The organism is Caballeronia grimmiae, from assembly GCF_000698555.1.
Lineage (GTDB): Bacteria > Pseudomonadota > Gammaproteobacteria > Burkholderiales > Burkholderiaceae > Caballeronia > Caballeronia grimmiae.
Window position 1 is genome coordinate 172,748 of sequence record NZ_JFHE01000001.1, and the last position, 112,856, is coordinate 285,603.

Consider the following 112,856-nt stretch of genomic DNA (forward strand, 5'->3'; position numbering starts at 1 on the left):
GCGTGACAATCCCGAGCACGCGGCAAGGCTGGAAACGAGTGCAGCGGCAGCCGCGAGCTTCATGGTCGTGATGGCGATCTTCTTCATGGTCGAAATCCTTGTGTTGTCGTTGTGATGTCTTGTCCGTCCTGCGTCCGGAATCACGGCGCTTTCGAAAGCCGCCGGAATCGAACTTGGCGACGCGATCTTAAAATTCTCGGAACGCCGCCCACAAGCCGATTTACGTCCCGTTACCGTCGTTACGATCGGCGCGCTCCCCATCCCGCCGCCTGACGCCGCAACCACGCCCGTCGCGGTTGCGTAAGGTAGAATCGTCCCGATATTCAATGCATTCGAACGCGTTCTAGCCGCGACGAACGTTTCCCGAACCGATTCCCCACGCAGCAGCACGTTGGCACTCTTCTCCGCATGAACACCGATCGCAACGACGCCCCGGCGCCATCCAATTTCATCCGCAACATCATCGAAGACGACAACCGCTCGGGCAAATGGGCGCAGCGCGTCGAGACGCGCTTTCCGCCCGAGCCGAACGGCTACCTGCACATCGGCCATGCGAAGAGCATTTGCGTGAACTTCGGGCTGGCCGCGGACTATGGCGGCGTCTGCCACCTGCGTTTCGACGATACGAATCCCGAGAAGGAAAGCGTCGAATACGTCGATTCCATCATAGACGCCGTGAAGTGGCTCGGCTTCGACTGGAACAAGGACGGCCGCGAGCACAAGTACTTCGCGAGCGACTACTACGACAAGCTGTATGAGTTCGCCGAGAAGCTCATCGAAAAAGGCCAGGCGTATGTCGACAGCCAGAGCGCCGAAGAGATGCGCGCGACGCGCGGCTCGGCCACCGAAGCCGGCATCAACTCGCCGTATCGCAGCCGCACGCCCGAGGAAAACCTCGACCTCTTCCGCCGCATGAAGGCGGGCGAGTTCAAGGAAGGCGAGCACGTGCTGCGCGCGAAGATCGACATGGCGTCGCCGAACTTCAACATGCGCGATCCGGTGATCTACCGCATCCGCTTCGCGCATCATTACCGCACGGGCGACAAGTGGTGCATCTACCCGATGTACGACTACGCGCACTGCGTATCGGATGCGCTCGAGAACATCACGCACTCGCTGTGCACGCTGGAATTCGAGGATCATCGGCCGCTTTACGACTGGTTCCTCGCACAACTCGCCGACGACGGCGTGTTCGCGCGTCCGCTGCCGCAGCAAATCGAGTTTTCGCGGTTGAACCTCACGTATGCGATCACCAGCAAGCGCAAGCTGCTGCAGCTCGTGCAGGACAATCACGTCGAAGGCTGGGACGATCCGCGCATGCCGACCATCGTCGGCGTGCGGCGGCGCGGCTTCACGCCGGAAAGCATCCGGCTGATGGTGGAGCGCGTCGGCGTGACGAAGGTCGATTCGTGGATCGACATGAGCATCCTCGAAGGCGCGCTGCGCGACGATCTCGACGAAAAAGCGCCCCGCGCGATCGCCGTGCTCGATCCGCTGAAGCTCATCATCGACAACTATCCGGAAGGACAGACCGACGAGTGCAGCGCACCGGTGCATCCCCATCATGCGGATCGCGGCACGCGCACCTTCCCGTTCTCGCGCGAGCTGTGGATCGAGCGCGAAGACTTCCAGGAAACGCCGCCTAAGGGCTACTTCCGCCTGTTCCCCGGCAACAAGGTGCGCCTCAAATACGGCTTCGTCGTGGAATGCACCGGCGCGGACAAGGACGAAAACGGCAACGTGATCGCCGTCCACTGCAACTACTTCCCCGACAGCAAGTCCGGCACGGATGGCGCGAACGCGTACAAGGTCAAGGGCACGATTCACTGGGTCAGCGCGGCCACGGCCTATGCCGCCGAAGTCCGCATCTACGACCGGCTGTTCAAGGAACCGCAACCCGGCGCGGGCGGCGCGGAGTTCCTGGATGCGCTCAACCCGGCATCGAAGCGCGTCGTGAACGCGTATCTCGAACCGAGCGCCCGCGAAGCGTTGCCCGAAGACCGCTTCCAGTTCGAGCGGCACGGCTACTTCGTCGCGGATCGCGTCGATTCGCAGCCGGGCAAGCCGGTGTTCAACCGCATCGTCAGCCTGCGCGACAGCTGGGGCAAGCCGGCCTGAGGCCGGCCGCATCGCCTGAAGGACGCCGCACGGCCATGCGGCGTCCGCCTGCCGCAACGAAGTCGAGCAAGACCCCGCCGCTTCAAGCGAGGACATCATGAAGCTGCCGCATTGCCCCTTGCCCCGCCGCCTGCGCGCGCAGCGCGTTTCATGCGCGATTGCCGCCGCGCTCTCGTTCGCGGCCCTGCCCGTTCATGCCGCCACCGCTACCGAGATCAGCTCGGCGCAGACGCTCGTCGATCACATGCCGCCATCGGCGACGCTGCGCAAGATCGCGGAGAACGGCGCGATCGTGCTCGGCGCGCGGGAATCGTCGATTCCGTTTTCGTACATGGTCAAGCAGCAGCCGACGGGCTACTCGTATGCGATCGCGCTCAAGGTCGTCGACGAGGTCAAGCGCCGGCTCATGATGCCGAATCTCACGGTGAAGCACGTGGTCGTGACGTCCGCGAACCGCATCTCGTACGTGGTCAACAATCAGGTCGATCTCGAATGCGGCTCGACTGCGCATCTCGCGGAACGCGATCCGCTCGTCGCGTTCTCGAACAGCTTCTTTCGATACGGCATCCGCATGGCGGTGAAGCGCAAATCGGGCATTCGCGATTACGCCGATCTCGCGGGCAAGACCGTCGCGACGACGGCGGGCACATCCGACGAGCGCATCCTTCGGCAAATGACGATGGAGCGCAAGCTCAACATGCGCATCATCAGCGCGCGCGATCACGCCGAAGGCTTCGCCGCGCTGAAGAACGATCGCGCCGTCGCGTTCGTGATGGACGATCCGCTGCTGTACGGGCAAATCGCCGAGCAAGGCGCGGCGCGCCATGAATACATGGTGACGGGCGAATCGCTTGCGAACGAGACGTACGGCTGCATGATGCGCAAGGGCGATCCCGTGTTCAAGCGCATCGTCGACGACGTGATCGCGAACATGCAGCGCTCCGGCGAAGCCACGAAGCTCTACGATGCCTGGTTCATGCAGCCGATCCCGCCGGCCGGCATCAACCTGCAATTCCCGATGTCGGCGGAGATGAAGGCGCTTTTCGCGAATCCCAACGACCGCACGATCGACTGATCCCCTTCCCCGCCTCGTTCAGTCGAGCGATTCGTTCAGCTCGGCAAGCGACAGCGTGCTTTGAAAGAGGCGCGCGAGGCTGCGGCTTGCAAAGCGGTCGACGTCGTCCGGGCTGACCCAGCGGTAAGCATCCATTTCGGGGATCATCGTGCCGTCGCCGTAGCGCGGGAAATAGGACTCGCACACGCACTTCGCGAGGTCCACCTCGCCGTCCGCCACGCGCACGGCGAACAGATGCAGATCCTTGTCCCGCCGATAGACGAAGCGCCCCAGATCCTTCAGATGCGCGAGCCGTTCCGGCGACAGCACGATGCCCGTCTCCTCGACGAGTTCGCGCAACGCGGCATCGCGCGGACTTTCGCCGGGATCGGCCTGGCCCTTGGGCACGTCCCAATGCGTGGTCTCGGTCGCGTGGCAGAGCAGCACATCGCCGTGCGGGTTCAGGATGACCACGCCGCACGATACGGTGCGGCCGGTCATCGCGCGTCAACTCCGGCCGCGATCATTGCTTCCTGAGCTTCCACTTGCCGTCGGCCTGCTTGCAGGCCGTGGGCGTCCAGGTCTGCGTCTGCCCTTTCGCGTTCGCGACGAGCGTGACCTTCCGGCATTGCATGCCGTCCGCTTCGAAGGTTTCGTGTGGCGTCACCGTGCCATTGACCGGCACCGGGTTGCCCGCGCCCTCGTTGTTCCAGTCGAGCGATTCGCCGGGCTTCTTTGAGTCGAGCGCGACTTGAGCGGCCTTGTTGAGGGCCTGCAGGTCGCGCTGCTTCATATAGGTGATCGGCGTATTGTTCAGAAAGCCGAGATTGGCGGCGAATGCGCCTGCGCTCGACGCAGCGAGCGCGGCGGCCGCGATCGTCCGGATGCAGGCTCGAGCAAGCGCTCGTTGATGAATCGACATGGAAAATCTCCTCGTTGCAAGGTGATCCGGCGGCGGCCCGCCGGAACGCAACGAGGATAGCATGAGGCGTTGACGCGCTCTGCCTCGCGTCAGTTCGCGGACGCCTTCATGTCCTGCACCGCCGTGCCCTTTTGCGCTTCCTTGGCCGTGGCGGGATCGTAGCCGTCGGTGAGCGTGCCGAGAAACGCGACGACATCCTTGATTTCGGCCTCGTCGAGTGCGGGCTTGTCGCCGCGCTTGCGATCGAAGGGCGGCTCGGTGTTGATGTTGTCCCAATAGCGGCGCGGCAGGTCATCGAACTTCTGCACGACGCCCTTCTTCGATACCGGATAGAACTTCTCCGGGTTCGTATCGCGCTGCACGTAAAAGCGCACGACATCGTCCAGCGAATGGTAGATGCCGTTATGAAAGAACGTCTTGCGAGTCGCGACGTTGCGCAGCGACGGCGTGCGGAACAGGCCGCAGAATTCATCGCGGCCCTTGAGATCCGTGCGCTCGGGACCGCATGCGCCGAGATCGTGGAAATTCGCGTCCTTGTTGACCGGCAACGCGCGGTTGCGCGGCACGCCGATCGCGATCAGCCCGAAGTCGCTGAACTGCGGCGGCGAGCCGTCTTTCGCGCGCTGGCTGATATGGCAGGCCGCACAGTTGCCCTTCTTCTCGTCGTTGAAAAGCTGCAGGCCGTGCAGTTCGGCATCGTTGAGCTTCGCGCGGCCGGCGAGGAACGCATCGAATTTGCTCGTGTACGGGAAGAACTTCTGCGGCGTCTGCTCGAACGCTTCGAGCGAGGCGAGCACCGCCTTGAACGTGTTGTCGTCGCTATCGAAGACATTCGCGCCGAATGCGCGACGGAAATCGTCCGCATACGGCGAGGCCTTCGCCGATTGCGCGACCTTCGCCGGCGTGCTGCCCATTTCGAACGACGACAGCAACGGAATGCGCGCCTGATCCGCGCCATGATCGACGCGGCCATCCCAGGTGAGTCCGCCAGTCGGGCCGGCATCGACGCTTTCGTCGCCTTCGTCGTCGGAATCGTGGAAATGCTCGGTGAACTGCGGCACCGATTGCAGATACTTCAGCGAAGGCACCGCCCGAAAGCCCGAGCGATGCATGTCGCTGCCGCCGAGCTGCACTGACAGCGCGTTAGGCGGACCGAACGCATGCCCCGGACTATGGCACGACGCGCACGCGAGCTTGCCCGAGCCGGACAGCGCGGGATCGAAGAAGAGCTTCTCGCCGATGGACGACATCATCTTCACATGCGCGAAGACTTCGGCGCGCGATTGCCCTTGCGTCGGCGGGTTCGTTGCTGCATTGGCCTCCCGCGAATCGCATCCGCTCAATGCCGCCGACAACGCAGCGAGCGCGATTGCACACAGAACGAACGGAAGACGCATCGAAGGCATGAACGAGAAGAAGAGAAACCGAGAGACGCGAAGGGTATGCGGCCTTTGTTGCTCCGATATGACAAGCCTTGATTCCGTCATATCCGGCGCGTGAGCGGGGGAAATGTTAAGCGAACATTACATCGCCGAAAGCGCCATTACATACCGGCGTAAAAGAGCGGCCGCACACTGCGCACGCCGGCGGGCAAAAAGCCTCGTCGATGCGACGGACTCACGTCATGCGCCGGCTCCCCAACACAAGAGAGAGCCTAATGAACAAGCAACTCGTTTGCGCGGTGCCGATCGCTGCGGCGCTCGCATTCGGACTGAACGCATGCGGCGGCGACGATCATCGCAGCGACGATATTGCCTCCGTGAAGAACGTCGTCGTGATCTATGCGGAGAACCGCAGCTTCGACAACCTCTATGGCAGCTTTCCCGGCGCGAATGGCCTGCAGAGCGTGACGGCCGCGAGCGCGCAGCAGCTCGATCGCGACGGCACCGTTCTCGCGACCTTGCCGAAGATCTGGTCGGGCCTGACCGCGACGGGCGTGACGCCCGCGATCGGCGAAGCAATGACGGCGAACCTGCCGAACGCGCCCTTCGCGATCGACGATCCGAACGGCTTCAACACGCCGCTTTCCGTCACGACGCGCGACTTGTATCACCGCTTCTACGAGAACCAGATGCAGATCGACGGCGGCAAGAACGACAAGTTCGCCGCATGGGCCGACTCGGGCGGTCTCGTGATGGGCCACTACAGCACGCCGCCCACGAAACTGCCGCTCTGGAAGGTGGCGCAGCAATACACGCTCGCCGACAACTTCTTCATGGGCGCATTCGGCGGCTCGTTCCTGAATCACCAGTGGCTCGTGTGCGCGTGCACGCCGACGTACCCGAACGCCGACAAGAGCGTCGCCAAGGGCTCGATTTCAGTCGTCAATGCGGATGGCGTATCGCTGACGCTCGCATCGAATAGTCCGGCGTCCGCGCTCAGCGGTGCGCCGAAGTACGTGAATTCGGGCAACCTCACGCCCGACTTCTACGCGGTCAACACGATGCAGCCGCCGTATCAGCCGAGCGGCAATGCACCGGCTTCCGGCGGCGATGCGACGCTCGCCGATCCGTCCGTCGCGACGACGCTGCCGCCGCAAACGTCGACGCACATCGGCGATCTGCTGAACAAGGCGGGCGTGAGCTGGGCGTGGTACGGCGGCTCGTGGGGCGCGGCGCTGGCGAATCGTTCGGTCATCGGCGGGTCGCCGAATGCGGTGCCGAACTTCCAGACGCATCATCAGCCGTTCAACTACTTCGCGGACCTTGCACCGGGCACGGCCAATCGCGCGCAGCATTTGCTCGATGGCGGCACGAACGGCTCGGAGTTCATCAAGGCGATCGACGCGGGCACGCTGCCGCAAGTGTCGTTCTACAAGCCGCAGGGCAACCTTAACGAGCACGCGGGTTACACGGATGTCGCGTCGGGCGATCAGCACATTGCCGATCTCATCGCGCATCTGCAGAAGAGTCCGCAGTGGAAGAACATGGTCGTCATCGTGACGTACGATGAAAACGGCGGCTTCTGGGATCACGTGTCCCCGCCGAAGGGCGATCGCTGGGGTCCGGGCACGCGCATTCCGGCGCTGATCGTGTCGCCGTACGCGAAGAAGGGATTCGTCGATCATACGCAGTACGATACGACGTCGATCCTGCGCTTCATCACGAAACGCTATTCGCTGCCGACGCTGCCGGGTATCGCTGCCCGCGACGCCGCGCTGACCGCGAACGGCGCCAAGCCGATGGGCGATCTGACGAGCGCGCTGGATTTCTCGCAGTAAGAGGGTCGTTGGATGGGGCGGGCCGCTATCGTTGAGATGCGGCCCGTTTTGCTTTGGCGTGGGGTCAGCGTGGCGGATGGGTGGTGAAGAAGGCGTCGAGGATATCGGTCATCTGCCATACCGGACAAGGCCGGCGGCAGTGTCCGTCGTAGCCTGCTTCCTTGAGATGCGCGAGCGGTTCTTCGGGCAGAAAGGCGCTCATCGCGATGACGAGGCGGTTCGCGTCGTCATCGTGGCGGCTGCGCAGCTCGCGCACGAGCGCATAGTTGCCGCAACCGCCGATGCGCGTATCGACGAACACCGCATGCGGACGCCATTCGCCGATGCTGCGTTTCAGCGATGACACGTCGGGCGCGTATCGCGAAGGGAAGCCCTTCAGATCGAAGAGCGAGACAAGCGATTCGCCGAGCGCGCGCTCGGTGAGCGCGACGACCACGCGACGCGAATCGGGTTCGACGCGCAGCCGCTTGCGGTTCCATAGCGAGCATTGCGCCGGACTGGTTTCGTATGCCCGGTTGTTCAAGATCGCCCTCCTTCGACGGTGCGTCCGGTGCATGGCGCTTTATCGCGATGCATGAGTGCACCGGGTTGGGTCGGGATGTGCGTGAATCGCGCCCTGCAGGGCCGATGGGGAAAGTGGTGGCAGGAAATGGGCCAGTGGCGGACGGGTACCGCGGGTTCGCGCGGCAGGCGCCATTGTCGGGAGCAGAACGAAACGCTTGCTGCAAGCGTCATCGGTTGCTCTCGAGATGAGCAACATGGGCACATGAATGGCAGCGCGTCACCGGTAGGTAGTCCGGAAATCGAGTGCAGACAAAGCCGAGTATCAGCGGCGTGCGTGCTTCCGGTCCGGCGATCCACGCGCTAGTTAGGAAGGCGATCGGCGGCAACTATGGCGTGTCGGGATAACGAATGCACCGCGATCTGACTGCCGTGCGTGGCACTGGCAGGACGCCGAGAAGTGAGTCTCCTCCTCGAAGATCATCCTCTGTTGCAGCAACGCGGCCAGCTTTTTCAAGTCGCCGTGCGCATTTGAATATGAAGCGCCCACGCGCCGACATACTTCACGGCCCCTCGAAAATTAGTCACGGTCGTAGCGCACCGAATCCCAGGGTGAGCATATCGGCAGCATGATTTACGCTGCTCAACTCTAATCCTTGGAGTACCGAGAGTCGCCGCTCGATTTCTTTTCCAGAATCAATCATCAAATTATCCCGTAAGCGCCTTACCAAAGATTAAACATGTCCTTCGCGCGCTCCATGATTTCGTGATTGCCAAGACCCTCGCCCGAAATTATCGTGAAGCTGCCGAGATTGACTGGGAGTCAGGCGCAAAATCCTAGCAATGTAATTAGTTTGTTTGTTCTGCGCCTGATTGTTACCGGGCGTACCTTGACTACCTGCAAGCTCTATAACTTCATCACTGACTGTGTCCGGCTGATACTCGAACGGCTGCGCGTCCCCGCGCAACGAACCGCCTTCGCCACCGTCAGTATCTCCGAAGTTCTTGAGCATCGAATCGCCGCCAACATCGTCGCTTGAACCCGCGCCGCCGAGCACGGCCCCGGCTACTGCTTCCGCAGTGCCGAGCCAGTCGAAACCGCCGTCGCTACCGCAGGCCCCGCCGCTGCTGACCGCGTTAGCAGCAGCTTTGGCCGCAAGCCGACTGGACACGTATGGCGTGTCATCGGCGAAGGCACCGTTCGCATCGAGCGGTGAATGCTTGCCTTTACGGACCCCGTAGACGGTAGGCTTCGGATCGGGTGCCCGCTTCGGCCAAAAGGCGCGCAGTTGTCGGAATGCACGATTCGTCATCGCTGCGCCCTGGCGACGTAGCCGCAACGAATCGCTTTGCCTCGTCTCTGAGAAAAGGATACGAGATATCCAGCGTGCATCACTACCGCGACGCCGGCGGCGCGACACACCACGCAAGAGTGAGCGTGCACAAGTTACTTGTGACCGGAGTAACTGGTTGGCGGACCGGGGCTTACACGATAACCGGCAACCCTTGCGCGTTCCCTCCACGTCACGCCCATAGGCGAGCATAAGCACCGTGCGCCCGTGGTCGAAGGGCGTGCGGGGTCTAGCGCTTCGCTCGCATTGCGCGAGCGTCGCGGGTGAATAAGTCCTGCTTTACGAAGTCGTAAAAATTCGTGGATTTTGACGTGTCTCCGTCCGTGCTCGGTTGCGCAAAGTCGCGCCGATCGTATGCTGACGATTCCACCCAAAACAGGTAAGCATCGAAGACAGGAGATCGAAATACATGCCAAAACTCAAGCATAACGAAACATATTGCGGGGACAGATCATGATGCGTCGCATAGCGGTTGTCGGAGACAAACTCGACAACGATGGCGAAATTTGCTCCTACGAAGGACCGCAATTTCTCGTTCACGGACATCAAGCCGCACTCATCGGCGGCGAGGCTTACTGCCCGGTCTGCGAAACGATCGGATACATCGCCAAGGACGGCGGGCCGCGTCGTATGAACCTCTTCATCAGCGAGATTGCAGCGCACGACGACGTGGTTGTGTGCGGATGCTCCGAGCATCCGCGCATCTTCGCCGTGCTTGCAGGTGAGGCTTGGTATGACGACATGGCCGAGACGCTCGGAAGCATCGGCACGCGTGGAACGAAGAACGGCAGCGCACCGATATCAAGTTTGGCCGAGTCAACAAGAGGTAACGCGCGGTTTGATGAACAAATACGTGCCAGTGCGTCCAGCGTAAGTCTGGAAGGCTATCCGTACCTAATCGAAATGGCAGACGGTCGCATGTTCTCTGGCTGCGTCGAGTCGGGCGGCGCGCTGCCCCGCATGATGACCGGCGACAACGCCAGCGAATACACCGTGTACTGGGGCGATGATGCCCTTGAAAAATCGAACGAGAATTAACCGATGCCAAACAAACCAACCAAAGTGCGGACCAATCTAACGCCGAACTCCGTCAAGACGGTGCAGTTGAAAGCAGTGACCTTTCAAGAACTGTGGGACAACTATCCAAGCGGCAACCCATACGACAATCCCGCTTACGACAACCAATGCGCAATTCGCATGAGCGTGGCGTTCCATCGGGTTGGAGTAGAGATGAAATCGTTCTCGGAGAAGGTGCTCAAGCCCCTGCTGGGGAAAAAAGGTATCGGTCGCATTATATTGAGCGGGAAAGCAACCGCCACCCGCGCGAATGAGCTTGGTGAATGGCTCAAGCTCCAACCAGTTGCGGGAATTGGGAAACCTGAGAACATCACCGGTACAGATTGGCTATCCCGCGTGAAAGGCCGAACAGGCATCATTATGTTCGATGGCTATTGGACGCGCGGCAGCGAGTCAGACGCGAACGCAAGCGGTGGTCACATCGACCTGTGGAACGGCGCAAAGATGACGGGATTTGGAACCGGTATCCGAGTTGACTGGAACATTGTCATTCCGGGAGTATGTTCCGACTTCCGAAATTCCAAGACCATTCTATTTTTTCCAGTGAAATGAAGCTCTTCCGAATTGTTTGCGGCGTAGTTGTCGGCGCAGTTGCAGCGACGATCCTTTCGTGGGGCGGACTTTATTTGTTGGGCATGGCGAGAGGCCCGGGAAGTTTGTTTGATACAAACCCTGACGCGGCGAATCGTTTCTTTGCAATATGGTTTGTGCTGGCTGCCCTTGCTTCCGTCGTCGGCGGGTTCAGGGCGTCGCGTTGCTAACGCTGGTACGGTCCGCTTGTCAGCGGGCTATTGCTCCCGCTCTCTGCCTGCGGCATTGGCCTGCAGATCTCTACTTTGAGCTGCCGCAGGCAAACGCGATTTTCTGCGCAATAAGATGAAGAGCGCGCTTATGTACACCGGATTATTCGTCGTTGGCGCACTCATCGCGGGATTAACGAGTTTGTACATCGCATTGCCGAATTTGACCACACCGTGCGGTGATGAGTGCGGCGCTCGCGCCCTGATGACAGCACTTCAATGCGCGCTGGGCGGCGCGTTGATTTTCGTGTTGGGCGGTGTTCTCCTGATCCGGAATCGACGTCGAGACCAAAGTTAAGGAATCCGTTCGCAGAGGCATCACCCAAGCGATGGTTCTGCCTACCTTCGATCAATTGCAGCCGGCGCGACGCGTCGCCGGTCATCATTCGAATGACCGGTTCGTGTTGTCTCAGCCGAAAGCAACAAATTGTTCACGTCTTCGAATCAATTGCAATTGGTGGCGCTCTGCTTCAAAAGGACCGGGCGAACATCGATTCGATTTGCCTACACAGCGCCTACACGAAGCCCCGAAAACAAAAAGCCCAGTCACACGGACTGGGCTAACTGATTGATTCCCTTGGCCCGCCCTACACGATTCGAACGTGTGACCTACGGCTTAGAAGGCCGTTGCTCTATCCAACTGAGCTAAGGGCGGGTATGGCGCAGCAGAGAACCCGGGATTTTACCTCATCCTCCCTGCCGCGCGTCTAGCCGTCGTCACGCCGGCTGGGCGTGCGTCATGAACCAGCCAAGAAAGAACACACCCGCGATCACGCAATACACGCCGAACGACGCCAGCTTGCCGTGGCCTTCGAAGTAGCGCATCAGGAACCGCACGCTCAGATAAGCCGCAATGCCCGTCAGCACGCCGCCCAGCAACGCATCGGACAGTTGCCCCGGCGCGTGAAAGAGCTTCGGCAGTTCCAGCACGCCCGCCGCGAAAATGATCGGCGTGCCGAGCAAAAACGAAAACTCCGCCGCCGCTTCCGCCGTCAGGCCCGCGCCGACGCCCGCGATCATCGTCAGGCCGCTGCGCGAGAAGCCCGGAATCAGTGCGCCAATCTGCGCCAGCCCGACGAGAAACGCCTGCTTGAACGTGAGCTTCTCCGGCGCACGCGATGCACGATTGCGTTGCAAACGATCGCCCACCCACAACAGCACGCCATTGACGATCAACGCCGCCGAAACGATCCGCAAGTCGTGAAAGATCGTCTCGAGCCGCTTTTCGAGCACGAGGCCCACGATGCCGGTCGGGATCGTGCCGATGATGAGCGCCCACATCATGTGGCCATCGTCGTTGCGGCGACCGCCGAGCGATGCGAACCAGCCGCCGATCAGCGCAATCCAGCGCTTGCGAAAATACCAGAGCAGCGCGACCGCCGTGCCGAGATGCAGCGCAACCAGAAACGGCAGCAGCTGCGGCGCATGCTTGTCGATATGCATCCCGATCACGCCGGGCACGAGCAACGTATGGCCCAGACTGCTGACCGGAAATAGTTCGGTCACGCCCTGAAGCACACTGAGAAAAACGAGAAACCAGAGAGTCACGCGACGGTCCTTGTCGTGAAGAGGAGAGAGGACGCGCCGCAGCCGCTTCCCGATTCAAAAGCGTCGAGGAAGGGCTAAAGAAATGGTGCAGCGCGCAAGCCGGACCCGATTATGCCTAGGGGCAAATGGACCGCCAAGCGCTATGCGCACACAAGAAGACGCCGACAGCAAACCGTCGGCGAAAGAGAAAATACCTGCAAGCAAATACAAAGGAAAACGAAAGAATCGCAATGACTCGCGATCTGAATCAGCCCTTGAGCTTATAGAGGAAGACTGCCGTGCTCGCGCCGAAGAGGCCGAACATCGCAACGCCCATCGCCATCGCCAGATCCATACCGACTCCTGTCCGTCTGATTCCCAACATTCGGAGGATATAACAACACATTGCATTTCCCTTCGAAAGTCGCAATTTCCCGCAGAGGGTTTCTCCGCATGAAAAAGCGAGGCAGAATCGGCGGATCCCGTAACCAGTCGCCGGCTCAATCCTCAAGCCGCGCGCCGCCCTTCGACGGAGTGCGTTGCCACCATGTCATCCGAGAAAGACATCATCGAAATCGAGCGCGACGGCGCCGTCATCCAGCTCGCGCCCCACGCGGGCGGCCGGCTCATGACCTGGCGCGTCGGCGGCGAACCGGTCATCCACTGGCCCGATCCGCTCGATGACGCCGCCTGGTCGAACGCAGCCAAAATCCGCGGCGGCAATCCGTTGCTGTTCCCCTTCCTCGGGCGGCATTTCGTCGATGGCGAAATCGGCAAATGGCGCGATGCGGACGGCGTCGTCCATTCGCTGCCGACACATGGCTTCGCGCGCAACCTGCCCTTCTCCGCCACGCGCGATGCCGACGGACACGGCTTGCGCATGACGCTCGTCGACAGCGACGCGACCCGCGAAGGCTATCCGTTTGCGTTTCGCTTCGAAGCGGCATACCGCCTCGTCGATGCGACCACGCTCGAAGTCGAGCTCACCACGTCGAATCCCGGCGAAGTCGCGTTGCCGTACTACACGGGACATCACTTCTACTTTCATCTGCCGCACGCCCAGCGCGGCGAGAGCAGCGTGGAGCTGCCGCGCACCGAACGGCGGCGGCAACGTGCGGACGGCTCGATCACCGAAGCCGAACCGGGCGCGCCGCGATACGCGCTGAGCGACGACAGCATCATCGATTGTTTTCATTGCCTCACAGGACCCTCCGATGAACCGGTGCGGCTCGTGACGCCCGGCCTCAAACGCGTCGTCAGCTTCGAACTGCATCAGCCGGATTCGGTGCCGTGGCATGCCGTCACCACGTGGACCGAGTCCGACACGGCGGACTTCTATTGCGTCGAACCGTGGACCGGCCTCCCCGACGCCATCCATAACGGGCGCGGGCTGCGCTGGCTTGCGCCCGGCAAGACGGAGACCGCGTTGCTGAGGCTCGTCGTCACCCCGACGGCGTAACGCGCACGCGAAGCCATGCCGGCGTTCTGTCGGACGAAACCCGAAACGGTAGAATCCTGCGTTTCGATCCGCCGGGCCAACGGTTGTCCGGCGGCGCTTTGCGAGGTCAGGTTTTGCGTAAAAGAAGTCGACTGTTCGTCTGCGCGTTGCTCACCGCCGCGCTCACCGCCTGCGGCTCCGGACCGGTCGCGCCGGGGTTCTACCGCGTGCAGCGGGGCGATACGCTGCTCAAGATCGCGCGTGACAATCGCACGTCGGTCAAGAACATCACGCGCTGGAACGGGCTCGCGAATCCGGATGCAATCGAAGTCGGGCAAGTGCTGCGCATCGAACCGCCCGCCGGCAGCGCCGCAGCGGCGGGCCGTTCCAGCGGTTCGATCGGTGCCGGCGGTTCCAGCGGTTCCAGCGGTGCGGGCGGTGCCGGCGGTTCCAGCGCGGCCAGGAGCGACGCCGCAGCCGACGCGCGCGCATCCAGCACACCCGCTCCCGCCATGGCGATGTCCTGGCCCGCGCAAGGCACGGTGATTCGCGGCTTCGACGGCAAGAACTCGAAGGGGATCGACATCGCGAATGCGGCGGGCACGCCGGTCGTCGCGGCGGCGGCGGGCAACGTTGTCTACGCGGGCAACGGCTTGCGCGGCTATGGGAACATGTTGATCGTGAAGCACAACGACGACTATCTGACCGCCTACGCCCACAACAAGACGCTGCTGGTCAAGGAAGGTCAGACCGTGCAGAAGGGACAGCAGATCGCCGAAATGGGCGACACGGACAGCGATCGCACGATGCTGCATTTCGAAGTGCGCTACATGGGCCGTTCAACGGACCCGTCGCGTTATCTGCCGCCGCGCTGAACGCGTGACGGCGTTCTAAGGAAGAGGAATGAGATTGGCGAAGAAGATGAACACAGCCGCGATGTTCGCGGTGTTGGCCGCTGCCGCCTCGATCGCGACGCTGGGCGGCTGCGCCCACAACGCGACGATGACTTACCTGCCCTCGGGCGATACCGGTTTCGCCATCAACTGCAGCGGAGGTGACGCCAGCACGAGCTGGGCGGCCTGCTACAAGCAGGCGGGCGAAGTATGCGGCGCGTACGGCTACGACGTGATCTCGAAGGACGCCGACAGCGGCGCGACTGCGGGCGGATCGGTGGCGGGCATCTTCGGTGCGAACATCAAGAATCGTTCGATGGTGATTCGCTGCAAGCAGTGACGCCTGAAGGCTCATGCCTCCGACGGCTCGCCGTCGCGGCGCTTGCTCGCCCGCGTCCGCCAGCGCCCCGACAACGGATCGATATGCGCGGCGAACGCAACGAGCGAAGCGAGCGCGACAGGGGCCACGGCAGCAAAAACCCACAGCAAATTCATGACGGCACCGATTTGCAACAAGGTGTCCGATATTAGCCGCGTGGCAAATATTTCGCTTGTGCGACAGCTAGAGGCTTTCGTCAAGTAGTGATGACCGATTCGGTCATCGCGGGGCAACGTTTTCGTTACTTCGGCTGCGGTGGCGCGGTCTGCATCGACGGCGGACGCGTGTCGGTCGGCACGCCGTGATAATCGGGCGGATCCTGCGGCGGATGCTTGCGGTGATCGGAAGAATCGGCGCACGCGGAGAGCGTGAGCGCGGCGAGAGCGGTGACGGCGAGGGACGGGACGTAACGCGGCATGAGGCCTCTTGGCGAGTGTCGAAAAGACGAAGGGGTTACAAGCCGTGACTTGTAACCCCTTCGTTTGTTTCGTGGTCGGAGCGAAAGGATTCGAACCTTCGACCCTCTGATCCCAAATCAGATGCGCTACCAGGCTGCGCTACGCTCCGACAAGCCGCGTATTGTAGCGTCGATGATTGATAACCGCAATGCGGCCCTGGCGCGTATCGTTCTATGCAAGGTCGAAGGCACAAGACCCCTCTCATGGAGACGATCGATGAACCTCATTCTGTGGCGTCACGCCGAAGCCGAAGATCAGGCATCGAGCGACCTCGCGCGCCAACTGACGCCGCGCGGGCGCAAGCAGGCGCAAGGCATCGCGAAGTGGCTGAAGGCGCGTATCGACGATGACGCCCTCTTCCTCGCGAGTCCCGCGACGCGCACCATCCAGACCGTCGAGGCGTTTGGTGACCGCTATCGCGTCGTCGATGACCTCGCGCCAGGCAAGTCCGCCCAGCACGCGCTCGATGCCGCAGGCTGGCCGGAGGGCGCCGCCGGGACGGTCGTGATCGTCGGCCATCAGCCCACGCTCGGGCGCGTCGCCGCGCTGCTCCTGACCGGGCACGAAGCGGAATGGCCGATCAAGAAGACGGGCATCTGGTGGTTCCAGGGGCGCACGCGCGGCGGCGACGGCCAGATCGTGCTGCGCGCGGTGATGAATCCGGACATGCTGTAGCGGGACCACGCGGCGCGTGTGTCGTTTCATCGAAACGTCATTGCAAAGCCATGCGAGCGTCACCCGGCGTTACTACATTGGCGGGGACTTCAAGCCACGTCCTGCCGAGGAACGCCCATGCAAGATCTGCCGACGCCCGTCCATTCGCGCCGTCACCTTCCGCGCACCGCGGAAACCGTCACCAGCCAGCACCGTCTGCAAGTCGCGTGGGCGCGGTCCGACGAAGCGCTGCGCGAAGCGCAGCGCCTGCGCTATCGCGTGTTCTCGGATGAAATGGGCGCCCGTCTGTCCGGCCGCGCCGGTCTCGATGTCGATGAATTCGACGCCTACTGCGATCACCTGCTTGTGCGCGATCTCGACACGCTGAAAGTGGTCGGCACTTATCGCGTGCTGCCGCCGCATCAGGCCGCGCGCATCGGACGGCTGTACGCGGAAAGCGAATTCGATGTCTCGCGCCTTACGCATCTTCGTCCGAAACTCGTCGAAGTGGGACGCTCGTGCGTGCACGCCGACTATCGCAGCGGCGCGGTCATCATGTCGCTATGGGGCGGGCTCGCCGCCTACATGATGCAAAACGGCTACGAGACGATGCTCGGATGCGCGAGCGTCGGCATGAACGACGGCGGTCATTACGCGGCGAATCTGTATCACTCGTTATCCGCCGATGCGCTCGCCGCGCCGGAATACCGCGCGTTCCCGCACACGCCGCTGCCGGTCGACGACTTGCAAACGGGCGTGGCCGTCAACGCGCCGCCGCTCGTCAAAGGCTATCTGCGCCTCGGCGCGAAGATTTGCGGCGCGCCCGCGTGGGACCCCGATTTCAACACGGCGGACTTTCTGACGCTGTTCCGCCTGTCCGAGATCAACGCGCGTTACGCGCGGCATTTCATCGGCGATACCGCGCGCTGAAAGCCGCAACCGCTCAACCGCTCATTCGCCCGTATAGACCACGCGATACGGGCGTCCGATCTTCTCCCATTCCATCGCTTCCTGGACGAGGCTGTAATCGGTGAGCGGGTTGTTGGTCACCCACTGGCTCGGCAGACGCACTTCGAAGCCGCCCGCCGCCGCCCTCACCTCGATGCCGGGCAGCCCCACGTCCGTGCGGCGCCGCGACAGCAATGCCGCAAGGCGCAGGCAAAAGAGCAGCGTCCAGTCGACGTCTCTCGCCTGCGCGAGCTTGCCGAGCTTGCCCGCGTGGCCGAGCACGAGCGCCGCGAGCCGCGCCTGATCCGTGCGCGAGAAGCCGGGCATGTCCGCGTTGCTCGCGATGTAGGCCGAATGCTTGTGATACGCGCTATGCGCAATCGACAAGCCGATCTCGTGCAGCGACGCCGCCCACGCGAGAAACATGCGATTTTCCTGGCGGCGCTCGGCATCCGGTTCGCCGAGCTGATCGTAGAAGCTGATCGCGAGATCGCCGATGCGATCGGCCTGCGCGGCATCGACGCCATACCGGCGCTTGAACCCTTCCACCGTCACCGTGCGCATGTCCTGATGTTGCGAACGGCCGAGCAGATCGTAGAGCACGCCGAGACGCAAGGCGCCGTCGGTGGTATCGACGTAATCGATGCCCAGTTCCTCGAACACGCCCAGCATGATCGACAAGCCGCCCGCCAGCACCGGAATACGGTCGGGCTTCAGCGCGACGAGCTTCAGGCGGTTGACGTTCTCCGCCTTGATCAGCGCGCGTTTCAACCGTTCGAGGCCGCCGCGTGAAATGCCGTGCGTGTATTGCGCATCGTTGAAGCCATTTGCTTCGACCAGTTCGGCGAGCGCGCGCGCCGTGCCGGACGAACCGATCGCCTGATCCCAGCCGGTCTGCTTGTATTCGCGCGAGATGATCTGGATCTCGCGCTTGGCGGCGAGTTCGGCCTGACGCATCGTGAATTCGTCGACGTTGCCGGCCGGGAAAAACTGGCGGCTGTGGCTCACGCAGCCGATATACAGGCTTTCCATGTGGATCGGCGTGTAATGCGAACCGATGATGAATTCCGTCGATCCCCCGCCGATATCCACGACGAGCCGCTTGCCCGCGCTCGCCGGCACCGAATGCGCCGCGCCCGCATAGATGAGGCGCGCCTCCTCGCGGCCCGCGATCACTTCGATCGGAAACCCGAGCGCGTTCTCGGCTTCGAGGAGAAAGTCGTGCGCGTTCTTCGCGACCCGCAGCGTGTTCGTGGCGACCGCGCGCACCTGATCCGGATGGAAGTCGCGCAGACGCTCGCCGAAGCGCTTGAGCGCCTCCCAGCCGCGCAATTGCGACGCACGGTCGAGCATCTTGTCGCGCGACAGTCCCGCCGCGAGCCGCACGGGTTCGCGCAATGCGTCGACCTGATAGATCTGGCTGCCCGCGGGCGTTTCCTCGACGCGTCCGACGATCAGCCGGAAGCTGTTCGATCCGAGGTCGACGGCGGCGAGGAGATGAGGATGAGTGACCATCGGAGATCCGGGAATCGTGAATTAAGGAACGCAGCGGCACGGCCGCGGCGCACGAATTCTATTCCATGCCGCGCGAGGAACGGATCGGGGACGCGCGCCTCGCGCTAGCGACGCTATCCGCAATGTGAGTAGAATTTGTGACAATCGTTCTGTCACAAAAAAGCCATCTTACTGTGAGATTATCTGAGCGTTCTTGTGCCCATCCAATCGAGACTTCTTCCTCACAGCCGATGTCCATACGCTATCCGCTGTTTAACCGTGAACTCGGCATTCTAGGTTTCAACGAGCGGGTACTCGCGCAAGCGGCCGATACTTCGGTGCCCTTGCTGGAACGCCTGCGCTTTCTTTGCATCACCAGCAGCAATCTCGACGAATTTTTCGAAGTCCGCATGGCCGGGCTTCAGGAACAGATGCGCGACAACCCCGGCTCGCTTTCGCCGGACGGCATGTCGCTGCAGCATGTCTACGACCTCGTGTCCGAACGCGCGCAACGCCTCGTGCATCAACAATACGCGATGCTGCACGACATCGTGCTGCCCGCGCTCGAAATGGAAGGCATCTATTTTCATGGCGTCGAAAGCTGGAGCGAGCAGCAGACCGAGTGGGCGCGCGAGTATTTTCTGAACGAAGTACTGCCGGTGCTGACGCCGATCGGCCTCGATCCCGCGCACCCGTTCCCGCGCGTGCTGAACAAGAGCCTGAACTTCGTCGTCGAACTGGAAGGCACGGACGCCTTCGGCCGCCAGGCGATGATGGGCATCGTGCAGGCGCCGCGCGCACTGCCGCGCCTCGTCCGCATGCCGGAGGCGCTGTCGGGTTATCCGCATGGCTTCGTGCTGCTCAGTTCGTTCATGCAGCGCTTCGTCAGCGAACTGTTCCCGCATCTCGTCGTGCGCAGCTGCAATCAGTTTCGCATCACGCGCAACAGCGAGCTTTTCGTCGATGAGGACGAAATCACGAATCTTCGGGTCGCGCTGCAGGGTGAATTGCCGGCGCGGCATCTCGGCAATGCGGTGCGTCTCGAAGTATCGGCCGAGACGCCGCCGCATCTGATTCGCCGCCTGCTCGATGAAAGCCAGTTGAACGCGCGTGATTGTTATCGCGTGAGCGGTCCGGTCAATCTCGTGCGGCTCATGCAGTTGCCCGAAATGGTGGACCGTCCGGACCTCAAGTTCGTGCCGCACATCCCATCGGTGCCGAAGACGATCGCCAATGCAACGCATCTCTTCGATGTCATAGATCAGGGCGATATCCTGCTGCATCATCCGTACGAGAGCTTTCAGCCGGTGCTCGAACTGCTGCTGCAGGCGGCCAAAGATCCGCAAGTCGTCGCGATCAAGCAGACCATCTATCGCACGGGCACCGATTCGCCGCTGATGGACGCGCTCATGCAGGCCGCGCGCAACGGCAAGGAAGTGACAGTGGTCGTCGAACTGCTCGCGCGCTTCGACGAAGAGACGAACATCAACTGGGCGTCGCAACTCGAAGCGGTGGGCGCACATGTCGTGTATGGCGTCGTGGGCCACAAGTGCCACGCCAAGATGATGCTGATCGTGCGGCGCGTCTCGCAGAACGGCAAGACCGTGCTCAAGCGTTACGCGCATCTCGGCACAGGCAATTATCATCCGCGCACGGCGCGTCTTTATACCGACTTCGGCCTGATGACCGCCGATCAGCAATTGTGCGAGGACGTGCATCACGTCTTTCAACAGCTCACCGGCATCGGCGGCGAACTGACGCTGAATCAGTTGTGGCAGTCGCCGTTCACGCTGCACGCAAAGCTCATCGACGCGATCCGCGCCGAAGCCGAGCACGCGCGTGCGGGCCGCCGCGCGCGCATCGTCGCGAAGATGAACGCGCTGCTGGAGCCGACCGTCATCGCCGCGCTTTACGAGGCGTCGCACGCGGGCGTGAAGATCGACCTGATCGTGCGCGGCGTGTGTTCGCTGAAGCCGGGCGTCGAGGATCTGTCGGAGAACATCACGGTCAGGTCGATCGTCGGGCGCTTTCTCGAGCACCATCGCATCTTCTATTTCTATGCGAACGGCAAGGAAGACGTGTATCTGTCGAGCGCCGACTGGATGGACCGCAACTTCTTCCGTCGCGTGGAAGTGGCATTCCCGATTCACGACCGGCGCCTCAAGCGCCGCGTGATCGCCGAAGGATTGTCCGTGTGTCTCGGCGACAATCAGTCGGCCTGGGTCATGCAAAGCGATGGACACTATCGCAAGCGCCGTTCGGGCAAGGCCATTCGCAATGCGCAGTTGGGCCTGCTCGCGAAGTTCTGCTCGTAACGCTCTATCGAAGCGATAAAGCGGCTCACGCCGCCAGCGATTTCCTCAACGCCGTGCGCGACGCGGGAAAGCGCACGATGAACGTGCTGCCCCGCCCCACTTCGCTCTTCACATCCAGCTCGGCATGATGCCGTTGCAGCACGTGCTTGACGATGGCGAGACCCAGTCCCGTGCCGCCGGTGTCGCGCGAACGGCTGCGGTCGATGCGATAGAAACGCTCCGTCAGCCGCGGAATATGTTCGGCCGCGATCCCCGGCCCGCTGTCGCGCACGATGAACATCGCGCGATCGTTCTCGCGCTGCCAGGTCACATCGATTGCGCCGCCCTCGGGCGTATAACGCACGGCGTTCGTCACGAGGTTGCCGAGCGCGCTCACCACTTCCGTTTCCGCACCCGCGACCGTCACGGCGTCGTCCACATGAAAGGCGATGCGATGCCGCCCACCTGACAGGTTGTTCGCATCGTTCTCCAGATGACGGAGCACGGCGCGCATGTCGAGCAGATCATCGCTCGGGGGACGGATATCGCCTTCTAGATTCGCCAGCACGAGCAGGTCACGCACGATGTTCTGCATGCGCGTCGCCTGTTGATCCATCATGTCGAGATAGCGCCGGCGGTCGGCTTCGTCGAGCGGCAGGTCGCGCAGGGTTTCCAGAAAGCCCGATAACACCGTCAGCGGCGTCTTCAGTTCGTGCGATACGTTCGCGACGAAATCGCGGCGCATGGAGTCGGTGCGTTCGAGCTCGGTGATGTCCTGCGTGAGGATCAGCTTGCGATGTTCGCCATAAGGAAACACCTGCACCGAGATGGTCCGCTGCCGGTTCTCGCCCATCCCGCGCATGATCAGCATCTGCTCGTAATGATGCGAATTCAGGTAGCGGATGAAGTCCGGCTGACGCACGAGATGCGTGATGTGCTGCCGCAGGTCGCGCTTCGCATCCAGCCCGAAGTGCGTCTCGGCGATGGCGTTGCACCACTCGATCTGATCGTGATCGTCGAGCATCGCGACGCCGTTGGGCGATGCCTGTATTGCCTGGATAAAGCGTGAATGCTGCTGTTCGACCTGACGCACTTGCGCGTGCCAGCGCTTCGCGAGCTTGTGCAGGCGGTAGTAGATTTCGCCCCAGATGCCGAGCGCGCTGGGCACTTCGCCATAGACCGGCGCTTCCAGCAGACGCCACAAGCGCTGTGTGTGAAACGTGCTGAAGAAGGTCTGCACGACGAGCATGAGCACCGCGAAACCGAGCGCGACGGGCACGCCGGCGAACGCGCCGATCGCCGCGCTGAGCGCGGCGAGCAGGACGAGGGACACGATGGAACGCGTCCAGATGATGTTCATGTTGTCGATCGATCAGATGAGCGCGATTGCACGCCACGCATGCGCGGGCGTCACGCGCCCTTTGCCAGCCGATAACCGCTGCCGCGCACCGTTTCGATCATAGCATCGCAACCGGCGGGCTTGAGCGCGGCGCGCAGGCGCTTGATGTGGACATCGACCGTTCGTTCTTCGACGAACACGTGATCGCCCCAGACCTGATCGAGCAGTTGCGTGCGGCTGTGCACGCGCTCCGGATGCGTCATGAAGAAATGCAGCAGGCGGAACTCGGTCGGGCCGAGATCGAGCTTGATGTCGTTGCCCGAATGACTCGCAGCCACGCGATGCGTCGCCGGATCGAGGCGCAGGCCGTTGATCGCGACGACGTCCTCGGTCAACTGCGGCGCGCGCCGGCGCAACACCGCCTTGATGCGCGCCATCAGTTCCTTCGGCGAGAAGGGCTTGGTGACGTAATCGTCCGCGCCGATTTCGAGGCCGAGCACCTTGTCCTGCTCGTCGCCGCGCGCGGTCAGCATGATGATCGGAATATGCTTCGTGCGCTCGTGATGGCGCAGCTCGCGCGCGAACGTGACGCCCGACTTGCCCGGCAGCATCCAGTCGAGCAGCACGAGATCGGGCAGCACGTCGCTAATGAGGTTCTGCGCCTGCTCCGCGTTGTACGCGCGAATCGGGCAATGACCCGCATGTTGCAGGTTCACCGCAATGAGTTCGGAGATCGCGGGTTCGTCTTCGACGACGAGGATACTGCTGGGCATCGGCACCTCTTTGACCTTTTGCTTGAAGTGAAAGGAGGATTAGCTGAGCGCTTCGCGTTCGAGCTGGTCGCGCGAGATATGGCGCACGTCGGTCCCCTTCACGATGTAGATGATGAACTCCGCGATGTTCTTCGCGTGATCGCCGATGCGCTCCACCGCCTTCGCGATGAACAGGTAATCGAGGCCCGCCGAAATCGTGCGCGGGTCTTCCATCATGTACGTGACGAGCTTGCGCACGAAGGCGCGGAATTCTTCGTCGATGGCTTTGTCGTCGCGCACGATCTGAGCGGCGGCAACGGTATCCAGACGCGCGAAGGCATCGAGCGCGCGGCGCAGAATCGACACCGCCATTTCGCCCGACAGCTTGATTTCCGCGATATTCACGGTGCGTCCCGCGCCGTCTTCGTTGATGCGCTTTACGCGCTTCGCGATCTTCTCGGCTTCGTCGCCGGCGCGTTCGAGATTCGTGATGGTCTTCGAGATCGCCATCAGAAGACGCAGGTCGCGTGCGGCCGGCTGGCGGCGCGCGATGATGTTGCTGCACTCCTCGTCGATCTCGACTTCCATCATGTTCAGACGCGCTTCCGCGCCGATCACCTGGTCGGCGACCTCGATATCGAACTCGTTGAGCGCGTGCATGGCGGAGACGATTTGCGACTCCACGAGACCGCCCATTGCCAGCACTTTCGACGACACCGCGTTGAGATCGGCGTCGAACTGACTCGACAGATGTTTATCGGACATATTCTGCTCCTGTTCCTTTCGTGCGATTGGCTGCGCGCGCTTCAGCCGAACCGGCCCGTGATGTAGTCTTCCGTCTCCTTGCGGGCGGGCTTGATGAAGATCTTCTCCGTATCGCCGAATTCGATCAATTCACCAAGGTACATATAAGCAGTGTAGTCCGAGCAGCGCGCCGCCTGCTGCATGTTGTGAGTGACGATCACCACGGTGTAGTCGTTCTTCAGCTCCGCGATCAGTTCTTCGATGCGGCCCGTCGAGATCGGGTCGAGCGCGGAGCAAGGTTCATCGAGCAACAGCACTTCCGGGCGGATCGCGATGCCGCGCGCAATGCACAGGCGCTGCTGCTGGCCGCCCGACAGGCCGTAGCCGCTTTGCTGCAGCTTGTCCTTTACTTCGGTCCAGAGCGCCGCCTTCGTCAGCGCCCATTCGACGCGGTCGTCCATCTCCGAGCGCGACAGCTGCTCGAACATCTTCACGCCGAACGCGATGTTGTCGTAGATGGACATCGGAAACGGCGTCGGCTTCTGAAACACCATGCCGATGCGCGCGCGCAGCAACGAGATGTCGCGCGTCGTCTCGAGCAGGTTCGCGCCGTCCATCAGAATTTCGCCTTCCGCGCGCTGCTCGGGATAGAGCGCGTACATCTTGTTGAACGTGCGCAAAAGCGTGGACTTGCCGCATCCCGACGGACCGATGAACGCCGTCACCTTCTTCTCGGGAATGCGCAGGTTGATGTTCTTCAGCGCGTGATACTTGTTGTAGAAGAAGTTGAGGTTGTTGACCTCGATCTTCGGCTTGATGGAATCGGCCGGCTGCGAGGCGTGCGTCGGGCGCACGCTGCCGGGCACCGGACCGCGTTCGATGCTCGCGTTGCCGGCCTTCGATTCGAGGTGGTTGACACCACTTTCGACCAGATTCATGGAATCACTCCGCCCTTATTTCTTCGTGAAGATCGCACGCGCCAGGATATTCAGACCCAGCACGCCGAGCGTAATCAGGAACACACCGGCCCACGCGAGCACTTGCCATTGCGGGAACGGGCTCATCGCGAACTTGTATATCGTCACCGGCAGATTGGCCACCGGCTGATTCATGTCCAGCGAGAAAAACTGGTTCGACAGCGCCGTGAAGAGGAGCGGCGCGGTTTCCCCGGCGATGCGCGCGACCGCGAGCAGCACACCGGTGACGATGCCGCCTACCGACGCTTTCAGCGTGATCGACATCACCATCTTCCACTTCGGCGTGCCGAGCGCGAACGCCGCTTCGCGCAGCGCGTTCGGCACGAGCTTCAGCATGTTCTCCGTGGTGCGGATGACGATCGGAATCTGCAGCAGCGCGAGCGCGATGACGCCCGCCCAGCCGGAGAAACGCCCCATCTTCGCGACGACGAGCGCATACACGAACAAGCCGACGACGATCGACGGTGCGGACAGCAGGATGTCGTTGATAAAGCGCGTGATGTTCGCGAGCCAGCGCTTTTGCCCGTATTCCGCGAGATAGACGCCCGCGAGAATGCCGAGCGGCGTGCCGACGCATGTGGCGAGCACGACCAGCATCAGGCTGCCGACGATCGCGTTCGCGAGACCGCCGCCATCGGTGTTGGGCGGGGGCGTCGATTGCGTGAACAGTTCCATCGACAGGCCGGAAACGCCGAGCTTCAGCGTCGTGAAGAGAATCCACACGAGCCAGAGCAGGCCGAAGGCCATCGCCGCTAGCGACAGCGTCAGCGCGATTGCATTGGTGCCGCGGCGGCGGCGCTGCAGCTTCATGCGCGTCGCTTGCACGCGGTCGTGGTCCTGATCGAACGTGGCGGGACGGTTCACTTGACACCCTCCCCGCGTTCCATGCGCAAGAGCATCAGTTTGGAGAGCGCGAGCACGAAGAACGTGATGACGAAGAGAATCAGGCCAAGCTCCATCAACGCCGATGTATGCAGGCCAGGACTTGCTTCCGCGAACTCGTTGGCGAGCGCGGACGTGATGCTGTTGCCCGGCGAAAACAGCGACACGTTATCGAGCAGATTCGTGTTGCCGATCACGAAGGTCACGGCCATCGTCTCGCCGAGCGCGCGGCCGAGGCCGAGCATGACGCCGCCGATCACCCCGGCGCGCGTGTACGGCAACACGATCTTCCACATCACTTCCCAGGTCGTGCAGCCGATGCCGTATGCCGATTCCTTCAGCAGCACGGGCGTGACTTCGAACACGTCGCGCATCACCGATGCGATGTAGGGGATGATCATGATCGCGAGAATGACGCCCGCGCACAGAATGCCGATACCGATGGGCGGCCCCTGAAACAGCGCGCCGATCACGGGCACGCCGCCGAGCACGGCGCCGAGCGGCTTCTCGAAGTACTTCGCGAAGATCGGCGCGAACACGAGCAGGCCCCACATGCCGTAGACGATCGACGGAATCGCCGCGAGCAGTTCGATCGCGACGCCGAGCGGACGGCGCAGCCAAGCCGGCGACAGTTCGGTCAGAAAGAGCGCGATGCCGAAGCTCACCGGCACCGCGATGATGAGCGCGATGATCGACGTCGCGAGCGTGCCGTAGATCGGCACGAGCGCGCCGAAGCTGTCGCTGGGTGGATCCCAGTCCGCGCGCCACAGAAAGCTGAGCCCGAATTTTTCGATGGTCGGCATCGACGCGACGAGCAGCGAAACGATGATGCCGCCGAGCAGAAGCAGCGTCACCACCGCCGCGAGCCGCGTGATGCCGCCGAAGATGATGTCGCCGATACGGCCGGGGGCGCGCTGCGCGTGCGCCGCCGGAGGTGCCGACGCGAGGTTGGTGTCCGACATGGGAGCCTTGGTTACGCTGCGTGTCAGACCGCGCGGCGGCTTCTGGCGCGCCGCGCGGCTTGTTGTTGCTGCTGTCCCGCCAGTGCAGCTTAGGACAGTTTCAAACTGCGCGTACTGCTTACTCCGCGACCGGCTTGCCCGACGCGTCCTTCACCTTCGCCTTCCATTGCGAGCGGATTTCCGCCACGACCGATTCCGGCAGCGAGATGTAGTCCAGATCGTTCGCCGCCTGACCGCCGTTCTTGAACGCCCAGTCGAAGAACTTCAGCGTCTCCGCGCCCTGCGCCGCCTTGTCCTGCGTCGAATGCAGCAGTACGAAGGTCGCGCCGACGATAGGCCATGCGTCCTTGCCCTGTTCGTTCGTCAGGATCTGGTAGAACGACTTCGACCAGTCCGCGCCCGCAGCCGCTGCCTTGAACGTCTTCGTTTCCGGCTCGACGACCGTGCCCGCCGAGTTCTTCATCCCGACGTAGGTCATCTTGTTCTGCTTCGCGTACGCCCATTCGACGTAGCCGATCGCGCCCGGCAGACGCTGCACGAAAGCCGCGACGCCGTCGTTGCCCTTGCCGCCCGTGCCGGTCGGCCAGTTGACCGTCGAACCTTCGCCAACCTTCGACTTCCACTCGGTGTTGACCTTCGACAGGTAGTTCGTCCAGATGAAGCTCGTGCCCGAGCCGTCCGCGCGGCGCACGACAGCGATGTCCGTATCCGGCAACTTGACCTTCGGGTTAAGCGCGGCGATCGCCGGGTCGTTCCACTTCTTGATCTTGCCGAGATAGATGTCGCCGAGCACTTCACCCGACAGAATCACTTCGCCCGCCTTCACGCCGGGGACGTTGATCACCGGCACGACGCCGCCGACCACCGTCGGAAACTGGAAGAGGCCGTCCTTTGCAAGCTGGTCGTCCTTCAGCGGCGCGTCCGAGCCCGCGAAATCGACGGTCTTTGCGACGATCTGCTTGATGCCGCCCGAAGAACCGATGCCCTGGTAGTTGACCTTGCCGCCGCCGCTTTTCTGATACGCGTCTGCCCACTTGGTGTAGATCGGAGCTGCGAAGGTACTGCCCGCGCCGGTGATATCGGCCGCTTGCGCAGAGATGGCGAACATTGCGCCAATCACGGCAGCCAGCGCGGTGTGCATCAATTTCATGAGACCTCCAGAGTTGTGAGCGTGTGTACGTCACGGCGAAATATAGGCGGAGTCTGTGACAGTAATATGACGTTTGGTGATGCTTCCGTGACAGCGGTCTTACGAATCGAAAGCCGGTCGGGCGATCACCCGTCAGCCGGCTGCGGACATAAAAAAAAGCGGGCCGAAGCCCGCTTTCTTGCGAAGTACGCGCGTTTCTGCGAACGTCTACGAAGTCACCTCTTTCACGACCTGCGCAATCGTTTCCGCGTGCCGAACGGCGTCTTGCTGCGCGGCGGCTTCCACCATCACGCGCAACACCGGCTCGGTCCCCGACGCTCGGATCAGCACACGACCATGCGAGTCGAGCGCGCGCTCGGCCTGCTCGACCGCGCGTCGAATTTCGTCGCTCTTTTTCCAGTCCGCGCCGGGACTCATGCGCACGTTGATGAGCTTTTGCGGGAAGAGGCTCACGCCGTCGAGCAGTTCGGCGATCGACTTGCCGCTGCGCTTGATCGCCGCCAGCACGAGCAGCGCGGAGACGATGCCGTCGCCGGTCGAATGCCTGTCGAGCGACAGAATGTGACCCGAGCCTTCCGCGCCGAGTTGCCAGCCGTGCTCGCGCAGTTTCTCGAGCACGTAGCGGTCGCCGACCGCGGCGCGCACGAACTGCACACCCGCCTCTTTCAGCGCCACCTCGACCGCCATGTTGGTCATCAGCGTGCCGACCGCGCCTTCCACCTGGCCGTGCGTCGCGATGCGGTCCTTCACCAGCACGTAGAGCAACTCGTCGCCGTTATAGAGACGGCCGGTCGAATCGACGATCTGCACGCGATCCGCGTCGCCATCCAGCGCGATGCCGATGTCCGCGTGGTGCTCCTTGACCGCGCGAACGAGCGCATCGGGCGCGGTTGCGCCGACTCCGTCGTTGATATTGAAGCCATTCGGCGACACGCCGATCGGCACGACTTCCGCGCCCAGTTCGTGGAAAACGTGCGGCGCGACGTCATAAGCGGCGCCGTGTGCGCAGTCCAGCACGATCTTCATGCCGCGAAGATCGAAACTCGCGGGGAACGTGCTCTTGCAGAACTCGATATAGCGCCCGCCCGCGTCGTCGAGACGGCGCGCTTTGCCGAGACGCTCGGACGGCGCGCACTCCATCGGCTGCTCGAGCTGCGCTTCGATTTCCAATTCGACTTCGTCGGGCAGCTTGTTGCCGTCGGCCGAGAAGAACTTGATGCCGTTGTCGTCGTACGGATTATGCGATGCGCTGATCACCACGCCCGCCGAGAGCCGCAGCGCCCGCGTCAGATACGCGATGCCGGGCGTCGGCATCGGGCCGGCCAGCATCACGTCGACGCCTGCCGCCGAGAAGCCGGATTCGAGCGCGGCTTCGAGCATGTAGCCCGAAACGCGCGTGTCCTTGCCGATCAGCACAGTTGGCCGGTTGCCCTTCTGCGGCGACCGGTCCGCGCCGGCGAGCACCTTGCCGGCTGCATAGCCGAGCTTGAGGACGAAGTCCGGCGTGATCGGGGCCGCGCCCACGCGCCCACGGATGCCGTCTGTTCCAAAGTATCGTCGTGCCATCGTTGTTTGACCCTCCTCGCGGACTTTTGGCGCCTGTTGTGGTCCGCGGTGTTTGTTGACTACGCTGCCAGCGAGCGCCTGCGCGGCAGTCCTGCCCGATTCAAAGCCGGTTTCAATGATGCCCGCGACGGGCTGCGTCCTTGGTGGCCTGCCAGACTTTCAATGCGTCGACCGTTTCGGCGACATCGTGAACGCGGATGATCGCCGCGCCGCGCTCCGCCGCGCACACCGCCGCCGCCAGACTCGCGGGCAAGCGCTCGCCCGCGCCGCGCCCGGTCACGCCGCCGAGCATCGACTTGCGCGACATGCCCGCCAATAACGGGAAATGCGTGCCGTGAGGCAACGTCGCCGGAAGTTCGGCAAGTAGCGTGTAATTATGCCCGATCGCCTTGCCGAAACCGTAGCCGGGATCAAGACTGATACGGTCCGCCACCACTCCGGCCGCGTCCAGCGCCGAGACGCGTTCGACGAAGAAATCGCGCACCGAAGCGACCACGTCCTCGTAGACCGGCTCGTGGAGTTGCATCGTGCGTGGCTCGCCAAGCATGTGCATCACGCACAGGCCGCATTGGCTGGCTGCGACGGCGTCGATCGCACCTTCCTGACGGAAGCCCCAGATGTCATTGATCATGTCCGCGCCCGCATCGAGGACGGCTCGCATGACGGCGGGCTTGTAGGTGTCGACGGAAATCGGCACACGCACCGCATGCAGCGCCTCGACGATCGGCACCACGCGCGCCAGTTCCTCGTCGAGGGGCACTGGCGGCGCACCCGGACGCGTAGACTCGCCGCCTATGTCGATCATGTCCGCGCCATCGGCGATCATCTGCTCGGCGCGAGCGAGCGCGGCGTCGCGCGAGAGGAAGCGGCCGCCATCGGAGAACGAATCCGGCGTGACGTTGAGAATGCCCATTACCAGCGGACGGTCGAAGCGGAGCGTGAAACGGCCGCATTGCAGCGGCTGCGCGGAAACGAGAGGTTCGGAGGAGGTAGTCAAGCGATGCCTGCAAAGCAAGTGATGAAACGCGAGCCTTAAAGCAAAAATGGGCCGGCGTGCAGTGCACACCGGCCCATTGTCAGACTCGGAGAAGTTATGCCGGCGCTGTCGCGTTGCCCGGCTTGACTTCGTTGCCGCTATTGCCGCCCGACGGCGTGTCGCCGGACGGAGGCGGCAGGTTCTTCGGCGGACGCGGCGGACGATTTGCCATGATGTCGCTAATCTGGTCTGCGTCGATGGTTTCCCATTCGAGCAGCGCCTTGGTCATGGCTTCGACCTTGTCGCGGTTGTCTTCCAGCAGCTTGCGGGCGAGCGCGTATTGCTCGTCGAGGATACGGCGGATTTCCGCGTCGACCTTCTGCTGCGTGGCTTCCGATACCGACTTCGCACCCATCTTGCCGAACATGCCGTTTTCTTCGGTATCGACGTACACCATCGTGCCGAGGACGTCCGACATGCCGTAACGCGTCACCATGTCGCGCGCCATCTTCGTCGCGCGCTCGAAGTCGTTGGAAGCACCGGTCGACATCGAGTTCATGAACACTTCTTCCGCTGCCCGGCCGCCGAACAGGATCGCGATTTCTTCTAGCATCTTGTCGCGATACAGATTGACGCGGTCATGCTCCGGCAACTGCCACGTCACGCCCAAAGCCCAGCCGCGCGGCATGATCGTGACCTTGTGCACCGGATCGGCGTGGGGCAGCAGCTTCGCCACCACCGCGTGACCCGACTCGTGATACGCCGTGTTGCGACGCTCTTCCTCACGCATGACAGCCGACTTGCGCTCCGGACCCATGAAGATCTTGTCCTTCGCGTCTTCGAAATCCTGCATCTCGACGATGCGCTTGCCCCGACGCGCCGCAAACAGCGCCGCTTCGTTGACGAGGTTCGCGAGGTCCGCGCCCGAGAAGCCCGGCGTGCCGCGTGCGATCACCGATGCATCGACGTCGTTTGCAATCGGCACCTTGCGCAGGTGCACCTTCATGATGTGCTCGCGGCCGCGGATGTCCGGCAGACCGACGTACACCTGGCGGTCGAAACGGCCCGGACGCAGCAGCGCCTTGTCCAGCACGTCGGAACGGTTCGTCGCAGCGATCACGATGACGCCCGAATTCGCCTCGAAGCCGTCCATTTCGACGAGCATCTGGTTCAGCGTCTGCTCGCGCTCGTCGTTACCGCCGCCCATGCCAGCGCCGCGATGACGGCCGACAGCGTCGATTTCGTCGATGAACACGATGCACGGCGCATGCTTCTTCGCCTGCTCAAACATGTCGCGTACGCGGGCCGCGCCCACGCCGACGAACATTTCCACGAAGTCCGAACCCGAGATGCTGAAGAACGGCACCTTCGCCTCGCCGGCGATGGCGCGAGCCAGCAGCGTCTTACCCGTGCCCGGAGGCCCGACCAGCAGCACGCCGCGTGGAATGCGTCCGCCCAGCTTCTGGAATTTCTGCGGATCACGCAGGAAGTCCACCAGTTCCGAAACTTCTTCCTTCGCTTCGTCGCAGCCAGCTACGTCGGTGAAATTGATTGCGTTGTTGTTTTCGTCGATCAGCCGCGCTCGCGACTTGCCGAACGAGAACGCCCCGCCTTTGCCGCCGCCCTGCATCTGCCTCATCATGTAGAACCAGAAGCCGATGATCAGAATGGTCGGCCCGAGGTAGTACAGCGCGGAGACGAGCGCGTTCGGTTCATCGTCAGCCTTGCCGCTGACCTGAACGCCGTATTTCATCAGGTCGCCGACCATCCAGATGTCGCCGGGAGAGACGATCTGATATTTCTGGCCGTCGTTCGGAGTGACCGTGAGATTGCGGCCCTGAACGGTAACGTTCTTGACCTTGCCGTTCTTCGCGTCGTCCATGAACTGCGAATACGACACGCCTTCCTGGACGCGGGGCTTATCGAACTGCTTGAACACCGTAAACAGCACCAGTGCGATCACGAGCCACACTGCCGCTTTAGAGAACATATTGTTGTTCAAAGCACCACTCCTCACTCATAGACGGGCGCCTACATAAACCTTGCAGCGCCACCAAAGCATTCTAATCCAGACCGCTAACCCCTGCCATAAGGTTTATCTACCGTCTAAATAGCGGCAGATGGTCTTTTTTCGGCATATTCGGCGAAAATATCGCTGATTTTCGCCGAGGCAGTCTAAACGGGTCCCGCAGCCGGATGTTTGAGCCGCCGGCCGAGAATAAAAGTCTCGGACGACTTGTCCCGAGAGGCCTTGGGCTTGCGCGGCGCCACCACTTTGAACTGGTGCTTGAATTTCTCGACGATCTGGCTATAACCGCTGCCATGAAAACATTTGACTAGCAGCGCACCTTCCGGTTTCAGGTGGTTTTGCGCGAATTCGAGCGCCAGGTCGCAAAGATGCTCGATCCGCGCCGCATCCGCACTTGCCACGCCTGAGAGGTTTGGGGCCATGTCCGAAATAACAAGGTCCACCTGACGCTCGCCGACGAATTCATTTAGCTGGGCGAGCACCGCATCATCGCGAAAGTCGCCCTGAATAAACGTGACGTCCGCGATCGGCTCCATAGGCAGAATATCGAGCGCGATGATCGTGCCGTCGATGCCGCCTTCGCGCTGCGCATCACGCTTCGAGCCCTGAGCGAGCTTGTTGCGAGCGTACTGGCTCCAGCTTCCGGGCGTCGAGCCGAGATCGACGATCACCTGACCGGGCTTGATGAGCTTGTCCTGCTCGTCGATCTCTTTCAGCTTGTACGCGGCGCGTGCGCGATAGCCCTCGCGCTGCGCCATCTTCACGTAGGGATCGTTGATGTGGTCATGCAACCACGAATGATTGAAGCGATTTTTTGCCATTCAAACTGAACTCATGCTGCGCGCATGCGCGCTCGCGGGTGTGTTGCTGTTGCGCGCCGGACGTGGCGCGGATGCGTGTACTGTGACGGTTGCGCGGTAATCTTGCTGCAACGCGCGATGCTTTTAGCGGATAATACGCGTCTTGTCGGCCGGAACGTTTCCGCGGGCGCTCCATGCGCCCGGCAATCGCGTATCCGGCCTATTTCGTTTGTGCGGCGATAAAACACGCTGTGCCAGATCGTTCCGGTACGGGCTTTTCGCCCCTCGCGTTTCAGCATGCCGCCTGGCGCCAAGCGCCGCCCATTTTAGTCGAGTCCCAAATTTCTCATGCCAGCTCTTGAACTCTCCCCTGCCCAACGCTCCGACCTGCGCTCCCAGGCCCACGCGCTCAAGCCCGTCGTGCTCGTCGGCGCGGAGGGTCTGACGGACGCCGTGCTGAAGGAAATCGGCGTGCACCTCGATGCGCATCAGCTCATCAAGATTCGCGTGTTCGGCGACGAGCGCGAAGCCCGCGTCGCAATTTACGACGAAATCTGCGATCGCCTGAACGCCGCGCCGATCCAGCATATCGGCAAATTGCTCGTGATCTGGAGGCCGGAAGGCGCCGCGCCCGCGAAGACCCGCGGCGAACGCACGCGCAGCACGATGCCGCCGAGCGCCGCTGAAGCGGCCGAGCGTCCTGCCAAGGGCCGCGCACCGCGCATTGTCAAGGCCGTGAAGATCACGCGTGACGCGCCTGCAGTCAAAAAACCGCGCAAGCAGACGTTGAAGGTGCTTGGTAACGAGCGCGTCACGGCGGGCGGCAACGTCAAGCGGGCGAAGAAGCGTCAGGCCGGTTCGAAGCGTCAGCACCAGGCAGTGAAGTAATCGTACGGCGCGGCGTCAAACGCGACGCGCACGCCGCATCGGCCAACAGCGCTCAGCTTCTTGCGCGTTTGGCCGCCATTTTCGCCGATTTGTTCTTCGGCACGATGGCGGTCGGCGCGTTGCCCGGCAAGCGCCACACCAGCGCGATGCCGAACAGGCACTGAACCAAATAGATGGCGCTCGAGATGCCGTGCAGGATGCCGAACTGCTTCGCGTACGGAGAATCGGCCAGTGCGACGCCCGACTCCTGCGCGGCCACGCGCAGCGACTCCATGAACGGCTGCAACGCGAAGTAGCCGGCGAGCACGCACCCGAGCATCACCGCGACAATCCACCGCACACGCTTGTAGTCGGCGATGCCGCTTTTCACGAAGCGATTGCCGATCAGAATCAGAATCAGCGCGCTCGCCACGCCGACGAACGCTTCGATGCGGAAGTATTGCGCGGCGACCGATCCGGCGGCCGCGCGATCGAGCATCGAAAAGAGAACGGGGGCGGCGACGAGGCCGAGGGTCAGCAAGCTGCCGACCCAGATCATCGTCACGAAGCGAAAGAGCCGGTGCGCCATCAGACGTAACGAACCGCGATGATTTCATACTCGCGCGCGCCGCTTGGCGCTTGCACCGACGCCACGTCGCCTTGCGACTTCGAAATCAGCGCCCGCGCGATCGGCGAACTGACCGAAATAAGGCCGTGATCGATATCGGCTTCATCGTCGCCGACGATCTGATACGTGACCGTATCGCCGGATTCGAGGTCTTCCAGTTCCACCGTCGCGCCGAACACGACGCGGCCATCGGCGTCGACCGTCGTCGGGTCGATCACCTGCGCGGCGGCCAGCTTGGATTCGATCTCCGCGATGCGGCCCTCGATGAAGCCCTGCTTTTCCTTCGCGGCGTCGTATTCCGCATTTTCGGACAGATCGCCCTGCGCGCGCGCTTCCGCGATCGCATTGATGACCGCCGGACGCTCGACAGCCTTAAGGCGTTGCAATTCGTCGCGCAGCAACTCCGCGCCGCGCTTCGTCAAGGGAATCGTGCTCATAGACAACCCAGAAACAAAAACGTCAAAAAAATTACCGCGGTTAAGCGCATCTCCCCGAGACGAGGAGACGCCGCTTAACCGCGGCTCGTGATGCTTGGACCAGTAATCGAAGCCTTAGTTTAGGCGAGCATGCAAGCCTTGTAAATCATAGACTTCCAAATCGCGCATGTAACGCAAGCCTTCCACCGCCGCGCGCGCGCCCGACATGGTCGTGTAGTACGTGACCTTGTTGGCCTGGGCGCTCATGCGGATGGAACGCGAATCGGCGATGGCGGCGCGGGTTTCGTCGACGGTCGTGAAGACGAGCGCGATCTCGCCGTTCTTGATCATGTCGACGATATGCGGCCGGCCGTCTTTCACCTTGTTGACGACCTTCACCGGCACGCCCGCCGCTGCGATAGCCGCCGCCGTGCCCTTGGTCGCGACAATCGGATAGCCGAGCTCGTGCAGCATGCTCGCCACTTCGACGGCCTTCGGCTTGTCGGCGTCCATCACGGTGATCAGCACCGTGCCCGACTCCGGCAGGCGCGAGCCCGCCGCCAGTTGCGACTTGAAGAGCGCTTCGCCGAACGTGCGGCCCACGCCCATCACTTCGCCGGTCGAGCGCATCTCGGGCCCGAGCACCGGATCGACCGCCGGGAACTTGATGAACGGGAACACGGCTTCCTTCACGCTGAAGTACGGCGGCACGACTTCCTTCGTCACGCCCTGCTGCGCCAGCGTCTGGCCGACCATCGCGCGTGCGGCGATTTTCGCGAGCGGCAGGCTCGTCGCCTTCGACACGTAAGGCACCGTGCGCGACGCGCGCGGGTTCACTTCGAGCACGTAGATGATGTCCTTCTTCGAGCCGTCGTCCTGCGGAACCTGCTGGATCGCGAACTGCACGTTCATCAGGCCGATCACGTTCAGCGCCTTCGCCATCGCGGCGGTCTGGCGCTTCAGCTCGTCGACGGTTTCCTTCGACAGCGAATACGGCGGCAACGAGCAGGCCGAATCGCCCGAATGCACGCCCGCCTGTTCGATGTGCTCCATCACGCCGCCGATGAACACGGCCTCGCCGTCCGAGATGCAGTCGACATCGCATTCGATCGCATCGTTCAGGAAGCGGTCGAGCAGCACCGGCGAATCGTTCGATACCTTCACGGCCTCGCGCATGTAGCGCTCGAGATCGCGCGGCTCGTGGACGATTTCCATCGCGCGGCCGCCCAGCACATACGACGGACGCACGACCAGCGGATAACCGATTTCCTCGGCCAGCGCGAGCGCTTCTTCTTCGGCGCGCGCCGTGCGGTTCGGCGGCTGGCGCAAATCGAGATCCTTCAGCAGTTGCTGGAAGCGCTCGCGGTCTTCGGCTGCGTCGATCATGTCCGGCGACGTGCCGATGATCGGCACGCCGTTCGCTTCGAGATCGAGCGCGAGCTTGAGCGGCGTCTGGCCGCCGTACTGCACGATTACGCCGACCGGCTTTTCCAGATCGACGATTTCGAGCACGTCTTCGAGCGTCAGCGACTCGAAGTACAGGCGATCCGACGTGTCGTAGTCGGTCGAGACCGTTTCGGGATTGCAGTTGACCATGATGGTTTCATAGCCGTCTTCGCGCATCGCGAGCGCGGCGTGCACGCAGCAGTAGTCGAACTCGATGCCCTGCCCGATCCGGTTCGGCCCGCCGCCGAGCACCATGATCTTCTTCTTGTCCGTCGGATTCGCTTCGCACTCTTCTTCGTACGTCGAGTACATGTACGCGGTCTTCGTCGCGAACTCGGCCGCGCAGGTGTCGACGCGCTTGTACACCGGGCGCACCTTCAGTTCGTGACGCTTCTTGCGCACGTCGGCCTGATTCGAACCAGTCAGCTTCGCCAGACGCCGGTCGGAGAAGCCGCTGCGCTTCAGATACAGCAGTTCGTCGCGGCTCAGGCTTTCGAGGGTGCGGCCTTCGAGCGCCTTTTCCTTGAGGATGATCTGCTCGATCTGCGCGAGGAACCACGGGTCGATCGACGTTTCCTCGAAGATTTCCTCTTGCGAAAGACCGAGGCGGAATGCGTCGCCGAGATACCAGATGCGGTCCGGACCCGGCTCGCCGATTTCGCGAATCACTTCGTCGCGGCTCGTGGTCTTTTCATCGAGCCCGTCGACGCCGACTTCCAGACCGCGCAGCGCCTTCTGGAACGACTCCTGGAACGTGCGGCCCATGGCCATCACTTCGCCGACCGACTTCATCTGCGTGGTCAGGCGCGAATCGGCCTCGCGGAACTTTTCGAACGCGAAACGCGGCACCTTCGTCACGACATAGTCGATCGTCGGCTCGAACGATGCCGGCGTCTGGCCGCCAGTGATCTCGTTCTTCAGTTCGTCGAGCGTATAGCCGCAGGCGAGCTTCGCCGCGACCTTCGCGATCGGGAAGCCCGTCGCCTTCGACGCCAATGCGGACGAACGCGACACGCGCGGATTCATTTCGATGACGACCATCCGGCCGTCCTTCGGATTGATCGCGAACTGCACGTTGGAGCCGCCCGTGTCCACGCCGATTTCGCGCAACACCGCGAGCGACGCGTTACGCAGGACCTGATATTCCTTGTCGGTCAGCGTCTGCGCGGGCGCGACGGTGATGGAATCGCCGGTATGGACGCCCATCGGGTCGAGGTTCTCGATCGAACACACGATGATGCAGTTGTCCTTCTTGTCGCGGACGACTTCCATCTCGTACTCTTTCCAACCGAGCAGCGATTCTTCGATCAGCAGTTCGCGCGTCGGCGAAAGATCGAGACCGCGGCGGCAGATTTCCTCGAACTCTTCCTTGTTGTACGCGATGCCGCCGCCCGAGCCGCCCAGTGTGAACGACGGGCGGATGACGGTCGGATAACCGCCGCTGCCGGTGACTTCGGCGATCTGCGCCTGCATGGCGAGCGCTTCTTCCATCGAATGCGCGATACCTGACTTGGCCGAACCGAGGCCGATCTTCGTCATCGCGTCCTTGAACTTCTGGCGGTCTTCCGCCTTGTCGATAGCTTCGGGCGACGCGCCGATCAGCTCGACGTTGTACTTCTCCAGTACGCCGTGATGGAACAGGTCGAGCGCGCAATTGAGCGCGGTCTGGCCGCCCATCGTCGGCAGGATCGCATCGGGGCGCTCTTTCGCGATGATGCGCTCGACCACTTCCCACGAGATCGGCTCGATATACGTGACGTCCGCCGTGTTCGGGTCGGTCATGATCGTCGCCGGATTGCTGTTGACGAGGATGACCTTGTAGCCTTCCTCACGCAGCGCCTTGCACGCCTGCGCGCCCGAATAGTCGAATTCGCACGCCTGGCCGATGATGATCGGGCCCGCGCCGATGATGAGGATGCTCTTGATGTCTGTGCGCTTCGGCATAACTGCTCTCGATGTCTATGTACGGTTTCTGTTCGTGATCAGGCGGCGACCTTCGCCGACTCCATCAATTTGATGAAGCGGTCGAACAGATAAGCGATGTCGTGCGGCCCCGGCGACGCTTCCGGGTGTCCCTGGAAGCAGAACGCCGGCTTGTCGGTGAGCGCGAAGCCTTGCAGCGTGCCGTCGAAGAGCGAGACATGCGTGACCTTCGCGTTCGCGGGCAGCGTGGCGGCATCGACCGCAAAGCCGTGATTCTGCGACGTGATGACCACGCGGCCGTCTTCCATGTCCTTCACCGGATGATTCGCGCCGTGGTGGCCGGTCTTCATCTTGGTCGTCGTCGCGCCGACGGCGAGACCCATGATCTGATGCCCGAGGCAGATGCCGAACGTCGGAATGCCGCGCTCGATGAATTCGCGCGTCGCGCGGATCGCGTAGTCGCACGGTTCCGGATCGCCGGGACCGTTCGACAGGAAGATGCCGTCCGGATTGAGCGCGAGTGCGTCGGCGGCGCTTGCCTGCGCCGGCAGCACGGTGACGTGGCAGCCGCGCTCGGCCAGCATGCGCAGGATGTTGTACTTGACGCCGTAATCGAACGCGACGACGCGGAATTTCGGCGACTTCTGCTCGCCGTAGCCACTGCCGAGGCGCCATTCGGTTTGCGTCCACTCGTAGCGATCCTGCGTGGACACGACTTTCGCGAGGTCCATGCCGGCGAGTCCGGGAAACGAGCGCGCGAGACGCAGCGCTTCGGCTTCGTCGTCGCTGCCAGCGAGAATGCAGCCGTTTTGCGCGCCCTTGTCGCGCAGCACGCGCGTCAGCTTGCGCGTGTCGATGCCCGCAATGCCGACGACGCCTTGCGCCTTCAGATAATCGGAAAGGGTTTGCTCCGAACGGAAGTTCGAGGCCAGCACCGGCAGATCACGAATGATGAGACCGGCGGCATGGACTTTGGTGGCTTCGACGTCTTCGGCATTCACGCCGACATTGCCGATATGCGGATACGTCAGCGTGACGATCTGGCGGGCATAGCTCGGGTCGGTCAGGATTTCCTGATAGCCGGTGATGGCGGTGTTGAACACCACTTCGCCGATCGTCGAACCGGCGGCGCCGATGGATTGACCACGAAAGACCGTGCCGTCGGCAAGTGCGAGTAATGCGGGGGAGAATGACGGCAACACGGGAAGCTCCTTGGGGAACACCCTGTTACCGACCTGTCTGTCCGAAATTCAGGCTTGGGGCCGCGCTCCGGGAGCACGGGTTTCCTTAGCACGATGGCGGCGGCTCACAGGCGGGCATCGTGGCTCGAAGCGGCCCGCTTGCGCGCGGCGAGCGGAGTATCGAAGCGGACGATCGGCGGCGTGCGGCGCGCGCTGCCAGGCGCAGCGAACGACGGGGAATGGGAGGTAGGCGCTAGGGTGCGGGTTGATATGCTCAAACCTTCGAATTATAGCGCGAAGTCGGCCACTTGGCCATATTTGGGGAATTTCCGCTTGCGGCCGATGCGCAAAGCCGATCGCTCATGACGCAGTGCGCTCCGTCTTTTGAAGCGCCCGGCTCGGCAGCACGTACCAGACGGCGCTGGCCACCTGCAACGCGATCAACGTCACCCACACGGTCTGATGCGCCGTCGCGGGAAAATGGCCGCCCTCAGCCGGCCAGAACGACAGCATCGCGCCGATGCCGACCTGAAAGCCGAAAATCAGCAGGAAGAGCACGAGCGTGAGCGTCGTGTTCGCGCGGCCGATCATATGGGCAGGAAAGTGTTCGGCCATCACCGCATAGCTGAGAATGCCGGCGCCACCGAAGATGCCGTATGCCGCAAGCAGTGCGGCGGGCGGCAACGGCACGCGCACCACCATCAGCAATTGCACGGCGACATAGAGCGCCATTCCGGCGCCGCAGAACGCGTACACCGAGACGCCCCGCCGCTCCATACCGCGCGCCGCCGCACCGAAACCGACGCAGCCGAACATCATCGCGAAACCGAGCACGGAGACGAGCGCCGCGGCATGCGCGGGCGTGAGGCCCATTACATCGAGCAGATAGGGGCGTATCCAGAGCGATTGCATCGCGTAGAAAACGCCTTGTGACACGACCGAAAACGACGCGATCTTCCAAAACGCACCGCTCATCAGAATGTGCCATGTGCCCTGGAACTGGGTGATGACATCCGCCTGATGACGCGTGTCCCGAGTGCGCGGCGCGAACAGCGCGATCGCGGCCGCAACGAGCAGCGTGAAGACACCCAGCCCGACACACACTTGCCGCCAGCTCGCGACATGCAGCAGCGACGCAAGCGGCGATCCGACCACGACGCCGCCCAGCCCGCCTACCGCCATCGTGAGGCCGTTGATGAGCGGCAGCCGCGCGACCGGGAAATGCTGCGCCGACGCCTTAAACGCCGCGCTCAGACAGACGGATACGCCGACGCCAATCAACAAACGCCCCGCCATGAGGCCGGCCAGCCCGTGCGACGCCCCGAACACCCAGATGCCCGCCGCCGCGAACAAGAGCATTCCGGCGGTGACCGGGCGCGGCCCGAAATGGTCGAGCATCACGCCGACAGGAATCTGCGCGACGGCAAAGCCGATGAAGTACAGCGACGTAAGCAGACCGAGATCGGCGGCGGACAGGCCGAGATCGTGCGTGATGAGCGGAGCAAAGCCGAGGTTGACGCCCCGGAATACGTACGACACGAAGTATCCGGCAGCGAACAGCAGAAAGACGCGGAGACGAACGGAGGACGGCATGCGATTCATTGCCTGCTTAATTCTTCTGGAACGCCAGTTTAACCGTGCGGCCAAATGAAAACGCCGTCACCTTGGTGACGGCGTGGATAACGCGATAAGGCGAAGCGCTCGCGCTTACTTTTTCTTGCTCTTGGCGCTGCTGCCATGCGTGGCGGCAGCCTTCGTCGTTTTCGGCGCGGCGGGATGACTGCTGCCCGCCTTGGATGCGCTGGCCGACGACGACACGCGCGTCACCGTATGGCCCGGCGCCTTGCCCTGAGGCGTTTTCGCCGTCACGCGCGTGCCGATCTTCCGCACGCCTCCCGACGAACGGCTCGACGCCGCCACCGTTTCAACGCGCACCGGACCCGGCTCGGCCGGCACTGGACGCCCATACGGCACGTGCAGGACGACGACCTGACCCGGCATGAACATATCGCGGCTCGTGCGGTTCCAGGCCTTCACTTGCGCCACCGATACGTTGTACCGGTCGGCCAGCGTGGCAACGCTTTGCTTGCGGCGCACGCGAATAGCCATCTTGCGCGTGTCCGGCACGTCGCGTTCGACGGCGAGAATCGCGTTGGCGGCGACGTCGGCGCTGATGTCTTCGTCGTCGTCATCCGTGCGCGGCACGACGATGGTCGAGCCCGGCTTCAGGCGCATGCCTGCCGGAATGCGGTTGACCGACATGAGGGTGTCCGCATCGACACCGATTTTCTCGGCGATGGCCGCAGGACGCGCCCGCTCCGTCACCGTGTACGTGGTCCACGACGACAGCGCGCCCGTGTACGAACCGAGGTTGCGCTGGAAGGTGGCGGCGTTGTCGAACGGCAGCAGGATCTGCGGATTCGTCGCACCGAGAATGACCGGCTTGGCGAACGACGGATTCAGCGAGCGGAATTCCTCGACGCTCATGCCGGCGAGCTTCGCGGCCATGGTCACGTCGATGTCGCGCGCAGTGGTGACGGTCACGAAGTACGGGTGATTCGGGATATCCGGCAGCGCGAGGCCATATTGCTGCGGATTCGCCACGATGTTCTTGACTGCCTGCAACTTCGGCACGTAGTTGCGCGTTTCGTTGGGCATGCGCAGGCTTTCGTAGTCAGTCGGCAAGCCGGCCGCTTCGTTGCGCGCAATCGCGCGCTGCACGTTGCCCTCGCCCCAGTTGTATGCGGCGAGCGCGAGATGCCAGTCGCCGAACATGTCGTGCAGGCGCGAAAGGTAGTCCAGCGCGGCGCTCGTCGACGCCAGCACGTCGCGCCGCTCGTCCTGCCACATGTTCTGCTTGAGGTTGTAGTCGCGGCCGGTGCCCGGCACGAACTGCCACATGCCGGCCGCCTTCGCCACCGACAAAGCCTGCGGATTGAACGCCGATTCGATGAACGGCAGCAGGGCCAGTTCAGTCGGCATGTGGCGCTGCTCGAGTTCTTCGACGATGTGATACAGGTATTTCTGCGAACGCGTCGTCATGCGCTCGACGTAGTCGGGGCGCTGCGCATACCAGTTCGCCTGCATGTCGACGAGGTCGCTTTGCAGATCGGGAATCTGAAAGCCGCCACGAATGCGGCTCCACAAGTCGGCCGACCCTGCGAGCGAGGTGACAGGCGTCTTGTCGACGTTAATGGTTTCCTTGGCGGCTGCGGTGCGGCGAATCGTGTCAGCGACTTCTTGCTGCGAGGCGGCGGTAGGAGTGGCGGAGGTTGTACTCGTGGCGGGCGCTGTCGGTCCTTGGCTGGCGCAGGCGGCCAGCATCAGGACGGATAGCGCACTCAGTGTTAGTCGCATGAACGTCTCTGCTTCCAAAGAGTGAGGCTTGGAAATTTGGAGCCGATAGTACGGAACCGCACCTAGGACGTCAATAAGAATGCGCGCAAAACCCCTGCAAAATCTTGTATCTAACGCCGTTTCCGAGGTATCGGATGAACTTCTTGCGAAGTTTCGGGATTATCGGAACGTGTCTTTCCAGCCGCGAAGCACGCGGAATGCGTCCAGCCGGTCCGCGATCGGCGTGCCGAAGTGCGCGGCAAGCCTGGCCTGAATCGCAGGATCGTCGACGCGCAGGAACGGATTGACCGCCTTCTCGTGCGCGATCGTCGTCGGCAACGTGGGCTTGCCGGCGGCGCGCAAGGTCTGCGCTTCGTCGTCCCAGCGGACGAGCGCGGCGCTCTCCGGCTCGCATGCGCGCGCAAAGCGGATGTTCGACAGCGTGTACTCGTGCGCGCAATGCACCTGCGTGTCGTCGGGAAGCGCGGCGAGCGAATCGAGCGAGGCGAGCATCTGTTGCGGCGTGCCTTCGAACAGACGCCCGCAGCCGCTTGCAAACAGCGTATCGCCGCAAAAGAGATGCGGCGTGCCGCGCGCATCGCCCGCCTGGAAGTACGCGATGTGGCCAGCCGTGTGACCGGGAACGTCGATGACCGTGAACTCGAGCGCGGGCTGCGCGATGCTTACCGCATCGCCACCGGAGAGCCGCGTCGTCACATGCTCGATGCGCTCGCCAGCCGGGCCGTACACGGGCACGCCGCCCTCTGCCGTTCGGCTATCGAGCAGCGCTTTCACGCCGCCGACGTGGTCGTGATGATGGTGCGTGAGTAAAATAGCGGTCAGCCGCCAGCCGCGTTTCGCGAGATACGCTTCGACCGGCGCGGCGTCGCCCGGATCGATGACGACGGCATCGCGCGAATCCGACACGATCCAGATGTAGTTGTCCTCGAACGCCGGGACCGGCACGTATTCCAGCGCCGGCTTGGGCGTGCGTTTGGACGAATCTTCAGCAAGTGAATCCATGGCGATCATCTACGCGGCATCCGAACATGTCTGACCGAGCGATTATAGACTGGCCCGCCTGGACGAACTCCGCGCCCGGACGCTACGTGCTCGAATGGGAGCAGGCGCAACTCGATCGCGTGGTGTCGGATATCTTCGGCTACCACGCGCTCCAGCTCGGCATGCCCCAGCTCGATGCGCTGCGCGAAAATCGCATGACCGGCCGCGCCCTCGTGCTCGATTCGGAAAGCGGCGCAAGCGCCCCGTACACGCTGCCGCACGCGGCCGGCAACGGCGTGAGCGCGCTGCCCGCCGCGAGCGCGCCGGACGGTCGCAGTACCGTCTGGTGCGATTTGCTGGATCTGCCGTTCGAGGCGCAGAGCGTCGATCTGCTCGTGCTGCCGCATACGCTCGAGTTTTCGCGCGATCCGCACCGGCTTTTGCGTGAAGCCGAGCGCGTTCTCGTGCCCGAAGGTCAGCTGATCATCCTCGGCTTCAATTCGTTGAGTCTGTGGGGTGCGCGGCAATCCCTCGGCAAGGTCGCCGGACGCCCGTTCGTGCCGGCCGCGCACGAGATGATCGCGTTCACGCGTATCAAGGACTGGATCAAGCTGCTTGGATTCGATCTTGAACGCGGGCGTTTTGGCTGCTATCGTCCGCCGCTACTCACCGACAAATGGCTGCAGCGCTATGAGTTCATGGAGCCGGCCGGCGACCGCTGGTGGCCCATCTTCGGCGCGGCCTACATGATCACCGCCGTGAAACGCGTACGCGGCATGCGGCTCATCGGTCCGCGCAAGCTCAAGAAACCCGCGCTCGCGCCCGGCCTCGCGCCCGTCGCCGCCCCGCACACCCGCAACGAGCATTGATGACTGAAGAATCCGCATCGACGAAAGTAATCGACATCTACACGGACGGCGCCTGCAAGGGCAATCCCGGCCCCGGCGGATGGGGCGCCCTGCTCCGCTTCGGCTCGCTGGAAAAAGAGCTGTTCGGCGGGGAAGCCGCCACGACCAACAACCGCATGGAACTGATGGCCGTGATCGCCGCGCTCGAAGCGCTCAAGCGGCCGTGCCACGCCGTGATCCACACCGACTCTCAATATGTGCAAAAAGGCATCAGCGAGTGGATCCACGGCTGGAAGAAAAAGAACTGGATGACCGCCGCGAAAACGCCTGTCAAGAACGCCGACCTGTGGAAGCGGCTCGATGGGCTCGTCGGCCAACACCAGATCGAATGGCGCTGGGTGAAGGGTCACGCGGGCCATCCGGAGAACGAACGCGCCGATGCGCTCGCCAATCGCGGCGTGACATCGCTTGCCGATAGCTGAACGTACGCACCGACAAAGACATCTCATGCGCCAACTGATACTGGACACGGAAACCACCGGCCTGAACGCTCGCACGGGCGACAGGATCATCGAAATCGGCTGTGTCGAACTCGTGAATCGCCGGCTGACCGGCAACAACCTGCACTTCTACGTGAACCCGGAGCGCGATAGCGACCCCGGCGCACTCGCGGTGCACGGTCTCACGACCGAGTTTCTCAGTAACAAGCCGAAGTTCGCGGAGATTGCCGCCGAGTTGCGCGATTTCATCTCCGGCGCGGAGCTGATCATCCATAACGCGCCGTTCGATATCGGCTTCCTGGACATGGAATTCGCGCTGCTCGGGTTGCCGAAGACCACCGAGATGTGCGCGGGCGTCATCGATACGCTCGTCAACGCCAAGCAGATGTTCCCCGGCAAGCGCAATTCGCTGGATGCGCTGTGCGACCGCTTCGGCATCAGCAACGCGCATCGCACGCTGCATGGCGCGCTGCTGGACTCGGAGCTGCTCGCCGAAGTCTATCTGGCGATGACGCGCGGTCAGGAAAGCCTCGTCATCGACATGCTCGGCGAGACGCAGTCCGAAGGCTTGGGCGACGCACCGCGCATCTCGCTCGACGATCTCGATCTGCCGGTGCTCGTCGCCACCGCCGACGAACTCGCTGCCCACGAAGCCGTGCTCAACGATCTCGACAAGGCGGTCAAAGGCACGAGCGTATGGCGCATCGAAGCGGCCGAAGCCGAGCCTGACGCGGTTGCCGCATAATTTCTCGAAGTTTCTTAAAGAATGACTTTACGAAGAGCGATAGTCCTGACATAATCTCAATCTCTTCGGGTGGTTAGCTCAGCGGTAGAGCACTGCCTTCACACGGCAGGGGTCACTGGTTCGATCCCAGTACTACCCACCAGAATTCTGGTGCTGGTAAAGCCAAGACACCGAAGATCAAAAGGCCCAAGTCTCACGACTTGGGCCTTTTCCATTTGTCCGGCGCTTTCGCTTCAATGCGCCCACACGCCGCGCGCCATTCCGCTCGCGGCAATCACCATCACGATGACGAGCGCCGCTTGTACATCGCTCATCCACGCGAAGCGCCGGGCGCGCGTGAGGTCGATCGCCCCGCCCTGCGCCAGCGCAATCCGCCAGCGGATCAGCGCGAGCATCGGCGACACTTCGATCAAGAGAATTGCCACGAGCGCGGTCATCTTCAAGTGAAAAAGCGGCTCATGCAGATAGTACGCGCCGCCCTTCTCGAAGCCGCCGAACGCGCGCATCACGCCCGTCACGATCAGCACGATGGCCGTCACGCCCCACACGGAGTCGGAGCGGAACACGTCGCGCAGACGCGTGTCATTCGCTTGCACCGACTGCACCGCGTCGAGCCTTCGCAGCGCACGCGCACGCGCGAGCACCGAACCGAGCGCGAAGCCGAAAGCAAGCAGATGAAGTGCGGCAAGCAACCAGCGTATCAGCATCGTTTCCCCCACCATCGACAAGGAAGACCTGCTCGCTACAACGGCTCAAACCTGATGCAGAGTGGCGTCCAGCGCACGGGCTGCGCTGCGATCGCCTTCCGTGGCGAGCGGCGCACGGAACACCGTGGTGCGGTTGTGCCCGGCGGCGGCCGGCGAATCCCACATGAGTTCGACCTTGGGCCGGCGCGCGAACCAGCTTCGCCGGGTGGCGCCGTTCGATTGCAGTGTCGATGCGGCCGGCTGCGTCACGGGCGTGAGCATCGTCGCGGACGATGCGCCCGCGCCCGGCGGCGTCGGCCATTTCACTGAAAGCTCGCGCGCATCGTACTGGCCGAGCTTGCGGCTTTCGGCCCAGACCATCGCGGTGCGGGTGACGGGATCGAGGGAGATGGCGTATCGGCCAATCGCGAAGCGCCTTGCCGCGATGTTTGTGCGCCATAGCGCGCGCGGCCGGCAGATCCACATCACGACCGCATAGAGCGCCGGACCGACGACGAGCCAGCCGTTAGTCGCCGCGAGCGCATCCACGAAGCCCCGCCAGCCCGCCGTCCAGACGAACGGGACAAGCGAAAACACCGCGAATCCGAAAGTGAGCAGCGCGAGGAAGCGCAACGCTTGCCTGAGCCACTGCGGCAACGGATGCAGCGGCCGGTCCATGCGCGCCTTGGCGCCCGGCAGGACGATCAGCAGAAAAAACAGCACGAGGTTCAGGCACGCCCACGGCGACAACGTCATCGCGCGCAGCGAGGACAGATATCCCGTGTGCGACATGGCGAACACCCATCGCGCCGCGAGCACCACTCCGATCGCTCGCAGCGCGAAAACGGTGCCCGCGCCCGGTGCCGGCGCCGCGCTGGTTTGCCTGGTTCTCGCCAAAACGTGCGCTCCTCTCGACCGGAGCGGGCGCTCTTTTTACGCCGCACTCGGTCCCATGCGATTGATTGCTATCGATACAGTTGCACGCCGTCGCGCGGCCGTGCGCTTCGCATCGCGAAGCCCGAACATTATAGGGAGATTACGGATGTCGTCAGAGGTTTCGCAACGCGAACGCGGCCCGGCACTCGAAATCGTCGTTTTACTGTGCCGATAGCACAACGCCCCGCGCACCTTGGGGGCACGCGGGGCGTTTTCATGCCGCATCGCTGCAGCACGAACGATGCAACGAGGCTCAGGCGCTGGCTTCGCGCAGAACGGTGCGGCGCTTCTGACGCAGCAGTTCCTCGTAGTTCTGGACGTAGCGCGCAGCCATCACCTTCGACGAGAAGCGTGTTTCGAACGTTTCGCGCACCTTCGCGCGCGACAGCGTGTCGAGACGCTTCACCGCGGCAATCGCCGACAACTCGTCTTCCACGACGAAGCCCGATACGCCGTTCTCGATCACTTCCGGCACCGAGCCGCGATTGAATGCGATCACCGGCGTGCCGCAGGCCATCGCTTCGATCATCACGAGGCCGAAGGGCTCCGGCCAGTCGATCGGGAACAGCAGTGCATGCGCATTGCCGAGGAACTCGGTCTTTTCCGATTCGCTGATTTCGCCGATGTACTCGACGTGCGGCAGCGCGAAGAGCGGCTTGATCTCGTCTTCGTAATAAGCACGGTCGGCCTTGTCCAGCTTGGCCGCGATCTTGATCTTCATGCCCGCGGCCTGCGCGATGCGAATTGCCCGGTCGACGCGCTTTTCCGGCGAGATGCGGCCGAGGAACGCCAGGTAGCCCGGCTTCACATTCGGGATCGGCGTCAGCAGGTTTTCCGGCAGGCCGTGATACACCGTCGACAGCCAGTTCGCCTGCGGCAGCGGCTGGCGCTGGTTGTCGGAGATCGACACGACCGGCACGTCATTGAACGTGTTGAAGATCGGTTGCAGTTCCGGCAGGTCGAGGCGGCCGTGCATCGTCGTCAGGAACGGCACCGGCTGGCGCGCGAACAGCGAGAACGGGTAATAGTCGATGTGGAAATGCAGCACGTCGAATTCGTCGGCGCGGCGGCGGACTTCTTCGAGCAGCAGCATGTGCGGAGCCATCGTGTCGCGGATCGTCGGATCGAGACGCAGTGCTTGCGGCCAGAAAGCTTCCAGCTTCGCGGACGTTTGCGAATCACCGCTCGCGAAGAGCGTGACGTCGTGTCCGGCCTCGACGAGTGCCTCGGTCAGATATGACACCACGCGTTCCGTGCCGCCATACAGCTTCGGCGGAACAGCCTCGTGGAGGGGCGCGATTTGAGCGATTCGCATTGTCGTGAAACTCCTAATGAAAGGTCAGGCAAAGTACTGCTGTCATGTTTACGTCGGGAGCAATTCGCTCGCCTCGGGCGAAAGCGGCCGCCGCGCATTCGCCGCGGCGTGAAAGCTGGTGCTCGAGTGAAAAAGCGGGGTCGCCGATCACTGTTGGGCGCGACCTAAAACGAGCAAGTCAGAGACCACATCTCAAAAAGCGCCGCGCATGGAAATAACGCGCTTCTGCTCCGCAGGTTGACGGCTTCCTACAGAAAGCTGTCAAAAAAGGCAGAGGTCGAGCCGGGGCGGATTATGAAGCCTGGGCTGGCGGCGGGAAGCGGGGCATTTCAACTTATTTACCTTGTTACACGGGGGATACACTTTGGAAACCCCTGTTTATTAAGGTTGTTCTACATTGGAGCACGTGCCCTCGACGGCGCACGGGAGCCGCTTCGCGCTTTCGGCACCGTTGCGGCGCGCCTGGCGATGCTGGCGCGGCGCGTGCTTTCGTCGTCGCTGTCGTGCAGGCGCTTCGGATTGTGAGCGCGGCCCCCTGTGGACTATTTCCACGCGTGGCTGCGCTCCATCGCAAAAAAGCGCGCATTGTGCTTACAATGCGCGCCCAAGCCCGAAGCTGTGTGCGTCGGTTTTATGCGGGCAGCAACGAAGCCTCGCTCGCTGAAACAACGACGGTTCGATGCCGGACGGAAGGAAAGTCCGCGCATCATTTGCCTGAACGACGTTCGCCTCTCCGGTTACTGGCTACAATTCAGCCAGTGAAGACGGCGCGTCGTCGCCGGGTTCGATGCGATCGCGCCGCGACGGCGGACGCATCGGACAGGACGTGCAATGTGAATGGCATCGCCCCAGGACGCAGCACACGCTCAACCGCTTTACGACCAAAAAAGACCATTGGACCAACTCACCGTCTCCCAGCGTAACGCGCACAACGCGAAGCTCGCGAGCTACGCGAATCGCCCGCTTGCGTTCCTGATGCGCTATATCCGCCGGCATCCGGTCGCGCATGCCATCGTGCTCGCCAGCGTCTTCGCCGCAGTCGGTTGCGCGCTCGCATCGCAATATGCGATCAAGCATCTGATCGACGTGCTCAGCCAGGGGCGCGGCCATCCCGGTCCGCTCTGGGGCGCGTTCATGATCCTGGTCGGCCTGATCGCCGCCGACAACCTGCTCTGGCGGGTCGGCGGCTGGGTCGGCGCTCATGTGTTCGTGATCGTCACCGGCGATCTGCGCAAGGATCTCTTTTCCTATCTCTCCGGTCACTCGCCGACGTACTTCTCCGAGAAGCAGCCGGGGATGCTCGCGAGCCGCATCACGGCAACCTCGAACGCCATTTACACGTCCGAAAACGTGATGGCGTGGAACGTCCTGCCTCCCTGCATCGCGGTGCTGGGGGCGATCGTGATGATCGTCGCGGTGAATCCGCTGATGGCCGCCGGGCTCATGTGCTGTTCGCTGGTGCTCGCGTTCATCCTGTACCGGCTCGCGAAACGCGGCTCCGCGCGGCATCACAGTTTTGCGTCGAAGGCGGCGTCGGTCGATGGCGAACTCGTCGACGTGATCGGCAACATGTCGCTCGTGCGCGCGTTCGGCATGACCTTCAACGAGCAGAAGCGCTTCGGCTCGACCGTGAAGGCCGAAATGGTCGCGCGCCAGCAGAGCCTGCTGTATCTGGAAAAGCTGCGCCTGTTCCACGCGGTCGTCACGGCGATCCTCTCCGCCGGGCTGCTCGGCTGGGCGCTGTGGCTGTGGTCGGAAGGCCGCGCCACTTCCGGCGATATCGTGCTCGTCAGTTCGCTCGGCTTCACGATTCTGCACGGCACGCGCGATCTCGCCGTCGCGCTCGTCGATGTGACCCAGCACGTCGCGCGTCTCGCCGAAGCCGTGCAGACGCTGCTCGAACCGCACGGCATGCCCGATCGCTCGGACGCGACGGAACTCGTGCCGCAAGGCGGGCGCGTCGATTTCGAAGGCGTCACGTTCGCGTATCCGCGCCGCCGTCCGATTCTCGACAACTTCCATCTGCATATCGAGCCGGGCCAGCGCGTGGGTCTGATCGGCAAGTCGGGCGCGGGCAAGTCCACCGTGCTCGCGCTGCTGCAACGCTTCTACGAGCCGCAGAAAGGCAGCATCAAGATCGACGGCCAGGATATCGCCACGATCACGCAGGACAGCCTGCGCCACGCGATCGCGCTGGTGCCGCAGGACATTTCGCTGTTCCATCGCACGGTGTTCGAGAATATCGCGTACGGGCGTCCGGAAGCGAGCCGCGAGGAAGTGCTCGCCGCCGCGCGCGAGGCGCGCTGCACGGATTTCATCGAAGCGATGCCGGAAGGTTTCGATACGATCGTCGGCGATCGCGGCGTGAAGCTGTCGGGCGGCCAGCGGCAGCGCATCGCAATTGCGCGCGCCATTCTGAAAAACGCGCCGATCCTGCTGCTCGACGAAGCGACTTCCGCGCTCGACAGCGCATCGGAAGAAGCGATCCAGCAGGCGCTCGACCGGCTGATGGTCGGCCGCACGGTGATCGCGATTGCGCACCGTCTGTCGACGCTGCAGAACTTCGATCGCATCATCGTGATGAGCGCGGGCAAGGTCATCGACGACGGCTCGCCGCAAGAACTGCGCGAGCGGCCGGGGCTGTATCGCGAGTTGCTGGCGAAACAGCACGGCAAGCTGCCGTCGATCGTCGCGACGCCGCACAAGCAGCCGGCGTAAAAAACAAGCCGCGTTCTCGAAAGAAACGCGGCTTTTTTATCGCTCAGCGCGCCTTCAGATCGCGCAGGAAGTTGTCCCGCCACACCGACACGTTGTTATCCCGCAGCAGCGCATACATCTCGCGATGCCTTGCGCGGCGCTCGTCCAGCGGCATTGCGAGCGCAGTGGCGAGCGCTTCCGCCATGCCGTCGATGTCGAGCGGATTCACGATCAACGCCGCTTTCAGCTCACGCGCCGCGCCCGCGAATTGCGACAACACGAGCACGCCCGGATCGTCCGGGTCCTGCGCCGACACGTATTCCTTGGCGACGAGGTTCATGCCATCGCGCAGCGGCGTGACGAAGCCGACGTGCGCCTCGCGAAACAGCGCGGCAAGCACCGGCCGCTCGTACTGGCGATGGATATAGCGGATCGGCGTCCAGTCGAGCTCGGCGTATCGCCCGTTGATGCGGCCCGATTCCGCTTCCAGTTGCAAGCGGATATCGCGATAGGCGTCGACATCCGAGCGCGTCGGCGGTGCAATCTGCAGAAACGACACGTTGTTGCGCTGCTGCGGATCGTGCTCCATCAGGCGCTCGAACGCGCGGAAACGCTCGACGAGTCCCTTCGAATAATCCAGGCGATCGACGCTCATCACGAGCTTGCGCTGATGCAGCGTCGCCTTGACGGTCTGCACGTCGCGGCCGCTTTCGCCGTCTTTCGCGAGCGCGCGGACTTCATCGGGATACACGCCGATCGGATACGCCGCCGCCTTCAGCGTCTTGCCGAACGCGCGCACCTCCACGGGCTTCGCCGCGTGCCGGGTGAGCGTGCCGCCCGCTTCGGTTTCGACGTAATCGCAAAACGCATGCAGATCAGGCTCCGTCTGGAAGCCGAGCAGATCGAACGCACACAGCGCCTCGACGAGTTCGCGATGACGCGGCACGCTCAGCAGAATCTGCGACGCCGGAAACGGGATATGCAGGAAGAACCCGATGCGGTTCTTCACGCCCAGCTCGCGCAGCGCCTGCGCGAACGGAATCAGATGATAGTCGTGGACCCAGATGACGTCATCGGGCCTGAGCAGCGGCGCAAGTTGCGCGGCGAGCCAGCGATTCACGCGGCAATAGCCGTCGTACTCGTCGCGATCGAATTCGATGAGATCCGGGCGATAGTGAAACGCGGGCCACAGCGTCGCGTTCGAAAAGCCGCGGTAGTACTGGTCGTAATCGCGGCGCACGAGACCGATGGTCGCAAACGTCACCGGCCCCTGCTCTTCCAGCTTTATCGCTTCGGGCGGCACGGTGAGCACGTCGCCGCTCCAGCCGAACCACACGCCGCCGGTCTCCTTGAGCGCGTCGTAGACGCCGACCGCGAGCCCGCCCGCCGCCGGGCCGCCTTCCGAAATCGGCGCAACCCGGTTCGACACGATGATCAGACGGCCCATCAGGCGTGCTTCCCGGCGGTGCCCGCGATCACTTGCAGCCAGTCGAGCAGCAATTCGACCGATTCGATGCGCGCCCGCGCGACGGTATCGCCCGCGCCGATCTTGATCGACAGGCCATCGAATTCGTTGACGACCGCGAAGCCCTTCTCGTCGGTGAGATCGTCGCCGATGAAGACAGGCTTGCGGCCCGTGAACGGCGGCTCGGCCATGAAGGCGCGCAACGCACGGCCTTTATCGACGCCCCTCGGCTTGATCTCGTACACCATCTTGCCCGGCTGAAGCACGTAGGCGTCGGCGTATTCCGCGACGAGACGCTCCGTGGCCGCGCGCGCGGCCGGCTCGCGCTCGGGCGCATTCCGGTAATGCAGCGCGAGCGCCGCGCCCTTGATTTCGAGCAGCATGCCGGGATTCGCGCTGACGACGCCTTCGAGCACGTGTTCCATGCGCAAGAGCCGCTCGTCGTGGAAGCCGATGCGCTGCACGTCGCCATTGGCGTCGCGCCGCTCCGCGCCGTGCATCCCGGCGACGGGCAGATCGGGCATCTGCAGGAACGAATCGATATTGTCGATGCCGCGTCCCGACACGACCGCGACCGCATTATTGGTCGCGCGCCGCAGCGACGCGAGGATGTCGGGCACCGAACGCGGCACGAAAATGCCGTCGGGCGTGGAAGCGAGTTCGACGAGTGTGCCGTCGAAATCGAAGAAGAACGCGGTCTCGGCAAGAGACAGGGAATCGGGAAGAATTTGCATCGATCTTTAGCCTGTGGTTTGCCTCGTGTGGCGCGAGCCGAAGCCGGAGGCGCGCATGTTACGTGCGCCAGCTTTCGATTTCCAACGCGCGCAACTTACGGATTCGCTCGCCGGGCTTTCGGCGAGCCTGAAGTATGCGGCAAATCGTCTCAAAAATAAGCCGCAGGATAGATGATGCGCCACCTCCGGCCTCGAAGACGTGTATTTTGCGATAGATGTTCATGCCATCAAACCCCCGCCGCGCGCCGCTTTCACCCTTTTCGATGCACGCTTCGTTCCCTGTTTGGCCAGTTTCGCGCGTTCTGCGCTGGCGCCGGTTCATCGCTCTCGTTTTCTTTTGGGCGCTGGCCGCGTGCTCGCGGCCGACCGAGCCGTGGCATCTGACCGACGTCTCCGGGCATCTGCCCGACCTCGACTTCTCTCTCACCGATGACACCGGCGCGCACGTCACCGGCCGGTCTTTCGCGGGCCGCGCGACGCTCGTCTACTTCGGCTATACGCACTGCCCCGATGTCTGCCCGGAAACGATGGCGCGTCTCATGCAGGTGCTCCAGCAGCTCGGGCCGGATGCCGACGCGGCGCGCATCGTGTTCGTTTCCGTCGATCCCGCCCGCGATACGCCCACACTTCTGCACGCGTATGTCCGCGCCTTCGACGACCGGCACGCCGTCGGCCTGACAGGCGCGGATCGCGCGATCGAAGCCGTCGCGCAGCGGTATCGCGTGGCGTATCAGATGGAAAAGCGCGATCCGGACGGCGCATACGAAGTGACGCACAGTTCGGCGGTGTATATCTTCGATCGCGACGGCCACGCGCGCCTGCTCGCCACGGACCGGGATTCGATCGACGCCATCGCCGCCGATCTGCGCCGCGTCATTCACGCGAAGGACGCCTGACGATGACGACGCTGCTCTACTGGCTCGATCCATGGGAGCCGTCGCCGACGGTCGTGATCGCGATACTCGTCGCCGCCGTGCTGTTTGCGCGCGGCGCACGGCATGCGCGCGTATCGATATCGCGGCGTATCGCGTTCTGGGCCGGATTGAGCGCGCTCTACGTGGCGCTGCACACGCGGCTCGATTACTTTTTCGAGCACGAGTTTTTCATGCATCGGCTGCAGCATCTGGTGCTGCATCATCTCGGGCCCTTCCTGATTGCGCTGTCGTATCCGGGGGCGGCGCTGCGCGCAGGCGTGCCGTTCGAATGGCGGCGACGCTGGCTGCGTCCGGCATCGCAGACTCGCGTCGCACGCATGATGTTCGATATCGTGTTCAACCCGGTTATCGCGCTGACGCTGTTCGTCGGCCTGATCTACTTGTGGCTGCTATCGCCGATTCACTTCAAGGCGATGCTCGATTACCGGCTCTATCGCGTAATGAACTGGAGCATGGTGATCGACGGCCTGCTTTTCTGGTGGCTCGTGCTCGACCCGCGTCCCGCGCCGCCCGCGCGGCTCGCGCCCGGCCGGCGCATTCTGGTGGTGATCGCCGCCATTCCGCCGCAGATCGTGCTCGGCGCGTTCATCTTCTTCACGCCGCGCGAGCTGTATCCGATCTATTCGATTTGCGGCCGCGCGTTCACCTGGATCACGCCGATGCGCGACCAGCAGATCGGCGGACTCTTGCTCTGGATTCCCGGCTCGATGATGAGCGTGATCGGCGCGCTGATCGCGCTGCGCCACTGGCTGCGGCTGTCGGCGCGCGCGCGGTTGCGTCAGGAGTCGAAGCCGGGACGGCGCATCCAGACATGCGGGATGCCATCTTCGTCATGCACCCCCGACGAAGCGACGAATCCGAACGCGCCGTAAAAGCGCTGCAAGTGCGCCTGCGCATGCAGGCTGATCGGCTGGTCGGGCCACTGCTTGAGAATTTCTTCGAGCGCGCGCTGAAGCATCGCGTTGCCGAGCTTCATGCCGCGAAAGCCGGCGGTCGTCAGCACGCGGCCGATACGGACGTCCTTTTCGTTTTCGTCCGGATGACCCGGCAACAGCACGCGCAGATATCCGGCGAGTTTCGGGCGCGTCTCGCCTCTGCCGTACGCCAGCAGATGCCATGCGTCGGTATCGAGCCCGTCGATATCGCCGTACACGCAGTTCTGCTCGACGACGAACACCGCGCTGCGTGCGGCGAGCATGTCGTAGACTTCGGCGGTGGTCAGGTCATCGAAGCGCTTCCAGCGCCACTCGAGGTGGGAGAGTTGGGTGGTCATCGTTGTAGGTATCGGAGGCCTTGCGGCGTGCCGCAATTATGCCGCGAGGCAGCCGGAGCAAAGCGCCGCGGAAAAAGAAAAAGCCCTGACGAGTCAGGGCTTTTAAAGTGGAGGCGCGAACCGGAGTCGAACCGGTCTAAACGGCTTTGCAGGCCGCTGCATAACCGCTTTGCTATCGCGCCATAAGCGGTGTGGCTTGCCAGCCAATCTGAGTCGGCCAGTCTACCAAACAAAAAGGGAAGCTTTGCTTCCCCTTTGACTGGAGCGGGAGACGAGGCTCGAACTCGCGACCTCAACCTTGGCAAGGTTGCGCTCTACCAACTGAGCTACTCCCGCATATCCTGCGCTGCTACTGCCTTTCCGATGCCGCTTCGCCGACCGAACCGATGAGCGCTGCTCACACCGAAACTTTCAAACTGGAGCGGGAGACGAGGCTCGAACTCGCGACCTCAACCTTGGCAAGGTTGCGCTCTACCAACTGAGCTACTCCCGCATTTGCTGCTTATTTACTGCTTAACTGACTGCTTCGCTTCGTTTCTGCTTCGCGTCGCGCATCAGAGAAACGAGATTATGTAGAAGCCAAAGAGACCTGTCAACTGTTTTGTCTGCGGTTTTTTCAGCTTCGACGCAATTTTTTGCGCTTAGCCTGCCGACTGTTTCAAAGCATGCCGCCGCGCTCGCGAATCTGCGGCCAGGCCAGCTTCATGTAGTAAAACATCGACCAGACGGTGAGAAACGCCGCGACATTGATAAGCCACAAACCCCACACGCGCGAGTCGAGCACCCACTGCGTGCCCGGGATGTTCAGGCGGCCGTAGAACAGCAGCATCGGAATGGCGACCATCTGGCAGACCGTCTTGAACTTGCCGAGCGAATTCACCGCCACGCTCTTCGATGCGCCGATCTGCGCCATCCATTCACGCAGCGCCGAAATGGTGATCTCGCGTCCGACGATCACGAGCGCGATCACCGCGTTGAGCCGCGCGCTCTGCACGAGCACGAGCAGCGCGGCGGTGACCATCAGCTTGTCGGCGACCGGATCGAGAAATGCGCCGAACGCCGACGTCTGATTGAGCTTGCGCGCGAGGAAGCCGTCGAACCAATCGGTGAGCGCGGCGAGCACGAAGATGACCATCGCGAGCAGGTTGCGATGCTCGAGGCTCAACATCATGTCCGGCAGATAGAACACGCCCACGACGAGCGGAATCAGCACGATTCGCAGCCACGTCAGGAAGATCGGTAGGTTGAACGGCATGGGCGAAAGTGGGATCGAGTGCGTGAGGGGTTGGAGGCGCCATTGTGCCGCGTCGCTCCGACGCTCACAAGGCGCGGCTGAAGGCCCCGAAGCGGCGCGCAGCGGGGCCGCTCATCAATGCAACTGCCGGTAAATCTGCTGTGCAAGCGCAAGCGATATGCCCTCGACGCTCGCCAGGTCCTCGACGCTCGCCGCCTGCACGCCGCGCAAGCCGCCAAACCGCGACAACAGGCGCTGACGCCGCTTCGCGCCGACGCCTTCGAGTTCTTCCAGCCGCGATGTCTGGCGCGTCTTCGCCCGCTTCGCCCGCATGCCGGTAATCGCGAAGCGGTGCGCTTCATCGCGGATTTGAGCGACGAGCATCAGCGCCGCGCTTTCCTTGCCGAGTTCGAGCGCGGGACGACCATCCGCGAAGATCAGCGTTTCGAGGCCGACCTTGCGCCCCTCGCCCTTCGCGACGCCCACCAGCATGCCGTGATCGAGCCCAAGCTCCGAAAACACTTGCCGCGCGATTTCGACCTGCCCCTTGCCGCCGTCGATCAGCACGATATTCGGCAGCGTGCCGCCCGCGGCCACGGCCGGCGCGGCGTCGGGCGTGACGTTGGGGTCGGCGGCGTCATCCGGCTGCATCGTCGTGGCTTCCTCGTTCGCGTTCGCCGCCGCCTGCGCGACCATCTTCTCGTAGCGGCGCGTGAGCACCTGGCGCATCGCGGCGTAATCGTCGCCGGGCGTGATGCCCGTGATGTTGTAGCGCCGATATTCGCCCGACTGCATCTTGTGATGGTGATACACCACGCACGACGCCTGCGTCGCCTCGCCCATCGTATGGCTGATGTCGAAGCACTCGATGCGCATCAGCGCGAGGTCGTCCATCTCGAGCCCGAGCGTTTCCGCGAGCGAGCGCGTGCGCGCCTGCTGCGAGCCCTGCTCCGACAAAAGACGCGCGAGCGCGAGCTTCGCGTTCTGTTCGGCCATCGACAGCCAGACGCGCTTCTGACCTTGCGGCTGACGCAGCAGCGTGACCTTGTGGCCGGCCTGCTCCATCAGCAGATCGATGAGTTCGCGGCTCGCCGGCGCGTGACTCACGACGAGCACCGGCGGCACGCGATTGCCGATGTAGTGCTGCGCCATAAACGCTTCCAGCACTTCAGATTCGAGCGCGCCTTCGCGCATGGCGGGTTCGGTCTGGTCTTCGACGTCCAGTTGAGCTTCGACGCCGGCCGCGTCGGCATCGCCTTCCGTCGTCGACTGCACGCCGTCTTCCGCCTGCGCCTCGTCTCGTGCGGCATTCGCGATCGCTTCTATCTCCGGCGCGGGAACATCGACGAGTGCTGTCGCAGCCGCTTCGACGGCGTTGACGGCTTCGACGGCGTCGTCGTCTTCAAGGCCCGCTTCGTCGTCTTCGAGGCCCGTTTCGTCGTCCTCGGGAAGCGGCATCGCGCTTTCCACGTGCGCCGGGAAATACGCCTTGTCGCCGAGATGGCGGCCGCCGCGCACCATCGCCAGATTCACGCAGACCTTGCCGCCCAGCGCGACGACCGCGAGGATATCGACATCGCTTTCGCCGCCGACTTCAATGGCCTGCTGATGCAGCACCGTCGACAGCGAACTCATCTGATTGCGCACCGCCGCCGCCTGCTCGAACTTCAGCTCGGCTGCGAACGCATGCATCTTTTCTTCCAGCTCTTTCATCACTTCGCCCTGCCGGCCGAGCAGAAAGCGCGACGCGTTCGATACATCGCGTGCGTAATCCTCCTTGCTGATGAGACCGGTACAAGGCGCGGTGCATCGCCCGATCTGATGCAGAAGACACGGACGCGTCCGGTTGCTGAACACCGAGTCCTCGCACGTGCGCAACTGGAACACGCGCTGCAAGATTTGAATGCTCTCGCGCACCGCCCAGGCGCTCGGGAACGGCCCGAAGTACTGATTCTTCTTGTCGACCGCGCCGCGGTAATAAGCCATGCGCGGAAACGCGTGCCCGGTCAGCTTGAGGAACGGGTACGACTTGTCGTCGCGAAAGAGGATGTTGTAGCGCGGCGCGAGCGCCTTGATCAGGTTGTTTTCGAGCAGCAGCGCTTCGGCTTCGGAGCGCGTGACGGTCGTCTCGATCTTGCGGATGCGCGTGACCATCATCGCGATGCGCGGCGAATGCAGCGTCTTCGTGAAGTAGCTCGACACGCGTTTCTTCAGGTTGCGAGCCTTGCCGACGTAGAGCACGTTGCCGTCGCCGTCGTAATAGCGGTACACGCCCGGCAGATGCGGCAACTGCACAAGCGTCTTCTTCGGGTCGAAAGTCGGATCGGGGGCGTCGGTCTGAGTCATGCAGCGAATATCGTGACGGTGCGCGGAAGGGACAAGGCAGGCGGCGCACCGTGTCTTAGAATCGCCAGTTTAGAACATTACGACGCGGTCTCGCCGCCGCTCATGCCGCCATGTCCACGCCCCCGTCGCATCAAGCAGGCCAGGAACTCGCCTGCGACATCTTCTGCGCGGTCGTCGACAACTTCGGCGATATCGGCGTGTGCTGGCGGCTCGCGCGTCAGCTTCGCGCGGAGCACGGCTGGCGCGTGCGGCTCTTCGTCGACGATCTCGCCGTCTTCCACGCGCTGTGCCCCGCCGTCGATACGTCGCTCGCGCGGCAGGAAGCGGCGGGCGTCGTCATCGAACACTGGCGCGAGCCGGCGCATGCGGGCGACGCGCTCGAGATCGCCGATGTCGTCGTCGAAGCGTTCGCGTGCGAGATTCCGCACGCGTACATCGCCGCGATGGCGCGTCGCGAGCCGAAGCCCGTGTGGGTCAATCTGGAGTATCTGAGCGGCGAAGACTGGGTCGCCGATTTCCACCTGCGGCCGTCGCCGCATCCGCGCTATCCGCTCGAGAAGAGCTTCTTCTTCCCCGGCCTCGGCGCGGGCACGGGCGGCGTGCTGAAGGAGCGCGGCCTCGATGCCGCCCGCGAACGCTTCGATGCCGCGACGTGGTGGCGCGAGCGCGTGGGCATCGAGCGGCCGGACGCGGCATCGACGGTGATCTCGCTGTTCGCGTACGAGAACCCCGCCGTCGATGCGCTGCTCGCGCAGTGGCGCGATGGCGCGTCGCCCGTCGTGCTGCTGGTGCCGGAGGGGCGCATTTCCGGCGCGATCGCGCGCTTCTTCGGCCTGCCGAAGTTCGCTGCGGGAGCATCGGCGCGTGCGGGCGCGCTGCAGGCGCATGCGCTGGGTTTCGTCGAGCAGCCGCGTTTCGACGAACTGCTCTGGGCCGCCGATTTCAACTTCGTGCGCGGCGAAGACTCGTTCGTGCGCGCGCAATGGGCGCAAAAGCCGTTCGCGTGGCACATCTACCCGCAAGCCGACGACGCGCATCTGCCAAAACTCGATGCCGCCCTCGCCCATTACGCCAGCGGACTTTCGCCCTCGGCGCGGGATGCGATCAATCGCTTCTGGCATGCGTGGAACGGCGCGGGCACGCCGGACTGGGCGGATTTCCGGCGGCATCGGGGGGAATTCGAGGCGCGTGCGGCGCAGTGGGCCGATGAACTCGCGGACGTCGGCGATCTGGCCGGCAACCTCGTCGCGCATGCGGCTGCGCGCATGGGCGGCTGACACGGACCCGCCTGCCCGGCGGCTGGCCAAACCAGCAAAAACTCAGTTAAAATAAGCGGTTATCCGAGCGCAGGCCGCAGTTTCGTTACCGCAGACGGCGCTCCACCTGAATCGATCTAATCCGCAGATCAGCAATCCACGGCAACACTGAAGCCAAATTCAATCGTAAGGACCCAGTTTTTATGAAGACCGCACAAGAACTCCGCGTCGGCAACGTCGTCATGATCGGTAACGATGCCATGGTCGTGCAACGTGCCGAATACAACAAGTCCGGCCGTAACTCAGCGGTCGTGAAAATGAAGTTCAAGAACCTGCTGACGAACGCCGGCATGGAAACGGTCTACAAGGCCGACGACAAGTTCGACGTCGTCGTGCTCGAGCGCAAGGAAGTGACGTACTCGTACTTCGCGGACCCGATGTACGTCTTCATGGACGCCGACTACAACCAGTACGAAGTCGAAGCCGAAATGATGGGCGACGCGCTCCACTATCTCGAAGACGGCATGGCTTGCGAAGTCGTGTTCTACAACGAGAAGGCCATTTCCGTCGAACTGCCGACCACGCTGGTTCGCGAAATCGTCTACACGGAACCGGCCGTCAAGGGCGATACGTCGTCGGGCAAGGTGCTGAAGACCGCGAAGCTGCACACCGGCTTTGAGCTGCAAGTGCCGCTCTTCTGCAACATCGGCGACAAGATCGAAATCGACACGCGCACGAACGAATACCGCAGCCGCGCCTAAAGCGGCATCGCGTAAGCCTTACGCCGGCCACGCCCGGCGCTGGGCGGCGGTGACGGAACCGCCGGTCAAGGCTGTCAATGAAAGCGCCCCATCGCGGGCGCTTTTTCTTTTGCATGAATTTTTTGACAAATTCAGGCAAACTTTACCGCTTGAAAGCAATTGTCTTGACTCAGCAAGCCGGCCTCTTCCTCGCCTATGTTGCTGTTTTTGTTGTAACTACATGGCCGTACCGTGCCGCGCGAGCTGGTTTTTACAATTTGGCACAATTCCTGCTTTATCCGCGCATCGGGACTAAACACGGCATCAGATGCACTTCCAGCGCTTCCGCTTTGGCCGATGGACGATCGTTGCGGCGCTTGCGCTGCCTGCTTTCGCGTTGACGGCGGGATGCCAGTCCGCCGCAACCGGCGAGCCGGCCGCAGATTACGCATCGGACGCCTCGGTGACCGCGCGCGTGAAAGCGGCATTGCTTGCCGATCCGGGATTGAAATCGCTCGCGGTCAGCGTGGCGACTTATCGCGGTGTCGTTCAGTTGTCCGGTAACGTGAATTCGGAGGAACAGATTCAGAAGGCCGTCGCCGTAACCCGCAGCGTGTCGGGCGTGCAATCCATCAGCAACGATCTGCACATCAAGCCGCAATGACGCAGTAGTCGATACCCAAGCGCAGGACAAGAACAAACCGCAGCGGGATCCAACGCGCCGCGCAGTCAAAGCATGACAACGCGCCGCAGCCCGCCCACGAGCGCCCGAGTTCCAAGCATCGCCCTTGACCGGCGACGCATGCTGCAACGGCAATTACAGTCTCTTTTGATACGTTGTGTCTGCCATGCCACACGCACTGATTGTCGAAGACGATCCCAACAGCCTGTCCGGCCTGTCCGCGATCCTGTCGGCGGACGGCTTTTCTGTCGATACCGCGACCACGCTCGCCGAGGCGCGCGCCGCGCTGACGCGCTTCATCCCCGATGTCGTACTGATCGACCTCAACCTGCCCGACGGCAGCGGTCTCGATCTGCTGCCGAGCCTGCCGTCGCAACCGCCTGACGGAGCGCTGCCCGTCATCGTGATGACCGGTAACGCGACGGTCGAAAGCGCGATCGAAGGGCTGCGGCACGGCATCTGGGATTACTTGCTGAAGCCGGTCAACATCCCGCGTTTGCGCAGCCTGCTCGCGCGGATTCCCCGTCCCTACGAGCTGACCGAGGAAGTGCAGTCGCTGCGCTCGACGCTGCGCGAGCTCGGCCATTTCGGCGACATGCTCGGCCGCAGCGCAGTCATGCAGCAGGTCTACGATCAGATCGAGCACACTGCGCCGACCGAAGCCGCCGTGCTGATCTGCGGCGAGCCGGGCACGGGCAAGAAGCTGGCGGCGCGCACCATTCACCAGTTGAGCCGCCGCCGCAAGGGACCGTTCGTGAGCTTCGACTGCTCGACCGCGCGCGCTGACGGCACGCACCGCTCGATGGAAAGCATCCTCTTCGGCCACGAGCGCAATGCGTTCGCGGGCGCGGAAAATCGCGAGCCGGGCCTGCTCGAGCAATCCGGCGGCGGCACGCTGTTCCTCGACCAGATCGATTCATTGCCCGCCCCGCAGCAGGAAGCGCTGTTGCGCGCGCTCGATTCGCAGACGTTCATGCGCGTCGGCGGCAGCAATCGCATCATGACCGACTTCCGCCTGATCGCATCGTCGCGCACGCCGGCGCGCGATGCCGTGACGAGTGGCGCGCTGCGCGAGGACCTGTTCCAGCGGCTGTCCGCGTCGTCGATCGTGCTTCCGCCGCTGCGCGAACGCGACGACGACATCGCGCTGATGGCCGAGCAATTCGTCGATGAGCTTAATCGCGAGAATCACATCGCCGGAATCACGAGCGGATCGCCGAAGCGCATCAGCCCGTCGTTCCTGCGCGAGTGCATCGCGAACGACTGGCCGGGCAACGTGCGCGAAATGCGGGATCGCGTGCGGCGCGCGTACCACGCATCGGGCGAAACGATCGAAACATTGCGCGCCGACGAGCAAGGCGGTCCCGGCGGGCGCGGTCTCAATGGCAGCAGCGTGCAGGTGACGGTCGGCACGGCGCTCGCGGATGTCGAAGACATGCTGATTCGCGCGACGCTCGAAGCGGTCGGCGGGACGCGGCATCGCGCGGCGACGCTGCTCGGCATCAGCCCGAAGACGCTCTATAACAAGCTGCAGCGGATGAAGCTGGAACCGTAGGCTTCACAGCCGCCGAAAAAGAACGCCACGGCAGTTTGCATGCCGTGGCGTTTTTTTGCGTCCATCCGACGGACTTCAGCCCAACGCGCTCGCGATCAAAGCCCGCGCCGCCCGATATTCCGGCTGATTCTGCAGCTTGCTCCAGCGCAACGCCTTGCCGCGCGGACGCATCTGCCGGATGCGCTGCTGCGATGCCTTCGACGGCGTAAAGCGCAGTTGCTCCAACACCTTGCCCGCCTCCTCCGGCTGATTGCAGATCAGCACCATGTCGCAGCCCGCCGTCAGCGCGGCCGTCGCGGCTTCGGTAAGCGTGCCGCCCGCGCGCGCAGCTTCCATCGAGAGATCATCGCTGAAAATCGCGCCGTTGAAGCCAAGCTTGCCGCGCAGAATGTCCTGCAGCCAGATGCGCGAAAAGCCGGCGGGCTTCTCGTCGACTTGCGTGTAGATCACGTGCGCCGGAATCACCGACGCAAGCGACAGCCCGAGCCAGTCGTAGGGACGCACGTCGGCGGCGAGGATTTCATCGAGCGGGCGATCGTCGGTCGGCAGCGCGACATGCGAATCCGCCGATGCGAAGCCGTGCCCCGGAAAGTGCTTGCCGCAGTTCGCCATGCCGGCGAGCGCGAGGCCGTAATTCAGGCTCTTGGCGAGCATCGTCACGACGCGCGGATCGCTGTGCAGCGCGCGATCGCCGATCACCTGCGACTGGCCGTAGTCGAGATCGAGCACCGGCGTAAAGCTCATGTCGATGCCGCACGCGCGCAACTCCGACGCGAGCACGTAGCCGAACGCAGTCGCCGCTTTGGTGGCTGCGAGCACGTCCTTGTCCCACAACGCGCCGAGCTTGCCAGGCGCGGGCAACACCGTGAAGCCATCGGTGCGAAAGCGCTGCACGCGCCCGCCTTCGTGATCGACGGCGATCAGGATGTCATCGCGCACCGCGCGGATCGCATCGGTCAGCGCGACCAGCTGCGCGCGGTCCTCGAAATGGCGCTTGAAGAGGATGATGCCGCCCGTCATCGGATGCGTGAGGCGCTCGATATCCGCGTCGGAGAGCGTCGTGCCGGCGACGTCGAGCATGACGGGGCCGGGAATGCGTTTCATCGGATTCAATTGGTTTTCTTGTGGTGGTGGTTGTGCTGTCACGCCTTGTCCGCGACTTCCGCGACGACGAAGGTCACCGCATAGTCACGCTCGTCGGTGACGGTAACTTGCGCGGTGATGCCGCGTTGCGCGAGCCATTCGGCCAGTTCGCCCGACGCCACGACGACCGGCTTGCCGCTGGGCTCGTTGAGCGTTTGCAGCGCGCGCCATGTCATCGGCCAGCGCATGCCGAGGCCGATCGCCTTCGAGAACGCTTCCTTGGCGGAAAAGCGCGTCGCGAGAAACGCGAGACCGCGCACTTCCGAGCGGGCGCGGCGTGCGTGATAGATGCGCAGTTCGTCGGGGCCGAGCACTTTCTCGGCGAAGCGCCCTTTCGTGCGCTCCATGACCGCCGCGACGCGGCTTACTTGCACGAGGTCCGTGCCGATTCCGTAGATCGCCATGATGCCGCGCTCAGCGTTTTGTTTGCGACGCGAGCCGCGATGCGACCATGATGGCCTTCATCTCGCGCACGGCGTTGTCCCAGCCGGCGAAGATCGCGTGCGCGACGATCGCATGGCCGATGTTCAGTTCGACGATGCCATCGAGCGCGGCGATCGGCTGCACGTTCGTATAGTGCAGTCCGTGGCCCGCGTTGACCTTCAGCCCGAGCGAATTGCCGAAATCGACGCTCTTCGCGACGCGCTCGAATTCGCGCTGCTGCGCGGCTTCGTCGTGGGCTTCCGCGTAGCGGCCCGTATGCAGTTCGATGACCGGCGCCTGCGCTTCCTTCGCCGCGCGAATCTGCGTCTCGTCGGGATCGATGAACAGCGACACGCGGATGCCCGCATCGGCCAACTGTTTGCACGCCACCTTTACCGATTCGAACTGCCCGGCGACGTCGAGGCCGCCTTCGGTCGTCAGCTCCTGGCGCTTCTCCGGCACGAGGCAGACATCGTGCGGCTTGATCTCGCACGCGATGTCGAGCATCTCGCGCGTCACCGCGCATTCGAGGTTCATCCGCGTCTTGAGGAGCGGTCGCAGCGTGCGGACATCGGCATCGACGATATGACGGCGATCCTCGCGCAGATGCAGCGTGATCGCGTCGGCGCCTGCTTCCTCGGCGGCGAGCGCGGCGCGAATCGGATCGGGATAAGACGTGCCGCGTGCATTGCGCAAGGTGGCGACGTGATCGATGTTCACGCCGAGATCGATCACGCTCGCGGGCGATGAGAGAAAGAAGCTCATAGATTTTGCAGGTCGATCAGAATCTGACGGGTGGCGAGCGGCGCGCCGCCCAGGTGATAGTTCAGCAGGAAGCGCATCAGCGTCTTGCTTTGCACGGCGGTCTGGGCGCTGCCGTAGTCGTCGCGCTCCATGTCGATCAGCGTCTGCCCGGCGATGACAGGCCATTGCGGAGGAAAATCGTCGGACGCTTCGCGCACGCCGCGTTCCGGATCGAACGTGTAGCGGCCTTCCGCGACCACACTCTCGCGCGTGACCGTGCGCGTGAGCGCCATCGCATAACCGGTTTCGCGCAGCAGCACGCGCTCGAACGAGCGCAGCACCTGCACCGCCGGTTCGCCATGCGCGAGGCGCGAGAGCGTCAGCACGTAATGATTGAAAAGCGCGGGATGCGCGTCCTCGCGGGCGCAGAACTTCACGAGCAGTTCGTTGACATAGAAGCCGCAGAGCAGCGCGTCGCCGGTCAAAGGCAGCATGCCGCCGACCCATTCCGCCGTGGTCAGCGTGCGGACTTCGCCCTTGCCCGTCCACGAGAGTCCGAGCGGCTGGAAGGTCTGCAGCACGCCGCGCAGCGCGGAGTGCGGACGCTTCGCGCCCTTCGCGACGAGCGCGATGCGCCCGTGATCGCGTGAAAAGACATCGATGACGAGACTCGTCTCGCGATAGGGATAGCTATGCAGCACGAAGCCCGGCTGTTCGTTGACGCGAAAGTCCGAGCGCGGCGCGGCGCGCGGCTTCGGCTTGTCTGCGCCGCCGGTGGCGGACGAAGGCGCGCGGCGGCGCTTCGCCACGGCCCGCGCGGGCCGCTCGGGTTGCGCGGTGGCGTCGAAGTCGTCGTCAGGACGACCGTCGGCCGGCGGAGTCATCCACGCGTCGCTGGTGCCGGCGTCCATGATTTCGGTCCATGCGTCATTCGTAACCGTATGCGCGCAAGCCTGCTTCGTTGTCCGCCCAGCCGCTCTTGACCTTGACGAAGGTTTCGAGATACACGGGGCCGTCGAAGAGCTTCTCCATGTCGAGCCGCGCCTCGGTGCTGATCTGCTTCAGTTTCGCGCCCTTCTGCCCGATGATCATCGCCTTGTGGCCGTCGCGGTCGACGAGAATCGTCGCGAACACGCGGCGCAGGCGGCCTTCGGTCTCGAATTTGTCGATGAGCACGGTGCTCGTGTACGGCAACTCGTCGCCGGTCCAGCGGAACACTTTCTCGCGCAGGATTTCGGCGGCGAGGAACCGCTCGCTGCGGTCGGTGAGGTCGTCTTCGCCGTAGATCGGCTCGCCTTCCGGCAGATACGGCTTGATTACCGACATCAGGCGCTTGATGTCCTCCGGATGCTTCGCCGCCAACGGCACGATCTCGCGAAACTCGCGCAACGCCGACATCTGCTGCATGAACGGAAAGAGTGAATCTTTATCGCCGACGCGGTCGAGCTTGTTCGCGATCAAGAGCGTGGGCGTGCCCGCCGGAATGAGGTCGAGCACCCGCTGATCGTCGGGGCCGAAGCGGCCGGCTTCGATGACGAAGAGAATCGCATCGACCGAACTCAGCGTCGACGTCACCGCGCGATTCAGCGAGCGGTTGAGCGCGCCGCTGTGGCGCGTCTGGAAGCCGGGGGTATCGACGAAGATGTACTGCGCGTCGTCGATCGTGTTGATGCCGGTGATGCGATGGCGCGTCGTCTGCGCCTTGCGCGAGGTGATGCTCACCTTCTGGCCGACGAGCGCGTTCATGAGCGTCGATTTGCCGACGTTGGGCCGGCCGACGATGGCGACCATGCCGCAGCGGAAACCGGGAGATGTGGGAGCGTTCATAGTGTGTGCAGCCTGGATTCGTTGGCGCGTCTAAGCGAGAGACGCAATGCGCGTGCGCGCGTCAGTGGCCGGCGTCGGCGGCGCGCACGACTCGGCTGGCCGGTGCGTCGGGACTCGTGCCGCTGTTCGTTTCGGACTCGTCCCGCTCCGTGGATGACTCTGCCGCTTCGCCCTTCGCCGCCTTCTCCGGACGATGAATCACGTGCCGTTCGGGCTTGTCGGCGGCGGCAAAGGCCCCCGCGGACGGTTCGACGTGTGTCGCGCGGATCACGGCGAGCGGCGCGGTCTCGTGCGATTCATCCGCCGCGTGGCTGCGATGACGATCCCGCTCGCGCCGGTCCGGCGAGCGTAAATCGAGCGCGGCCTGCACGCCGATTCCGTCCGGCATCATGTCGCCCTGGGCGAGCTTCGCCGCCCGCGCGCCCTTGCGCTTCGGCTTCACGCCGAGCGACGGCGCCGCGGCGGCCACTTCGTCGAGCGCCTTTTTCGCCGCGGCCTGTTCCGCCGCACGACGGCTCGCGCCCGAGCCCGACACTTTCACGTCGAGCTTCGGCACCGAGCACTCGACTTCGAACTGCTGGTTGTGGGCAGCGCCATGCGTCGCCACGACCGTGTATGTCGGGAGCGCGATCTTGTGCCCTTGCAGATATTCCTGCAGCAGCGTTTTTGCGTCCTTGCCGATGGTGCGCGGATCGATGTGATCGAGCACCGGCGTGTACAGCCGCTTGATGACGGTATGAGCGGCGTCGAAACCGCCATCGAGGAAGATGGCGCCGAAGATCGCTTCGAGGGTATCCGCGAGAATCGACGGGCGGCGAAAACCGCCGCTGCGCAATTCGCCTTCGCCGAGACGCAGCTCTTCCGAGACGTTCAGTGCCTGCGCGATTTCATAAAGCGATTGCTGCTTGACCAGATTCGCCCGGACGCGCGACAGATCGCCTTCGTCGAGCTTGCCGAAACGCTGGAACAAAAGGGCAGCCACCACGCAATTGAGAACGGAATCGCCGAGAAATTCGAGCCGTTCGTTGTGCGTGGCGCTGTGACTGCGGTGGGTCATCGCCTGGCGCAGCAATTCCGCATTGCGAAATTCGTACCGCAGCCGGCTTTCCAACGGAGAAGAGGGCATGGACAGAGTATAACGCGCCCGCCAAGGCGGCTGATTCCGCCCGGCGGGCCGGGAAAACGCGTGGCGAGACGGTGTTAGCCGCGCTTCTTCACGCCGTTTCGAAGCGCGCGCCGACGGTGTGACGGCAGCGCGCGCAGTGCATCACTGGAACGAGCCGATGCGCTTCAGGTTGCTGAAGTTCATCCAGATGAAGAACGCGCGTCCGACGATGTTCTTGTCCGGCACGAAGCCCCAGTAGCGGCTGTCGGCGCTGTTGTCGCGGTTGTCGCCCATCATGAAGTAATGGCCCGGCGGCACCTTGCACGTCACGCCTTGCGCGTTGTAGACGCAGTTGTCGCGGTACGGGAAATCGTCCGCGCCGACGACGAACGGCGGCACTTGCGGATTGTTGAGGATGGCATTCTTGCGGCCGTCCAGATCTTCGATGAACTGCTTCGCATAGCCGATGCGCTCGTCGTCGAAATAGTCCGGCAGCGGCGCTTCCGGCACGGGCTTGCCGTTGATCGTGAGCTGCTTGTTCTCGTATGCGACGGTATCGCCCGGCAGGCCGATCACGCGCTTGATATAGTCGACCGATTCGTCCTTCGGATAGCGGAACACCACTACGTCGCCGCGCGTGAGCGGCTTGCCCTCGGTCAGCTTGGTGTTGGTGATCGGCAGGCGCAGGCCGTATTCGTACTTGTTCACGAGGATGAAGTCGCCGACCAGCAGCGTCGGCACCATCGAGCCCGACGGAATCTTGAACGGCTCCACGATGAACGAACGCACCACGAACACCGCGAGAATCACCGGAAAGAAGCTCGCCGTGTATTCGAGCCACCACGGCTGGCGCAGCCGCTCGTCGCGCAGGCGGGCGCGCGTTTCGGCCGCGTTTTCATCGGCGAAGCGCTCGCCGACGCGTTCCTGCTGGCGGTCGAAGTCGGCCACTGCGACTTCCGCCGCGCGGCGGCGTCCCGGCAGAAAGACCAGCTTGTCGAGCACCCATGCAATACCCGTCACCAGGACGAGGATCAAGAGAATCAGTGCGAAATTCATCAAACGCTTCCGGTTGTTATCGTCGGTTGTTGTTGTTCTGCGCCTCGCGGCGCGCGGACATCATTCGTCCACGCGGAGGATCGCGAGGAAGGCTTCCTGCGGAATCTCGACCGATCCGACCTGCTTCATGCGCTTCTTGCCCGCCTTCTGCTTTTCGAGCAGCTTTTTCTTGCGGCTGATGTCGCCGCCGTAACACTTCGCGAGCACGTTCTTGCGCAACGCCTTGATGTTTTCACGAGCGATGATGTTCGAACCGATGGTCGCCTGAATCGCCACGTCGTACATCTGGCGCGGAATCAGCTCGCGCATCTTGGACGCGACTTCGCGGCCCCGATGCTGGCTTTGCGAACGGTGCACGATGACCGAAAGCGCATCGACCTTGTCGCCGTTGATGAGCATGTCGACTTTAACGACATCCGCCGCGCGATATTCCTTGAACTCGTAATCCATCGACGCATAGCCGCGCGACGTCGACTTCAGTCGATCGAAAAAATCGAGCACGATTTCCGCCATCGGGATTTCATAGGTGAGTTGCACCTGGCGGCCGTGATACTGCATGTTGATCTGCTGGCCGCGCTTGTTCGTACACAGCGTGATGACCGAGCCGACGTACTCCTGCGGCATGTACAGGTTCACCGTGACGATCGGTTCGCGCACTTCCTCGATCTTCGGCGGCTCCGGCATCTTCGCCGGATTCTCGACGGTGATCGTGGTGCCGTCGCGCTGCAGGACCTCGTAGATCACCGTTGGCGCCGTGGTGATGAGGTCCATGTCGAATTCGCGCTCGAGCCGCTCCTGCACGATTTCCATGTGCAGCAGGCCGAGGAAGCCGCAACGGAAGCCGAAGCCGAGCGCCTGCGAGACTTCCGGCTCGTATTGCAGCGAGGCGTCGTTCAGTTTCAGCTTTTCGAGCGATTCACGCAGCGCGTCGTACTGGTTCGCTTCGACCGGATAAAGGCCCGCAAACACCTGCGGCTTGACTTCCTTGAAGCCCGGCAACGCCTCTTGCGCCGGACGATTTGCGACCGTGACGGTATCGCCGACCTTCGCGGCCGTCAGTTCCTTGATGCCCGCGATCACGAAGCCCACCTGCCCCGCCGACAACTGCGAGAGGTTCGTGGACTTCGGTGCGAACACGCCGAGATGCTCGACCGGATACTGCGCGCCGGTCGCCATCATCTTGATCTTGTCTTTGGGCTTCAGCGTGCCGTTGACGATACGCACGAGCATCACGACGCCGACGTAATTGTCGAACCACGAGTCGATGATCAGCGCCTGCAGCGGCGCTTCCGTGTCGCCTTTGGGCGGCGGCACTTTCGCGATCAGCGATTCCAGCACGTCCTCGACGCCAAGCCCCGTTTTCGCGCTGCAATGCACGGCGTCGGTCGCGTCGATGCCGATCACGTCTTCGATTTCGGAGATCGCGTTGTCCGGGTTTGCAGCCGGCAGGTCGATCTTGTTCAGCACCGGCACGACTTCGACGCCGAGTTCGATCGCCGTGTAGCAATTGGCGACGGTCTGCGCTTCGACGCCCTGGCTGGCGTCGACGACGAGCAGCGCACCCTCGCACGCCGACAGCGAGCGGCTGACTTCGTAGGAGAAGTCGACGTGTCCGGGTGTGTCGATCAGATTGAGGTTGTAGACCTGGCCGTCGCGCGCCTTGTACGTCAATGCCGCCGTCTGCGCCTTGATCGTGATGCCGCGCTCGCGTTCCAGGTCCATCGAATCGAGCACCTGCGCTTCCATCTCACGATCGGAGAGCCCGCCGCACAACTGGATGATGCGGTCCGCGAGCGTCGACTTGCCGTGATCGATGTGCGCAATGATCGAGAAGTTACGAATATGATTCATTCAGTGCCGATCAAGCGAAAAAGGCGCGCCCTCACATACGCGGAGCACGCCTTGAAAATTTGGGGAAAACTTCTGCATTTTAGCCGAAAAGGGGGTGTACAGGCGTTTTCGGCGTCCGGCGGATCAACGGCCGCGTTTCTCTAAGGCCGCGTGGACGGCATTTTGGTCCAGCCGGTAATGGCACAACTCGACGCCGTCGAGCATCAGCACCGGCACGCGCTCGTTGTAACGCGCTTCGAGATCCGCATCTTCGTCGATGTCGATCCATTCGATCGCCACGCCGAAGCGCGCGGCGATCGGCTCGAGCGCCGCGCGCATGTCCTCGCACAGATGACACCAGGCGCGCCCGTACAGGACGAAAGGCGCGCCGCTCGCGTCAATCAACGCCGGACCTCACTTCTGCGACGGCGCGCGCGGGCGCAACGGCACGAACTGCGTGTTGTCGCCACGACGCACGAGAACCGCGACCATCTTGCTGGCATCGAGATTCTGCGCGATGGCTTCGAACTGCTTGGCGCTCGTGATGTCCGTATCGCCGATCCGCATAATGATGTCGCCCTTCTGGAAGCCAGCGCGCGCGGCCGGTCCTTCGACCGCATCGACCAGCACGCCGCTCGTCAGCTTCAGCGCCTTTTTCTGTTCGGCGGAGAGATCGCTCACGGCAAGTCCGAGCGAGTTGCTCGCACGTTCCTTGGGCTGCGGGGCGCGGCGCTGCTCGGCCTTCGCGACCTTGTCCGGCTGCATTTCGGCAATGGTGATCGGCAGATCGCGTGACTGACCCTTGCGCCAGATCGTGACGGTTGCCTTCGAGCCCGGCTTGCTTTCGCCGACCATGCGCGGCAGATCAGTCGCCGTCTCGACGTTCGTCCCGTTGAACTTCAGGATGATGTCGCCCGGCTGAATCCCCGCCTTGTCCGCCGGACCGCCCGACTCGACGCTGCTGACGAGAGCGCCCTGCGCCTTCGGCAAGCCGAGCGAATCGGCGACGTCCTTCGTCACTTCGCCGATCGCCACTGCGATCCGGCCGCGCACGACCTTGCCCGACGTCTTCAGTTGATCGGCGACGCGCATGGCTTCGTCGATCGGAATCGCGAACGAGATGCCCATGAAGCCGCCGGTGCGGCTATAAATCTGCGAGTTGATGCCGATGACTTCGCCCGCCATATTGATGAGCGGACCGCCCGAGTTGCCGGGGTTGACGGCGACATCGGTCTGGATGAACGGCAGGTAGTCGCCCGTGTCGCGCCCCTTCGCGCTGACGATGCCCGCGGTCACCGTGTTGTCGAGGCCGAACGGCGAGCCGATCGCAAGCACCCATTCGCCGACGCGCACCTTGTTCGAATCGCCAATGGTGATCGCCGGCAGGCTCGACGCGCTGATCTTGACCACCGCGACGTCCGTGCGCTCGTCGACGCCGACGAGACGCGCCTTGAACTCGCGCTTGTCGGTCAGCGTCACGTAGATGGTGTCGGCGTCGTCGACGACGTGCGCGTTCGTCATCACGTAGCCGTCCGTCGACAGGATGAATCCCGAGCCGACGCCGCTGCTCTGTTCCGAGTTGTCCTGGTTGTCATCGGGAGCGCTGCGGCTGCCGCCCTTGCCCTGATCGCCGCCGCCGCCGCCACCACCACCTCCTCCTCCGCCACCGCCGCGCGGCGAGCCCGGCTGACCGGGCATCGGAATGCCGAAGAAGCGTCGGAAGAACTCGGACATGTCGCCATCATCCAGACCGGGCGGCAGACCGCGCAGGTCGTTGGCGGTGCCGACGCGCGAGGTCGTGCGGATATTGACGACCGAAGGCCCGACTCGGTCGACGAGCACGGTGAAATCCGGCAGGTTCACCGCTGGCGCCGCCGCCGCTGCCGTATGCGAGAGGAGCGGCAGGCACACGGCGAGCGCCGCGGCCGCGATGAACTTGCGCAGCGAGTAGTAGCTCATAGGCTGGAGGCGAGGGATTCGATTACCGGGAAGGCTTGTATTCTATGGTAGAGGCAAATTGCTGCAACGTGCTTTGCGGCACTTCACCGAGCAAGGTAATCCAGAAATCCCCACGGCGCTTCACGAGCACATGCGTCGCGCCGCTGTTGCCCGCGCCTTCCTTGCGCGAACTTTTCTCGACCGGCTCGACGAACACGGAAATGGCGGCGAGGCCATCCGAGAATACGGCCTGATCGACGGGAATCGGCGCCTGGCCCTGCTGGCTCGACGCCATCGGCCGGCGCAACTCGCGAATCTTCCTGAAGCCGGGAATGTTCGGCTTCAGTTGCCAGCCCTGCGCTTCCATGTCGACCGGCTGCACGGGCGGCCGCACGATGGTCCAGCCCGCCGTGCTGCGCATGCCGTTCGCAATCGACGTCTTGTCGATCGCCCCGCCGATGCGCACTTGCGAGAACGAAAGCTGCTCCAGCACCTCGCCGTCCGGATCGAGCGTCTGGGCGCGCAGCAAAAGGCCGGTCTTGGCGTCCGCCCAGAGCTTGTAGGCGAAGCGGTACGCATCCTTCGGATCGAGCTCGATGACCTGGCTGTCGACGCCGGCCACGCGATCGTTACCGAGCAGCTTCGGCTCGTAGTAATTCAGCACCTGATCCCCGCTCGTCGCGAGCAGCGAGGGGAACGAGTCCCGGCTCTGCCGATGCTCCATCACGAGCAAATGCCGCTCGGGGACGAACGTGACCATGTCGTCGTCGTGGCGCAGCATGCGGCGCGGCGCGCCGTCGAGGCTTTCGAGCGATTCATATTCGCCGTCGCCGCGCGTCGCGACGTGCGTGATGCGCGACGACTGCACCGTCGTGCCGCGCTGATAGACGAACGTGCCCTCGTAGTTCTGCTGCTGGGCCGCGTCGTGGATGCGATTGAGCAGGCTGGCCGCGGTCTTGCGCTGTGCGGCGCCGGTGGTGTCGGCGAACGAACTCGATGCCGCCGACAACAATGCGGCTGCGCACAACATGAATGCCGGCAGCCGCCCCCAGGTTCTAGTTTTATTCAACCGCACACTTACCCTCGGTTATTGGCCCTGCGAAGTCGCGGCCGCACGAATCAGAGGCATCGAGCCGGGCATCGCAGGTTGCTGCGAGAACTGTTGATGCGCTTCGAGATATTGATCGAGACTCGCGTCGCGGATAATGTTTGCCTCCACGACGGGCGCGGCCGTGCTCACCGCCGGCACCGACGCCAGCGCGACGCGCTGCACTGGCTCCGTCTGCGCGACGCTCGCCACTTGCGCGACCGGCTGGGTGCCGACGCCCTGCAACTGCGGCACGACGATCCACGTCAGCGTCGCGGCAGCGGCGGCCACCGCGAAAGCCGGCACGACGCGCCGGCGCAGCATGCCGCCGCGCGCCTTCTGCGCCGCCGGAGCGAGCACGTGCGCTTCAGCTTCGAAACGCACGGAGAACGCCGACATGAACGCGCTGCTGCGCGCCGGGCTTTCGACGAGATCGTCGGAGCGCAGGGCATCGCCGATCAGGTGATAGTCCGACCACGACGCGCGGTCCTGGCTCGTCAGTCCCGCAAGGAACTGGCTGATGTTCTGAATTTCGTCGAGCGACTCACCGTCGACGAACGCCGACAAGCGCTCGCCGCGCGTGCCCGCCTGAGAATGTGACTGCGAATTTCCGTGCGCTTGCATCGAGACCGACCCCATGATGCTCCCCAATCCTGTGATACCACCCCGTAGTGACACCAACTAACCCAGATATCGCGTCCCTGTCCCGTGGTTTTTCGCCGCCTACCAGCGCTTGCCTTCGGGAGTGTCCAACAACGGACGCAATTTTGCCGCAATGGCTTCCCGAGCACGGAAAATTCTTGATCTGACGGTGCCGATCGGGCAATTCATCATCTCGGCGATTTCTTCGTAGCTCAACCCTTCGATTTCCCGGAGCGTGATGGCGGTGCGCAGTTCTTCCGGCAGCAGCGCCATCGCAGCATTGACCGTTTCGGCAATCTGCTTGCTCATCAACATCGACTCGGGCGTGTTGATATCCCTTAGTTGGTCGGCGTCGGAGAAAGTTTCCGCCTCTTCGGCATCTGCTTCGGTAGAAGTGGGAGCGCGGCGGCCCTGCGTGGCAAGGTAGTTCTTTGCCGTGTTGACGGCAATCCGGTACAGCCAGGTGTAGAACGCGGATTCGCCCCGAAATTGCGGCAGCGCGCGGTAAGCCTTGATGAAGGCGTCCTGGGCGACGTCCTCGACCTCGGCGGGGTCGCGCACGAGGCGAGAGATCAGTCGAATGATCTTGCGGTGGTATTTGGCGACCAGCAGTTCGAACGCGGCTTTGTCGCCCTTCTGCACGCGCTCGACCAGGACTTGGTCGATTTCTTTTTCGCTCACCTGGAAATCCGTTTGACTTGGGGGCTGTTCGCGGACGGCTATTGTAGCGTTACCGTCTTCGCGTTATCCCCGATGCTCATGCGCCGTTACAGTCGTTACAGGTATGCGCTCGCGGCGCGGCGGGCGCGCACTGCAAGCTGGCGGAAGGTGTCGGAATCGACGGCATCGGCGGCGACGAGCAGCGTGCGCGGCCTGTTTTTCCCCGACGACAAGGTCAGCGCCAGCAGCCGCCCGCCCCATTGCGCGCAGCCGATGATGGAAAAATACCGCGCACCGCCCGCGCGGCCCCAGACGGTCAGGCCGTCCGCGTGCAGCGCGATCGCCGCCGGCTGGCGACGCCGCCAGCGCGACGCTGCGACCCCAAGCAGCGCGGCCACGACGAGCGCCGCGACGGTGCCATCGAAAGCGCCGAAATGTCCCGCGATGCACTCGAAAACCGCCGCGCCTGCTATCGCGATGAACACAACGAGCGCGGCCAGTACGAAACGAGACGGCCGCACCGGGATGCGCGGCAGATTGCCTGCTTCCCGATGCGGCCGATGCTGCTGCGCGCCCGTCATCACGGTCCCCGATCCACCGAGCGCGTTGCGCTCAGTGACGCTTGAACACGAGCGAGCCGTTCGTGCCGCCGAAGCCGAACGAGTTCTTCACCGCGACATCGATCTTCATTTCCCGCGCGGTGTTCGCGCAGTAGTCCAGGTCGCATTGCGGGTCCTGGTTAAAGATGTTGATAGTCGGCGGCGAGATCTGGTTGTGGATGGCAAGCACCGTGAACACGGATTCCAGGCCGCCCGCGCCGCCCAGCAGGTGGCCGGTCATCGACTTGGTCGAGTTCACGACGGCGTTTTTCGCATGGTCGCCGAGGGCACGCTTGATGCCGATGGTTTCCGCGATGTCGCCGAGCGGCGTCGACGTGCCGTGCGCATTCACGTAGTTGACCTCGTCCGCGTTGACCTTCGCGTTCTTGAGCGCGTTGACCATCGCGCGGCGGCCGCCGTCTCCGTCCTCGGGCGGTGCCGTCATGTGGTACGCGTCGCCGCTCATGCCGTAGCCCAGCACTTCCGCGTAAATCTTCGCGCCGCGCGCTTTCGCGTGTTCGTACTCTTCGAGCACCATCACGCCTGCGCCTTCGCCGAGCACGAAGCCGTCGCGGTCCGTGTCCCAGGGGCGGCTGGCGGTGGCGGGATCGTCGTTGCGCTGCGAGAGCGCACGCGCCGCCGCGAAGCCGCCGATGCCGAGCGGCGACACCGTCGCTTCCGCACCGCCAGCGATCATCACGTCCGCGTCGCCGTATTCGATCAGACGCGACGCTTCGCCGATGCAGTGCAGGCCGGTCGTGCACGCCGTGACCATCGACAGGTTCGGGCCCTTGAGGCCGAAGCGAATCGACAGATGGCCGGAGATCATGTTGATGATCGACGCCGGCACGAAGAACGGCGAAATGCGGCGCGGGCCGCGATTGAGCAGCTCCGTCTGGGTGACTTCGATCATCGGCAGCCCGCCGATGCCCGAGCCGACCACGACGCCAACGCGCTCCGCGTTCTCGTCGGTGATCTCGAGACCGCTGTCCTGCATGGCCTGGACACCCGCCGCGAAGCCGTAATGGATAAAGGTATCCATGTGGCGCGCTTCTTTCGCGGGCATGTAGTCCTCGATGTTGAAGCCCTTCACCTCGCCCGCGAAACGGGTCGAGAAGTTCGTGGCATCGAACTTCGTGATATTGGCAATGCCGGACTTGCCCGCCACCAGATTGGCCCAGCCGTCGGCAACGGTATTGCCGACAGGCGAAACGAGCCCAAGGCCTGTAACAACAACTCGACGACGGCTCACGGTAACCCCTTATCCATAGAATGACAAAAAGCAAAAGCCACAGCGGCCACAGGAAACCGCCCTGTGTGCCCTGTGGCTGTTAAATCGGTTTTCGCAGCGACGGTGCTTCAAGCTTGAAAAGCGACGAGTCGCCGGCGCGTCCGGCCTTAGGCCTTGACGTTCGCGCGAGCGTAGTCGATCGCTTGCTGAACCGTGGTGATCTTTTCGGCCTCTTCATCGGGAATTTCCATGCCGAACTCGTCTTCCAGCGCCATCACCAGTTCAACGGTATCGAGCGAGTCAGCGCCCAGATCGTTCACGAACGATGCTTCGTTCTTGATTTCGGCTTCGGCCACGCCCAGTTGTTCCGCGACGATCTTCTTCACGCGCTGTTCGATGTTGTCCATGCAACCCTCCGAGGGAATAAAAGTTCAAAAATACGAGTGCGCGCATTTTATCAGGTTTGGTCCCGCAAAATACGGCGCTTCTGTTCCGTGCTCCGCCGCCTGCTGCGCTTCATCAAGGCGCTCGTGGCGGGTTGCATCGTTTGTTGCGGTCACGCTGTCGACCGTGCGCGCATGGCCGTCAGAGCATTTCGCGCGCCCGTCTGCCGCGCGGATATTAAGCGAATTTCGGCGAAATGCCTATTACATGTACATGCCGCCGTTCACGTGCAGCGTCGTGCCCGTGATGTAACCGGCGAAAGGCGACGCCAGGAAGGCCACCGCATGCGCGATATCGTCCGGGCTGCCGAGCCGGCCGAGCGGAATCTGTGCGGTCAGCGCGGTGCGCTGCTCTTCCGGCAGGACCTTCGTCATGTCCGTATCGATGAAGCCCGGCGCGATGCAGTTCACCGTGATGCCGCGGCTGCCGATCTCGCGTGCGAGCGCGCGCGTCATGCCCGCGACGCCGGCTTTCGCCGCCGCGTAGTTGGCCTGACCGGGATTGCCCGACGACCCGACCACCGACGTGATGTTGATGATGCGGCCGCCGCGCGCCTTCATCATCGGACGCAGCACGGCGCGCGACAGGCGGAACACGGCGCGCAGGTTCGTGTCGATGACGGCGTCGAATTCGTCGTCTTTCATGCGCATCGCGAGCTGATCTTTCGTGATGCCAGCGTTGTTCACCAGAACGTTGAGTCCGCCGAATTCCTTCACGGTTGCGTCGATGAACGCATCGGCGGCTGCGGCGTCGTTCACGTTCAGCACCGCGCCGCGGCCCTTGCCGCCCGCTTGCGCCAGCGCGTCGCTGATGCCCGCCGCGCCGCTTTCGCTCGTGGCCGTGCCGATCACCGTCGCACCCTGACGCGCCAGTTCCAGCGCGATCGCGCGTCCGATGCCACGCGATGCGCCGGTGACGATCGCTACCTGATTGTCCAAGTTCATGTCGTTCTCTCTCTTATCCAGCGATCAGTTTGCGCGTTTCCTCGAGCGAAACCGGATCGAAGATGGAGCCGCCGACCAGATTGCCGTCGATACGCTTCGTCAGCCCGGCGAGCACCTTGCCCGGTCCGCATTCGATGACGTGCGTGACGCCTTCGCGCGCCATCTCCTGAACGCATTCGACCCAGTGCACCGGACCGGCAGCCTGACGCACGAGCGCGTCCTTGATGGCGGCGGGATCGGAGACGATCGCGACATCGACGTTATTGATTAGCGGAATGGCCGGCGTCCTGATTTCGACCTTGGCGAGATACTCGCGCAACTGGTCGGACGCGGGCTTGAGCAGCGACGAATGGAACGGCGCGGACACGGGCAGCGGCAATGCACGCTTCGCGCCCTTCGCCTTCGCCACTTCGCACGCTTTCTCGACAGCGGCCTTCGAGCCGGCGATCACGACCTGCGCGGGCGCATTGAAATTGACCGCTTCGACCACGCCCGCCGACGAGGCTTCGGCGCACACCGCACGCACCGTGTCGTCGTCGAGACCGAGGATCGCCGCCATGCCGCCCTCGCCGACCGGCACCGCGTTCTGCATCGCCTGGGCGCGGAAGCGCACGAGCGGCACTGCATCGGCGAAAGCGAGCGCGCCCGCCGCCACCAGCGCCGTATATTCGCCGAGACTATGGCCCGCGACGAGCGCCGGCGTGAGGCCCGTTTCCGTCTGCCACACGCGATAGATCGCGTAGGCGGCGGTCAGCATGACGGGCTGCGTGTTGGTCGTGAGATTGAGTTCTTCCGCCGGGCCTTCGGCGATCAGCTTGCCCAGGTCCTGGCCAAGCGCGTCGGATGCCTGTTGAACGGTTTCGCGCACCACGGCGTGATCGGCGAATGCGTTGAGCATCCCGATCGATTGCGAGCCCTGGCCCGGAAAAACGAACGCGAATTTCATGTCGTCCTCGTTTGAATTGGAATGATCCCGTATGGCTACCCGGCTTGCGCACGGGCCGCGCGCTCGTGTGGCGCGCGGCGGCTGCCGTGAAGGGGATCAGTTACGAATGAGTAGAGGGGATTGCTGAACGAATCAATAGCGGAAGATCGACGCGCCCCACGTGAAGCCGCCGCCCACGCCTTCGATCAGCACGTTCTGTCCGCGCTTGATGCGGCCGTCGCGCACCGCGACGTCGAGCGCGAGCGGAATCGATGCCGCCGACGTATTGCCGTGCTCGCCGACCGTCACCACCATGCGCTCCTGCGGCAGATGCAGCTTGCGGCAAGTGCTTTGCATGATGCGGATATTGGCCTGATGAGGAATCAGCCAGTCGATGTCCTGCGGCGTCAGTTGCGCCTTCTGCAGCGCCTCGATGGCCACCTTCTCCAGCACGTTCACCGCGAGCTTGAACACCGCCTGGCCGTCCATGTGCAGGAACGCGCTGCCCGCGACCACGCCGCCGTTCACGTTGCCCGGCGTGCAGAGAATGTCCGCGTAACTGCCGTCCGCGTGCAACGCGCTTGCCAGCACGCCCGGCTCTTCCGACGCCTGCAGCACGACCGCACCCGCGCCGTCGCCGAACAGCACGCAGGTGGTGCGGTCCTTGAAATCGAGAATGCGCGAGAAGGTTTCCGCGCCGACGACCAGCGCCGTGCGATGCATCCCGCTGCGGATGAAGCTGTCAGCCGTCGCCATGCCGTACGCGAAGCCGGAGCAAACGGCCTGCACGTCGAACGCCGCGCCGTTGTTCTTGATGCCGAGCTTGTTCTGCAGCAGGCAGGCAGTGCTCGGAAACACGAAATCGGGCGTGGAGGTCGCGACGATGATCAGGTCGATCGACTGAGGATCGATGCCTGCGGCCTGAATCGCTTTCTGCGATGCGATGAGCGCGAGATCGCTCGTCGTCTGGTCGGGCGCCGCGAAATGACGCGCGTGGATGCCGGTGCGTGCGACGATCCATTCATCGCTGGTCTCGACACCTTGCGTCGCGAGACGGTCCGCCAATGCCTGATTCGTGATGCGCTCGGACGGCAGATAGCTGCCGGTGCCCAGCACGCGAGCGTAAAGATTGGAGTGAGCCATTATGCCTTCGTGGGTAGCGCGGTGCCGGACGTGTCCGGCGGGTTTGGCAGGGAGTTTGGCTGAGACGCCGCGGCGGCGCCCGCTGAATCGGCGGGGCTGGCGGCATGGGCAGCCGTTGTGCTCGCGCCGGCGTCGCGCGCGGGCTGAGCATTCTCTTCCATCGCGCGCACCAGGCGTTCGAGCACGCCATTTTTTACCGCATCATACCCGCGTTTGATCGCCCACTCAAAACCGTAGGCTTCCGCCGAACCGTGACTCTTGATGACGAGGCCGCGCAAGCCGAGCAGCGCCGCGCCGTTGTATTGCGCGGGATCGACGCGTTTTCTGAAACGCTTGAGCACCGGCATCGCGACGAGCGCCATCAGCTTGCTGGACAGCGAGCGCGTGAACTCTTCCTTGATCATGTCGGAGAGCATCTTCGCGAGACCTTCGGAGGTCTTCAGCGCGACATTGCCGACAAAACCATCGCATACGACGACATCCGTGGTGCCTTTATAGATGTCGTTGCCTTCCACGTTGCCGTAGAAGTTGAGCGTGCTCGCGCGCAGCAGTTCGCCGGCGCGCTTGATCGTCTCATTGCCCTTAATGACTTCTTCGCCGATATTGAGCAGCCCGATGGTCGGCCGCTCGCGCCCTTCGATCGCCGACACGAGTGCGTGCCCCATCTCCGCGAATTGCAGCAGATGCTCCGGCTCGCAATCGACGTTCGCGCCGAGATCGAGCACGGTGGTGTAGCCCTTCTGGCTCGGCATGGCAAACGCGATGGCCGGGCGCTCGATGCCCGACAGCGTCTTGAGCACGTAGCGCGATACGGCCATGAGCGCGCCGGTATTTCCGGCGGAGATGCAGGTCTGCGCCTCGCCGTCCTTCACGAGGTTCAACGCGACGCGCATCGATGAATCTTTCTTCTTGCGCAGCGCGACTTCGACGGGATCGTCCATGGCGACCACTTCCGTCGCGGAAACGACCGTCAGCCGCGGCTCGTCGACCGCCTTCGCTTTTTTCAGCTGGGCGCGGATTGCTTGCTCGATGCCGACGAGCATCAGATGCGCGTCGGGATGCGAGCGCACGAAATTGACGGCGGCGGGAACGGTCACGGCCGGACCGTGGTCGCCTCCCATGCAGTCAATGGTTATCTTTACGGTCATGGAAAGCGACGAATTTCAGGCACAAAAAAGCGGCAGTGAAATGCCGCCTTCTTGTCGTACCGGGAAAGTGTCAAAGCGTGCCAGGCGCGCACGGCCGAAGACCGGCAGCGCGCCTGCAGCAATGCGCAGAACGAACGCTTAGTCGTTCTTCGTCTTGACGACTTTCTTGCCACGATAGTAGCCGTTCGGGCTCACGTGGTGACGCAGATGCACTTCACCCGTGCTCGGCTCGACACCCAGCGGAGCCGACGGGAGGAAGTCGTGGGAACGATGCATGCCGCGCTTCGACGGCGACTTCTTGTTTTGCTGAACTGCCATGATTACTCCAGAAAAATTTTGCGAATTCTAACACAGGCCCAATTTCGCGTTCGCGAAGGAACTGCCGGGCCGTCTGGCCAACCGCCTGAAGCGGGAGGTCGCCGTGCGGCCATTGCCTGGCCACACCGCCACATCAATGCTTCTTGTCGTCTGGATCGCTCTTTTTGAGCTTCTCCAGCACGGCAAACGGATTCGGTTTCTCGACGTCGTTCTCGCCGCCCTCGGCCGCCTCGCCCTCTTCGCCGCCCGAGATCAAGCTCTCGTGGACTTTGGGACAGACGTTGTGCTTTGGCACGAGCGGCAACGACAACAACAACTCCTCTTCGATCAAGTCGACGAGATCGAACTGGCGCGAGCCCACGATCACTTCGACTTCATCGTCCTCGAGCGGATATTCGTCCGCTTCTTCTTCCGTCGCGACGATCCGATACGTCGCATCGACGTCGAGATGCTGCGAATACGGAGAAAGACAGCGCTGGCACATGAGCCACACCGAACCGTGCACCGCGAGGCGCACGTACGGCTGCGGCGCTTCCGTGCCGTCGTCCTGCAATTCCGGCTGGGTCGAACCCTCGCCCTGCCAGGTGAACACCGTGTCGCGATCTGGCGCATCCGCCGGGACTTCGGCTAACATGCGCGGCAATTGCGCAACGCGCAGCGCGCCCGCCGCCTGCCGTTTGTTCTCGGCAAACTCGTAAAGGTCGAGCGCGCGCAGATCGGCGGGGCTCGCAGGTTTGCCAGGATTCTGAGTCATGTGCGCTCCTGCTTATGCCGTTCGTTAATCTTGCGTGGGTTCGTACGTTTTCTGCGCGTCCGGTGAGCCGGACATGCCGTGGCGCTCAGTATGGCACCGTCCGCAGCCGGAAGGCAGGCCTGGCTTGCCCGGATAGGCAACGCGAGGCTCGCATGACTTTTCCGCTGTGCGCTTCCGGGCTGCTTGAACCTGCTTTGGCCTTCCCGGCACGCTTCATCGAGCGAGACTAACCGCCAGCCGATGAAAAGCCCAAAATCATATAGGCTTTGTTCTTTCGAGTCAAACACTTAAGGGTGCGCCACTGTTGCACCGGCGTCCCGCCGCTTTTTCTCCCATTCCCGCTGACTTCTTGCTGATTTCGCTCATGCCGGCTACCGATTCACCGCCCCTTTCACCGAAGCGTCCCGTGCGCCTCGTTCTCGCGTCCAGCTCGCCCTACCGGCGGGAGTTGCTCGAACGCCTTCGAGTCCCCTTCGACGTCATATCGCCCGATATCGACGAAACGCCGCTTCCCTGCGAAACGCCCGAGGCGACGGCCGTGCGGCTGTCCATCGCGAAGGCGCGTGCGGCGGCGGATCGCATCGGCGATACGCGCGACGCCATCGTGATCGGTTCCGATCAGGTGGCGACGTTCGACGGCCGCCAGATCGGCAAGCCCGGCACGCACGAGAACGCCGTCGCACAGCTTCAGGCGATGCGCGCACGCACCGTCGATTTTCACAGCGCGCTTTGCGTTTTCGACGCGCGCACGGGCGGCGTGCAATCGGCCGACACCGTGACGCGCGTGCGCTTTCGCGACTACACCGACGACGAGATCGAAGCCTATCTGCGGGCCGAAACGCCATACGACTGCGCGGGAAGCGCGAAATCGGAGGGACTGGGCATCGCGCTGCTCGATGCAATCGAGTCCGACGACCCGACCGCGCTCATCGGCTTGCCGCTCATCGCGCTGACGAAGATGCTGCGCGCCGCCGGTTTCTCACCGCTGGAGGCGGCATGAGCGGCGTCCTCTATTTGATCCCCAACACCCTGGGCGAAGGCGACGCCGACGCGCTCGCGCAAGTCTTGCCGGAGCCGGTGCGTGCGCGCGCCGCTGCGCTTGGCTATTACATCGGCGAGAACGCAAAGACAACGCGCGCCTTTCTGAAAAAAGTCGGCACCCAGCGGCCGATTCAGGAAATCGAAATCCGCGAGCTGAATGTGAACACGCCGCCCGCCGAAATCGACAAGCTGCTCGCGCCGGTTCTCGCAGGCGCGGACGCCGGCCTCGTCTCGGAGGCGGGCTGCCCCGCTGTCGCCGATCCCGGCGCGCTGCTCGTGCGGCGCGCGCATCAGCGTGGCGTGAAGGTTGTGCCGTTCGTCGGCCCGAGTTCGATTCTGCTCGCGCTGATGGCATCGGGCATGAACGGCCAGAGCTTCGCGTTCAACGGCTACTTGCCGGTCGATGCAAGCGAGCGCGGCAAGCGCCTGCGCGAGCTGGAGCAACTGTCGCGCAAGGCGAACCAGACGCAGATATTCATCGAGACGCCCTACCGCAATCGCGCGATGCTCGACACGCTGATTGCGACCTGCGCGCCGTCGACGCTGATATCCGTGGCGGTCGATCTGACGCTGCCGGGCGAAACCATCGTCACGCGCACCGCGGCGGACTGGAAGAAAGCCGCCGCGCCCGATCTGCACAAGCGCCCGGCGATCTTCCTGCTGCTGGCTTCGTAAAACCTCAGCGCAGTTGCAGTTTGCCGCCGAGCGTCAGCGCGCGCACGGCGGCATCGCCGACGGAAGCCCCGAAGCGTCGCACCACGCGCTCGCCGATGCTTTCCTTCTGCGTGTAATCGACGATATCCGGCTGCTTGATGACTTCCCGCGCGACGTAATTCGCGTCGCCGAAACCATCGGCGAGACCGAGTTCCACGCTCTTCTCGCCCGTCCAGAACATGCCGGAGAAGAGCTCCGGATCGTCCTTCAGACGCTTGCCGCGGCCCTGCTTCACGGCGTCGATGAACTGTTTGTGGATCGCGTTCAGCATGTCCTGCGCGTGCGCGGTCATCTGCGGCGTCTCGGGCGAGAACGGATCGAACGCGCCCTTGTTCGCGCCCGACGTATGCATGCGGCGCTCGACGCCCAGCTTGTCCATCAGGCCGGTGAAGCCGAAGCCGTCCATCAGCACGCCGATCGACCCGACGATGCTAGCGCGATCCACATAAATGCGATCCGCCGCCGCCGCGATGAAGTAACCGCCCGACGCGCACATGTCGTCGACGACGACGTAAAGCGGCGTCTTCGGATATTTCGCGCGCAGCCGCCCGATCTCGCGATTGACGATGCCCGCCTGCACCGGACTGCCGCCCGGGCTATTGATGCGCAGGATCACGCCGGCCGTGCCTTCGTCCTCGAACGCGCTTTCGAGCGCCGCGCCGATGTTGTCGGCGCTGGCGTCGCTGTTGGCGGAGATTTCGCCTTGCAGGTCGATCAGCGCCGTGTGCTTCGCTGTCTTCGACACGTGATCGCCGGTGAAATCGAACACGCCCCACGCGATGAACAGAACGACCGCGAGAAACACGAAGCGAAAAAAGATGCGCCAGCGACGCGCCGCACGCTGCTCGCGGATGGCGGCGAGCGCGATTCGCTCGAGCGCGTCGCGCTCCCAGTGGTCGTGGCCGCGCGGGTTGGGAGAAAGGTTATCGGACATGCGTGGTCTTCCGGGCGTGCAGCCGCGTCAAAAAAGAGAGAAGGAAATCAGGCGGGGCGAAGCGTGTCATCGGGCAGCCAGAAGACCGCGCGGCCTTCCGGCGTTTCGCGCTCTTCCACGCTCACGGGCCGAAGGCGCGCGCCGCGACACGGTCCGCCGACGCATTTGCCGCTGTCGGGCTCGTAGATGGCGCCGTGCGTCGCGCACATCAAGTATAGGCCCGAGCTTTCGAAGAACTGGCCCTCGTTCCAGTCCAGTTCCATCGGCACGTGCGCGCAACGATTGAGATAGCCGTACGGCTTGCCGTCGTAGCGCACGAAGAAGACCACGGCCTCGCCGCTCGCTTCCCTCGCCGCCACGCGCACGCCCGCGCCGCCATCGGCCAGTTCGTCCGATGCGCAGACGCGCACCGCTTCATGTCCAGGCTGCAGGGACTCGGTCATGCGTGCTCCCGCAGCCAGCCCGCCAGCGACGCGACGCTATCCGCGCAAAAACGCGGCTGCAACGCCGTGAGCGAATTCGCCGGGTGCGCGCCATACGCGACGCCCACGCCAGCCGCGCCCGCGTTGATCGCCATCTGCAGGTCGTGAGTCGTGTCGCCGATCATCACCGTGCGCGACAAGTCCTGCCCGAGTTCGCGCGTGAGTTCGTGGAGCATCGCGGGATGCGGCTTCGAGAAGGTTTCGTCGGCGCAGCGCGTGCCGTCGAACAGGCTCGTCAGCCGCGACTGATCCAGCGCGCGGTTCAGACCGACGCGGCTCTTGCCCGTTGCGACGGCGAGAAAATAGCCCTCGTCGCGCAATTCCTGCAGCAGTTCACGCACGCCCTTGAACAGCTCGGTTTGCTGGCCGGTCGTGAGGAAGTGAAAGCGGTAACGCTCGGCGAGACGCGGATAGTCCTTCGGGTCGAGCATCGGCGCGCAGATTTGCAGCGCGTCCTTGAGCCCGAGGCCGATGACATAGCTCGCGGACTCATCGGCAGGCACCGGCAGCCCCAGGTCGCGGCAGGCCGCCTGAATGCTGCGCGTGATGTGGACGGTCGAATCCATCAGCGTGCCGTCCCAGTCGAATACGATCAGATCGAATTGCTGCCGCGCCATTTATGTCTCTCGATTTTTGAGTTGTTCGATAAAGCGCCGGCACTCCGCCGGAAGCGGCGCCTCGAATTGCAGCGGCGCACCCGTCGCCGGATGCGTGATTTTCAGGCGATACGCGTGCAGAAACATGCGCTTGAGCGACGGATTCGCGCTCGGCCGCGCGAGTTCCTTGTTGAGCGGAAAGTCGCCGTATTTGGCGTCGCCCGCGATCGGCAGCCCGATGCTCGCCATGTGCACGCGAATCTGATGCGTGCGCCCGGTCTTGAGTTCGGCCTCGACCCACGCGTAATCGTCCCATCGCTCGATCAGGTTGAAGACCGTGTGCGACGGCAATCCGTTTTCCTGAACGCGCACGCGCCGCTCGCCGTCGGCCGCGACGTACTTGTGCAGCGGCGCCTTCACGATGCGCCGCCGTCCCCAGTCGCTCGGCCAGTCACCGTGCCCGAGCGCGTAATAACGCTTGTCCATGCGGTTTTCGCGAATCTGCTCATGCAGATTGACGAGCGCCGCGCGCTTTTTCGCGAGCATCAGCACGCCGGACGTTTCCCGGTCCAGCCGATGCACGAGTTCCAGAAACTTCGCGTGCGGCCGCGCATTCCGTAATTGTTCGATGACGCCGAACGCGACGCCGCTGCCGCCGTGCACCGCCACGCCCGACGGTTTGTCGATGACGATCATATGGTCGTCTTCGAAAAGAATCGGAAATTCGGCGGCCGGCGCATTGGACGACACCGGCGCTTCGTCGGCTTGGGCGACGCGGATCGGCGGCACGCGCACGAGATCGCCCAGTTCCAGGCGGTACGCGGCGTCGATGCGGCCTTTGTTCACGCGCACCTCGCCGCTGCGAAGAATGCGATAAATATGGCTTTTCGGGACGCCTTTGCAGACGCGTAAAAGGAAGTTATCGATGCGCTGACCGGCGGCGTTTTCGTCGATTTCGATCATCGACACCTGCTCACTTGCGACCGGTTTATGGGATTTTTTGCCTAACTCATTCATTCTGAATATAATTTGCGAGCAGCCTGAAACGGGCGCGGTAGACGAATACCGCAATCGAGATTGTTCAGACTGTTCCGGTGCAAGCAATAAATCATTATTTTACTTGTGCCCAGGGTCGGTTGCTCGCCCGGAAAATAGAGCGACGAGTTGCACGCACGGCGATATCACCGGCAGGGACGGAGCCCACAGGCGCGTTCGGTCGTGTCGATCGCCGACGGTAACGGATTTCTGGTCAAAAAGAATTTCATCGGCGAGAAGCGATTGGCGTCCGGACGTACACCCGGATGCCCGCCCGATTCAGCCCTGCCATCGCGCATGGGGCGAAAACGGCACATCGCGGCTCGCCGGTTTGCGAACAACTGACGACGCAACCCGCTGCTGCGCTGATTCCGGCGAAGCGCGAGAGGCGAAATAAGCGTCGCATGAGGCGAGACACGGCACGCCGCCGGGAGCACCTGGCCTGCGGCGGCCGGCGCGGCATGGCCGCGATGGTGAAGATGGGCAACGAAGCATCGCGCCGGTTGCGCGGGACTGCCTCGGCCGCTCTTTGCATCGTGGCCGCCGTCGGGAGGAAGAAAGGCTCTGTATCAAGAGCGCAGCGGGTTCGGCGCGTCCATTTTGAGACGCGGAACCTCCGCGCCGCCGTCATCCTCGCGCGGGCTGCATCGCCCTCGGCGCCTCTGTTGTCGCATGTGCCCCATGGCTTCGCCGCCGCTTTCCGGCGCCGCAGCCAGCTTTCGGCAATTCTCCCGCCAGAAATTCCGCTCCAGCGTGCTTTGTGACAACACACAAAAAGCGTGGCATGCACGCCCTCCCGCTTCGCGCGCCCGATGTCGACTCACCGGCGGCGATTCGCAAGACGAGGGACGGCAGAGCTGCTCTGGAGCCGTTCAATGAAACGCATGCTGTTCAATGCGACGCAGCAGGAAGAACTCCGCGTCGCCATCGTCGATGGGCAGAAGCTCATCGATATCGACATCGAAACCGCCGGGCGCGAACAGCGCAAAGGCAACATCTACAAGGGAGTCGTCACCCGCATCGAGCCGTCGCTCGAAGCCTGCTTCGTCAACTACGGCGAGGATCGCCACGGCTTTCTGCCGTTCAAGGAAGTCGCCCGCCAGTATTTCCGCGATGGCGTCGACATGCGCTCCGCGCGCATCCAGGACGCGCTGCGCGAAGGCCAGGAACTCATCGTTCAGGTCGAAAAGGAAGAGCGCGGCAACAAGGGCGCGGCGCTGACCACGTTCATTTCGCTGGCCGGCCGTTACCTCGTCCTGATGCCCAACAACCCGCGCGGCGGCGGCGTATCGCGCCGGATCGAAGGCGACGAGCGGCAGGAACTGCGCGAAACCATGGCGCAGCTCGACTTGCCGGAAGGCATGAGCATCATCGCGCGCACGGCGGGTATCGGCCGTTCGGCGGAAGAGCTCCAGTGGGACCTGAACTACCTGATGCAACTGTGGCGCGCGATCGAAGCCGCGTCGCAGAGCGGCGTCGCCGGCCAGCCGATGCTGATTTATCTCGAATCGAGCCTCGTCATCCGCGCGATTCGCGATTACTTCCAGCCGGACATCGGCGAAATTCTCATCGACACGACCGAAATCCATGACCAGGCGCGCGCCTTCATGGACATCGTGATGCCCGACAACCTCTCGAAGGTCAAGCGCTATCACGACGACGTGCCGCTCTTCTCGCGCTTCCAGATCGAGCACCAGATCGAAACGGCGTACTCGCGCACGGTGCCGCTGCCGTCGGGCGGCGCGATCGTGATCGATCACACCGAGGCGCTCGTCGCCATCGACGTGAACTCGGCCCGCGCGACCAAGGGCGCGGACATCGAAGAAACCGCCACGCGCACCAATCTCGAAGCCGCCGACGAAGTCGCGCGCCAGTTGCGCCTGCGCGACCTCGGCGGTCTGATCGTGATCGACTTCATCGACATGGAGTCGGCGAAGAGCCAGCGCGAAGTCGAGCAGCGCCTGAAAGACGCGCTGAAACACGACCGCGCACGCGTTCAGATGGGCAAGATTTCGCGCTTCGGCCTGATGGAACTGTCGCGCCAGCGCCTGCGTCCGGCGCTGTCGGAAGGCAGCCACGTGACCTGCCCGCGCTGCAACGGAACGGGCCACATCCGCGATACCGAATCGTCCGCGCTGCAAGTGCTGCGGATCATTCAGGAAGAAGCGATGAAGGAAAACACCGCGGCAATTCACTGCCAGGTGCCGGTCGAAGTGACCGCCTTCCTGCTCAACGAGAAGCGCTCGGAGATCAACAAGATCGAGTCGCGCTTCAAGGTCAATGTCGTGCTGATCCCGAACAAGCATCTGGAGACGCCGCATTACAAGCTGGAACGTCTGCGTCACGACGATGCCCGCCTCGACGAGCCGCGCTCGTCGTGGAAGATGGCCGTCGCAGCGGCGAGCGAACTCGAGTCGGAAACCGGCTACAGCAAGCGCAGCGAGGAAGTGAAGCCGAAGCAGGAAGCGGCGGTCAAGGGCATCACGCCCGAAAAGCCGGCGCCGAGCGCGCCGGTGAAGCCCGCGCCTGTCGAAGCCGTGGCCCCCGCGCCTGCGCCGGCCCCGGTTGCGGCGAGCGGCGGTTTCATCGGCTGGATCAAGAATCTCTTCGGCATTCAGCCGGAAGTGAAGCCGGCTCCGGCGCCCGTCGAAGCTCAACCGGCGACGCGTCCGCAACGTGAACGCACGGAACGCGGTGAGCGTGGCGAGCGCACGGGCGGCGGCGACCGCAATCGCAATCGCCGTGGCGGCGCCGCACGCGAAGGCGCGGCGGCGGGCGCCGCTGGCGCCGCGACCGGCGGCAATGGCGCTGGCCGTCAAGGCGCGCGTCGTGAAGACCGCGAAGTGCGCAGCGGACGCGAAGGCCGCGAGCTGCGTGAAGTGCGTGAGCCGCGCGAAGCACGCGAAGCACGCGAGGCTCGTGAACCGCGCGAAGCACGCGAACCGCGCGAAGTGCGTGAACCGCGCGAGGCCCGCGAACCCCGTGAGGCGCGCGAGCCGCGTGAAACCCGCGAACGCGGACAGGATCGCAACGCCGAACGGGCAGCGCGTCCGGAAGCCGCCGAGCGTCCGGAACGCCGTGAGCGTGCGGAGCGTCCCGAGCGTGCGGAACGCGGTGAGCGCGTCGAACGTACGGAACGCACGGAGCGGACGGAACGAGCCGAGCGCACCGAAGGAGCCGAGCGCGCGCAACGCCCCGAGCGCGCCGAGCGTCCGGAGCGCGGCGAGCGCCGCAAGCCTCAGCCCGAAGCAGCCGTCGAGGCGCTGACGCCGTCGGAGCCGATTGATTCCGATATCGTCGATGCAGCGCAATTCAACGCCGATGCCGAGCAAGGCGTCGACGCGTTCGCCGATCAGGCCGCCGCACGCGATGGCGAAGAGCGCCGCCGCCGTCGACGTGGCCGTCGTGGCGGCCGCCGCGATCGTGACGAAGAAGGCACGACGGTGAATCACGCCGCCGATGTCGCGGAAGCCGAAGGCGCAGCCGACAGCATGTCCGCGCAAGCCGGCGTGTTCGACGCAGAAGCCGCGCAGGAAGCGTCCGCTCGTCGCGAACCGCGTCCTGCCGCCGCCGACAAGCCGGTTACGGAAAGCCGCGAAGTGAAGCCGGTGGAATCCGCGCCGGTCGTCGCGGAAGTGCCGCCCGCACAGGCCGAGGCTGCGGCTGAGGCAAACGTCGAAACGAAGCCTGAGACGAAGCCGGAACCGGCGCAAGCGCCGCAAGCCGTCGCGTCGACGGTGGACATCTTCGCGAAGCCCGCGCCCGCTGTGGCAGTCGAAAACCCGTTCGGTCCGACGCCGCACGTGTCGGAAACGAAGCCCGCCGACCCGTTCGCCTCTGCTACGGCAGAAGCGTCCGTGCCTGCTCAGGCGGCCGCCGAAGCCGAACCGGAAGCTGCGGAGCTGTCGCAACCGCTGAAGCCGGCGGCCATCGCCAGCACGCCGGAGGCGACCGCAGTCGAGCCGATCAAGGCCGAACCGGGAGCGGCAGCGACGGAGCGCGCGGAACCCGTGGCGATCGAAGCCGAGCCGGTGAAAACCGAAGCGGTCGAACCGACGCCGGCGGCCACGGCGGTATCGGCTGCAACGGCTGCAACGCCCGCGCCGACGGAAAAGCCGGCGGCGCCGGCAACGTCGACGGGAACGGACGCCCTGAAGCCGATGCTTGAAACCGCTGGCCTCGTGTGGGTCGGCACGGACGCGAACAAGCTGCGCGAAGCAAGCGCCGCAGCCGCGAGCGAGCCGCAGCCGGCGCGCGTGCCGCGCGAGCGCAAGCCGCTCCCGCCGCTCGACTCCGCGCCGATGCAGCAAGTGGAAACTGGCAAGGACGCGCACTGAGCGCAATCACGCGGCCGGCAACGCTGGCTGTGTGAGCAGTAACGAAAACGCCATCGATTTCGGTCGATGGCGTTTTTTATTGCGCAGCGATAGTGGAAAGCCCGAGCCGGCGCGTCGCGGGCGGCGCCGACCCGGCAGGCGCGCTTCCGCTAAAATGAAACAATTCCGCATCGTTCCCACCGAGCTCCAACGCCTTATGTCCCGACGCATCATCCCTCTCGCCGATGTCAGCGCGATTCCGGATTACTCCGGCGATGCATCGTCGCCTTCCGGGCTGCTGACGGACACGCTCGCGCGCCCCTTGCGCGACTTGCGCATATCGGTGACGGACCGGTGCAACTTCCGCTGCGTCTACTGCATGCCGCGCGAAGTATTCGACAAGGATTACCAGTTTCTCCCGCATTCGGCGCTGCTGTCGTTCGAGGAAATCGAGCGGCTCGCGCGGGTGTTCGTCGCGCATGGCGTCGAGAAAATCCGGCTCACGGGCGGCGAACCGCTGCTGCGCAAGAACCTTGAATTCCTGATCGAACCCCTGGCGCTTCTGCACACGCCCGAAGGCCGCCCGCTCGACATCACGCTGACCACCAACGGTTCGCTGCTCGCGCGCAAGGCCCAGTCGCTCAAGGATGCGGGCTTGTCGCGCGTCACCGTCAGTCTCGACGCGCTCGACGATGCGCTATTTCGCCGCATGAACGACGCCGATTTCGCCGTCGCCGACGTGCTCGACGGCATCGCGGCCGCGCAAGCGGTGGGACTCGCGCCTGTGAAGGTCAACATGGTCGTGAAGCGCGGCACGAACGATCAGGAAATCGTCCCGATGGCGCGGCACTTCAAGGGAAGCGGCGCGATTCTGCGGTACATCGAATACATGGATGTCGGCGCGTCGAACGGCTGGAACATGAGCGAAGTGCTGGCGTCGGCGCAGGTCGTCGAGCGGATCGCGGAGCATTTTCCGCTCGTGCCGCTCGAAGCACACACCGCCGCTGAAACGGCGCAGCGCTGGGGTTATCGCGATGGCGGCGGCGAAATCGGCGTCATTTCGAGCGTGACGCGTGCGTTTTGCGGCTCGTGCACGCGCGCGCGGCTGTCGACCGAAGGCAAGCTGTACCTCTGCCTCTTCGCGACGGCCGGCCACGATCTGCGCGGACTTATCCGCGGCGGCGCAAGCGACGAGACCGTCGCGACCGCTATCGCGCGCGTCTGGGAAGCGCGCGGCGACCGCTACTCGCAGTTGCGCGGCAGCGCTTCGGCGGCGGTGCGCGAAGACGGGCCGCGCGTCGAAATGTCGTATATCGGCGGCTGAACGGACGCGCCGCTCGTGAGTGCTGGCACTTCCCGCTCCGATATCACCGGTCTCGTGCTCGCGGGCGGACGAGGCTCGCGCATGGGCGGCGTCGACAAGGGCATGCAGTTGTATCGCGATGAGCCGCTCGCGCTGCACGCGCTGCGCAGGCTCGCGCCGCAAGCCGGCGCGATGCTCGTCAGCGCCAACCGCAACATCGAGGCGTACGAGCGGCTGGTTGCACCGTTCGATGCCCGCGTGATCACCGATACGCTCAGCGACTATCCCGGCCCGCTCGCGGGTATCGCGGCGGGCTTGCGTGCCGCGCAGACGGAGTTCGTGCTGACCGCTCCGTGCGATGCGCCTTTCGTCGATGAGCGGCTCGGCCTTTTGCTCGCACGCGCACTCGACGAAGCGCAAGTCGACATCGCCTATGCCGCGACGACGGAGCCTTCGGGCGAGCGCATCGCGCATCCGGTTTTCGCGCTCGTGCGCGCGTCCCTGGCCGACGAACTCGACGCCTGGCTCGCATCCGGCGAGCGCAAAGTGCGCGCGTGGTACGCACGCCACAAGGCGGTGCAAGTGCCATTTGACGAAGACCGTGCGTTTTACAATATCAATGATTTGCGCCAGCTAGCGGAGCTGGAGCGCCGCTAGTCGAAGACATCGGCGCCCGCTTGTCCCGCTTGCCCCGGCATCTTCGCAACCGGTCCCTCGCCCGCGTTCGTCGCGCCTCTCTCCGATTCATGATCACGTTGAAGCCACTTTCCGGTTGCGTCGCTCATTACGATCCGAACGCGTTGCCCGTCGAAGCAGCGCAGGAAATCGTGCGTCAATGGGCGTTGCCGCTTGCGCAAGACGGGCGCGTGGAGCGGGTCAGCCTGTTCGATGCGCTGGACCGCGTGCTTGCGGAAGACGTGATTTCGCCCATCGATGTTCCCGCTTTCGACAACTCCGCGATGGACGGTTACGCGTTCTCCGGCGCGGCGCTGGCGTCCGCGCGGGAGACCGTAGAACTGAACGTCGCGGGCGTCGCGTTCGCCGGGCAGCCCTTCACCGCGCAGCCAACTGACGGTCAATGCGTGCGCATCATGACGGGCGCGCTGATGCCGCCCGGTTGCGACACGGTCATCCAACAGGAACTCGTCACGCGCGAAGGCGATTCGATCCGCTTTGCCGCTGCCGCCGTGCGCTCGGGCCAGAACCGGCGGCTGTCGGGAGAAGATCTCGCACGCGGCAAACCGGCGTTGCGCGCGGGCCGCATCGTGCGCGCGTCGGATCTCGGCTTGCTCGCATCGCTTGGCATCGCGGAAGTGGCGGTGAAGAAGCGCGTCGTCGTCGCGTTTTTTTCGACGGGCGATGAATTGCGCTCGGTCGGCGAACCGCTGACACCAGGCAGCCTCTACGACAGCAACCGCTACACGCTCTTTGCGATGCTCCGCCGCCTCGGCGTCGAGACGGTCGACCTCGGCATCGTCCGCGACGATCGTGCGTCGCTCGAAAGCGCGCTGCGCCGTGCGACGGAAGCGGCGGATGTCGTCATCAGTTCGGGCGGCGTATCGGTCGGGGATGCGGACTTCACGCGCGAGCTGATGAATTCGCTCGGCGACGTCGCGTTCTGGAAGATCGCGATGCGCCCCGGACGGCCCCTCGCGTTCGGCCGCCTGTGGTCGGGCGAGCGCGCGGGTGCGGGCAAGCCGGCGCTGTTCTTCGGACTGCCGGGCAACCCGGTCGCGGTCATGGCGACGTTCTACTTCATCGTGCGCGAGGCGCTGCTCGCGATGTCGGGCGCGACGCAGCAAACGCTGACGACCATCCGCGCGCGCTCGGACGAGCCGCTCAAAAAGCGCTCAGGCCGCACCGAATTTCAGCGCGGCATCGCGACGCGTGACGACGCCGGCCTCTGGCGCGTCGTCACCACTGGCCCGCAAGGGTCGGGCGTGCTCAGTTCGATGAGCGAAGCAAACTGCTTCATCGTGCTCGAACACGACCGCGCCGACGTCGACGCCGGCGACGAAGTGAACATCGTTCCCTTCGACGGACTCATCTGACGGCGGACAAGACTGGCACACGCCGCCGCGGCACTCACTCCCAATCATCGACAGACGGGGCTTTCCTTTCATGAAAAAGCAGATTTCTTTCATCGCGCCGGGGCAGACCGCGAAGGCGCTGATCCTCGTGTACCTCACGTTCAGCGTGCCGATCGTGCTGCTCGGCGTGGTGGTCGCGTTCGTGCGATACGGCTCCGTCGAATTCAGCACGGTCACGAGCGCCCTGCTGCTGAACGCCATTCTCGGCTTCATCCTGCTGTGGATCGCGTGCCACGCGTACAACTGGGTGGCGTCGCGCTTCGGCGGCATCGAGATCGTGTTGTCCGACGCGCCGGAGGAAGCGTGAGCGCCGCGTCGATCCGCGCGGCCACGCCCGCCGATGTCGGCGCGGTCTTCGCGCTGATGTACGAACTGGCCGAATTCGAGAAGCTCACGCATCTGTTCGTCGCGACCGAAAGCAGCCTGCACGACGCGCTCTTCGGCGCCCGGCCCGCAGCGGAAGCGCTCGTTGCGGAACAGGCCGGCGAAGTCGTCGGCTATGCGCTTTTCTTCCACAATTTCTCTACCTTCCTCGCGAAGCGCGGCCTCTATCTGGAAGACCTGTACGTGCGCCCCGCGCTGCGCGGCAGCGGCCTCGGCACGAAGCTGCTGAAGAAGCTTGCCGCCCTCGCGGTCGAACGGCAGTGCGGACGATTCGAGTGGTCGGTGCTCGACTGGAATCAGAACGCGATCGACTTCTACGAGAAGATGGGCGCGACCGTGCTGCCCGACTGGCGCGTCGTGCGCGTGACGGGCGATTCACTGAATCGCCTCGCCAACGCAGCGGACTGAACGCCGCTCACACTTCGTCGTCGCTTTCGGGCGACGACGCATCCCCAAGCAGCCCCGCCGCCTGTTCGTGCGGCAACGCTTCGACGTCGCGCAGGCGCTTGCCCATCTGACGCGTGCGCGTCTGCGCCGCCTCGATCGACCGCGTGACGGTTTCCAGCTGGGCCTTCGTTTTCGCCAGCACGTCGCCGAACTTGCCGAATTCCGTCTTGACCGCGCCGAGCACTTGCCACACCTCGCTCGAACGCTTCTCGATGGCAAGCGTCCTGAAGCCCATTTGCAGACTGTTGAGCAACGCGGTCAGCGTCGTCGGACCGGCGATCGTCACGCGATGCTCGCGCTGTAGAAAGTCGCTCAGCCCCGGGCGACGCAGCACTTCCGCGTACAGACCCTCGGTCGGCAGGAAGAGCAAGGCGAAGTCGGTCGTATGCGGCGGCGCGACGTACTTCTGCGCGATGACTTTCGCCTCGGCGCGCAAGCGCCCTTCCAGCGCACGCGACGCCTCTTCCACCGCAACCGGGTCCGCGCGCTCCTGTGCATCGATCAGGCGCTCGTAGTCCTCCCGCGGAAATTTCGCGTCGATCGGCAGCCACACGGGCGTGGCGACATCGCCCGATGAACCCGCTACACCGGGCGCGTCGTGCCGGCCCGGCAGCTTGATCGCGAACTCGACGCGCTCGGTGCTGTTCGGAATCGTCGCGACGTTCTTCGCGTACTGGTCGGGCGTCAGCAACTGCTCAAGCAACGATTCGAGTTGCACTTCACCCCAGATGCCGCGCGTCTTGACGTTGGTGAGCACCTTCTTGAGGTCGCCGACGCCCGCTGCCAGCGATTGCATCTCGCCAAGTCCGCGATGCACCTGCTCCAGCCGCTCCGATACCAGCCTGAACGATTCGCCGAGCCGCTGCTCAAGCGTCGCGTGCAGCTTTTCGTCGACGGTGCGGCGCATTTCGTCGAGCTTCGCGGCGTTGTTCGCTTCGATGTCCTTGAGACGCGATTCGAGCGTCGCGCGAACTTCGGCGAGCCGGCGATCGTTCGTCTCGGACATTTGCGCGAGATGCAGCGTCATCGAATCGGCGAAGCGTTTGAGCGCGTTACCCTGATCCTCGCGCGCCTGCTGGCTCTGCTGGGCAAGTTGCTGCGCGAGCGCGTCGAACTGCGCGTTCTGCACGCTCGACGTGCTCGCCAGTTGCGTCGCCAGCGTCTGATGGAACTGCGCGAAGCCGCCCTGCGATTCCATCCGCGATACGCGCGCGCTCTCCGCGATGTCGCCGCGCAAGCCGCGTTCGAGCCGCTCCTGCGCGCGCGTGTGCGCTTCGCCCATGTCGTTGACGCGATCGGTGAGCGCGGCGAACTCCTCTTCGATATCGACGTTCGATCCGCGCCGCATCATCGATAGCAGCGCGAACAGCACGATGACCAGCGCCACCGCCAGGACGGCGACCGCGCCATACAGCACTTCGATCATTTCGCGAGCACACCAGGGTTGATCGGATTCGGCGGATTGCCGGCGCGCGGCCCTTCGCCCAATGCGGCGATCAGGTTGTCGGCGGCGAGATTGGCCATCGCGCGGCGCGTCGATTCGGTCGCGCTCGCGATATGCGGCGTCAGCACGACGTTTTCCAGCGCGAGGAATCCGGGATGCAGATTCGGCTCGCCTTCGAACACGTCGATGCCCGCCGCCGCGATGCGCTTTTCACGCAGGGCTTCGATCAGCGCGGCATCATCGACGATGCCGCCACGCGCGATGTTCGTCAGCGTCGCCGACGGCTTCATCAGCGCGAGTTCGGCCGCGCCTATCGTGTGATGGCTTTCCTTCGAATACGGCACGACGAGCACGACATTATCCGCGCGCTTCAGCAGGTCTTCCTTCGACGCATACTCGGCGTTCAGTTCGGCCTCGATCTCCGGCGCGACGCGCGAGCGGTTGTGATAGATCACGCGCATGTTGAAGCCGCTTGCGCGCCGCGCGAGCGCCTGCCCGATGCGGCCCATGCCGATCACGCCGAGCGTCGAGCCGTAGACGTCCGCGCCGAGGAAGGAATCGAACGACCACTTCTGCCACTTGCCCGCGCGCAGAAAGTGCTCGGACTCGGTGATGCGGCGAGCCGCCGCCATCATCAGCGCCCAGCCGAAGTCGGCCGTGGTTTCGTTCAGCACGTTCGGCGTGTTGGTGCCGAGCACCTTGTGCGCGTCGAACGCCTGCATGTCGAAATTGTTGTAGCCGACCGCCATGTTGGCGACCACTTTCAGGTCCGGCGCGCCCGCCAGTTCCTTCTCGCCAACCATCTCGCCGGCCGTGAACGCGCCGTCCTTGTCGGCAAGACGCCGCGCGAACTCGTCTTGCGCAAGCACGTCGCCCGGGTTCAGATCGACTTCGAAATACTGCTTCAGGCGCTCGATCACATCGGGAAAGGTGGGACGTGCGACAAGTACCTTCTTCATCGATTGCTCCTAGAAAAATAGCCAGCCGGAAACAGCAAAGAGCGGCAACAGGACAACGCACGACCAGCCCATATAGCCGAAGAAACCCGGCATGCGGATGCCGCGCGATTCCGCGATCGCCTTCACCATGAAATTCGGCGCATTGCCGATATACGTGTTCGCGCCCATGAAGACCGCACCCGCCGATATTGCGGCGAGCGTCGTGGCGCCGGAGGTCATCAGCGTCTGCGCGTCGCCGCCGGCGAGATTGAAAAACACGAGATACGTCGGCGCGTTGTCGAGAAACGAGGACAAGAGGCCGGTCGCCCAGAAGTACGCGAGGTCGATGGGCTTGCCGTTCGCATCCGATACCGCGTGCGCGATGCTCGCGAGCGCACCCGCCTCGCCCGCGCGCAGGATGGTGATGACCGGGGCGATCGTCACGAAAATGGCGGCGAACAGCTTGGCGACTTCCTGGATCGGCGCCCAGTCGAACGCGTTGCCTGCGCGCGCACTTCGAGGCGTCAGCATGAGCGATGCAACCAGCACGGCGGCCAGCGCCGCATCACGCACGATGTTCTGCAGCGCGACGTGCGCGCCGAACACGCTGAAAGCGACGCCCGGCTTCCACACGCCGCTCATCAGCACGAGCGCGACGACCGCCGCGAGCAGCACGAAGTTGACCTTGCCGTCGATGCTGAAGCCGCGCGTATCGGGCGTCGGATCGAGAAAGCCGGATCGCGTGTCCTCCTTCGTGCGCCAGTAATAGCTATCCAGCGCATAGAAGAGCGCGAGCAAAATGCCGCAGATGAAGAGCATCGGCAGAACGAGATGCAGCGTCGTCCAGAAGAAGCCGACACCGTTGAGAAATCCGAGAAAGAGCGGCGGATCGCCGAGCGGCGACAGTGAGCCTCCCGCGTTCGCCACCAGAAAGATGAAGAACACGACGACGTGCACCACGTGCTTGCGATTGTCGTTCGCGCGCAGAAGCGGACGGATGAGCAGCATGGCCGCACCCGTCGTTCCCATGACGCTCGCGAGCGCGGTGCCGAGCGCGAGCAGCGCCGTGTTGACGCGCGCCGAGCCGTGCAGATTGCCGCGCACGCAGATGCCGCCCGCCACCGTATAAAGCGACGCGAGCAGGATGATGAACGGCGCGTACTCCTCGAGCATCGCGTGGACGAGCAAGCCGAACGCCGCGCCGGCGCCGAATGCGAACGCGAACGGCACGAGCAGCAGAAGCGCCCACGCGGCCGCGATCTTGCCGAAATGGTGATGCCAGAACCGGTGCGCGACGAGCGGAAATACCGCGATCGAAAGCAGAATGCCGGTGAACGGAATGCCCCACGCCGCCGACAGCGACGCGCCATCGAGCGTGGCCGCCGATGCGCCGGACATCGCGAGCAACGGCGACAGCAAGCCGAAAACGAAACGCCGCATGCCGCTCACGCTCCCCGCACGACGATCACATGCACGCGATACGGCCCATGCGCGCCAAGCACGATGGTCTGCTCGATATCGCCCGTGCGCGACGGTCCCGACACGAAGTTGACGGCGCGCGGCAGTTCGCCCCGCTCCGCGCGGATCAGCGCGAACGCATCTTCGTGCGATGCGACGATCCGCGATGCCGGGACGATGGCGATATGCGTCTGCGGCAGCAACGCGCCGGAGGCGGGCGTGTCGGCTCCCGAAAGCAACACGAGCGAGCCGGTCTCGGCGGTCGCGCAGAAGCATCCGGTGATGCCGACGAGGTCCGCGTCCGCCGGCTTGCGCAGCGACGCCGCGATGCCCGCTTGCGACCAGGGCAAACCGCCAAGCGCGGGCCACGCGACGGCATCGCAGGAAAGATCGAGCGCGTGGAGATAGCGCGCCGCTTCGGCCGGTGCTTCGTCGAGCGTGCCGACTTCGGCGACGGTCGTCGCGAGCCGTTCGGCCTCCAGAGTAAAACGCGCGATCAGTTCGTCTCGGGTAGCGGGAAGCGGCGGACGCGGACCGGCGGGATGCCGCTGCACGTAGTCGTCGGCGGCGGCGCGTTCGGCGTCCGTCGGCGCGCCTTTTCTGCCCTGCGCGCTGCGAATGCGCGCGAGAATGTTGCTGCGCGCGGCCGATGTATCCATGGTGCCGTCCTCATGTTGCGTGCGGGAAACGTTCGCGGCGATGAATCCACGATGAGGAGCCGATTATATCGACCGGTCCGCGCGCGCGGACCTCGGCCGAACGGCATAGGCCGCGTGCGAGTCAGCCTTCCCCGACGGGCTGCTCGATGCCGAACACCTGACGCAGATAGGCAAGATACGCCTTGTCGTCGCACATGTTCTTGCCCGGCGAATCGGAGAGCTTGGCGACCGGCTGCCCGTTGCAGCGAACCATCTTGATGACGATCTGCAGCGGCTGATAACCCAGATCGTTCGTGAGATTCGTGCCGACGCCGAACGCAAGCTGGCAGCGCCCGCGAAAGCGTTCGTAGAGTTGCAGCACCTTGGGGATATCGAGCGCGTCCGAGAACACGAGCACCTTCGTGCGCGGATCGCAGCGATTTTCCTCGTAGTGCTTGATGAGGCGCTCGCCCCAGTCGAACGGATCGCCCGAATCGTGGCGCGCGCCGTCGAAGAGCTTGCAGAAGTACATGTCGAAGTCGCGCAGAAACGCCTTCATGCCGTACACGTCGGACAGCGCGATACCCAGATCCCCGCGATACTCCTTCGCCCACATCTCGAAGCCGAAGATCTGCGAATCTCGCAGGCGCGGGCCGAGCGCCTGACACGCCTGCAGATATTCGTGGGCCATTGTGCCGAGCGGGCGCAGGCCGTGTTTCATCGCGTAGAAGACGTTGCTCGTGCCGGCAAACTGTTCGCCGAGCCGTTCCTTCAGCGTCAGCACGACTTCCTCGTGCCACTGCTTCGAGAAGCGGCGGCGGGTGCCGTAATCGGCGATCTTGCAATCGGAGTATTCGGGCGGCGTGGCGAGCAGCTTGATCTTGTCGCGCAGGCGCTCGCGCCCGGTTTCGTACTCCGGCTTGCGCTGCGTGTTGCGGAAGTACACTTCGTTGACGATCGCGAGCACCGGAATCTCGAAGAGAATCGTATGCAGCCACGGCCCTTCGATCATGATGTCGATCTCGCCATTGTTCTTCGGCGACGGCGAGATACGGATGGACTTCTCGTTGAGATGAAAGAGCGCGAGGAAGTCGATGAAATCGCTCTTCATGAAGCGCATGCGCCGAAGATAGTCGAGCTCTTCTTCCTTGAAGCGCAAGCTGCAGAGCTGGCGCACTTCGTCGCGAATCTCGTCGATATACGGCACGAGGTCGGCCTCGGGCGTACGGCAGCGAAAGCGATACTCGACATGCGCGGCCGGGAAGTGATGCAGCACGACCTGCATCATCGTGAACTTGTAGAGATCGGTATCGAGCAGCGAATTGATAATCATGGTTCTGACTAGGACACATCGAAGCGAGCAGACCGCGCGACGACGCGCCGCGGGCCTTTGGCCCATGTTACCCGAATGCGCGCCCTTTTTATGAACCGGGCATACATACATTGCGAATCGATATAAGCCATACCCCGTGGCCCTCGCGCCGCTTTTTACCGTTACGCTACAATATGCGTTTCGGCGAACGACCCGGCGCGCCTATGCAGCCCGCCCGGCGGCGCCCCCACGAATTTCGCATGCAGGAGCCTGAATGACTCACGTTGTGACCGAAAGCTGCATCAAGTGCCGCTACACCGATTGTGTGGATGTGTGCCCGGTGGATTGCTTCCGTGAAGGTCCCAACTTTCTCGCGATCGATCCGGACGAGTGCATCGACTGCGCCGTGTGCGTGGCCGAATGCCCGGTGAATGCCATCTACGCCGAGGAAGACGTGCCGGGCGACCAGCAGCACTTCACCGAACTGAACGCCGAACTTGCGCGCAACTGGCCGAGCATTACCAAGACGAAGGCGCCGCTGCCCGAAGCCGAAGAGTTCAAGGACGTGAAAGACAAGCTGAATCTGCTCGAGCGTTGAAGGCTTGTGCGTCGGCCCGGGGAATGGTCTTGGGAGAAATTCGACGCAATGAAACAAGTCGTATCGAGTGAAGATTGGCCGTTGACAGGGTAGAAGACGCTCCCTATAATTCCGCTTCTCTGCTGTAGATGTTCCCCGATAGCTCAGTTGGTAGAGCGCCGGACTGTTAATCCGTAGGTCCCTGGTTCGAGCCCAGGTCGGGGAGCCAAAAAACTCCAGCACGCAGTTTCCAAAAAGCCCAGTCGGATTGCTGGGCTTTTTAATCAGTTTCATGTGGTAGATGTTCCCCGATAGCTCAGTTGGTAGAGCGCCGGACTGTTAATCCGTAGGTCCCTGGTTCGAGCCCAGGTCGGGGAGCCAAAAAACACCAGCACGCAGTTTCCAAAAAGCCCAGTCGGATTGCTGGGCTTTTTAATCAGTTTCATGTGGTAGATGTTCCCCGATAGCTCAGTTGGTAGAGCGCCGGACTGTTAATCCGTAGGTCCCTGGTTCGAGCCCAGGTCGGGGAGCCAAAAAACATTATCAAAAAGCCCAGTCATTCGACTGGGCTTTTTGTTTTTGCGCGATGCTTTGCGCAATGCGACAGGGCGACGTTTCCATTCGCGCTGCGCGATCCAGCGTTTCTGTTTCGATTCATAGCCTTCTGTCAGCCAACACGCCCGCCCGTCTTTGTCGGCGCGCAGGCCCCGCCCTCACCCCTGCGCCATCCATACAACCGTCAGCGATCTCACGCCCTGCGCGCCGCGAATCAGCACGCCTTCAATATCCGCCGTCGCGGATGGTCCAGTGACCAGCACCGCATAACGCGCCGACTGAAAATCGGGCCGTCGATAAACCTGCTGCAAACCGTCGACGAGTTGCGCGGGATCGAGCAGCACGACCAGATGCTGCGCGAGATAGCCGATCGAATTGACGACGTATTCCTTCTCGCTGAACCACACCGAACCCGTTTCCGCAACGCCGAAGCGTCCGCGCACGACGCCCACATCGACATCCTGCAGCGATGCGGGCGCCGTATCCGGCGACAGCTTGCGCGTGGCCGCGATGCCCTCCACCGCCGACGCCACCACCGCGCCTTCGCCGAAGCGCGCGGCGATCATCGCGTCGACATCGGCGAGGGTGTGGGCATGAGCGCAGGTTCCGCCCATCGTGGTTAGCGCGGTGATGAAGCGCGTCATCAGATCGCCTTCGGGCGACGGAAAAACCGGCAGATCGGGGCGCGGGCGCGACGCGGGTTGCGCCGCGCGAATCTTCGAGAGAAATGCTTCGCGAGTCGTCATTTGGCTTGCTTCCGGTTCTTCTTGTACCACTCGTGAAAAGTCTGGACGGGCGCTTCGGGCAGGTCGCGCTGGCGTCCCCAGATGTTGAGCGGGTTGTACAGCACGAAGTTGGGCAGCCGCTTCAACGCGCCGCCAAGCGAGGCGACCGTCGCGCGATAAAGCGTCGGACTCGCGAGCAGTCGCCCCGCCATCCTGAGCACTTCCTTCTTTACGAACGGCACTTCGTGACGCTCCGCGATCACCTCGCGCCACTTGTAAATCTGCTCGTGGATATTGACCTTCGTCGGACACACGTTGGTGCAACTGCCGTTCATCGTCGAGGCGAACGGCAGGCTGCTGTAGCGTTTGAGGTCGTGCGTCGGGTTGATGATCGCGCCGATCGGCCCGGAATACGTGCCGCCATACGACAGTCCCCCGCTTCGCCGATACACCGGACACGTGTTCATGCACGCGCCGCAGCGGATGCACTTCAGCGAATACCAGAAGTCGTCGAGCGCAAGCCGCTCCGAGCGTCCATTGTCGACGAGGATGTAGTGCATCTCCGTGCCCGGCCGCGGCGCGCGAAAGTGCGACGTGTACTGCGTGATCGGCGAGCCGAGCGCGCTTCTCGACAGCATGCGCACGAAGACGCCGAGATCGGCGATCGTCGGAATGATCTTTTCGATGCCGATCGACGCGATATGCAGCGGCGGCACGTTCGCGGACAGATCGGCGTTGCCCTCGTTCGTGCAGACCACGACCGTCCCCCTTTCGGCCACCGCGAAGTTGCAGCCTGTCATGCCCGCCGTCTTCTCGCGCACGAAGTACGGCCGCGTGTGCATGCGCTGGCTTTCGGCGAGATAGTGAATGTCGCTGTTGGCGGGATCGGTGCCGATGGTGCGGCCAAAGAGTTCGGCCACGTCCGCGCGCAGCTTGTGAACCGCCGGCACGACCATATGGCTCGGGTCCTGATGATCGAGTTGCTGGATGCGCTCGCCGAGATCGGTTTCCATCACCGTGATGCCGCGCGGCTCGAGATAGTCGCGCATGTAGCACTCGTCGGTGAGCATCGACTTGCTTTTCACGAGCGTCGTCATGCCGCGTTCGCTCATCAGCTGGTGAACGAGCGCGTTGTGCTCTTCCGCGTTCGCCGCGAAGTGCACGACGACGCCGTTCTTCTCCGCCTGATCGACGAACTGCGCGATGTAGTCCGCGAGATTCGACAGCGTGTGTTCCTTGATGCCCGAAGCCAGCTCGCGCATCGCTTCCCATTCGGGGATGCCGTGCGCCTGCGCGTCGCGCTTGCTGCGCAAATCCCACAGGCGCTTGTCGTGGAACGCGACGTGATCGGTCTTTTGCAGGAACGCACCGGCCGCCTTGGCGTGATCGATTCGTACGGTCTTGCTCATGCCCGCGCTCCGTTCAGGACCTGCGCGATGTGGATGAACCGCGCGTCGAGCTTCATGCGTTCCGCGCAGCCCTGCTGATGCATGAGACACGACATGTCGCCCGAGACGATGTACTCCGCCCCCGCACCGATGTGGTCGCGCACCTTGTCTTGGCCCATGCGCACGGACACCGCTTCCTCCGTCACCGAAAACGTGCCGCCGAAGCCGCAGCATTCATCGGGGCGCGCGGGCGAGACGAACTCGATGCCCTTCACGCCCTCGAGCAACGCGCGCGGCTTCGAATACCTCGCCCCGGCGACTTCCGAATTCGATGTCTCACGAAGATGCCGCACCGCGCTGCAACTGTTATGCAGCCCGACGCGATGTGGAAACTCGGCCCACGGAAACTCGCGGACCTTCAGTACGTCGTGCAGGAATTCGACCAGTTCGAAGGTGTTGCGGCGCACCTTCTGCACGTCGCTCGTCTGCTCGATCGCCGTGAAGTGCTCGCGCACATGATGCGTGCAACTCGCCGATGGCCCGACCACGTAGTCGTAGTCCGTGAAGTTGCGCGCGAACACACGCTCGGCGCCGGCGGCTTCCTTGTGCGCGCCGCTGTTGGCCATCGGCTGGCCGCAGCAGGTCTGGTTTTGCGGATAGTCGACATCGACGCCCAGGCGCTCCAGCAATTCGAGCGTGGCGATGCCGACCTGCGGATAAAACGCATCGATGAAACAGGGGACGAACAGGGCAACTTTCATGGCGTATCGTGGGAGGAAATCGCGTGTCTGGTCAGCTTGGTCTGACCAAGACTTTAAGGATCCGGCGCTTTCGTGTCAAACTAGGTTAATCCAGCGTCTTTGCCTGTGCATTTCATTCCACCGATGACCTTCCAGCCCGTACACCCGCATTCCTACGCCCGCGTGCGCCTGTCCGATGTCGTGTCCGGCCAGATTCGGGAACTGATTTCGAACGGCTCGCTGCTGCCCGGTCAGCGCCTGCCCGCCGAGCGCGATCTGGCCGAGCAGTTGAACGTGTCGCGCCCGTCGCTACGCGAAGCGCTGATCCGCCTCGAATCCGATGGCTTCATTCGCGCGGTCGCGCGCGGCGGCTTCGTCGTGTCGGACGTGACCGCGCCGCTGGTTTCGCTGCCGCTCGCAGCGCTGCTGCAACAGCAGCCGGACGCCAGCGGCGACGTGCTCGAACTGCGTCACGGCCTCGAAACGCTCGCCACGGCTTACGCCGCAGAGCGCGCGACCGAAGCCGATCTCGTGCGTATCCGCGCCGCGTTCGATGCGCTCGAAGCCGCCGTCGCCCAGAAAAGCGCGCGCATCGCGGAGAAGGACGCGGCGTTTCACCTCGCCATCGCCGATGCGACCCACAACATCGCGCTCGCCCACGTGATGCACGGGCTCAACGAACTCGTGCGCGAATCGATGCTGACTTCGCACCGTCTGGTCGATTACGACGACGAAGTCGAAGCCGACCTGCTCGTTCAGCATCGCGCGATGCTCGACGCCATCATCGCCCGCGATCCGGCGCGCGCCCGGGAGTGCGCGGGCGCGCATCTGGACTACGTGCGCGCGCTCTATCGCGACGGCGCAAAGAGAAAGGCGCGCAGCCGCGTTTCTCACGATGACATGACGAATCCGTAACGCGCTTGTAAGATTCGATAGGACTTCGCCTACACGCATTTCGGACGCACACGGCTAACGCGCGATGAACGAACTCGCGATACTGAAACCGTCGTCAACAACATGCGCAAGGAGGACAAGATGCCTTATCTACTCGGATGGCTGCTCGGCGTGCCGGTTATCGTGCTCGTGATTCTGTATCTGATCTTCCATTGAACCGGCAGCAACAGACTGCAGCAAAAGCACCGAAGGGCGTCGTTACAATACGGCGCCCTTTTCTTTTTTCCGAAGGATCGTGATGAACCGCGCCGCCCGTATGACTTCGACCGCATCGCTCGTTTTTCTGCTTGGCGCGACTGCCGCGCACGCGGAGGAAATCGCGAGCGTCAACACGAACTTCCGCTTCACCGGCTCGGATCGCGTGAGCGTCGAGGCCTACGACGATCCGCTCGTCGGCGGCGTGACGTGCTATGTGTCGCGGGCGCGCACGGGCGGCGTGAAAGGCACGCTCGGCATCGCCGAAGATCCCACGGAAGCGTCGATCGCGTGCCGCCAGGTCGGGCCGGTTGCGTTCAAGGAATCGCTCAGGCAGAAGAGCGATGTATTCACGGATCGCATGTCGTTCATCTTCAAGACGCTGCATGTCGTGCGGATCGTCGATGCGAAACGCAACACGCTCGTGTATCTGACGTATAGCGACCGTATCGCGAGCGGCAGCGCGAAGAACAGCGTGACGGCCGTGCCGGTGCCGCAGGGAACGGCGATTCCGGTGAAGTGAGCACGGCTCGCGGGCCGGCGAAGTTGTAAACTGACCGATTCGCCTTCGAACGATCCGCTCAATGAACGCGCCACGTTTCTCCAACGCCGCACGCTACTGGCGCTCGCCGCTCGTGCCGGACGCGGACATGGTCACCGCCGAGTACTACGATCACGAATTCGCGCCGCACTGGCACGACGCGTACACGGTGCCGGTCATCGAAGCGGGCGCGGAGTGCTATGACTATCGCGGCTCGCGGTACGTGGCCGAAGCGGGCTCGGTGCCGGTGATCAATCCCGGCGAGCTGCATACCGGCGCGCGGGCCGTCGATGCCGGCTGGCGCTATCGCGTGTTTTATCTGCCGGTGCCGTTCGTCGAAAATCTGGCGCGCGAGATGTCGGGACGCGCGGCGGCGTCGCCGTGGTTCGCCGCAGGCATCATCCGCGATTCCGATCTGGCCAGGCGGCTCGTGGCCGCGCATCGGGCGCTGGAGCGCGCCGGACAAGCGGCCAGCGCGGACCCGCTCGCCGCCGAAACCGCCCTCGTTGATGCCGTCAGCACGCTGCTCGCGCGCCATGCGCTCGAACGGCCATCGCCCGCCCCGCTCGCCGCCGACGCGGTCCGCGTCGCGACGATGAAAGCCCGCCTCGCCGACGATCTTCTCGAACCCGTCACGCTCGCGGAACTCGCCCGCACGGTCGGGCTGTCGATGTTCCATGCGGCGCGGCTCTTCACCCGCGAAACGGGTCTTGCGCCGCATGCGTGGCGCAATCAACTGCGCATCGTGCGGGCGTTGCCGGCGTTGCGCGCGGGGGCGTCCATCGCGCACGTCGCGGCGGCCAGCGGGTTCACCGATCAAAGTCATTTCACGCGGCACTTCAAGCGCGCGTTCGGCGTTGCGCCGGGACGCTGGCGCTGAGTCCGCCGTTTCCGCGTCGCGACCGCAAGAACGTACAAGCCGGCCAGGGCACGACTGGTTATCCTCCGCAAGCTGGCAACACGCACATGTCGTACTGGAGGGAGGACCACCTTGACCGCATCATCATCCACCCACGCGCTGAGCGAATTCGCCGCCGGCGCGCGCGACACCATCCCGATGATGATCGGCGCCGCGCCTTTCGGCGTCATCTTCGGCACGCTCGTCACTGCGAGCCCGCTCGCGTTGTGGCACGGCCAGCTCATGTCGCTCGTGGTGTTCGCCGGCTCGGCGCAGTTCATCGCGGCCGGCATGATCGCCGGGAACGCGAGCTTCGCCGTCATCTGGGCGACGACGTTCGTCGTCAATCTGCGGCACATCCTGTATTCGGCGACGCTCGCGCCCTATGTCGCCCATCTGCCCGCGCGCTGGCGCTGGGCGCTGGCCGGCCTGATGACCGACGAAGTTTTCGCCGTGGCCTACGCGCATTATCAGAAGCGCGCGGCGGGCGAAATCGGGCCGCATTACTTCTTCGGCTCCGGCGTCGCGATGTACCTGAACTGGCAAGCGTGGACGCTCATCGGCCTGTTCTTCGGCGCGGCGTTTCCGGGCCTCAAATCACTCGGGCTCGACTTCGCGATGGTCGCGACGTTCATCGCGATCATCGTGCCGCAACTCGTCGCGGCGCGCTTCGTGGCGGCGGCGCTGGCGTCGGGCGTGCTGTCGTTCGCGTGGCAAGGCTGGCCGTACAAGCTCGGCCTGCTCGCGGCGGTGCTCGTGGGCGTCGTCGTCGGCATGCTGCTGACGATGACCGACGCCAAAGCAGGACTCGACAAGGAGCGCGTGCGATGAACTATGTGCTGCTGATCCTTGGAATGGCGCTCGTCACCTATGTGATCCGCGCCGCCGTGTTCGTGCTCGGCGAGCGGCTCACGTTTGCGCCCGTCGTGCGTACCGCGCTCGGGTTCGTCCCGGTGACGGTGCTGACCGCGATCATCGTGCCGATGACCGTGTCGCCGCACGGCAACGGCGCGGAGCTGACCTGGCGTAATCCGCAGCTCGTCGCGGCGGTGGTCGCCGTCGTCGTGTGCGCGTTGACGAGGCGCACGCTTTTGACGATCGCCGTGTCGCTCGCGGTGTTCTTCTTCTGGCAACTGGTCGTGTTGCGTTAGGCGTTGCGCAGTGCGCGCCTTACAGAAGCCACTCAAGTTTCCGGCTCCCGCGCCGATATCAGAATCGAATGGCCTCCGCTCTGCCGGCGGGCCGACAGCATCTCCCGCGAGTGGGCCATCGGGCTGCCCCGAGCGCGGAACCGGAAACCGACATGCCGCAAATCACCCTTTCGCTTCGCGACGAGACGATCGCTTCGCTGCAACGCGACTTCGAAGCGTTCTTGCGTCTCTCGCTGAAGCTCGACCCTCAGTTCATCACGCCGTCGTTCGAGGACTTCCTGCGCGCGAAGCTGCTCGACAACCCCACGCCGCTCACCGAGCAGGCCGTGCAGCGCATGCTCACGCACGGCCAGTACGCCTGGGCGAAGCGCGCGCTCGACAAGGAGTTTCCGGATGTCGTCGAAATCCTGATTCGTCAGGCGGCGGAGCACGGTTTCGCGTTCGCGATTCGTTCGGACTGGAGCGCGGAGGATCTGCTGAAGGCATCGCGCGAATGGGCGGCGGCGATCGTCACCGAGGCGAAGGGCGATGTATCGCAAGTCGACGTGCTTGCCTCGCAGATCAAGTCGGCGGCGGCGGATATCCGCACGGTCGAGGAAAAGATGCAGACGCCGGCCTGGCGGCTCGCCGATTCGCTTCGTCAGCGTGTGCATGACGCGAAGGTCGCCGTGGAAACCAACGTCGGCTCGACGGCGCGCGAAAAGCTCGGTGAACTGCGCGCGCTGCTGCGCCTCAGCATCTTCTATGGTTCGGTGCAGAAGCAGGAAGCGCAGCAGTTGCTCGAATATCTGCGCTCGCTGCGGCCGGAATTGTTCGTCGAAGAGCCGTATGACGGCTTCACGCGGTTCGCCGCGTGGCTGCGCAGCATCTTCGGCCACGCGCCGCGAGCAGCGGGCGCGACGCGGGCCTCGCGCTAACGAGGGCGCGCCCTACTCCCACATTCCCTTGAGCCGCGCGGCGATATCGATCTTCGCTTTCGCGGCCGCCGCGAGCCCTGCCGCCGTCGGCGCGGCGGCGACCGGCACGGGCGGCCATGCGGCGGCCTCGAAGTGCGGCATCAGATGCGGCGGAATGAAGCGCGTGCGCTGCGCCCACACGTGCCTGTCGCCGAGGTTCGTCTGGTTGTACACGTAGAACCGCTGCGGCGTGATGACGTGCAGGTCTTCCTTCGCCCGCGTCATCGCGACATACAGCAGGCGGCGCTCTTCGTCGAGTTCCTCTTCGCTGCCCGTGCCGAGATCGGACGGAATGCAACCGTCGACGCCATTGAGCACGAACACGTTGCGCCACTCCTGCCCCTTCGCCGAATGGATGGTCGAGAGAATCAGATAATCCTCGTCGATGAGCGGCACGCCCGATTCATCGCTTGTCGCGTCGGGCGGATCGAGCGTCAGTTCGGTGAGAAAGCGCTCGCGCGTCGGATACGTCGACGCGATGCTTTCCATCTGCATCACATCGCCGATGCGGATGGCCGCGTCCTCGTGATTGCGCTCGAGGTGCGGCTCGTACCATCGACGGATCATTTCGAACTCGGCGGGCCAGCCCGATTCCCGTCCGCAAAGCCTGGCCATCAGGGCGACGAAGCGCGGCCAGTCTTCGCTCGCGCGTGCGGGCGCGCTGAAGGCTGCGATGGCATCGGCTGCGCGCGCGTTCTGGGCGACGCCGTCCAGCAGGCGTCCCGCGATCGCCGGCCCGACGCCCGGCAGCAGTTGCGCGACCCGGAAGCCCGCGACGCGGTCGCGCGGATTCTCGGCCCAGCGCAGCACCGCGAGCACGTCCTTCACGTGCACCGAATCCAGAAACTTGAGCCCGCCGAACTTCACGAACGGGATGTTCTTGCGCGTCAACTCGATTTCGAGCGTCGCGCTGTGATGCGCCGCGCGGAACAGCACGGCCTGCGACTTGAGCTTCATGCCGCCCTCGCGCGCCTCCAGCACCTTTTCGACGACATAGCGCGCCTGATCGGCCTCGTCGGCGACGGAGACGA

At 63.6% G+C, this 112,856-nt stretch carries 108 protein-coding genes and 9 tRNA genes (2 of these 117 running past the window's edge); 41 read left to right on the forward strand and 76 right to left on the reverse strand.

Annotation, left to right across the window (positions count from 1 at the left end):
- A protein-coding gene (locus BG57_RS00805) for a hypothetical protein (protein ID WP_035959522.1) crosses the window boundary here: on the reverse strand, positions 1-87 show its beginning. The gene continues 126 nt to the left of window position 1, outside the view; 87 of the gene's 213 nt are visible here — the first part of the coding sequence; the start codon lies at positions 85-87; its stop codon lies off the left edge, out of view.
- Positions 88-408: 321 nt separating this feature from the next.
- On the opposite strand from BG57_RS00805, the gene BG57_RS00810 reads away from it, so the two are divergent.
- Entirely contained in the window at positions 409-2,118 is a 1,710-nt protein-coding gene (locus tag BG57_RS00810) for a glutamine--tRNA ligase/YqeY domain fusion protein (RefSeq protein WP_035959523.1), read from the forward strand.
- 97 nt (positions 2,119-2,215) lie between these two features.
- Positions 2,216-3,193 carry a transporter substrate-binding domain-containing protein gene (locus tag BG57_RS00815; RefSeq protein ID WP_035959525.1) on the forward strand — a complete coding sequence of 326 codons (978 nt, stop codon included), beginning with the start codon at positions 2,216-2,218 and terminating at the stop codon, positions 3,191-3,193.
- Between the two features lie 18 nt (positions 3,194-3,211).
- Here BG57_RS00815 and BG57_RS00820 read toward each other — a convergent pair whose 3' ends face one another.
- From BG57_RS00820 to BG57_RS00830, 3 genes are all read right to left on the reverse strand, one after another.
- Positions 3,212-3,673: an NUDIX hydrolase gene (locus tag BG57_RS00820; protein WP_035959526.1), complete on the reverse strand. Its 462-nt coding sequence runs from the start codon at positions 3,671-3,673 to the stop codon at positions 3,212-3,214.
- 22 nt (positions 3,674-3,695) lie between these two features.
- A complete protein-coding gene (locus tag BG57_RS00825; RefSeq protein WP_035959527.1) occupies positions 3,696-4,094 on the reverse strand; it encodes an RT0821/Lpp0805 family surface protein in 399 nt (132 codons plus the stop codon).
- Between the two features lie 89 nt (positions 4,095-4,183).
- Positions 4,184-5,500, reverse strand: a complete 1,317-nt coding sequence (locus BG57_RS00830) for a cytochrome-c peroxidase (RefSeq protein WP_035959528.1) — start codon at positions 5,498-5,500, stop codon at positions 4,184-4,186.
- A 251-nt stretch (positions 5,501-5,751) separates the two neighbouring features.
- Here BG57_RS00830 and BG57_RS00835 point away from each other — a divergent pair, with 251 nt between their 5' ends.
- Positions 5,752-7,314, forward strand: coding sequence for an acid phosphatase (locus tag BG57_RS00835; RefSeq protein ID WP_035959529.1), 1,563 nt, complete (start codon positions 5,752-5,754; stop codon positions 7,312-7,314).
- A gap of 64 nt (positions 7,315-7,378) precedes the next feature.
- Here BG57_RS00835 and BG57_RS00840 read toward each other — a convergent pair whose 3' ends face one another.
- On the reverse strand, positions 7,379-7,837 hold the full coding sequence (locus BG57_RS00840; protein WP_035959530.1) for a response regulator: 459 nt from the start codon (positions 7,835-7,837) through the stop codon (positions 7,379-7,381).
- 712 nt (positions 7,838-8,549) lie between these two features.
- Positions 8,550-9,128: a hypothetical protein gene (locus BG57_RS32385; protein WP_152562474.1), complete on the reverse strand. Its 579-nt coding sequence runs from the start codon at positions 9,126-9,128 to the stop codon at positions 8,550-8,552.
- A 492-nt stretch (positions 9,129-9,620) separates the two neighbouring features.
- On the opposite strand from BG57_RS32385, the gene BG57_RS00855 reads away from it, so the two are divergent.
- Entirely contained in the window at positions 9,621-10,205 is a 585-nt protein-coding gene (locus BG57_RS00855; RefSeq protein WP_035959534.1) for a PAAR domain-containing protein, read from the forward strand.
- A gap of 3 nt (positions 10,206-10,208) precedes the next feature.
- A complete protein-coding gene (locus tag BG57_RS00860) occupies positions 10,209-10,796 on the forward strand; it encodes a type VI secretion system amidase effector protein Tae4 (protein ID WP_035959535.1) in 588 nt (195 codons plus the stop codon).
- An 826-nt stretch (positions 10,797-11,622) separates the two neighbouring features.
- Here BG57_RS00860 and BG57_RS00865 read toward each other — a convergent pair.
- Both BG57_RS00865 and BG57_RS00870 read right to left on the reverse strand, forming a co-directional pair.
- Positions 11,623-11,699: transfer RNA gene (locus BG57_RS00865), tRNA-Arg, on the reverse strand.
- Between the two features lie 62 nt (positions 11,700-11,761).
- Positions 11,762-12,592, reverse strand: coding sequence for an undecaprenyl-diphosphate phosphatase (locus BG57_RS00870; protein WP_035959536.1), 831 nt, complete (start codon positions 12,590-12,592; stop codon positions 11,762-11,764).
- 526 nt (positions 12,593-13,118) lie between these two features.
- Here BG57_RS00870 and BG57_RS00875 point away from each other — a divergent pair.
- The 3 genes from BG57_RS00875 to BG57_RS00885 all read left to right on the forward strand — a co-directional run bounded on the left by BG57_RS00875 (position 13,119) and on the right by BG57_RS00885 (position 15,242).
- Positions 13,119-14,030, forward strand: a complete 912-nt coding sequence (locus BG57_RS00875) for an aldose epimerase family protein (RefSeq protein WP_035959537.1) — start codon at positions 13,119-13,121, stop codon at positions 14,028-14,030.
- A 113-nt stretch (positions 14,031-14,143) separates the two neighbouring features.
- Positions 14,144-14,884, forward strand: a complete 741-nt coding sequence (locus tag BG57_RS00880) for a peptidoglycan DD-metalloendopeptidase family protein (RefSeq protein ID WP_081850801.1) — start codon at positions 14,144-14,146, stop codon at positions 14,882-14,884.
- Between the two features lie 46 nt (positions 14,885-14,930).
- Complete coding sequence (locus tag BG57_RS00885; protein WP_035959843.1) at positions 14,931-15,242, forward strand: hypothetical protein; 312 nt, start codon at positions 14,931-14,933, stop codon at positions 15,240-15,242.
- 11 nt (positions 15,243-15,253) lie between these two features.
- Here the strand turns inward: BG57_RS00885 and BG57_RS33265 are convergent, their stop codons facing one another.
- The 3 genes from BG57_RS33265 to BG57_RS00890 form a co-directional block, all read right to left on the reverse strand.
- Positions 15,254-15,397 (reverse strand): DUF2147 domain-containing protein, encoded by a 144-nt coding sequence (locus tag BG57_RS33265; RefSeq protein ID WP_167569236.1) that lies wholly within the window; start codon positions 15,395-15,397, stop codon positions 15,254-15,256.
- Positions 15,398-15,522: 125 nt separating this feature from the next.
- Entirely contained in the window at positions 15,523-15,699 is a 177-nt protein-coding gene (locus BG57_RS33270) for a hypothetical protein (protein WP_167569237.1), read from the reverse strand.
- Between the two features lie 72 nt (positions 15,700-15,771).
- Positions 15,772-15,848 (reverse strand) — tRNA-Pro (locus tag BG57_RS00890).
- Between the two features lie 107 nt (positions 15,849-15,955).
- On the opposite strand from BG57_RS00890, the gene BG57_RS00895 reads away from it, so the two are divergent.
- Both BG57_RS00895 and BG57_RS00900 read left to right on the forward strand, forming a co-directional pair.
- Complete coding sequence (locus BG57_RS00895) at positions 15,956-16,414, forward strand: SixA phosphatase family protein (protein ID WP_035959539.1); 459 nt, start codon at positions 15,956-15,958, stop codon at positions 16,412-16,414.
- A 117-nt stretch (positions 16,415-16,531) separates the two neighbouring features.
- Entirely contained in the window at positions 16,532-17,323 is a 792-nt protein-coding gene (locus tag BG57_RS00900) for a GNAT family N-acetyltransferase (protein WP_035959540.1), read from the forward strand.
- 21 nt (positions 17,324-17,344) lie between these two features.
- Here the strand turns inward: BG57_RS00900 and ppx are convergent, their stop codons facing one another.
- Positions 17,345-18,856: an exopolyphosphatase gene (ppx, locus tag BG57_RS00905; RefSeq protein WP_035959541.1), complete on the reverse strand. Its 1,512-nt coding sequence runs from the start codon at positions 18,854-18,856 to the stop codon at positions 17,345-17,347.
- Positions 18,857-19,062: 206 nt separating this feature from the next.
- Here ppx and ppk1 point away from each other — a divergent pair, with 206 nt between their 5' ends.
- Positions 19,063-21,150 carry a polyphosphate kinase 1 gene (ppk1, locus tag BG57_RS00910; protein ID WP_268237998.1) on the forward strand — a complete coding sequence of 696 codons (2,088 nt, stop codon included), beginning with the start codon at positions 19,063-19,065 and terminating at the stop codon, positions 21,148-21,150.
- Between the two features lie 25 nt (positions 21,151-21,175).
- On the opposite strand, the gene phoR is transcribed toward ppk1, so the two are convergent.
- The 11 genes from phoR to BG57_RS00965 all read right to left on the reverse strand — a co-directional run bounded on the left by phoR (position 21,176) and on the right by BG57_RS00965 (position 33,327).
- Positions 21,176-22,489 (reverse strand): phosphate regulon sensor histidine kinase PhoR, encoded by a 1,314-nt coding sequence (gene phoR / locus BG57_RS00915; RefSeq protein WP_035959543.1) that lies wholly within the window; start codon positions 22,487-22,489, stop codon positions 21,176-21,178.
- A gap of 50 nt (positions 22,490-22,539) precedes the next feature.
- Positions 22,540-23,241 carry a phosphate regulon transcriptional regulator PhoB gene (gene phoB, locus BG57_RS00920; protein ID WP_035959544.1) on the reverse strand — a complete coding sequence of 234 codons (702 nt, stop codon included), beginning with the start codon at positions 23,239-23,241 and terminating at the stop codon, positions 22,540-22,542.
- Positions 23,242-23,280: 39 nt separating this feature from the next.
- Complete coding sequence (gene phoU, locus BG57_RS00925) at positions 23,281-23,985, reverse strand: phosphate signaling complex protein PhoU (protein ID WP_035959546.1); 705 nt, start codon at positions 23,983-23,985, stop codon at positions 23,281-23,283.
- 41 nt (positions 23,986-24,026) lie between these two features.
- Positions 24,027-24,902 (reverse strand): phosphate ABC transporter ATP-binding protein PstB, encoded by an 876-nt coding sequence (pstB, locus tag BG57_RS00930; RefSeq protein WP_035959547.1) that lies wholly within the window; start codon positions 24,900-24,902, stop codon positions 24,027-24,029.
- A 15-nt stretch (positions 24,903-24,917) separates the two neighbouring features.
- Complete coding sequence (pstA, locus tag BG57_RS00935; protein WP_229753902.1) at positions 24,918-25,751, reverse strand: phosphate ABC transporter permease PstA; 834 nt, start codon at positions 25,749-25,751, stop codon at positions 24,918-24,920.
- A 50-nt stretch (positions 25,752-25,801) separates the two neighbouring features.
- The gene (gene pstC / locus BG57_RS00940) at positions 25,802-26,785 is read right to left on the reverse strand and encodes a phosphate ABC transporter permease PstC (protein ID WP_035959549.1); all 984 of its coding nucleotides are present in this window, start codon (positions 26,783-26,785) and stop codon (positions 25,802-25,804) included.
- 118 nt (positions 26,786-26,903) lie between these two features.
- On the reverse strand, positions 26,904-27,935 hold the full coding sequence (gene pstS / locus BG57_RS00945) for a phosphate ABC transporter substrate-binding protein PstS (RefSeq protein WP_035959550.1): 1,032 nt from the start codon (positions 27,933-27,935) through the stop codon (positions 26,904-26,906).
- 207 nt (positions 27,936-28,142) lie between these two features.
- Positions 28,143-29,501, reverse strand: a complete 1,359-nt coding sequence (gene glmM / locus BG57_RS00950; protein ID WP_035959551.1) for a phosphoglucosamine mutase — start codon at positions 29,499-29,501, stop codon at positions 28,143-28,145.
- A 112-nt stretch (positions 29,502-29,613) separates the two neighbouring features.
- A complete protein-coding gene (gene folP, locus BG57_RS00955) occupies positions 29,614-30,414 on the reverse strand; it encodes a dihydropteroate synthase (RefSeq protein ID WP_152562481.1) in 801 nt (266 codons plus the stop codon).
- Positions 30,415-30,592: 178 nt separating this feature from the next.
- The gene (gene ftsH, locus BG57_RS00960; protein ID WP_035959554.1) at positions 30,593-32,479 is read right to left on the reverse strand and encodes an ATP-dependent zinc metalloprotease FtsH; all 1,887 of its coding nucleotides are present in this window, start codon (positions 32,477-32,479) and stop codon (positions 30,593-30,595) included.
- A gap of 173 nt (positions 32,480-32,652) precedes the next feature.
- Positions 32,653-33,327, reverse strand: a complete 675-nt coding sequence (locus BG57_RS00965; protein WP_035959555.1) for an RlmE family RNA methyltransferase — start codon at positions 33,325-33,327, stop codon at positions 32,653-32,655.
- 327 nt (positions 33,328-33,654) lie between these two features.
- Here BG57_RS00965 and BG57_RS00970 point away from each other — a divergent pair, with 327 nt between their 5' ends.
- On the forward strand, positions 33,655-34,194 hold the full coding sequence (locus BG57_RS00970) for a YhbY family RNA-binding protein (RefSeq protein WP_035959556.1): 540 nt from the start codon (positions 33,655-33,657) through the stop codon (positions 34,192-34,194).
- 52 nt (positions 34,195-34,246) lie between these two features.
- Here the strand turns inward: BG57_RS00970 and BG57_RS00975 are convergent, their stop codons facing one another.
- The 7 genes from BG57_RS00975 to gloB form a co-directional block, all read right to left on the reverse strand.
- The gene (locus tag BG57_RS00975; protein WP_035959557.1) at positions 34,247-34,762 is read right to left on the reverse strand and encodes a DUF4149 domain-containing protein; all 516 of its coding nucleotides are present in this window, start codon (positions 34,760-34,762) and stop codon (positions 34,247-34,249) included.
- A complete protein-coding gene (gene greA, locus BG57_RS00980) occupies positions 34,762-35,238 on the reverse strand; it encodes a transcription elongation factor GreA (protein WP_035959558.1) in 477 nt (158 codons plus the stop codon). The genes BG57_RS00975 and greA overlap by 1 nt, the downstream gene beginning before the upstream one ends.
- A gap of 114 nt (positions 35,239-35,352) precedes the next feature.
- Entirely contained in the window at positions 35,353-38,607 is a 3,255-nt protein-coding gene (carB, locus tag BG57_RS00985; protein WP_035959559.1) for a carbamoyl-phosphate synthase large subunit, read from the reverse strand.
- A gap of 38 nt (positions 38,608-38,645) precedes the next feature.
- Positions 38,646-39,788 (reverse strand): glutamine-hydrolyzing carbamoyl-phosphate synthase small subunit, encoded by a 1,143-nt coding sequence (gene carA, locus BG57_RS00990; RefSeq protein ID WP_035959844.1) that lies wholly within the window; start codon positions 39,786-39,788, stop codon positions 38,646-38,648.
- A gap of 339 nt (positions 39,789-40,127) precedes the next feature.
- Positions 40,128-41,360, reverse strand: a complete 1,233-nt coding sequence (locus BG57_RS00995; protein WP_035959846.1) for an MFS transporter — start codon at positions 41,358-41,360, stop codon at positions 40,128-40,130.
- A 114-nt stretch (positions 41,361-41,474) separates the two neighbouring features.
- A complete protein-coding gene (locus BG57_RS01000; protein ID WP_035959848.1) occupies positions 41,475-43,124 on the reverse strand; it encodes a transglycosylase SLT domain-containing protein in 1,650 nt (549 codons plus the stop codon).
- 159 nt (positions 43,125-43,283) lie between these two features.
- Positions 43,284-44,135 (reverse strand): hydroxyacylglutathione hydrolase, encoded by an 852-nt coding sequence (gene gloB, locus BG57_RS01005; RefSeq protein WP_052005546.1) that lies wholly within the window; start codon positions 44,133-44,135, stop codon positions 43,284-43,286.
- 17 nt (positions 44,136-44,152) lie between these two features.
- Between gloB and BG57_RS01010 the strand changes: the two genes are divergently transcribed.
- The 4 genes from BG57_RS01010 to BG57_RS01025 all read left to right on the forward strand — a co-directional run bounded on the left by BG57_RS01010 (position 44,153) and on the right by BG57_RS01025 (position 46,340).
- Positions 44,153-44,974, forward strand: a complete 822-nt coding sequence (locus BG57_RS01010) for a class I SAM-dependent methyltransferase (protein ID WP_035959561.1) — start codon at positions 44,153-44,155, stop codon at positions 44,972-44,974.
- Positions 44,974-45,435, forward strand: coding sequence for a ribonuclease HI (gene rnhA / locus BG57_RS01015; protein ID WP_035959562.1), 462 nt, complete (start codon positions 44,974-44,976; stop codon positions 45,433-45,435). The genes BG57_RS01010 and rnhA overlap by 1 nt, the downstream gene beginning before the upstream one ends.
- Before the next feature lie 25 nt (positions 45,436-45,460).
- Complete coding sequence (dnaQ, locus tag BG57_RS01020; RefSeq protein WP_035959563.1) at positions 45,461-46,198, forward strand: DNA polymerase III subunit epsilon; 738 nt, start codon at positions 45,461-45,463, stop codon at positions 46,196-46,198.
- Positions 46,199-46,265: 67 nt separating this feature from the next.
- A tRNA-Val gene (locus tag BG57_RS01025) sits at positions 46,266-46,340 on the forward strand.
- A gap of 91 nt (positions 46,341-46,431) precedes the next feature.
- On the opposite strand, the gene BG57_RS01030 is transcribed toward BG57_RS01025, so the two are convergent.
- From BG57_RS01030 to BG57_RS01040, 3 genes are all read right to left on the reverse strand, one after another.
- The gene (locus BG57_RS01030) at positions 46,432-46,905 is read right to left on the reverse strand and encodes a DUF2214 family protein (protein WP_035959850.1); all 474 of its coding nucleotides are present in this window, start codon (positions 46,903-46,905) and stop codon (positions 46,432-46,434) included.
- Positions 46,906-46,950: 45 nt separating this feature from the next.
- Complete coding sequence (locus BG57_RS01035) at positions 46,951-47,781, reverse strand: hypothetical protein (RefSeq protein WP_035959564.1); 831 nt, start codon at positions 47,779-47,781, stop codon at positions 46,951-46,953.
- A 292-nt stretch (positions 47,782-48,073) separates the two neighbouring features.
- A complete protein-coding gene (locus BG57_RS01040) occupies positions 48,074-49,135 on the reverse strand; it encodes a glycosyltransferase family 4 protein (RefSeq protein WP_035959565.1) in 1,062 nt (353 codons plus the stop codon).
- Positions 49,136-49,972: 837 nt separating this feature from the next.
- Between BG57_RS01040 and BG57_RS01045 the strand changes: the two genes are divergently transcribed.
- A complete protein-coding gene (locus tag BG57_RS01045; protein ID WP_229753881.1) occupies positions 49,973-51,853 on the forward strand; it encodes an ABC transporter ATP-binding protein in 1,881 nt (626 codons plus the stop codon).
- A 43-nt stretch (positions 51,854-51,896) separates the two neighbouring features.
- On the opposite strand, the gene otsA is transcribed toward BG57_RS01045, so the two are convergent.
- Positions 51,897-53,279, reverse strand: coding sequence for an alpha,alpha-trehalose-phosphate synthase (UDP-forming) (gene otsA, locus BG57_RS01050; protein ID WP_035959567.1), 1,383 nt, complete (start codon positions 53,277-53,279; stop codon positions 51,897-51,899).
- On the reverse strand, positions 53,279-54,031 hold the full coding sequence (gene otsB, locus BG57_RS01055) for a trehalose-phosphatase (protein WP_035959568.1): 753 nt from the start codon (positions 54,029-54,031) through the stop codon (positions 53,279-53,281). Before otsB ends, otsA begins: the two co-directional genes overlap by 1 nt.
- 263 nt (positions 54,032-54,294) lie before the next feature.
- Between otsB and BG57_RS01060 the strand changes: the two genes are divergently transcribed.
- Together BG57_RS01060 and BG57_RS01065 are read left to right on the forward strand one after the other, a co-directional pair.
- Positions 54,295-54,927: an SCO family protein gene (locus BG57_RS01060; RefSeq protein ID WP_035959570.1), complete on the forward strand. Its 633-nt coding sequence runs from the start codon at positions 54,295-54,297 to the stop codon at positions 54,925-54,927.
- Between the two features lie 2 nt (positions 54,928-54,929).
- Complete coding sequence (locus tag BG57_RS01065) at positions 54,930-55,838, forward strand: cytochrome c oxidase assembly protein (protein WP_035959571.1); 909 nt, start codon at positions 54,930-54,932, stop codon at positions 55,836-55,838.
- Here the strand turns inward: BG57_RS01065 and BG57_RS01070 are convergent.
- The 6 genes from BG57_RS01070 to uvrC all read right to left on the reverse strand — a co-directional run bounded on the left by BG57_RS01070 (position 55,745) and on the right by uvrC (position 59,819).
- Entirely contained in the window at positions 55,745-56,239 is a 495-nt protein-coding gene (locus BG57_RS01070; protein WP_035959572.1) for a GNAT family N-acetyltransferase, read from the reverse strand. The two genes, BG57_RS01065 and BG57_RS01070, sit on opposite strands and share 94 nt — an antisense overlap.
- Before the next feature lie 108 nt (positions 56,240-56,347).
- A tRNA-Cys gene (locus BG57_RS01075) sits at positions 56,348-56,421 on the reverse strand.
- Between the two features lie 78 nt (positions 56,422-56,499).
- Positions 56,500-56,575 (reverse strand) — tRNA-Gly (locus BG57_RS01080).
- 81 nt (positions 56,576-56,656) lie between these two features.
- Positions 56,657-56,732: transfer RNA gene (locus tag BG57_RS01085), tRNA-Gly, on the reverse strand.
- A 165-nt stretch (positions 56,733-56,897) separates the two neighbouring features.
- Complete coding sequence (pgsA, locus tag BG57_RS01090; RefSeq protein ID WP_035959573.1) at positions 56,898-57,494, reverse strand: CDP-diacylglycerol--glycerol-3-phosphate 3-phosphatidyltransferase; 597 nt, start codon at positions 57,492-57,494, stop codon at positions 56,898-56,900.
- A 114-nt stretch (positions 57,495-57,608) separates the two neighbouring features.
- The gene (gene uvrC, locus BG57_RS01095) at positions 57,609-59,819 is read right to left on the reverse strand and encodes an excinuclease ABC subunit UvrC (protein WP_035959574.1); all 2,211 of its coding nucleotides are present in this window, start codon (positions 59,817-59,819) and stop codon (positions 57,609-57,611) included.
- A gap of 110 nt (positions 59,820-59,929) precedes the next feature.
- On the opposite strand from uvrC, the gene earP reads away from it, so the two are divergent.
- From earP to BG57_RS01115, 4 genes are all read left to right on the forward strand, one after another.
- Positions 59,930-61,096 carry an elongation factor P maturation arginine rhamnosyltransferase EarP gene (gene earP, locus BG57_RS01100; protein ID WP_035959575.1) on the forward strand — a complete coding sequence of 389 codons (1,167 nt, stop codon included), beginning with the start codon at positions 59,930-59,932 and terminating at the stop codon, positions 61,094-61,096.
- A 182-nt stretch (positions 61,097-61,278) separates the two neighbouring features.
- The gene (gene efp / locus BG57_RS01105; protein WP_035959576.1) at positions 61,279-61,836 is read left to right on the forward strand and encodes an elongation factor P; all 558 of its coding nucleotides are present in this window, start codon (positions 61,279-61,281) and stop codon (positions 61,834-61,836) included.
- Between the two features lie 307 nt (positions 61,837-62,143).
- Positions 62,144-62,479 (forward strand): BON domain-containing protein, encoded by a 336-nt coding sequence (locus BG57_RS01110; RefSeq protein ID WP_035959577.1) that lies wholly within the window; start codon positions 62,144-62,146, stop codon positions 62,477-62,479.
- Between the two features lie 184 nt (positions 62,480-62,663).
- On the forward strand, positions 62,664-64,052 hold the full coding sequence (locus BG57_RS01115) for a sigma-54-dependent transcriptional regulator (protein WP_035959579.1): 1,389 nt from the start codon (positions 62,664-62,666) through the stop codon (positions 64,050-64,052).
- Positions 64,053-64,127: 75 nt separating this feature from the next.
- Here the strand turns inward: BG57_RS01115 and nagZ are convergent, their stop codons facing one another.
- The 22 genes from nagZ to BG57_RS01225 all read right to left on the reverse strand — a co-directional run bounded on the left by nagZ (position 64,128) and on the right by BG57_RS01225 (position 84,013).
- Complete coding sequence (nagZ, locus tag BG57_RS01120) at positions 64,128-65,156, reverse strand: beta-N-acetylhexosaminidase (RefSeq protein WP_035959580.1); 1,029 nt, start codon at positions 65,154-65,156, stop codon at positions 64,128-64,130.
- 38 nt (positions 65,157-65,194) lie between these two features.
- The gene (acpS, locus tag BG57_RS01125) at positions 65,195-65,599 is read right to left on the reverse strand and encodes a holo-ACP synthase (protein WP_035959581.1); all 405 of its coding nucleotides are present in this window, start codon (positions 65,597-65,599) and stop codon (positions 65,195-65,197) included.
- 10 nt (positions 65,600-65,609) lie between these two features.
- Positions 65,610-66,383: a pyridoxine 5'-phosphate synthase gene (pdxJ, locus tag BG57_RS01130; protein ID WP_035959582.1), complete on the reverse strand. Its 774-nt coding sequence runs from the start codon at positions 66,381-66,383 to the stop codon at positions 65,610-65,612.
- Positions 66,380-67,273 (reverse strand): DNA repair protein RecO, encoded by an 894-nt coding sequence (gene recO, locus BG57_RS01135; RefSeq protein WP_035959583.1) that lies wholly within the window; start codon positions 67,271-67,273, stop codon positions 66,380-66,382. The genes pdxJ and recO overlap by 4 nt, the downstream gene beginning before the upstream one ends.
- A 16-nt stretch (positions 67,274-67,289) precedes the next feature.
- Positions 67,290-68,189, reverse strand: coding sequence for a GTPase Era (gene era, locus BG57_RS01140; protein WP_052005547.1), 900 nt, complete (start codon positions 68,187-68,189; stop codon positions 67,290-67,292).
- A 61-nt stretch (positions 68,190-68,250) separates the two neighbouring features.
- Positions 68,251-69,315: a ribonuclease III gene (gene rnc, locus BG57_RS01145; protein WP_075583073.1), complete on the reverse strand. Its 1,065-nt coding sequence runs from the start codon at positions 69,313-69,315 to the stop codon at positions 68,251-68,253.
- Positions 69,316-69,456: 141 nt separating this feature from the next.
- Entirely contained in the window at positions 69,457-70,350 is an 894-nt protein-coding gene (lepB, locus tag BG57_RS01150) for a signal peptidase I (protein ID WP_035959586.1), read from the reverse strand.
- 60 nt (positions 70,351-70,410) lie between these two features.
- Complete coding sequence (gene lepA, locus BG57_RS01155; RefSeq protein ID WP_035959587.1) at positions 70,411-72,201, reverse strand: translation elongation factor 4; 1,791 nt, start codon at positions 72,199-72,201, stop codon at positions 70,411-70,413.
- Between the two features lie 123 nt (positions 72,202-72,324).
- Positions 72,325-72,582: a glutaredoxin family protein gene (locus BG57_RS01160; protein ID WP_277621546.1), complete on the reverse strand. Its 258-nt coding sequence runs from the start codon at positions 72,580-72,582 to the stop codon at positions 72,325-72,327.
- 12 nt (positions 72,583-72,594) lie between these two features.
- On the reverse strand, positions 72,595-74,139 hold the full coding sequence (locus BG57_RS01165) for a DegQ family serine endoprotease (protein WP_035959589.1): 1,545 nt from the start codon (positions 74,137-74,139) through the stop codon (positions 72,595-72,597).
- 22 nt (positions 74,140-74,161) lie between these two features.
- Positions 74,162-75,148 (reverse strand): MucB/RseB C-terminal domain-containing protein, encoded by a 987-nt coding sequence (locus BG57_RS01170; RefSeq protein ID WP_052005548.1) that lies wholly within the window; start codon positions 75,146-75,148, stop codon positions 74,162-74,164.
- A gap of 57 nt (positions 75,149-75,205) precedes the next feature.
- On the reverse strand, positions 75,206-75,844 hold the full coding sequence (locus BG57_RS01175) for a sigma-E factor negative regulatory protein (RefSeq protein WP_035959591.1): 639 nt from the start codon (positions 75,842-75,844) through the stop codon (positions 75,206-75,208).
- An 84-nt stretch (positions 75,845-75,928) separates the two neighbouring features.
- On the reverse strand, positions 75,929-76,528 hold the full coding sequence (gene rpoE / locus BG57_RS01180; protein ID WP_035959593.1) for an RNA polymerase sigma factor RpoE: 600 nt from the start codon (positions 76,526-76,528) through the stop codon (positions 75,929-75,931).
- A gap of 95 nt (positions 76,529-76,623) precedes the next feature.
- Complete coding sequence (locus tag BG57_RS01185) at positions 76,624-77,088, reverse strand: protein YgfX (protein ID WP_052005549.1); 465 nt, start codon at positions 77,086-77,088, stop codon at positions 76,624-76,626.
- A gap of 31 nt (positions 77,089-77,119) precedes the next feature.
- Positions 77,120-78,358 carry a beta-ketoacyl-ACP synthase II gene (fabF, locus tag BG57_RS01190; RefSeq protein ID WP_035959594.1) on the reverse strand — a complete coding sequence of 413 codons (1,239 nt, stop codon included), beginning with the start codon at positions 78,356-78,358 and terminating at the stop codon, positions 77,120-77,122.
- A 146-nt stretch (positions 78,359-78,504) separates the two neighbouring features.
- Positions 78,505-78,744: an acyl carrier protein gene (acpP, locus tag BG57_RS01195; RefSeq protein WP_004197638.1), complete on the reverse strand. Its 240-nt coding sequence runs from the start codon at positions 78,742-78,744 to the stop codon at positions 78,505-78,507.
- Positions 78,745-78,984: 240 nt separating this feature from the next.
- Positions 78,985-79,725: a 3-oxoacyl-ACP reductase FabG gene (fabG, locus tag BG57_RS01200; RefSeq protein ID WP_035959595.1), complete on the reverse strand. Its 741-nt coding sequence runs from the start codon at positions 79,723-79,725 to the stop codon at positions 78,985-78,987.
- Between the two features lie 13 nt (positions 79,726-79,738).
- Positions 79,739-80,671: an ACP S-malonyltransferase gene (gene fabD / locus BG57_RS01205; RefSeq protein WP_035959596.1), complete on the reverse strand. Its 933-nt coding sequence runs from the start codon at positions 80,669-80,671 to the stop codon at positions 79,739-79,741.
- 132 nt (positions 80,672-80,803) lie between these two features.
- Positions 80,804-81,793: a beta-ketoacyl-ACP synthase III gene (locus BG57_RS01210; RefSeq protein ID WP_035959597.1), complete on the reverse strand. Its 990-nt coding sequence runs from the start codon at positions 81,791-81,793 to the stop codon at positions 80,804-80,806.
- Positions 81,793-82,941, reverse strand: coding sequence for a phosphate acyltransferase PlsX (gene plsX, locus BG57_RS01215; RefSeq protein WP_035959598.1), 1,149 nt, complete (start codon positions 82,939-82,941; stop codon positions 81,793-81,795). The genes BG57_RS01210 and plsX overlap by 1 nt, the downstream gene beginning before the upstream one ends.
- 138 nt (positions 82,942-83,079) lie before the next feature.
- Positions 83,080-83,259, reverse strand: a complete 180-nt coding sequence (rpmF, locus tag BG57_RS01220; RefSeq protein ID WP_035959600.1) for a 50S ribosomal protein L32 — start codon at positions 83,257-83,259, stop codon at positions 83,080-83,082.
- Positions 83,260-83,392: 133 nt separating this feature from the next.
- Entirely contained in the window at positions 83,393-84,013 is a 621-nt protein-coding gene (locus BG57_RS01225; RefSeq protein ID WP_035959601.1) for a DUF177 domain-containing protein, read from the reverse strand.
- Between the two features lie 364 nt (positions 84,014-84,377).
- On the opposite strand from BG57_RS01225, the gene BG57_RS01230 reads away from it, so the two are divergent.
- A complete protein-coding gene (locus BG57_RS01230) occupies positions 84,378-85,013 on the forward strand; it encodes a Maf-like protein (RefSeq protein ID WP_052005550.1) in 636 nt (211 codons plus the stop codon).
- Positions 85,010-85,729, forward strand: a complete 720-nt coding sequence (locus BG57_RS01235) for an SAM-dependent methyltransferase (protein WP_035959603.1) — start codon at positions 85,010-85,012, stop codon at positions 85,727-85,729. Before BG57_RS01230 ends, BG57_RS01235 begins: the two co-directional genes overlap by 4 nt.
- 4 nt (positions 85,730-85,733) lie before the next feature.
- On the opposite strand, the gene BG57_RS01240 is transcribed toward BG57_RS01235, so the two are convergent.
- Genes BG57_RS01240 through rluC form a run of 4 tightly spaced genes read right to left on the reverse strand, consistent with a single transcriptional unit; the run spans position 85,734 to position 88,797 of the window.
- Complete coding sequence (locus tag BG57_RS01240; protein ID WP_035959604.1) at positions 85,734-86,702, reverse strand: S49 family peptidase; 969 nt, start codon at positions 86,700-86,702, stop codon at positions 85,734-85,736.
- A gap of 47 nt (positions 86,703-86,749) precedes the next feature.
- Positions 86,750-87,145 (reverse strand): Rieske (2Fe-2S) protein, encoded by a 396-nt coding sequence (locus BG57_RS01245; protein ID WP_035959605.1) that lies wholly within the window; start codon positions 87,143-87,145, stop codon positions 86,750-86,752.
- The gene (locus BG57_RS01250) at positions 87,142-87,801 is read right to left on the reverse strand and encodes an HAD-IIIA family hydrolase (protein WP_035959606.1); all 660 of its coding nucleotides are present in this window, start codon (positions 87,799-87,801) and stop codon (positions 87,142-87,144) included. The genes BG57_RS01245 and BG57_RS01250 overlap by 4 nt, the downstream gene beginning before the upstream one ends.
- Positions 87,802-88,797, reverse strand: a complete 996-nt coding sequence (rluC, locus tag BG57_RS01255; RefSeq protein WP_035959608.1) for a 23S rRNA pseudouridine(955/2504/2580) synthase RluC — start codon at positions 88,795-88,797, stop codon at positions 87,802-87,804. It lies immediately after the preceding gene.
- A gap of 893 nt (positions 88,798-89,690) precedes the next feature.
- Between rluC and BG57_RS01265 the strand changes: the two genes are divergently transcribed.
- From BG57_RS01265 to BG57_RS01290, 6 genes are all read left to right on the forward strand, one after another.
- Positions 89,691-93,152 carry an Rne/Rng family ribonuclease gene (locus BG57_RS01265; RefSeq protein WP_035959610.1) on the forward strand — a complete coding sequence of 1,154 codons (3,462 nt, stop codon included), beginning with the start codon at positions 89,691-89,693 and terminating at the stop codon, positions 93,150-93,152.
- 196 nt (positions 93,153-93,348) lie between these two features.
- Entirely contained in the window at positions 93,349-94,455 is a 1,107-nt protein-coding gene (gene moaA / locus BG57_RS01270) for a GTP 3',8-cyclase MoaA (protein ID WP_035959611.1), read from the forward strand.
- A gap of 81 nt (positions 94,456-94,536) precedes the next feature.
- Complete coding sequence (mobA, locus tag BG57_RS01275; protein WP_229753903.1) at positions 94,537-95,091, forward strand: molybdenum cofactor guanylyltransferase MobA; 555 nt, start codon at positions 94,537-94,539, stop codon at positions 95,089-95,091.
- Between the two features lie 89 nt (positions 95,092-95,180).
- Positions 95,181-96,485, forward strand: a complete 1,305-nt coding sequence (gene moeA / locus BG57_RS01280) for a molybdopterin molybdotransferase MoeA (RefSeq protein ID WP_035959613.1) — start codon at positions 95,181-95,183, stop codon at positions 96,483-96,485.
- A 70-nt stretch (positions 96,486-96,555) separates the two neighbouring features.
- Positions 96,556-96,831 (forward strand): hypothetical protein, encoded by a 276-nt coding sequence (locus BG57_RS01285; protein WP_035959615.1) that lies wholly within the window; start codon positions 96,556-96,558, stop codon positions 96,829-96,831.
- A gap of 56 nt (positions 96,832-96,887) precedes the next feature.
- A complete protein-coding gene (locus tag BG57_RS01290) occupies positions 96,888-97,316 on the forward strand; it encodes a GNAT family N-acetyltransferase (protein ID WP_052005571.1) in 429 nt (142 codons plus the stop codon).
- 7 nt (positions 97,317-97,323) lie between these two features.
- On the opposite strand, the gene BG57_RS01295 is transcribed toward BG57_RS01290, so the two are convergent.
- From BG57_RS01295 to pncB, 5 genes are all read right to left on the reverse strand, one after another.
- On the reverse strand, positions 97,324-98,781 hold the full coding sequence (locus BG57_RS01295; RefSeq protein ID WP_035959617.1) for a DNA recombination protein RmuC: 1,458 nt from the start codon (positions 98,779-98,781) through the stop codon (positions 97,324-97,326).
- Positions 98,778-99,758, reverse strand: a complete 981-nt coding sequence (locus BG57_RS01300; protein ID WP_035959618.1) for a 2-hydroxyacid dehydrogenase — start codon at positions 99,756-99,758, stop codon at positions 98,778-98,780. The genes BG57_RS01295 and BG57_RS01300 overlap by 4 nt, the downstream gene beginning before the upstream one ends.
- 9 nt (positions 99,759-99,767) lie before the next feature.
- Positions 99,768-101,177 (reverse strand): sodium:proton antiporter, encoded by a 1,410-nt coding sequence (locus tag BG57_RS01305; RefSeq protein WP_035959854.1) that lies wholly within the window; start codon positions 101,175-101,177, stop codon positions 99,768-99,770.
- A 5-nt stretch (positions 101,178-101,182) separates the two neighbouring features.
- On the reverse strand, positions 101,183-101,854 hold the full coding sequence (locus BG57_RS01310) for a LutC/YkgG family protein (protein WP_035959619.1): 672 nt from the start codon (positions 101,852-101,854) through the stop codon (positions 101,183-101,185).
- A 121-nt stretch (positions 101,855-101,975) separates the two neighbouring features.
- Positions 101,976-103,166: a nicotinate phosphoribosyltransferase gene (pncB, locus tag BG57_RS01315; protein WP_035959620.1), complete on the reverse strand. Its 1,191-nt coding sequence runs from the start codon at positions 103,164-103,166 to the stop codon at positions 101,976-101,978.
- Between the two features lie 253 nt (positions 103,167-103,419).
- Between pncB and fdxA the strand changes: the two genes are divergently transcribed.
- From fdxA to BG57_RS01335, 4 genes are all read left to right on the forward strand, one after another.
- Complete coding sequence (fdxA, locus tag BG57_RS01320; RefSeq protein ID WP_035959621.1) at positions 103,420-103,743, forward strand: ferredoxin FdxA; 324 nt, start codon at positions 103,420-103,422, stop codon at positions 103,741-103,743.
- Positions 103,744-103,875: 132 nt separating this feature from the next.
- Positions 103,876-103,951, forward strand: a tRNA-Asn gene (locus BG57_RS01325).
- Between the two features lie 76 nt (positions 103,952-104,027).
- Positions 104,028-104,103 (forward strand) — tRNA-Asn (locus tag BG57_RS01330).
- Positions 104,104-104,179: 76 nt separating this feature from the next.
- Positions 104,180-104,255 (forward strand) — tRNA-Asn (locus BG57_RS01335).
- Positions 104,256-104,435: 180 nt separating this feature from the next.
- Here the strand turns inward: BG57_RS01335 and BG57_RS01340 are convergent.
- The 3 genes from BG57_RS01340 to BG57_RS01350 are packed head-to-tail and all read right to left on the reverse strand — an operon-like array spanning position 104,436 to position 107,151.
- Entirely contained in the window at positions 104,436-105,023 is a 588-nt protein-coding gene (locus tag BG57_RS01340) for a LutC/YkgG family protein (RefSeq protein WP_035959622.1), read from the reverse strand.
- On the reverse strand, positions 105,020-106,411 hold the full coding sequence (locus BG57_RS01345) for a lactate utilization protein B (RefSeq protein ID WP_035959624.1): 1,392 nt from the start codon (positions 106,409-106,411) through the stop codon (positions 105,020-105,022). Before BG57_RS01345 ends, BG57_RS01340 begins: the two co-directional genes overlap by 4 nt.
- Positions 106,408-107,151: a (Fe-S)-binding protein gene (locus BG57_RS01350; protein ID WP_035959625.1), complete on the reverse strand. Its 744-nt coding sequence runs from the start codon at positions 107,149-107,151 to the stop codon at positions 106,408-106,410. Before BG57_RS01350 ends, BG57_RS01345 begins: the two co-directional genes overlap by 4 nt.
- A gap of 123 nt (positions 107,152-107,274) precedes the next feature.
- Here BG57_RS01350 and BG57_RS01355 point away from each other — a divergent pair, with 123 nt between their 5' ends.
- The 6 genes from BG57_RS01355 to BG57_RS01380 all read left to right on the forward strand — a co-directional run bounded on the left by BG57_RS01355 (position 107,275) and on the right by BG57_RS01380 (position 111,786).
- On the forward strand, positions 107,275-108,045 hold the full coding sequence (locus BG57_RS01355) for a FadR/GntR family transcriptional regulator (protein WP_035959626.1): 771 nt from the start codon (positions 107,275-107,277) through the stop codon (positions 108,043-108,045).
- A gap of 295 nt (positions 108,046-108,340) precedes the next feature.
- Positions 108,341-108,802: a CreA family protein gene (locus BG57_RS01360; RefSeq protein ID WP_035959627.1), complete on the forward strand. Its 462-nt coding sequence runs from the start codon at positions 108,341-108,343 to the stop codon at positions 108,800-108,802.
- A 61-nt stretch (positions 108,803-108,863) separates the two neighbouring features.
- Positions 108,864-109,700, forward strand: a complete 837-nt coding sequence (locus BG57_RS01365; protein ID WP_035959628.1) for an AraC family transcriptional regulator — start codon at positions 108,864-108,866, stop codon at positions 109,698-109,700.
- A gap of 177 nt (positions 109,701-109,877) precedes the next feature.
- A complete protein-coding gene (locus BG57_RS01370) occupies positions 109,878-110,549 on the forward strand; it encodes an AzlC family ABC transporter permease (protein WP_081850813.1) in 672 nt (223 codons plus the stop codon).
- Complete coding sequence (locus BG57_RS01375) at positions 110,546-110,869, forward strand: AzlD domain-containing protein (protein ID WP_035959631.1); 324 nt, start codon at positions 110,546-110,548, stop codon at positions 110,867-110,869. Before BG57_RS01370 ends, BG57_RS01375 begins: the two co-directional genes overlap by 4 nt.
- Before the next feature lie 152 nt (positions 110,870-111,021).
- The gene (locus BG57_RS01380; protein WP_035959632.1) at positions 111,022-111,786 is read left to right on the forward strand and encodes a DUF4088 family protein; all 765 of its coding nucleotides are present in this window, start codon (positions 111,022-111,024) and stop codon (positions 111,784-111,786) included.
- Positions 111,787-111,798: 12 nt separating this feature from the next.
- Here the strand turns inward: BG57_RS01380 and BG57_RS01385 are convergent, their stop codons facing one another.
- Positions 111,799-112,856: the final stretch of an ATP-dependent helicase gene (locus BG57_RS01385; RefSeq protein WP_035959633.1), read on the reverse strand. The gene runs 1,069 nt beyond the window's last position; the window shows 1,058 of its 2,127 coding nt (coding positions 1,070-2,127); its start codon lies beyond the right edge, outside the window; the stop codon is at positions 111,799-111,801.

Bases quoted from the DNA above. Each gene is read 5' to 3' on its own strand.
- BG57_RS00810 (WP_035959523.1), top strand. From the start codon at position 409: ATGAACACCGATCGCAACGACGCCCCGGCGCCATCCAATTTCATCCGC.
- BG57_RS00815 (WP_035959525.1), top strand. From the start codon at position 2,216: ATGAAGCTGCCGCATTGCCCCTTGCCCCGCCGCCTGCGCGCGCAGCGC.
- BG57_RS00820 (WP_035959526.1), bottom strand. From the start codon at position 3,673: ATGACCGGCCGCACCGTATCGTGCGGCGTGGTCATCCTGAACCCGCAC.
- BG57_RS00825 (WP_035959527.1), bottom strand. From the start codon at position 4,094: ATGTCGATTCATCAACGAGCGCTTGCTCGAGCCTGCATCCGGACGATC.
- BG57_RS00830 (WP_035959528.1), bottom strand. From the start codon at position 5,500: ATGCCTTCGATGCGTCTTCCGTTCGTTCTGTGTGCAATCGCGCTCGCT.
- BG57_RS00835 (WP_035959529.1), top strand. From the start codon at position 5,752: ATGAACAAGCAACTCGTTTGCGCGGTGCCGATCGCTGCGGCGCTCGCA.
- BG57_RS32385 (WP_152562474.1), bottom strand. From the start codon at position 9,128: ATGACGAATCGTGCATTCCGACAACTGCGCGCCTTTTGGCCGAAGCGG.
- BG57_RS00855 (WP_035959534.1), top strand. From the start codon at position 9,621: ATGATGCGTCGCATAGCGGTTGTCGGAGACAAACTCGACAACGATGGC.
- BG57_RS00860 (WP_035959535.1), top strand. From the start codon at position 10,209: ATGCCAAACAAACCAACCAAAGTGCGGACCAATCTAACGCCGAACTCC.
- BG57_RS00875 (WP_035959537.1), top strand. From the start codon at position 13,119: ATGTCATCCGAGAAAGACATCATCGAAATCGAGCGCGACGGCGCCGTC.
- BG57_RS00885 (WP_035959843.1), top strand. From the start codon at position 14,931: ATGAACACAGCCGCGATGTTCGCGGTGTTGGCCGCTGCCGCCTCGATC.
- BG57_RS33265 (WP_167569236.1), bottom strand. From the start codon at position 15,397: ATGAATTTGCTGTGGGTTTTTGCTGCCGTGGCCCCTGTCGCGCTCGCT.
- BG57_RS33270 (WP_167569237.1), bottom strand. From the start codon at position 15,699: ATGCCGCGTTACGTCCCGTCCCTCGCCGTCACCGCTCTCGCCGCGCTC.
- BG57_RS00895 (WP_035959539.1), top strand. From the start codon at position 15,956: ATGAACCTCATTCTGTGGCGTCACGCCGAAGCCGAAGATCAGGCATCG.
- BG57_RS00900 (WP_035959540.1), top strand. From the start codon at position 16,532: ATGCAAGATCTGCCGACGCCCGTCCATTCGCGCCGTCACCTTCCGCGC.
- ppx (WP_035959541.1), bottom strand. From the start codon at position 18,856: ATGGTCACTCATCCTCATCTCCTCGCCGCCGTCGACCTCGGATCGAAC.
- phoR (WP_035959543.1), bottom strand. From the start codon at position 22,489: ATGAACATCATCTGGACGCGTTCCATCGTGTCCCTCGTCCTGCTCGCC.
- phoB (WP_035959544.1), bottom strand. From the start codon at position 23,241: ATGCCCAGCAGTATCCTCGTCGTCGAAGACGAACCCGCGATCTCCGAA.
- phoU (WP_035959546.1), bottom strand. From the start codon at position 23,985: ATGTCCGATAAACATCTGTCGAGTCAGTTCGACGCCGATCTCAACGCG.
- pstB (WP_035959547.1), bottom strand. From the start codon at position 24,902: ATGAATCTGGTCGAAAGTGGTGTCAACCACCTCGAATCGAAGGCCGGC.
- pstA (WP_229753902.1), bottom strand. From the start codon at position 25,751: ATGAAGCTGCAGCGCCGCCGCCGCGGCACCAATGCAATCGCGCTGACG.
- pstC (WP_035959549.1), bottom strand. From the start codon at position 26,785: ATGTCGGACACCAACCTCGCGTCGGCACCTCCGGCGGCGCACGCGCAG.
- pstS (WP_035959550.1), bottom strand. From the start codon at position 27,935: ATGAAATTGATGCACACCGCGCTGGCTGCCGTGATTGGCGCAATGTTC.
- glmM (WP_035959551.1), bottom strand. From the start codon at position 29,501: ATGGCACGACGATACTTTGGAACAGACGGCATCCGTGGGCGCGTGGGC.
- folP (WP_152562481.1), bottom strand. From the start codon at position 30,414: ATGGGCATTCTCAACGTCACGCCGGATTCGTTCTCCGATGGCGGCCGC.
- BG57_RS00965 (WP_035959555.1), bottom strand. From the start codon at position 33,327: ATGGCAAAAAATCGCTTCAATCATTCGTGGTTGCATGACCACATCAAC.
- BG57_RS00970 (WP_035959556.1), top strand. From the start codon at position 33,655: ATGCCAGCTCTTGAACTCTCCCCTGCCCAACGCTCCGACCTGCGCTCC.
- BG57_RS00975 (WP_035959557.1), bottom strand. From the start codon at position 34,762: ATGGCGCACCGGCTCTTTCGCTTCGTGACGATGATCTGGGTCGGCAGC.
- greA (WP_035959558.1), bottom strand. From the start codon at position 35,238: ATGAGCACGATTCCCTTGACGAAGCGCGGCGCGGAGTTGCTGCGCGAC.
- carB (WP_035959559.1), bottom strand. From the start codon at position 38,607: ATGCCGAAGCGCACAGACATCAAGAGCATCCTCATCATCGGCGCGGGC.
- BG57_RS00995 (WP_035959846.1), bottom strand. From the start codon at position 41,360: ATGCCGTCCTCCGTTCGTCTCCGCGTCTTTCTGCTGTTCGCTGCCGGA.
- BG57_RS01000 (WP_035959848.1), bottom strand. From the start codon at position 43,124: ATGCGACTAACACTGAGTGCGCTATCCGTCCTGATGCTGGCCGCCTGC.
- gloB (WP_052005546.1), bottom strand. From the start codon at position 44,135: ATGATCGCCATGGATTCACTTGCTGAAGATTCGTCCAAACGCACGCCC.
- BG57_RS01010 (WP_035959561.1), top strand. From the start codon at position 44,153: ATGTCTGACCGAGCGATTATAGACTGGCCCGCCTGGACGAACTCCGCG.
- rnhA (WP_035959562.1), top strand. From the start codon at position 44,974: ATGACTGAAGAATCCGCATCGACGAAAGTAATCGACATCTACACGGAC.
- dnaQ (WP_035959563.1), top strand. From the start codon at position 45,461: ATGCGCCAACTGATACTGGACACGGAAACCACCGGCCTGAACGCTCGC.
- BG57_RS01030 (WP_035959850.1), bottom strand. From the start codon at position 46,905: ATGCTGATACGCTGGTTGCTTGCCGCACTTCATCTGCTTGCTTTCGGC.
- BG57_RS01040 (WP_035959565.1), bottom strand. From the start codon at position 49,135: ATGCGAATCGCTCAAATCGCGCCCCTCCACGAGGCTGTTCCGCCGAAG.
- BG57_RS01045 (WP_229753881.1), top strand. From the start codon at position 49,973: ATGGCATCGCCCCAGGACGCAGCACACGCTCAACCGCTTTACGACCAA.
- otsA (WP_035959567.1), bottom strand. From the start codon at position 53,279: ATGGGCCGTCTGATCATCGTGTCGAACCGGGTTGCGCCGATTTCGGAA.
- otsB (WP_035959568.1), bottom strand. From the start codon at position 54,031: ATGCAAATTCTTCCCGATTCCCTGTCTCTTGCCGAGACCGCGTTCTTC.
- BG57_RS01060 (WP_035959570.1), top strand. From the start codon at position 54,295: ATGCACGCTTCGTTCCCTGTTTGGCCAGTTTCGCGCGTTCTGCGCTGG.
- BG57_RS01065 (WP_035959571.1), top strand. From the start codon at position 54,930: ATGACGACGCTGCTCTACTGGCTCGATCCATGGGAGCCGTCGCCGACG.
- BG57_RS01070 (WP_035959572.1), bottom strand. From the start codon at position 56,239: ATGACCACCCAACTCTCCCACCTCGAGTGGCGCTGGAAGCGCTTCGAT.
- pgsA (WP_035959573.1), bottom strand. From the start codon at position 57,494: ATGCCGTTCAACCTACCGATCTTCCTGACGTGGCTGCGAATCGTGCTG.
- uvrC (WP_035959574.1), bottom strand. From the start codon at position 59,819: ATGACTCAGACCGACGCCCCCGATCCGACTTTCGACCCGAAGAAGACG.
- earP (WP_035959575.1), top strand. From the start codon at position 59,930: ATGTCCACGCCCCCGTCGCATCAAGCAGGCCAGGAACTCGCCTGCGAC.
- efp (WP_035959576.1), top strand. From the start codon at position 61,279: ATGAAGACCGCACAAGAACTCCGCGTCGGCAACGTCGTCATGATCGGT.
- BG57_RS01110 (WP_035959577.1), top strand. From the start codon at position 62,144: ATGCACTTCCAGCGCTTCCGCTTTGGCCGATGGACGATCGTTGCGGCG.
- BG57_RS01115 (WP_035959579.1), top strand. From the start codon at position 62,664: ATGCCACACGCACTGATTGTCGAAGACGATCCCAACAGCCTGTCCGGC.
- nagZ (WP_035959580.1), bottom strand. From the start codon at position 65,156: ATGAAACGCATTCCCGGCCCCGTCATGCTCGACGTCGCCGGCACGACG.
- acpS (WP_035959581.1), bottom strand. From the start codon at position 65,599: ATGGCGATCTACGGAATCGGCACGGACCTCGTGCAAGTAAGCCGCGTC.
- pdxJ (WP_035959582.1), bottom strand. From the start codon at position 66,383: ATGAGCTTCTTTCTCTCATCGCCCGCGAGCGTGATCGATCTCGGCGTG.
- recO (WP_035959583.1), bottom strand. From the start codon at position 67,273: ATGGACGCCGGCACCAGCGACGCGTGGATGACTCCGCCGGCCGACGGT.
- era (WP_052005547.1), bottom strand. From the start codon at position 68,189: ATGAACGCTCCCACATCTCCCGGTTTCCGCTGCGGCATGGTCGCCATC.
- rnc (WP_075583073.1), bottom strand. From the start codon at position 69,315: ATGCCCTCTTCTCCGTTGGAAAGCCGGCTGCGGTACGAATTTCGCAAT.
- lepB (WP_035959586.1), bottom strand. From the start codon at position 70,350: ATGAATTTCGCACTGATTCTCTTGATCCTCGTCCTGGTGACGGGTATT.
- lepA (WP_035959587.1), bottom strand. From the start codon at position 72,201: ATGAATCATATTCGTAACTTCTCGATCATTGCGCACATCGATCACGGC.
- BG57_RS01165 (WP_035959589.1), bottom strand. From the start codon at position 74,139: ATGAGCTACTACTCGCTGCGCAAGTTCATCGCGGCCGCGGCGCTCGCC.
- BG57_RS01170 (WP_052005548.1), bottom strand. From the start codon at position 75,148: ATGTTGTGCGCAGCCGCATTGTTGTCGGCGGCATCGAGTTCGTTCGCC.
- BG57_RS01175 (WP_035959591.1), bottom strand. From the start codon at position 75,844: ATGGGGTCGGTCTCGATGCAAGCGCACGGAAATTCGCAGTCACATTCT.
- BG57_RS01185 (WP_052005549.1), bottom strand. From the start codon at position 77,088: ATGACGGGCGCGCAGCAGCATCGGCCGCATCGGGAAGCAGGCAATCTG.
- acpP (WP_004197638.1), bottom strand. From the start codon at position 78,744: ATGGACAACATCGAACAGCGCGTGAAGAAGATCGTCGCGGAACAACTG.
- fabG (WP_035959595.1), bottom strand. From the start codon at position 79,725: ATGAACTTGGACAATCAGGTAGCGATCGTCACCGGCGCATCGCGTGGC.
- fabD (WP_035959596.1), bottom strand. From the start codon at position 80,671: ATGAAATTCGCGTTCGTTTTTCCGGGCCAGGGCTCGCAATCGATCGGG.
- BG57_RS01210 (WP_035959597.1), bottom strand. From the start codon at position 81,793: ATGGCTCACTCCAATCTTTACGCTCGCGTGCTGGGCACCGGCAGCTAT.
- plsX (WP_035959598.1), bottom strand. From the start codon at position 82,941: ATGACCGTAAAGATAACCATTGACTGCATGGGAGGCGACCACGGTCCG.
- rpmF (WP_035959600.1), bottom strand. From the start codon at position 83,259: ATGGCAGTTCAGCAAAACAAGAAGTCGCCGTCGAAGCGCGGCATGCAT.
- BG57_RS01225 (WP_035959601.1), bottom strand. From the start codon at position 84,013: ATGACTCAGAATCCTGGCAAACCTGCGAGCCCCGCCGATCTGCGCGCG.
- BG57_RS01230 (WP_052005550.1), top strand. From the start codon at position 84,378: ATGCCGGCTACCGATTCACCGCCCCTTTCACCGAAGCGTCCCGTGCGC.
- BG57_RS01235 (WP_035959603.1), top strand. From the start codon at position 85,010: ATGAGCGGCGTCCTCTATTTGATCCCCAACACCCTGGGCGAAGGCGAC.
- BG57_RS01240 (WP_035959604.1), bottom strand. From the start codon at position 86,702: ATGTCCGATAACCTTTCTCCCAACCCGCGCGGCCACGACCACTGGGAG.
- BG57_RS01245 (WP_035959605.1), bottom strand. From the start codon at position 87,145: ATGACCGAGTCCCTGCAGCCTGGACATGAAGCGGTGCGCGTCTGCGCA.
- BG57_RS01250 (WP_035959606.1), bottom strand. From the start codon at position 87,801: ATGGCGCGGCAGCAATTCGATCTGATCGTATTCGACTGGGACGGCACG.
- rluC (WP_035959608.1), bottom strand. From the start codon at position 88,797: ATGAATGAGTTAGGCAAAAAATCCCATAAACCGGTCGCAAGTGAGCAG.
- BG57_RS01265 (WP_035959610.1), top strand. From the start codon at position 89,691: ATGAAACGCATGCTGTTCAATGCGACGCAGCAGGAAGAACTCCGCGTC.
- moaA (WP_035959611.1), top strand. From the start codon at position 93,349: ATGTCCCGACGCATCATCCCTCTCGCCGATGTCAGCGCGATTCCGGAT.
- mobA (WP_229753903.1), top strand. From the start codon at position 94,537: ATGGGCGGCGTCGACAAGGGCATGCAGTTGTATCGCGATGAGCCGCTC.
- moeA (WP_035959613.1), top strand. From the start codon at position 95,181: ATGATCACGTTGAAGCCACTTTCCGGTTGCGTCGCTCATTACGATCCG.
- BG57_RS01285 (WP_035959615.1), top strand. From the start codon at position 96,556: ATGAAAAAGCAGATTTCTTTCATCGCGCCGGGGCAGACCGCGAAGGCG.
- BG57_RS01290 (WP_052005571.1), top strand. From the start codon at position 96,888: ATGTACGAACTGGCCGAATTCGAGAAGCTCACGCATCTGTTCGTCGCG.
- BG57_RS01295 (WP_035959617.1), bottom strand. From the start codon at position 98,781: ATGATCGAAGTGCTGTATGGCGCGGTCGCCGTCCTGGCGGTGGCGCTG.
- BG57_RS01300 (WP_035959618.1), bottom strand. From the start codon at position 99,758: ATGAAGAAGGTACTTGTCGCACGTCCCACCTTTCCCGATGTGATCGAG.
- BG57_RS01305 (WP_035959854.1), bottom strand. From the start codon at position 101,177: ATGCGGCGTTTCGTTTTCGGCTTGCTGTCGCCGTTGCTCGCGATGTCC.
- BG57_RS01310 (WP_035959619.1), bottom strand. From the start codon at position 101,854: ATGGATACATCGGCCGCGCGCAGCAACATTCTCGCGCGCATTCGCAGC.
- pncB (WP_035959620.1), bottom strand. From the start codon at position 103,166: ATGATTATCAATTCGCTGCTCGATACCGATCTCTACAAGTTCACGATG.
- fdxA (WP_035959621.1), top strand. From the start codon at position 103,420: ATGACTCACGTTGTGACCGAAAGCTGCATCAAGTGCCGCTACACCGAT.
- BG57_RS01340 (WP_035959622.1), bottom strand. From the start codon at position 105,023: ATGACGACTCGCGAAGCATTTCTCTCGAAGATTCGCGCGGCGCAACCC.
- BG57_RS01345 (WP_035959624.1), bottom strand. From the start codon at position 106,411: ATGAGCAAGACCGTACGAATCGATCACGCCAAGGCGGCCGGTGCGTTC.
- BG57_RS01350 (WP_035959625.1), bottom strand. From the start codon at position 107,151: ATGAAAGTTGCCCTGTTCGTCCCCTGTTTCATCGATGCGTTTTATCCG.
- BG57_RS01355 (WP_035959626.1), top strand. From the start codon at position 107,275: ATGACCTTCCAGCCCGTACACCCGCATTCCTACGCCCGCGTGCGCCTG.
- BG57_RS01360 (WP_035959627.1), top strand. From the start codon at position 108,341: ATGACTTCGACCGCATCGCTCGTTTTTCTGCTTGGCGCGACTGCCGCG.
- BG57_RS01365 (WP_035959628.1), top strand. From the start codon at position 108,864: ATGAACGCGCCACGTTTCTCCAACGCCGCACGCTACTGGCGCTCGCCG.
- BG57_RS01370 (WP_081850813.1), top strand. From the start codon at position 109,878: ATGATGATCGGCGCCGCGCCTTTCGGCGTCATCTTCGGCACGCTCGTC.
- BG57_RS01375 (WP_035959631.1), top strand. From the start codon at position 110,546: ATGAACTATGTGCTGCTGATCCTTGGAATGGCGCTCGTCACCTATGTG.
- BG57_RS01380 (WP_035959632.1), top strand. From the start codon at position 111,022: ATGCCGCAAATCACCCTTTCGCTTCGCGACGAGACGATCGCTTCGCTG.